At 42.3% G+C, this 90,351-nt stretch carries 85 protein-coding genes (1 of these 85 running past the window's edge); 54 read left to right on the top strand and 31 right to left on the bottom strand.

The genetic code is table 11. From position 1 onward, the window contains the following. The 3 genes from LEP1GSC192_RS19400 to LEP1GSC192_RS19780 all read left to right on the top strand — a co-directional run. Positions 1-1,420, top strand: a 1,420-nt coding sequence (locus LEP1GSC192_RS19400; RefSeq protein WP_157186893.1) for an RHS repeat domain-containing protein, incomplete at its 5' end; no start/stop codon positions are given. Further along, positions 1,395-1,883 carry a hypothetical protein gene (locus LEP1GSC192_RS05725; RefSeq protein WP_036089135.1) on the top strand — a complete coding sequence of 163 codons (489 nt, stop codon included), beginning with the start codon at positions 1,395-1,397 and terminating at the stop codon, positions 1,881-1,883. The genes LEP1GSC192_RS19400 and LEP1GSC192_RS05725, both read left to right, overlap by 26 nt. 1,692 nt (positions 1,884-3,575) lie before the next feature. Next, positions 3,576-4,334 carry a hypothetical protein gene (locus tag LEP1GSC192_RS19780; protein WP_157186892.1) on the top strand — a complete coding sequence of 253 codons (759 nt, stop codon included), beginning with the start codon at positions 3,576-3,578 and terminating at the stop codon, positions 4,332-4,334. A gap of 21 nt (positions 4,335-4,355) precedes the next feature. Here the strand turns inward: LEP1GSC192_RS19780 and leuA2 are convergent, their stop codons facing one another. After that, complete coding sequence (gene leuA2 / locus LEP1GSC192_RS05715; protein WP_232420970.1) at positions 4,356-5,579, bottom strand: 2-isopropylmalate synthase LeuA2; 1,224 nt, start codon at positions 5,577-5,579, stop codon at positions 4,356-4,358. A 566-nt stretch (positions 5,580-6,145) separates the two neighbouring features. Next, positions 6,146-6,757, bottom strand: coding sequence for a lipopolysaccharide assembly protein LapB (locus LEP1GSC192_RS05710; protein WP_020768853.1), 612 nt, complete (start codon positions 6,755-6,757; stop codon positions 6,146-6,148). Between the two features lie 106 nt (positions 6,758-6,863). On the opposite strand from LEP1GSC192_RS05710, the gene LEP1GSC192_RS05705 reads away from it, so the two are divergent. From LEP1GSC192_RS05705 to epsC, 4 genes are all read left to right on the top strand, one after another. Further along, entirely contained in the window at positions 6,864-7,466 is a 603-nt protein-coding gene (locus tag LEP1GSC192_RS05705; protein WP_020768945.1) for a hypothetical protein, read from the top strand. Between the two features lie 62 nt (positions 7,467-7,528). Next, positions 7,529-7,717, top strand: a complete 189-nt coding sequence (locus LEP1GSC192_RS05700) for a hypothetical protein (RefSeq protein WP_020768856.1) — start codon at positions 7,529-7,531, stop codon at positions 7,715-7,717. A gap of 8 nt (positions 7,718-7,725) precedes the next feature. After that, positions 7,726-8,127 carry a phage holin family protein gene (locus LEP1GSC192_RS05695; protein WP_020768939.1) on the top strand — a complete coding sequence of 134 codons (402 nt, stop codon included), beginning with the start codon at positions 7,726-7,728 and terminating at the stop codon, positions 8,125-8,127. Between the two features lie 9 nt (positions 8,128-8,136). Continuing rightward, positions 8,137-8,679, top strand: coding sequence for a serine O-acetyltransferase EpsC (gene epsC / locus LEP1GSC192_RS05690; protein WP_020768832.1), 543 nt, complete (start codon positions 8,137-8,139; stop codon positions 8,677-8,679). A gap of 176 nt (positions 8,680-8,855) precedes the next feature. Here epsC and LEP1GSC192_RS05685 read toward each other — a convergent pair whose 3' ends face one another. Continuing rightward, positions 8,856-9,461: a TetR/AcrR family transcriptional regulator gene (locus LEP1GSC192_RS05685; RefSeq protein WP_020768960.1), complete on the bottom strand. Its 606-nt coding sequence runs from the start codon at positions 9,459-9,461 to the stop codon at positions 8,856-8,858. Between the two features lie 91 nt (positions 9,462-9,552). Here LEP1GSC192_RS05685 and LEP1GSC192_RS05680 point away from each other — a divergent pair, with 91 nt between their 5' ends. After that, positions 9,553-10,575 (top strand): zinc-binding dehydrogenase, encoded by a 1,023-nt coding sequence (locus LEP1GSC192_RS05680; RefSeq protein WP_020768827.1) that lies wholly within the window; start codon positions 9,553-9,555, stop codon positions 10,573-10,575. 42 nt (positions 10,576-10,617) lie between these two features. Here the strand turns inward: LEP1GSC192_RS05680 and LEP1GSC192_RS05675 are convergent, their stop codons facing one another. Beyond that, the gene (locus LEP1GSC192_RS05675) at positions 10,618-11,319 is read right to left on the bottom strand and encodes a DsbA family protein (RefSeq protein WP_036089132.1); all 702 of its coding nucleotides are present in this window, start codon (positions 11,317-11,319) and stop codon (positions 10,618-10,620) included. A gap of 58 nt (positions 11,320-11,377) precedes the next feature. Continuing rightward, entirely contained in the window at positions 11,378-11,662 is a 285-nt protein-coding gene (locus LEP1GSC192_RS05670; protein WP_036089130.1) for a hypothetical protein, read from the bottom strand. 455 nt (positions 11,663-12,117) lie between these two features. Between LEP1GSC192_RS05670 and LEP1GSC192_RS05665 the strand changes: the two genes are divergently transcribed. Next, complete coding sequence (locus LEP1GSC192_RS05665; RefSeq protein ID WP_036089127.1) at positions 12,118-13,263, top strand: M14 family metallopeptidase; 1,146 nt, start codon at positions 12,118-12,120, stop codon at positions 13,261-13,263. Between the two features lie 80 nt (positions 13,264-13,343). Here the strand turns inward: LEP1GSC192_RS05665 and LEP1GSC192_RS05660 are convergent, their stop codons facing one another. Continuing rightward, a complete protein-coding gene (locus LEP1GSC192_RS05660; protein WP_020768790.1) occupies positions 13,344-15,107 on the bottom strand; it encodes a GAF domain-containing SpoIIE family protein phosphatase in 1,764 nt (587 codons plus the stop codon). A gap of 133 nt (positions 15,108-15,240) precedes the next feature. Here LEP1GSC192_RS05660 and LEP1GSC192_RS05655 point away from each other — a divergent pair, with 133 nt between their 5' ends. The 3 genes from LEP1GSC192_RS05655 (at position 15,241) to LEP1GSC192_RS05645 (ending at position 17,680) form a co-directional block, all read left to right on the top strand. Then, positions 15,241-16,476 carry a metallophosphoesterase gene (locus LEP1GSC192_RS05655; protein WP_020768902.1) on the top strand — a complete coding sequence of 412 codons (1,236 nt, stop codon included), beginning with the start codon at positions 15,241-15,243 and terminating at the stop codon, positions 16,474-16,476. A 56-nt stretch (positions 16,477-16,532) separates the two neighbouring features. Next, the gene (locus LEP1GSC192_RS05650) at positions 16,533-17,105 is read left to right on the top strand and encodes an MORN repeat protein (protein WP_020768794.1); all 573 of its coding nucleotides are present in this window, start codon (positions 16,533-16,535) and stop codon (positions 17,103-17,105) included. Between the two features lie 146 nt (positions 17,106-17,251). Further along, the gene (locus LEP1GSC192_RS05645; RefSeq protein WP_020768845.1) at positions 17,252-17,680 is read left to right on the top strand and encodes a DoxX family protein; all 429 of its coding nucleotides are present in this window, start codon (positions 17,252-17,254) and stop codon (positions 17,678-17,680) included. A 56-nt stretch (positions 17,681-17,736) separates the two neighbouring features. Here the strand turns inward: LEP1GSC192_RS05645 and LEP1GSC192_RS05640 are convergent, their stop codons facing one another. The 7 genes from LEP1GSC192_RS05640 to LEP1GSC192_RS05610 all read right to left on the bottom strand — a co-directional run bounded on the left by LEP1GSC192_RS05640 (position 17,737) and on the right by LEP1GSC192_RS05610 (position 25,618). After that, complete coding sequence (locus tag LEP1GSC192_RS05640) at positions 17,737-18,822, bottom strand: hemin-degrading factor (RefSeq protein WP_020768881.1); 1,086 nt, start codon at positions 18,820-18,822, stop codon at positions 17,737-17,739. Next, complete coding sequence (locus LEP1GSC192_RS05635; RefSeq protein ID WP_020768965.1) at positions 18,809-19,666, bottom strand: ATP-binding cassette domain-containing protein; 858 nt, start codon at positions 19,664-19,666, stop codon at positions 18,809-18,811. The genes LEP1GSC192_RS05640 and LEP1GSC192_RS05635 overlap by 14 nt, the downstream gene beginning before the upstream one ends. Continuing rightward, positions 19,663-20,793, bottom strand: coding sequence for an iron ABC transporter permease (locus LEP1GSC192_RS05630; RefSeq protein ID WP_020768819.1), 1,131 nt, complete (start codon positions 20,791-20,793; stop codon positions 19,663-19,665). Before LEP1GSC192_RS05630 ends, LEP1GSC192_RS05635 begins: the two co-directional genes overlap by 4 nt. Then, entirely contained in the window at positions 20,790-21,644 is an 855-nt protein-coding gene (locus tag LEP1GSC192_RS05625; RefSeq protein WP_020768908.1) for a hemin ABC transporter substrate-binding protein, read from the bottom strand. Before LEP1GSC192_RS05625 ends, LEP1GSC192_RS05630 begins: the two co-directional genes overlap by 4 nt. Before the next feature lie 25 nt (positions 21,645-21,669). Continuing rightward, the gene (locus LEP1GSC192_RS05620) at positions 21,670-24,162 is read right to left on the bottom strand and encodes a TonB-dependent siderophore receptor (protein ID WP_020768893.1); all 2,493 of its coding nucleotides are present in this window, start codon (positions 24,160-24,162) and stop codon (positions 21,670-21,672) included. Further along, on the bottom strand, positions 24,162-24,797 hold the full coding sequence (locus LEP1GSC192_RS05615; protein WP_020768780.1) for an HmuY family protein: 636 nt from the start codon (positions 24,795-24,797) through the stop codon (positions 24,162-24,164). Before LEP1GSC192_RS05615 ends, LEP1GSC192_RS05620 begins: the two co-directional genes overlap by 1 nt. A 68-nt stretch (positions 24,798-24,865) precedes the next feature. Beyond that, positions 24,866-25,618, bottom strand: a complete 753-nt coding sequence (locus tag LEP1GSC192_RS05610; protein ID WP_232420967.1) for a hypothetical protein — start codon at positions 25,616-25,618, stop codon at positions 24,866-24,868. 491 nt (positions 25,619-26,109) lie between these two features. On the opposite strand from LEP1GSC192_RS05610, the gene LEP1GSC192_RS05605 reads away from it, so the two are divergent. Beyond that, entirely contained in the window at positions 26,110-26,538 is a 429-nt protein-coding gene (locus tag LEP1GSC192_RS05605; protein ID WP_020768770.1) for a host attachment protein, read from the top strand. Positions 26,539-26,647: 109 nt separating this feature from the next. Further along, positions 26,648-28,195: a glycerol kinase 5 gene (locus LEP1GSC192_RS05600; protein ID WP_020768886.1), complete on the top strand. Its 1,548-nt coding sequence runs from the start codon at positions 26,648-26,650 to the stop codon at positions 28,193-28,195. 1 nt (position 28,196) lies between these two features. Here LEP1GSC192_RS05600 and LEP1GSC192_RS05595 read toward each other — a convergent pair whose 3' ends face one another. Then, positions 28,197-28,631, bottom strand: coding sequence for a hypothetical protein (locus LEP1GSC192_RS05595; RefSeq protein ID WP_020768854.1), 435 nt, complete (start codon positions 28,629-28,631; stop codon positions 28,197-28,199). A 100-nt stretch (positions 28,632-28,731) separates the two neighbouring features. Here LEP1GSC192_RS05595 and LEP1GSC192_RS05590 point away from each other — a divergent pair, with 100 nt between their 5' ends. The 4 genes from LEP1GSC192_RS05590 to LEP1GSC192_RS05575 all read left to right on the top strand — a co-directional run bounded on the left by LEP1GSC192_RS05590 (position 28,732) and on the right by LEP1GSC192_RS05575 (position 34,234). Then, entirely contained in the window at positions 28,732-29,958 is a 1,227-nt protein-coding gene (locus tag LEP1GSC192_RS05590; RefSeq protein WP_020768874.1) for an alpha/beta fold hydrolase, read from the top strand. 237 nt (positions 29,959-30,195) lie between these two features. Continuing rightward, the gene (locus LEP1GSC192_RS05585) at positions 30,196-32,052 is read left to right on the top strand and encodes a SpoIIE family protein phosphatase (RefSeq protein WP_020768894.1); all 1,857 of its coding nucleotides are present in this window, start codon (positions 30,196-30,198) and stop codon (positions 32,050-32,052) included. Between the two features lie 59 nt (positions 32,053-32,111). Continuing rightward, positions 32,112-33,467 carry an ammonium transporter gene (locus LEP1GSC192_RS05580; protein WP_020768909.1) on the top strand — a complete coding sequence of 452 codons (1,356 nt, stop codon included), beginning with the start codon at positions 32,112-32,114 and terminating at the stop codon, positions 33,465-33,467. Between the two features lie 92 nt (positions 33,468-33,559). Then, positions 33,560-34,234, top strand: coding sequence for a hypothetical protein (locus LEP1GSC192_RS05575; RefSeq protein WP_020768785.1), 675 nt, complete (start codon positions 33,560-33,562; stop codon positions 34,232-34,234). A 293-nt stretch (positions 34,235-34,527) separates the two neighbouring features. Here LEP1GSC192_RS05575 and LEP1GSC192_RS05570 read toward each other — a convergent pair whose 3' ends face one another. Then, positions 34,528-35,277, bottom strand: a complete 750-nt coding sequence (locus tag LEP1GSC192_RS05570) for a menaquinone biosynthetic enzyme MqnA/MqnD family protein (RefSeq protein WP_020768899.1) — start codon at positions 35,275-35,277, stop codon at positions 34,528-34,530. A gap of 177 nt (positions 35,278-35,454) precedes the next feature. Here LEP1GSC192_RS05570 and LEP1GSC192_RS19675 point away from each other — a divergent pair, with 177 nt between their 5' ends. Genes LEP1GSC192_RS19675 through LEP1GSC192_RS05555 form a run of 3 tightly spaced genes read left to right on the top strand, consistent with a single transcriptional unit; the run spans position 35,455 to position 36,980 of the window. Continuing rightward, entirely contained in the window at positions 35,455-35,724 is a 270-nt protein-coding gene (locus LEP1GSC192_RS19675; RefSeq protein ID WP_020768761.1) for an STAS domain-containing protein, read from the top strand. 3 nt (positions 35,725-35,727) lie between these two features. Beyond that, on the top strand, positions 35,728-36,603 hold the full coding sequence (locus LEP1GSC192_RS05560; protein ID WP_020768922.1) for a protein-glutamate O-methyltransferase CheR: 876 nt from the start codon (positions 35,728-35,730) through the stop codon (positions 36,601-36,603). Between the two features lie 20 nt (positions 36,604-36,623). Continuing rightward, complete coding sequence (locus tag LEP1GSC192_RS05555) at positions 36,624-36,980, top strand: rhodanese-like domain-containing protein (protein WP_020768851.1); 357 nt, start codon at positions 36,624-36,626, stop codon at positions 36,978-36,980. Between the two features lie 23 nt (positions 36,981-37,003). Here the strand turns inward: LEP1GSC192_RS05555 and LEP1GSC192_RS05550 are convergent, their stop codons facing one another. Both LEP1GSC192_RS05550 and LEP1GSC192_RS05545 read right to left on the bottom strand, forming a co-directional pair. Further along, on the bottom strand, positions 37,004-38,995 hold the full coding sequence (locus tag LEP1GSC192_RS05550; protein WP_020768807.1) for a methyl-accepting chemotaxis protein: 1,992 nt from the start codon (positions 38,993-38,995) through the stop codon (positions 37,004-37,006). Positions 38,996-39,019: 24 nt separating this feature from the next. Then, entirely contained in the window at positions 39,020-41,014 is a 1,995-nt protein-coding gene (locus LEP1GSC192_RS05545; protein ID WP_020768934.1) for a methyl-accepting chemotaxis protein, read from the bottom strand. 339 nt (positions 41,015-41,353) lie between these two features. Here LEP1GSC192_RS05545 and rsmH point away from each other — a divergent pair, with 339 nt between their 5' ends. The 13 genes from rsmH (at position 41,354) to LEP1GSC192_RS05480 (ending at position 56,069) form a co-directional block, all read left to right on the top strand. Further along, entirely contained in the window at positions 41,354-42,313 is a 960-nt protein-coding gene (gene rsmH / locus LEP1GSC192_RS05540) for a 16S rRNA (cytosine(1402)-N(4))-methyltransferase RsmH (RefSeq protein ID WP_020768925.1), read from the top strand. Continuing rightward, the gene (locus LEP1GSC192_RS05535) at positions 42,310-42,669 is read left to right on the top strand and encodes a hypothetical protein (protein WP_020768942.1); all 360 of its coding nucleotides are present in this window, start codon (positions 42,310-42,312) and stop codon (positions 42,667-42,669) included. Before rsmH ends, LEP1GSC192_RS05535 begins: the two co-directional genes overlap by 4 nt. Continuing rightward, a complete protein-coding gene (locus tag LEP1GSC192_RS05530; RefSeq protein ID WP_020768927.1) occupies positions 42,647-44,146 on the top strand; it encodes a UDP-N-acetylmuramoyl-L-alanyl-D-glutamate--2,6-diaminopimelate ligase in 1,500 nt (499 codons plus the stop codon). Before LEP1GSC192_RS05535 ends, LEP1GSC192_RS05530 begins: the two co-directional genes overlap by 23 nt. Positions 44,147-44,314: 168 nt before the next feature. Beyond that, a complete protein-coding gene (gene mraY / locus LEP1GSC192_RS05525) occupies positions 44,315-45,427 on the top strand; it encodes a phospho-N-acetylmuramoyl-pentapeptide-transferase (protein ID WP_020768771.1) in 1,113 nt (370 codons plus the stop codon). Beyond that, positions 45,424-46,575 (top strand): FtsW/RodA/SpoVE family cell cycle protein, encoded by a 1,152-nt coding sequence (locus LEP1GSC192_RS05520; protein ID WP_020768897.1) that lies wholly within the window; start codon positions 45,424-45,426, stop codon positions 46,573-46,575. The genes mraY and LEP1GSC192_RS05520 overlap by 4 nt, the downstream gene beginning before the upstream one ends. Then, positions 46,572-47,648 carry a glycosyltransferase gene (locus LEP1GSC192_RS05515; RefSeq protein ID WP_020768962.1) on the top strand — a complete coding sequence of 359 codons (1,077 nt, stop codon included), beginning with the start codon at positions 46,572-46,574 and terminating at the stop codon, positions 47,646-47,648. The genes LEP1GSC192_RS05520 and LEP1GSC192_RS05515 overlap by 4 nt, the downstream gene beginning before the upstream one ends. Further along, complete coding sequence (murC, locus tag LEP1GSC192_RS05510; protein WP_020768906.1) at positions 47,648-49,042, top strand: UDP-N-acetylmuramate--L-alanine ligase; 1,395 nt, start codon at positions 47,648-47,650, stop codon at positions 49,040-49,042. Before LEP1GSC192_RS05515 ends, murC begins: the two co-directional genes overlap by 1 nt. A 131-nt stretch (positions 49,043-49,173) precedes the next feature. Then, positions 49,174-50,145, top strand: coding sequence for a glycosyltransferase family 2 protein (locus tag LEP1GSC192_RS05505; protein ID WP_020768977.1), 972 nt, complete (start codon positions 49,174-49,176; stop codon positions 50,143-50,145). A gap of 90 nt (positions 50,146-50,235) precedes the next feature. Next, complete coding sequence (locus LEP1GSC192_RS05500; RefSeq protein WP_020768916.1) at positions 50,236-51,474, top strand: glycosyltransferase; 1,239 nt, start codon at positions 50,236-50,238, stop codon at positions 51,472-51,474. Between the two features lie 45 nt (positions 51,475-51,519). Beyond that, a complete protein-coding gene (locus LEP1GSC192_RS05495; RefSeq protein ID WP_020768767.1) occupies positions 51,520-52,710 on the top strand; it encodes a glycosyltransferase family 4 protein in 1,191 nt (396 codons plus the stop codon). Further along, the gene (locus LEP1GSC192_RS05490; RefSeq protein ID WP_020768943.1) at positions 52,707-53,894 is read left to right on the top strand and encodes a glycosyltransferase family 4 protein; all 1,188 of its coding nucleotides are present in this window, start codon (positions 52,707-52,709) and stop codon (positions 53,892-53,894) included. The genes LEP1GSC192_RS05495 and LEP1GSC192_RS05490 overlap by 4 nt, the downstream gene beginning before the upstream one ends. Before the next feature lie 56 nt (positions 53,895-53,950). Beyond that, positions 53,951-55,138 carry a polysaccharide pyruvyl transferase family protein gene (locus LEP1GSC192_RS05485; protein WP_020768876.1) on the top strand — a complete coding sequence of 396 codons (1,188 nt, stop codon included), beginning with the start codon at positions 53,951-53,953 and terminating at the stop codon, positions 55,136-55,138. Beyond that, positions 55,131-56,069 carry a lysylphosphatidylglycerol synthase domain-containing protein gene (locus tag LEP1GSC192_RS05480; RefSeq protein WP_020768905.1) on the top strand — a complete coding sequence of 313 codons (939 nt, stop codon included), beginning with the start codon at positions 55,131-55,133 and terminating at the stop codon, positions 56,067-56,069. Before LEP1GSC192_RS05485 ends, LEP1GSC192_RS05480 begins: the two co-directional genes overlap by 8 nt. On the opposite strand, the gene LEP1GSC192_RS05475 is transcribed toward LEP1GSC192_RS05480, so the two are convergent. The 3 genes from LEP1GSC192_RS05475 to murF are packed head-to-tail and all read right to left on the bottom strand — an operon-like array spanning position 56,066 to position 59,130. Further along, complete coding sequence (locus LEP1GSC192_RS05475) at positions 56,066-57,184, bottom strand: 5-(carboxyamino)imidazole ribonucleotide synthase (protein ID WP_020768795.1); 1,119 nt, start codon at positions 57,182-57,184, stop codon at positions 56,066-56,068. The two genes, LEP1GSC192_RS05480 and LEP1GSC192_RS05475, sit on opposite strands and share 4 nt — an antisense overlap. Continuing rightward, positions 57,181-57,669, bottom strand: a complete 489-nt coding sequence (gene purE / locus LEP1GSC192_RS05470) for a 5-(carboxyamino)imidazole ribonucleotide mutase (RefSeq protein ID WP_020768763.1) — start codon at positions 57,667-57,669, stop codon at positions 57,181-57,183. The genes LEP1GSC192_RS05475 and purE overlap by 4 nt, the downstream gene beginning before the upstream one ends. Positions 57,670-57,717: 48 nt before the next feature. Next, a complete protein-coding gene (murF, locus tag LEP1GSC192_RS05465) occupies positions 57,718-59,130 on the bottom strand; it encodes a UDP-N-acetylmuramoyl-tripeptide--D-alanyl-D-alanine ligase (protein WP_020768863.1) in 1,413 nt (470 codons plus the stop codon). 89 nt (positions 59,131-59,219) lie between these two features. On the opposite strand from murF, the gene LEP1GSC192_RS05460 reads away from it, so the two are divergent. The 5 genes from LEP1GSC192_RS05460 to LEP1GSC192_RS05440 are packed head-to-tail and all read left to right on the top strand — an operon-like array spanning position 59,220 to position 64,151. Next, a complete protein-coding gene (locus LEP1GSC192_RS05460) occupies positions 59,220-60,269 on the top strand; it encodes a Gfo/Idh/MocA family protein (RefSeq protein ID WP_020768948.1) in 1,050 nt (349 codons plus the stop codon). A 4-nt stretch (positions 60,270-60,273) separates the two neighbouring features. Then, positions 60,274-61,977, top strand: a complete 1,704-nt coding sequence (locus LEP1GSC192_RS05455) for an AarF/ABC1/UbiB kinase family protein (RefSeq protein WP_020768822.1) — start codon at positions 60,274-60,276, stop codon at positions 61,975-61,977. Continuing rightward, on the top strand, positions 61,974-62,531 hold the full coding sequence (locus LEP1GSC192_RS05450; RefSeq protein ID WP_020768772.1) for a lipoprotein signal peptidase: 558 nt from the start codon (positions 61,974-61,976) through the stop codon (positions 62,529-62,531). Before LEP1GSC192_RS05455 ends, LEP1GSC192_RS05450 begins: the two co-directional genes overlap by 4 nt. 2 nt (positions 62,532-62,533) lie before the next feature. Further along, on the top strand, positions 62,534-63,061 hold the full coding sequence (locus tag LEP1GSC192_RS05445; protein WP_020768888.1) for a cyclic nucleotide-binding domain-containing protein: 528 nt from the start codon (positions 62,534-62,536) through the stop codon (positions 63,059-63,061). Further along, positions 63,054-64,151, top strand: coding sequence for an AI-2E family transporter (locus LEP1GSC192_RS05440; protein ID WP_020768882.1), 1,098 nt, complete (start codon positions 63,054-63,056; stop codon positions 64,149-64,151). The genes LEP1GSC192_RS05445 and LEP1GSC192_RS05440 overlap by 8 nt, the downstream gene beginning before the upstream one ends. Positions 64,152-64,175: 24 nt before the next feature. On the opposite strand, the gene LEP1GSC192_RS05435 is transcribed toward LEP1GSC192_RS05440, so the two are convergent. The 4 genes from LEP1GSC192_RS05435 to LEP1GSC192_RS05420 form a co-directional block, all read right to left on the bottom strand. Further along, positions 64,176-65,714, bottom strand: coding sequence for a sodium/solute symporter (locus tag LEP1GSC192_RS05435; RefSeq protein ID WP_020768762.1), 1,539 nt, complete (start codon positions 65,712-65,714; stop codon positions 64,176-64,178). After that, positions 65,714-66,022 (bottom strand): DUF485 domain-containing protein, encoded by a 309-nt coding sequence (locus LEP1GSC192_RS05430; protein ID WP_020768833.1) that lies wholly within the window; start codon positions 66,020-66,022, stop codon positions 65,714-65,716. The genes LEP1GSC192_RS05435 and LEP1GSC192_RS05430 overlap by 1 nt, the downstream gene beginning before the upstream one ends. A 122-nt stretch (positions 66,023-66,144) precedes the next feature. Next, the gene (locus LEP1GSC192_RS05425; protein ID WP_020768935.1) at positions 66,145-66,861 is read right to left on the bottom strand and encodes a hypothetical protein; all 717 of its coding nucleotides are present in this window, start codon (positions 66,859-66,861) and stop codon (positions 66,145-66,147) included. A gap of 20 nt (positions 66,862-66,881) precedes the next feature. Further along, on the bottom strand, positions 66,882-68,705 hold the full coding sequence (locus tag LEP1GSC192_RS05420) for a hypothetical protein (RefSeq protein WP_020768964.1): 1,824 nt from the start codon (positions 68,703-68,705) through the stop codon (positions 66,882-66,884). A 113-nt stretch (positions 68,706-68,818) separates the two neighbouring features. Here LEP1GSC192_RS05420 and LEP1GSC192_RS05415 point away from each other — a divergent pair, with 113 nt between their 5' ends. Together LEP1GSC192_RS05415 and LEP1GSC192_RS05410 are read left to right on the top strand one after the other, a co-directional pair. Next, the gene (locus tag LEP1GSC192_RS05415) at positions 68,819-69,181 is read left to right on the top strand and encodes an STAS domain-containing protein (protein ID WP_036089120.1); all 363 of its coding nucleotides are present in this window, start codon (positions 68,819-68,821) and stop codon (positions 69,179-69,181) included. A 61-nt stretch (positions 69,182-69,242) separates the two neighbouring features. Further along, the gene (locus tag LEP1GSC192_RS05410) at positions 69,243-69,986 is read left to right on the top strand and encodes a hypothetical protein (protein ID WP_020768972.1); all 744 of its coding nucleotides are present in this window, start codon (positions 69,243-69,245) and stop codon (positions 69,984-69,986) included. 9 nt (positions 69,987-69,995) lie between these two features. On the opposite strand, the gene ileS is transcribed toward LEP1GSC192_RS05410, so the two are convergent. The 4 genes from ileS to LEP1GSC192_RS05390 all read right to left on the bottom strand — a co-directional run bounded on the left by ileS (position 69,996) and on the right by LEP1GSC192_RS05390 (position 76,161). Next, positions 69,996-72,734: an isoleucine--tRNA ligase gene (ileS, locus tag LEP1GSC192_RS05405; protein WP_020768967.1), complete on the bottom strand. Its 2,739-nt coding sequence runs from the start codon at positions 72,732-72,734 to the stop codon at positions 69,996-69,998. 4 nt (positions 72,735-72,738) lie between these two features. Further along, a complete protein-coding gene (locus LEP1GSC192_RS05400; RefSeq protein ID WP_020768928.1) occupies positions 72,739-73,383 on the bottom strand; it encodes a leucine-rich repeat domain-containing protein in 645 nt (214 codons plus the stop codon). Then, positions 73,380-75,611: a phosphoribosylformylglycinamidine synthase subunit PurL gene (gene purL, locus LEP1GSC192_RS05395; RefSeq protein WP_020768750.1), complete on the bottom strand. Its 2,232-nt coding sequence runs from the start codon at positions 75,609-75,611 to the stop codon at positions 73,380-73,382. The genes LEP1GSC192_RS05400 and purL overlap by 4 nt, the downstream gene beginning before the upstream one ends. A 70-nt stretch (positions 75,612-75,681) precedes the next feature. Further along, positions 75,682-76,161: a flavin reductase family protein gene (locus LEP1GSC192_RS05390; RefSeq protein WP_020768910.1), complete on the bottom strand. Its 480-nt coding sequence runs from the start codon at positions 76,159-76,161 to the stop codon at positions 75,682-75,684. A 112-nt stretch (positions 76,162-76,273) separates the two neighbouring features. Between LEP1GSC192_RS05390 and LEP1GSC192_RS05385 the strand changes: the two genes are divergently transcribed. Beyond that, positions 76,274-76,612 (top strand): hypothetical protein, encoded by a 339-nt coding sequence (locus LEP1GSC192_RS05385; protein WP_036089118.1) that lies wholly within the window; start codon positions 76,274-76,276, stop codon positions 76,610-76,612. A 5-nt stretch (positions 76,613-76,617) separates the two neighbouring features. Here the strand turns inward: LEP1GSC192_RS05385 and LEP1GSC192_RS05380 are convergent, their stop codons facing one another. Then, positions 76,618-78,108, bottom strand: a complete 1,491-nt coding sequence (locus LEP1GSC192_RS05380) for an amidase (protein ID WP_020768883.1) — start codon at positions 78,106-78,108, stop codon at positions 76,618-76,620. Between the two features lie 207 nt (positions 78,109-78,315). Between LEP1GSC192_RS05380 and LEP1GSC192_RS05375 the strand changes: the two genes are divergently transcribed. Continuing rightward, positions 78,316-79,284: an ankyrin repeat domain-containing protein gene (locus LEP1GSC192_RS05375; protein WP_081603573.1), complete on the top strand. Its 969-nt coding sequence runs from the start codon at positions 78,316-78,318 to the stop codon at positions 79,282-79,284. 147 nt (positions 79,285-79,431) lie between these two features. Further along, positions 79,432-81,144: a class I SAM-dependent DNA methyltransferase gene (locus LEP1GSC192_RS05370; RefSeq protein ID WP_020768933.1), complete on the top strand. Its 1,713-nt coding sequence runs from the start codon at positions 79,432-79,434 to the stop codon at positions 81,142-81,144. Positions 81,145-81,149: 5 nt separating this feature from the next. Here LEP1GSC192_RS05370 and LEP1GSC192_RS05365 read toward each other — a convergent pair whose 3' ends face one another. Both LEP1GSC192_RS05365 and LEP1GSC192_RS05360 read right to left on the bottom strand, forming a co-directional pair. Continuing rightward, the gene (locus LEP1GSC192_RS05365; protein ID WP_008594860.1) at positions 81,150-81,575 is read right to left on the bottom strand and encodes a MarR family winged helix-turn-helix transcriptional regulator; all 426 of its coding nucleotides are present in this window, start codon (positions 81,573-81,575) and stop codon (positions 81,150-81,152) included. An 18-nt stretch (positions 81,576-81,593) separates the two neighbouring features. Continuing rightward, complete coding sequence (locus tag LEP1GSC192_RS05360) at positions 81,594-82,058, bottom strand: MaoC family dehydratase (RefSeq protein WP_020768808.1); 465 nt, start codon at positions 82,056-82,058, stop codon at positions 81,594-81,596. A 452-nt stretch (positions 82,059-82,510) separates the two neighbouring features. Between LEP1GSC192_RS05360 and LEP1GSC192_RS05355 the strand changes: the two genes are divergently transcribed. The 10 genes in view from LEP1GSC192_RS05355 to nuoL are tightly spaced (at most 12 nt apart) and all read left to right on the top strand, a layout consistent with a single transcriptional unit that may run on beyond the window. Further along, entirely contained in the window at positions 82,511-82,888 is a 378-nt protein-coding gene (locus LEP1GSC192_RS05355) for an NADH-quinone oxidoreductase subunit A (RefSeq protein ID WP_036089115.1), read from the top strand. Further along, complete coding sequence (locus LEP1GSC192_RS05350) at positions 82,879-83,439, top strand: NADH-quinone oxidoreductase subunit B (protein ID WP_020768877.1); 561 nt, start codon at positions 82,879-82,881, stop codon at positions 83,437-83,439. Before LEP1GSC192_RS05355 ends, LEP1GSC192_RS05350 begins: the two co-directional genes overlap by 10 nt. Beyond that, the gene (locus LEP1GSC192_RS05345) at positions 83,436-83,957 is read left to right on the top strand and encodes an NADH-quinone oxidoreductase subunit C (protein WP_020768976.1); all 522 of its coding nucleotides are present in this window, start codon (positions 83,436-83,438) and stop codon (positions 83,955-83,957) included. The genes LEP1GSC192_RS05350 and LEP1GSC192_RS05345 overlap by 4 nt, the downstream gene beginning before the upstream one ends. 12 nt (positions 83,958-83,969) lie before the next feature. Continuing rightward, positions 83,970-85,184, top strand: coding sequence for an NADH-quinone oxidoreductase subunit D (locus tag LEP1GSC192_RS05340; RefSeq protein WP_036089163.1), 1,215 nt, complete (start codon positions 83,970-83,972; stop codon positions 85,182-85,184). After that, on the top strand, positions 85,184-85,663 hold the full coding sequence (gene nuoE, locus LEP1GSC192_RS05335; protein ID WP_020768953.1) for an NADH-quinone oxidoreductase subunit NuoE: 480 nt from the start codon (positions 85,184-85,186) through the stop codon (positions 85,661-85,663). The genes LEP1GSC192_RS05340 and nuoE overlap by 1 nt, the downstream gene beginning before the upstream one ends. Before the next feature lie 11 nt (positions 85,664-85,674). Continuing rightward, positions 85,675-86,970, top strand: a complete 1,296-nt coding sequence (nuoF, locus tag LEP1GSC192_RS05330) for an NADH-quinone oxidoreductase subunit NuoF (protein WP_020768857.1) — start codon at positions 85,675-85,677, stop codon at positions 86,968-86,970. A gap of 3 nt (positions 86,971-86,973) precedes the next feature. Further along, a complete protein-coding gene (gene nuoH / locus LEP1GSC192_RS05325) occupies positions 86,974-88,032 on the top strand; it encodes an NADH-quinone oxidoreductase subunit NuoH (protein ID WP_020768791.1) in 1,059 nt (352 codons plus the stop codon). Next, positions 88,026-88,637, top strand: coding sequence for an NADH-quinone oxidoreductase subunit J (locus LEP1GSC192_RS05320; protein WP_020768871.1), 612 nt, complete (start codon positions 88,026-88,028; stop codon positions 88,635-88,637). The genes nuoH and LEP1GSC192_RS05320 overlap by 7 nt, the downstream gene beginning before the upstream one ends. Further along, positions 88,634-88,969 carry an NADH-quinone oxidoreductase subunit NuoK gene (gene nuoK / locus LEP1GSC192_RS05315; RefSeq protein WP_020768973.1) on the top strand — a complete coding sequence of 112 codons (336 nt, stop codon included), beginning with the start codon at positions 88,634-88,636 and terminating at the stop codon, positions 88,967-88,969. The genes LEP1GSC192_RS05320 and nuoK overlap by 4 nt, the downstream gene beginning before the upstream one ends. Positions 88,970-88,973: 4 nt before the next feature. Further along, on the top strand, positions 88,974-90,351 hold the 5' portion of the coding sequence (gene nuoL / locus LEP1GSC192_RS05310; RefSeq protein ID WP_020768829.1) for an NADH-quinone oxidoreductase subunit L. The gene runs 554 nt beyond the window's last position; only the first 1,378 of its 1,932 coding nucleotides appear in the window; it begins with the start codon at positions 88,974-88,976; the stop codon falls past the right edge of the window.

Genomic DNA, 90,351 nt, shown 5'->3' with positions numbered 1-90,351 from the left:
GAAGCGTAATCATAACTTTAACGATAATACCCTTATAGACGAGTGGAATTACCAATATTCCAACCACCAAGTCACCCATATAGATTCCACACAAAGTGGAAACGATCGTTTAGTAATGAACTATGACGCTTCTGGAAATATGATCCACCAGAGAGATAACTTTAAAGATCTTACTAAGACCATCACAATCGATTCTCAAAATAGAATTACTCAGGTCCAGGATGCTCTTAGCGCAACGATCGGAAATTATTGGTATGATGAAGGTGGATTCAGGGTCCGCAAGAAAGCTTTAGTTCCAAGCGGAGCTTCTTTCAAAACCCAAGAGATCTTATATCCAAGTAAATTCTACGGATTGGAATATTCCGAAGACACAAATATTTTAAGTTCTATCAATAACGTTTACCTGAACGGAGTCCGTATCGCAGCGCTGAATGAAGAAGGGACTACTGCATATTTCCTAACGGATCAAGTAGACTCTGTTGCTCATGTCTTAGATGAAGGCGCTCATACTCTTAGCCGTATGCAATACGAGCCGTATGGAGAAACTCTTGTTCAAAGAGGAAATCAGGATTTGACTCCTAAGTATAATTCACAGGAGTTGGATAGAGAGACAAATTTCTATTTTTATAATGCAAGGTATTATGATCCGCAGATCGCGAGGTTTACAAGTGCGGATAGTGTGATCGATGGAGCGCGTAGTACGCAAGGGTGGAATAGATTCTCTTATGTAGCGGGGAATCCGATTAAGTATAAGGATCCTACAGGGCATATCCTACAAATTGCAAATAAGGAAAAAGAGGAAGTAGATACTGCGCTTAAACATATAAGCTCCTTGGCAGGAGCGAAAGTATGGATTGATTCGAAGGGTAATTTGCAACTTGGGAAAAGAATAGCGGAAAATACAAAGAATGGATATGAACTAGTCAGACGGCTGATTGCAGATACTAAGCATACAGCTAAATTAATTATAAATCATGAAGGATTGAATGAAGTTCGTCTCGATGAAATAGATTATACTAAGTATAATCCAAATTTGTATAATGGAAAAGGAGTAAATACTCTCATTTATATCGATCCAGACAACGACATCCCAATAGCAGAGAAAGATGACGATGGTCTGTTAAGAAAGCGAAGCCCAACTGCAGAAATAAAAATTGCCCATGAGTTTATTCATTCTGGCCATTTTTTTGGTGGAAAGGCCAACGCTTTCAACTTCAGTCTTGAAGAACAAGTGTATGAATATCAAGAAGAGACATGGTTCTTAAAACTTTTCGGCATAGACGAAATTACTAGACGAGTTAAAGATGAGGTGAAGAGAGAAGAATTGCGAACTGTGGGGCTAAAATATGTTGAGGGGACTGAGATTACTGAGAACATGGTTCGTAAGGAAAGAAATGAAAAGCCGCGAATGGCATATTAAGATTGAAGTGAAATTGCTCAGTCTCATATTACTATTTTCTTTTTGGGCGTGTTATGCAAAGTGTCAATCTTTTCAAGATATCACATTAGGCCCCAATGATTACATATTACCAATTACTGATTTGAAAATCGAAGAGTTCATTGGAAATAAGAAATTTACTCAAACAGTTGTGACTCGCATGGAAGCCCAAAAAGCAAAATTTTTAGCAAAAGAATGCGTAAAAAAACGTAATACATTAATATACAGAAAACTAAATAACTACATATTACAATATGCTGGATTGGAAGCTCAAGAAACAAAGATCGTTTATATTAATTTTTTTATACCAACAAAATATGACGATCCGATTCGATTTAATAAGGGTATTCCTTTGGTTTTCGGCGGGGGTGATAGGTATTTTTCTTTAATGATAAATCTCAAGGATGAAACTTGTTTCAACTTTTCTGTAAATTCGGGATACTGATATTATCGAATGTAATCCATTACTTTGAGATTTTCTCTTCTATATTTTTTTGGTAAGCGCCTAACGAACTGAACCTTTTTCGAAACCGTGGAATCTGCTAAACTATCCCCAATGAAAAGATCGATAATAGATTGGGAGAAAGAGTTTTCTGCTTTTTCAAAAAACGGCCTTTATCAACCTTAATATTGCAGAAAAAAAAGGACGGAAATATACAACGTTCTGCTACCATTGGGAGAGGCGATCTAAGACGGAAGAAAGCTTTATAGGAATTCCTCTCACTTCTATAAAGCCGATCGAGCATCGGAATCAGAATTTTTATCTTTAGAAGTAGATGCCTCTGTCAAAGCCCATCGTCAAGTGAATCTTAAGTTTAGTCTTGGCATATGGAGCTAAATCCAAGTAACAGGAAGGTGTATTTAAAGGTAAATGCCTAATCATGAACATGTCACCGCGAATTGCGGTAGATCCCGAGGACCTTTCTTCAAATTTAAATTGTACGAAACTTTTGCGACACTATCGATTTTTGCTTTTAACTTGTTCCCTGCTGGAAATGAATAGGATAATCTGATGAAATTTAAATCTTATTTTCCTTTTTGTACAGGATTGATCTGGATTTCATTCTCTGTATTCCTATTTTCAATTTGTATACCTGCTGTATTTTTAAGTAAGGGAAATTCTACTTGTGATTTGCCTCCTTTTAACCTTCATCAATATGGGGATACGTATACTATAAAGGATCGTAATTCCTCCGGATGTTTTATAAAAGGAATCGATAAAAATTTCGAATTTTCGATAGGGAATCCTTCAAAGTCTGAAAATACTTTATATATATATGATAATGCCTCAAAGCTTGGCGAATGGAAAACGAAGGGAGGGTATACTGAGATACGTTTTCTTTCGGAAAAGAGTGTTGCAAACTTAAGTTTCCAATTTAAAAATCCTTTAGAGAAAGGACAAGAGCCCTATCTTTTTCAGAAGAAAACTACAGAATTTAAACTTTACTATAAGGTAATGGTCTTCTTACTCATAATTTCCTTAATCGCATTGGCTTTAAATTATGAGATGGTCTCTAAAGGATATGGTTTGTCTTACGTTCTGCTTTTCTTAATTTCCTATTCTTTTAATTTCCTCATACAATTTAATTCTTCGATACCCTATGTTGGCGATGAGCCTCATTACATGGTAATAGGGGAATCTTTGATCGAAGATTTCGATATCCGATTAGATAATCAATATCAAGAAAATAAACTATCCTTATTTTTCAGGAATTTTGGACAACATACAGTAACTCAGAATGGAATAAAATATCCTCTTCATTATCCATTTTTAAGCGCTTACATTTCTGTAGCCTTCCTAAATCAAAGCGGAGAGATTAAGCCGGTTCCTATTTTGGTTGGGAAAGTCATGATTCTTTTATGTTCTTCTTTTCTTTCAGGCTTCCTAATTTATATCGTTCTCCCTAAGATAAAGTCAAAAATCGAACTAATCGCAATACCGTTTATCGTTTTTGGGATGCCGTTTATCGCATATACTGGTCAGATTTTTCCTGAGGTTTTGGCATCTGCCCTCCTTTTTGTTTCCTATTATTTTCTTTGTGAAAAAAGAATCTCTAAACTTGATCTTATTTTACCTTTTATCTTTATCCTTTTCCCATTTCTACATATAAAATTCTTAACGTTATCGGCCCTCTTGATGGCATACTGGTTATATTCAGTTATTCACCAGAGAAATCGCCTTATCGCAGGAGCACTAGTATATTGCTCCGGGATTTCGTTATTTTTTCTATACAATCTTTATATTTTCGGATCTATTTCTCCCTATGGACCCAAAGACCTGCTAACGAATGATTTATTTTGGAGATATTCAGCATATTTATTCGATGCAGATCGCGGACTATTCGGCTTAAATCCTCTTTTATTTTTAGCCTTTATTGGGATCAGCCAGTTGTTCAAGGAGAGCATTCCTAAATTTTTACTAACTACGTTGCTAATAATCTTTGGTCATCTTCCGAATTTATTTCATACGTATTTTTGGCTCGGATCTTGTCCGGTGGGAAGATATTGGATCGTGGTATATCCGCTAATGGCTTACTTAGCGGCGATGGGTTTGAATAGAATATTCATATACCTTACTGATGATACTGGAAAAAGATATCAATGGGCTATATTAGCGGTATTCTTAGTAATTTCTTCTTTGTTTATTTTATCTTTTCTGCAAGTTTATACATTCTTAAGAATCCCGGAAAATTTTTATACCCATTTTAAGAAAGTCTACATTATGTGCGGATTTGTAATTGATCAGTTTCATCTAAACCTAAAACCAATTTACTATTCCTTCTTTGTGGCAGGAACCGGTCAAAATTTAATCTATTGGTATTCCTTTCTTATATTCTTTCTTCTAATCGGATTCTTTTTAGCCAATATAAAAGAAAGAAGGCAGAAAGAATATTAGGAATATCGTAATGTTCTCTGATCAGAAACGCTCATCTGCAATACTTCTCAATTTCCCCAACTCACTCTTGATCTCCTCAATCGACAATTCTCCTCCACCATAATTTTCCGAAATTGATTTTAAGATCGGCTGCAATTTAGAAGCTTCTTCTTTAGAGACAGAGATCCCGGATTGCATTAAAATTTCATAAATTGCCGATTTTCCGGATTGACTAGTAAAAGCGATCCGGTCTCCTTCCGGTCTTCCGATCAGGTTCGCGTCGAAAGCTCGATAGGCTCCTTTTTTCATATCTTTTGTTTTGGAAACTCCGTCTTGGTGGATCCCGCTTCTATGAGCGACCACATCCTCTCCGATCAAAGGCGCTTTTTCCGGAATAGGAACACCTGACATCCTGGAAACAATCCTGGAAGTCTCATAAATAGTCTGAAGATCCAAGTCTACTTTGACTCCACAATTATGAAGGGCGATCGCTACTTCATACGTATTCGTATTCCCGGCTCTTTCTCCCAAACCGTTTAACGCTGTTTCCAATTGTACGGCGCCTGCAAAAAAACTTTCCACTGTGGTGGCTGTTGCCATTCCTAGATCGTTATGTGTGTGGACAGAAATTTTACTTCCTTGGGGCAAGGATTCGGCGACTTTACGGACCATTGCTACAAATAAATAAGGTCTATATCTTTCCACTGTATTCGGAAGATTTACAACATCTGCACCTGCATCCAAGGCGGCCTGGAACGCTTCGACTGCAAAATCCATATTTTCCAAGGAATCCCCGAAATGTTCTCCGGAGAATTGTACCTCTCCGTAATTTCCGGCCAATTTACGTGCGTAAGAAACGGATCGTATTATGTTTTCTTTAACAACCTTTTCTGAAATTCCCAATACGTTGCGGATCGTAAAATCGCTGATCGGATACACGATATGAATTCTGGGACGAGGGGCCTTTCGGATCGCCTCCCAAGAAAGATCTATTTCCTTCTCCACAGCTCTGGAAAGACTGGAGATTGCAACATTCTCCGGGGCCAAAGAAGAAAGATAAGAGCATGCTTCGAAGTCTTGTTTACTTGCGGAAGCGAAGCCGACCTCTATTCCTTGTACACCTAACTTTAGAAGTCTCTTAAATATGATCTCTTTTTCTTCCAGATTCCAAGGTTTTCGTAACGCTTGGTTCCCGTCTCTTAGCGTAACATCCATAAAGAATGGAGAGACGGGAGGAGTTTTCAATCCTTGTCCGGGGTTGATCATCTCTTGGATGGAAGGATACTGGGTCGCTATATCGGTATTCGATTTTTGTTCCATGGGCATTCTCTTTTTTCCGGTCTCAAAGGCGGGGATTTTGCCGGGAGAAAGGCCCTGATACAAAAAAACCCGCTCAGAGGAGCGGGTTTTTGCACGCGCAAGATTTCCGTCCTCTCAACTCGAAAGAAGGAGTAAGAGGAGACCGAGCAAATTAGCTTGGAAGAAATTCTGCGCCATACTTACCTTTAGACTCGTTAAATCGGAAAAAGAAGTCAAGTAAAAAAGAATTTAGAACCTATCTTAAGAATACTTTAAAATATCCTTGAGAGAGTTTTTTACCTTCCCCTCCGCCTGCACATCCTGTGCAGAGCTCCGGGTCGCTCTGCCGTCCTGGCTCGCTCTCAGGTAAAAAACTCTCTCAAGGAGACTGTTTTGTAAAAGTTTTTGCGATAGGTTCTAAATTCTTTTTTTAAAAGTTTTGGGCGACTCTTCGCTTTGCTCAGAACGCGCTGCTTCGGGCTACGCTAGCGCTTCGGTCTCTTCGAGACTTCTCCTGCGCATCGCTGTCGCGGTCAGAGATCTTCCTCTCTTTGGAGAAAACTCCAGATGCCGCCTTGCTCGAATTGTTTCTCTTCCAATAATTGTTTGAGTTGGAGATATTCTTTTTTGACTTGGTCTGGGATGCCTACGATCTCTAATTTGCGGAAAGTTTCCCTAGCCTCTTCGAATCGATTGGTCCTTACATAACAAATCGCTAATGCATATAGAGTGGGGGAATCGGATAACTCAGACTCAGGTAACCCTTTTAGTAGATCTAAGGCACGATCAAACTTGGAAGCACCGGTATAAACAGCGGCTAAATTTTTTCTAGCGAAAATATCCGTATCGTCCAATTCCAATGCCTTTGAAAGATGGAACTCCGCTTTCGGTTTATCCTTTTTTCGAGCAAATAAAACTCCAAGTCCTACCCAGGCTTGGACATGCGCAGGTTCCAGACGGATACATTCCTGCAATGCGGATTCTGCCGGAACCATCTCTCCCAATTGAGAAAGGCACATTCCTAAATGAAAAAATGCGTTAGGGTTATTGGGCTCCGAGTCCGTCCATGCGATCAGTACGGATTTGGCGGAATTCGAGTCTCCTTTTTTCAGATAATCCAATGCGGTTTTCAGTCTTGGATCCATTCTTTTTCCATTTCTTTTCTTCCTTTCGGATACGACTATCTTTTTACCCGGCTTTTTCGCTGGACAGAAATTCTTTACGGGGTTTCATAGAGGTGCAGGGCTTTCTATGAATTCATTCGATAAATATTCTTTAATACTTTTCGTTTCCGTTCTTTTTTTCCTCGTATCCTGTTCCGGAGCCGAAAAGAAAAATCCCGAAGTACAATTGCCGGCTTCCGGAGAACAAAGAGCCGAAATGCCGGTCTTAGTCCAATTCGAAGATGATTTGGAATACGACGTAAAAACGTTAATGGCAACCTTTGCTACTGGTACCGAAGGTAAGGATAGAAAGTTAGACAGAGAATACGCTCAATTTCCTATCTTAGTCGGGACAGGCGCTAGGTCCAAAGAATTGGAATTAGAAGGTACTGTCACGAGAAGAGTTTCATGGAGCAAATCCGAAAGAAAGGAAGTGTTTATCACTATCGAAGGAAATAAACTTACTCATAATTGCGGTTTGGGTATTACGGATCGATCTGTAGGACTCTCCGATCCCGCTAAAAAACCGTTTAGATCCGTTCGGTTGTTCTTTCAAAGTACGGGAGTGAGAGATACTCCTCGTACGGGATTTGCCTGGGTTCTAGGGCTCGGAACTTATTTACTGTATCCATTGATCTTTACCGGCTTCGTGGTCGAAGAAATGGACTGTGGCTTGGTCGTCGAAGGTTAGAATCGTATTTTTGCTTTCCGGATCCGTCTAATAGGAAGAATATAACAGAAAGGAAGAAGAATATGCCTTATATGGCTGTCGGATCTCGACAAATATTATATTCCGATTCTTCGGCTCCTGCATTGGTAGGCGACCAACCCAGAGAAGTAGCTTCCGTTTCGGACAACGCGATCGTGCAACCGCAAACGGTAGTCGTGCCTCCGGGGGGATTACCTCCTCATTTAGGACAGTTCCTCGATTCAACAGTTTAAGGACATAGATGTATAGACTTCTTTTTTCCGTTTTACTCCAATCCTTGGTAGTAGTTTTCGTCTTCCCCCTGATCGATTCCAGCTTTCGTGTCAGCAATAACGTTTGGGACGTAATAGTAATCGTTCTATTCTTCGGATTTTTAAATTTTGTTTTAAGATGGTTCCTGGTATTGGTCACTTTTGGTGTAGGATATCTGGTCTATCTTTTTACCTTGGGACTTGCCGGTCTTGTGGTCAATGCCATCGTTCTATTCTGGGTCGCAAATATCTTTCCCGATAAAATATTCGTACCTGGTTTTTGGGCCGCCTTCTGGGGAGGAGCAATTCTTACCTTGGCAAACTACGTAGCCAAAAGGGAAAGCAGGGAAGAATATTCCGGACACGAACGTAGAAACAAAAAATCCCATTAGATTTTCCGAATGATTCGAGAGATCCAAGCAATTTTTAAGAACGACCCGGCCGCTAGAGGATTGGAATTCATACTCTATCCGGGATTACATTCCATACTTATGCATAAGTATATTGCATATCCTTTATATAAAATAAAATTAAAGTTTTTTGCCAGATTTATCTCTCAGCTCAATCGTTTTCTGACAGGTATCGAGATACATCCAGGTGCAAAGATCGGAAAAGGATTATTTATAGATCACGGGATGGGGATCGTTATAGGCGGGACTGCGGAAATAGGGGACGATTGTATCTTATTTCACGGGGTCACCTTGGGTGGAACAGGGAATTACCAAGGTAAACGTCATCCTACCGTAGGAAACAATGTACTCATCGGCGCTAGAGCAACAATTTTAGGTCCAGTGCATGTAGGTAATAATGTGAAGATAGGTGCGGAAGCAGTGGTCATCGATCATGATATTCCGGACGATTGTACTGTAGTTGGAGCTCCCGGAAAGATCGTCCGCTTGAAAGGGAAGAAGGTAAGGATCTCACTTAAAAAGACAAAACTATAAACTATCTCAAAAACTCCTGTAAAATAGTCTCCTGGGGTGGACTCTCTGCCCGAGAGCGAAGCCAGGATGGTGAAGCGACCCGGAGGTTTGCACAGGAGGTGCAAGCGAAGGGGAGGGCAGAGAGTCCACCCCAGGCTACGCTAAGGCATTTCAGAGATAGTTTATAGTTTAGATTTCTATAATACTTTCTTTAATGCGGAAAGCATTTCCTCTTCCAATTCGTTAAAATATTTTGGATCATGGGTCATCACATAAAACTGCGAATTTCCCTGAAATAGTTTTAAAAAAAGTTCCGCCTTCTTTCTGGAATCGAAGTTTGGAGGAAGGAAAGAAGCCCTCTTATTTTTTTCAAAATAGTTTTCTAAACAGGAGATCCAAGACCCTAATACGGAAGAACTTCTTTCCGCCAGGTCCCGTTCGGGTTTATCTAAACTTCCCATAAATCGAGCGAGAGGACATCCGAAATACTTTCCGGACTTGACTTGTTTTTTTAAAAGAGCCATCCATCTGCGCACAAACTCTTCCGGAGTTGCGGATCTCTCCATCAGACGTTCCCAGCCTTCTCGAAAATCCTTGCCTTGTCGCTCTAGGTATTCTTTTCCCAGGTCTTCTTTAGTTTGGAAATATCTATAAAAACTTGCCTTATGCGACTCCGACTCGTCGATTACCTGATTGATGGAAGTTCCCGCATAACCTTGAGAATACATCAAACGGACGGCGGTGGATGCTATCCTTTCGAAAGGACCTTCTCCAGAGACCGGTTCCGGTTTTCGTTTGCTCATCGGACTAAAATAAAATGATAGACTAACTGGTCTATCCTATTTTTATGAGGACGATTCGTAGATAGACTGATTGGTCTATTGGAGGACAGCCATGCAACAATTGTTATTTTCTAAAAGAAATCGGGTAGAATGGGAAGAAGTCCCGGATCCTAAACTTTCCGGGCCGAACCAGGCCTTGGTCCGTCCCTTGGCGGTCGCCAGATGCGATTTGGATCTTCCTATTTTAAGAGGGCAGACATTATTTCGTCCTCCCTTTCCTTTGGGCCATGAGTTTGTGGGGGAAATTCTAGAAACAAGCGACGAATTGGGTTCTCTTTTTCCAAAAGGGACTCGGGTTGCGATTCCATTCCAGATTTCCTGCGGTCATTGTCCGAATTGTGAAACTGGTCTGACTAAAAGTTGCAGTACTGTTCCTCATACAAGCGCTTATGGAATGGGGAAAGGTGCGAAAGAATTCGGAGGTGCGATCTCCGATTCCGTTTTAGTTCCTTATGCAAGAGAGATGTTGATCCCTTTTTCGAATCAGACCGATCCGGCGGCGATCGCAAGCATAAGCGATAATATCGTCGAGGCATGGAAGTTAGTCGGCATTCATCTCACACAAAACAAAAATAGATCCGTGTTAGTGCTGGGAGGTTTTGCTTCTAGTATAGGCTTATATACTGCGGCTCTTGCAAAACATATGGGTGCCGAGGACCTTGTATATGTGGACATGGATAAAAAACGTTTAGAGATCGCCGAATCTTACGGAGTGAAAGTGGAACAGGTGACTTCCTTTCCGAAAAGTTTCGGTAAATTCGATATCGTTGCGGATGCAAACGGAACGGCGGAAGGTTGGGATTGTGGTCTTAGATCTCTCGGAATAGAAGGGGAATTCGGATCCGCTTCCATTTTCTGGACCAATAGTATCCCCATCCCTTATTTAGAATTATATAATAATGGTGCCACTATTCGGTTGGGCAGAGTTAGATCCAGAGAATGGATCCCGGAAATTTTGAGATTGGTAGAGGAAGAAGGTTTCGATCCTTCAAAGGTCACTACACGTAAAGCGTCCTGGTCGGAAGCTGCGGATGCTTTCCTCGAAGAGGAGACTAAATTGATCGTTGTCAGATAACGTACATTGGCACTCAAGGACGAGGAAACTCGTCCTTATTTTTTAATATTGTCCTATCGATCTGAAATAATCCCCCAATAATCCGTCCACTTCTTGAAAGGAAGAATACCCTTTTACCAAGATCCCCCTATCCAAACCGTCCGAAAATACCAAACAAGGAAATCCGGTTACACCTAAAATGTATCCGTAATTAAAATCGTTTCTGGTTTCCATAAGTGTTTCTTCTCTATCATACAATTCCTTGAATTCATCTAAAGGCAAAGAAAGTTCGGACACGATCTCCGAATATGTTTCGAAATCGCCAGGATCCTTTCCTTTGGAATGAAAATTTTCTAGAAGTTTATCTAAAAAAGCAAATGATATACTAGGATTGATCCTTTGGGCTGTGATGACTGCTCTGGAGCCCGGCTCGGAATCGTATTTTATACTTCGATTTTGGAGTATATCGTAGTGGAAACTTCTTTTAGAGATTCGTTCCACCTCTTTCCAGAGGTATTTTAGTTTTTCAGTAACCTCTGCATCCGAAAAATTTTCCACCTCCGGTCCGTATTTTAATCCGCCAAGTACTAATGTGAATTCTATCTTGTCGGAGTATTTTTCCCTGATCTTTTCAAAAACGGGGGAAAAACCGTAACACCAGGCGCAAATCGGATCGGCAACGTATAGGATGGAATGTTTGGTATCCGGGCGTTTGAATTCTAGGCTCACAGATAACAGAGATAATTCTTCTTTTATCTTTTCCAACTAAAAAAGGCGGGAACATGTCCCGCCTTCCATTCCTTTTCAAATAGGAGGATTCTTTTTAGATTTCGTTCGGGTGTTTGACGTAGTAGAGCGATAGCCATACTACCCCGAAAAGTACCCCCGCGTAAGCTAGGATCGCAGTTGCGATGTCAATCATAGGAAGAACTGCTGCTATAGGCGTTACTTTAGCCGCAGTAATCTTCGTAGCCTCACCAAGAATTAGGAAAAGACCTCCCAATCCGATTAGGTGATAGCGATTCATCGCATCCTTGGATACTCGGGCAAACCGGGCAAACACAGGAACAGCCAAAAGCGCTAATGCGAAGATGGTCACTGTATCCATGTTCATACCTCCTTAAGGTACTAGGTTAGACACCCCGAGGTGATCTCACATTTCATCACAGTTGAAAATTTATTTTAAAAAAACATCATGTAATATAACGATCGATTAATAATAAATTTAGGTTCGTAGTTCTTAAGGGTTAAATCCTATTTTTATTTTATGTATTTCGGTAGTAATGGATCCGTAGAGTTTTTCCTATGAATAATTAGTATATTATAATACTATAATGAAATATCAATCTTGTTTGAATGTGGGGTGTTCGCTGGTGGAACTTGCTCCTTTGTGGCGATCATACGGTGTTTCGGTCTATCTTTCTGATTATAATTATGGGTTCGGGAGTGTAGGGTTAGATCCGATCAAACTTAATAATAGAGGTTTAAGATTCATCGAATCGTAATCTAAAAGAAAGATTTTTTTTTCGACCTGAAACTGCCGTTAAGTATGTTCGTGATTCAGTGGACGTATTATCGTACTATTTGGAAACCTATGAAGCCTGTAGAAAGGCCTTCTTATCCTACAGAAAGCAGTTAAGATCCAAGTTTGCCCGTTTCAACTATGAATGTCTGGAGATCCCGAAGGACGGGGGAGAATTGGATGTGTATTATTTAGGAGAAAAGAAAAAACCCGCAAAACGTCTGGTCATCATGAGTTCCGGCATTCACGGCATAGAAGGATTTGCGGGATCCGCATTCCAACGCCGATGGATAGAGGAGTTCCTACTAGATGAAAAAAGTTCTTATAAACTTCCTAAAAATTCCGACTTTTTGATCTTACATGGTATCAATGCACACGGTTTCAAGAACTTTATGCGAGTGAACGAAAGGAATGTGGATCTAAACCGAAACTTTGCTTTAAAAAGAGAGAAACTACACAAGAAGTTCAAAAACAAAAAGTATAGAAAGATCCGGAGTTTTTTAAATCCTTCTTCCGAGTTCGGATCTTTTTTATTTGAGTATATGTTTTTCATTATTCGATTTTTAGGTGTTGTTATTCGCTTTGGCGCTAAATATGTTTTGGATGCGGCAGTAAACGGGCAATATGAATTTCCAAAGGGGATCTATTACGGAGGCAGAAAACCCGAACCTGTGGTTCGAGTTTTAAGAAAATATTTTAAAAAAATATTAAAACCTTACGATCGTATTTTGATCTTGGACTTCCATACGGGTTATGGGGCTAAAAATGGTCTTAGTCTAATGCATAATGCCGAAAGCGGTTCGAAAACGGACAAAAATCTCAAAAAAGTTTTCGGTGATTTCGGTCTTCTTTTAAACGAAGGAGAGGAGGATTTTTATCGGACCTCCGGGGATTTTACGGACTTCTTCGGTAAAATTTTTGCGAAAGAAAAGGATCTTTTCCCGATCACAGTGGAACTGGGAACATTCGGAAATTTGAATGTGATGGGAGCTATCCGCGGGAGTTTTTTGATGATCAGCGAGAATCGTATCCGATTTCACGGTTCCAGGTCGGAATTAGAAGCGGATAAGGTGAGGGAAGAATTTAAACAAATGTTCTATCCGAGCCGGGAGGACTGGAGACTTGCCGCCATGGATCATGTTTTCGGAATTGTTCCGGAAGCGATTACCAGGTTTTCTAAATTATAAATCTGCAGTGAGTTCCGAGTTTTAAAAACTGATAGGCTGTATCATTCGCACTGATCGAATACGGAAGTAAAGATATGATCTCAAACTCTATCCACGATCAAAAGAGTAACATCGTCTTCGAAATCGGATCTATGACAATAGGTCCTGCACTCTTTAATCAAACTTTCCGCAGCTTCCGCAGAATGGGCCTGAGAATGGTTTCGGACCGCCAAGGTTAGCAAATCTTCGCTATATCTTCTTGTTCTCTCCGAGTTGGAATGTTCAGTAAGTCCATCCGTATATAATACCAATCTGTCTTGTGGCTGGAAAGAAGTTACATATTCTTCAAAGAATAGGTCCGGGATCACTCCTACTAACTTTCCTTTGGTTTCCAGATGTAAGGAATTTCCTTCCGATTTTCTGTACAAGATAGGAGGATTATGGCCTGCATTAGTATAGGATAAAGTATTTGTACCTGTATGGATGATTCCATAAAATGCGGTGAGAAAATTCCCCGCTAATTTATTATACAATGCATAGTTAAGCGCCGTGAAAAATTTGGAAGGGCTTCCTAATGTCTCCGAGTCGAAGGTGCTTACGATCGTATGAATGACTGTGGCAACGACGGAAGCGGAAAGGCCGTGACCGGAAACGTCCGCGATCAGAACCGCACTACGATTCTCGTCTAATTTTAGAATATTATAAAAATCTCCGCCGACATTATCGTACGGAATATGTTGCACTCCGAATTCCAGGCCTCCAATATAAGGAAGGCTGGAAGGAAGTATCTTGTGCATCACTTCTCTGGCCCGTTTTAATTCTCTGTCGGTATCCAGAACTTTATGGAATAGGTTTGCATTTTTAATGGTGACACTTAGCCTATTTGCGATCGCACCCAGCATTTCTAGATCCGCATGCGTGAATGCAAATCCTGAATATTTATTGTTTACGCTAATGACTCCTAGTAGTTCCCCTCTGAATAATAGCGGGGCGGAGATAAGTGAATTCGCTTCGAATTTGTATTTAGCACTTTTATCGTATCTTGGATCTTCATCCAGATTTTGGATCAGCAAACTTTGTTTTTCATTCGCAACCCACCCTGAAATCCCTTCTCCGTATGGAACCTGTATATTGTGGATCGCTTCTTCCGGGATTCCTCTGGCAGCCAGCACACGAAGTACTTCTAACGTTGGATCCGCTATGTAAATGGTACCTGCTTTTGCTTCTAAAAATTCCAGCACCTTGTCTAAGAGCCAATTTCCTAATTCATTGATACTCTTTTCCGCGACGGTTAACTTTTCAAATTCGTAAAGTAATCGCAGTTCCAATACTCTCTTTTTCAGAGTTTCATGAGCCTGTGCATTTTTGATTGCGATTGCAGCCATCTCGGAAAGGGAATTGAGCACCTCTATATCCGAAGTTTCGAAACTTCTGTTGTCGGATTTGTTCAGTATTTCCAGAGTTCCGATCACCTTATCCTGGACGAATAGAGGGACGCATGCAAGTGATCTGGTCCTAAATCCTGTTTTTTGGTCCAAGGCGGGATTGAATCTGGGGTCCGTATATGCATCTTCCAGGACGATTGCCTTTTTTTCTTTGGCTACCCAGCCTGCGATTCCCTGTCCGGGTTCCAGTCTTGCATATTTTTGGATAATTTCACCTTTTTCACCCAAGGCAACTTCACAGTATAAAAATCCGTCTTTCTCCTCCAAAAGAAAAAGGGAGCTTGCTTCCGCTTCCAGCAGATCTTTGGAATACAACATGATCAATGGTAGAAGTTGGTATAGGTCTAAATTTGCGTTTAGGATCGTACTCGTGTTCAGTAGACTTTTGTATTTTCTGGCTTCCGAGTCAATGGTGGACATAGATGGGGCAAGACTCTCACGTATCGGCGAGTAAGTCAACGGATTGTCGTTTTCTGTAGGAACAAAATGTGAGAAAGGCGGTTTTTAGAGGAACTCTTACTCCTTTTTTCGGTCGGATATATTAGTCCGATGGATGGAGTTCGATTTGCAAAGGTTATTGATTTTTCTCAGCGTTTTTACCGTAATTCTTTTAATAGGTTATTCTTATGCGACCAGTCGTTTAATCGAACCTTTCGAACTCGAAAGTTTTGAAACGGTTTTGCTCTGGATCGGAGTGGTTTTTCTGGTCCTTCTCACCCCTAGCGCTTATCTTTTAAGTATCTTTTATAAGGAAACCCGATTACAGAAGTTCTGGGCGTATTCCGCTTTCACTACTTTGGGGTTTGCGACCATCCTTGTATCTTTTGTGGTTTTTAGGGACCTGGGAAACTTGGTTTGGAAAGGTGTTATTTATCTTTCGGATCTTCTGCAATCGGGTAGTATTTCCGTCGCATCTACTCGGACCGAGGTATTGTTCGCGGGAGAAAAATTCGGAAGAGGGGAATTTTTAGCCAGAATCTCTTCGTTTACCCTTTTGGGGATCGCGGGCGGTTTAACCGTTTTCGGATTTTACCAGGCGAAAAAAACACCTAGGGTTAAACATGTGAAGATCAAGGTAAAGGATCTCCCTGACGGTTTGCATGGATTTAAGATCGCACAACTCTCGGATATCCATATCGGACCTACGATCAAAGGGAATTTTTTAGAAGGCGTTGTCTCTAGGACAAATTCGTTAGAACCTGATCTGGTTGCTATCACCGGGGATCTGGTGGATGGAACGGTAAATATGCTGAAACATCATGTTTCTCCGTTGAAAGACCTGGAATCCAAATATGGCACATTCTTTGTGACAGGGAACCATGAATATTATTCCGGAGTGATCGCATGGATCCGGGAACTGGAAGATCTTGGAATACACGTATTATTAAATCAGAATAAACTAATTGATCATAACGGTGCTAAGATAGCTGTTGCAGGTGTGACCGACTATAAGGCTCACACGATCATCCCCGGTCATAAGACTGATCCTATGCAGGCTTCTCTCGGAACGGAAGAGGCTCATTATAAGGTGCTCCTTGCACACCAACCGAATTCTATTTTTGAGGCGGCAAGGGTGGGTTACGATCTACAACTTTCCGGTCATACTCATGGAGGCCAATACTTTCCCGGAAATGTGTTTATTCATCTGTTCCAAAAGTTCGTGGCGGGTTTGAGCAAATGGGAAGATACCCAACTTTACGTGAGCAGGGGAACTGGATATTGGGGACCTCCGTTGCGAATAGGAGCTCCTTCCGAGATCACTCTGCTTGTTTTGGAAAAACAGTCTTAGAACTTTATTGACATTCTGAACTTCCCGGGCTCTCTGTAGGGAATCCGGGATCCAGAATGATCAAAAAGATTTTCAGTTCGACCGTCTTATCCGTATTCCTATTTTCCAGTTCCTTCTTCTTTTCCGATTGTTCCAAACCGAAACCGAAATCCAACCCGGAGATCGAAAGATTAAAACCAAAAAAGAAAGCGGATGATAGGGATCAGGAATCTGATCTTTCTTCCAGAGAATATTTTGATGAAGATGCGGATGGCAAACCGATCGAAAGGAAACCGGAACCGAGTCCGGGAGTCAGCCTTAGATCTTTTGCAAGCGGCTCTCCGGGATGTAAAAAAGGAAATTGTAGGAACGGGGAAGGTATCTATGTTTACGATACCAAAGACGTTTACTCGGGTAGATTTGTGGGGGAGATGCGAGAAGGTTGGGGAACCTTAGCGTATTCTGACGGAGATAGATACGAAGGTAATTGGTCCGAAGATAAAAAATCAGGCTCAGGACGTTATGTGTTTCGGGACGGTTCCGTTTTTACCGGATCGTTTACGCAAGAAGGTAATGGGAACGGTAAGTATACGAAAGCGGGCAAAACGAAAAAATGCAGATTGGAAAATAGAAAGTTATTCTGCAAATAGGCTTTTTTTAAACGATAATCCTTTCGGATGAGTTTACACATATATTAATAAACGATTGTTCGATTATATAGGATCTCTTTTTTACAAGAGGTCTTGATTTTCAAAAAAAGAAAGATAGAATGTTCCATCGCAGGACGGAGGTCCGTATGGAAAAATGGCATGATTGGTTAGAGACTCATCGGGATTGGTGGATCGATATGGTCCGCGTGTATTTAGGCGGGGTTCTTGTGTATAAGGGGTTGGCGTTCCTTGCGGATACGGATGCACTTATCCGACTCATGGAACTGAATAACGCTCCTTATGCTTCCACATTGCTCGCTCATTATATTGTGATTGCTCACATTTGCGGTGGTGTGCTGTTGATGGTCGGACTTCTGACTAGATTTTCTGCGATTTTACAATTGCCTGTTCTAGTCGGGGCAGTTTTGTTCATTCATGCAAGAGAAGGTTTTGTATCCCCTGGATCAAATCTACCTTATGCATCCATGATTCTACTTTTACTTTTACACTTTTCTTTGTATGGTTCCGGACGTATCTCGGCCGATTTCTATATAGAAACGCATAAGAGTGTTTAAGGGAGAATTTCGTTAGCTCTTTGGACGTATTCCAAAAGAGCTAACGGTCCTGCTTTTTAAGCGGGTACAGACACCTTGTCTAATAGGCCGACCCAGTCCGTTCTTTCCGGTTGTCCCGGTTTCCTTTTCCCGAAAAACTGAACGATTAGTTCACCGTTTGCGTCGTATACTTCCATGGAATGGATTACGCCGTCTTTGGAAGGTTTATCCACTATATACACTTTAGAGATCAGATCGGATCTTAAATGTAAGTTGAATTCAGGATCCAGAACATTCCACCAAGATTCTAAAACCTTAATATTTGTGACTTCTCCCGTATGGATCTGGATGGAACCGGGGTTTCCTACAAAAACCATGATCGGTGTCCTGTCCAAGGATGCCATTTCCAACATTCGTAACACGGCCTTTGTCTCTACGGGTTTAGTGAATTTACCATTCGCAATTTCCATAGATTGGATCCTGGAAATACCATGTTTTTTTAATAGAGAGAAAAATTCATGGGTATCTTCTAATTTTCCCCAATCGTTCAGGAATTCGGTTTTGGTTTCTTCCTTAAGTTCTTTGTTCTCTAGAATGGAAGTTTCAATTTTAGTTTCTGAGGAGAATAAAGAGGAGAAGTCGGGAGATCCGTTTTGGAATTCCGATCTTAGTTTTTCCCAAGCGGATACGTTCGATTTGTCCGTAAGGAAAAGTTTGAACATCGCTTCTCCCTTCTCGTTGAAGAACTGAAAGGATCTTTGAACCGAATCTTGTTTAGGTTCTTCCACGGAAAATCCGAATTTCCAAATCCCGGGAAAAAGCCTGAGGTCGATATCCGGACCAACGACTAAGATATGTCCCGGACCGGAACTCACTTTTTCGAATATTCCTTTTCTTTCATGTACACAAGCCTCATTACGAGTCAGGACCATTACGTGCCCCAATTCTCCGAATCTGGCGAATAATTCTCCCCAATTGGTTTGTAGGGAAGTAACTTGAGGAAATCCTTCCGCTTTGGAGATCTCGGAGGCGGCCAATAATCCGCCTTCCGAAGTTTTGAGTTGGGAAGCGATCTCTCTCATTCTAAGACGAGGTTGTGTTTCTTTGATCTGTTTCCAATCTTTGATGATATTCTCGATTTCTAACGATTCAGCGATGGACATTTTCTTTTACTCCTTTAGCATCTATTGAATAGGGCAGGTTGTTTGTAGCGTGTGTTTCTGCGGGACCGAGGGGTATGAGATAATGCCCTCCTTCCGGGAAAGGTATCTTTTTAGTTCGCAAGCGGAAATGTTCTAAGACAAATTTTTCGTCCAGTATATTCTCCGGAACTCCGTCCTCCAGTATTTTACCTTCTTTTAATACTGCGATCCGATCCGCATATCTCAAAGCTAGGTTCAGGTCATGAAGTATGCAGAGTACTCCTCTTCCTTCTTTACTGAGTTGTTTCGCTTTTTCTAATAAAGAATGGATTCTGTTCGGATCTAAAGATGCCCCCGGCTCGTCCAAAAGAACATAACTTTCTCTTTGGGTAGGTTCCTTGTCTTGGACTAGGACCCTGGCCATCTGGGTCCTTTGTTTTTCGCCGCCCGAAAGTTTATTATAGGTTTGGAATCTTTCTCTATCTCCAAGGTGAACCGCATGAAAAGCATCTTCAGTGATCCGATCTTCTAACGGTTTAGGAACTCTTAATTTGGAGCAGGACCTTCCCATACGAACGATCTCATCCGCGATAAACGGAAATTGGATCTCGGATTCTTGGGAAAGAACACTTCTGCGGAGCGCTAGGTCTTCGGAATCGTACTCGGACAAAGGGATCCCATCCAATAGCACCAATCCTTTGTCCGGCGATATTTCTCCGGAAAATAATTTTAATAAGGTGGATTTTCCGGCCCCGTTCGGACCGAGCACGATTAAAAGTTCACCCGGATACAAACTTAAGTTAATCCCCGATAATAGGAACCTTCCGCCTCTGGATAAGGAAACGTCCGACAATACGAGACTCATCTGAATTCTCCTTCTCTACGTTTTGCTTGCAGGATTAAGAATAGGAAGAATGGACCACCTATACCGGCTGCGATGATTCCGATCGGAAGTTCGGAAGGAAAGGCAACAGTTCGTGCCGCTAGGTCCGCTATCGCCATCAGCAATGCTCCTCCGAATAATGAAGCAGGGAGTAACGTTTTATGGCCCGGTCCTAAAACCGTTCTTAAAATATGCGGAACAATCAAACCTACGAACGCGATATTTCCACAGATCGAAATACTTACGCCGACTAATAGACTTGCGAGAACGATGGTAAGATTTCGGATCCTTCTTACCTTAAAACCCGTGTGAAAAGCTTCCGCTTCTCCTAAGGCCAAAGCGTCCAAACCTCTGGCGAGTACCGGAAAGAAAAACGTTACGATGAGAAGTACAAAACCTAACAGATAAATTTTATGCCAACTTGCGACTGCCATACTTCCCAAACTCCAGAAAGTAAGGTTCCTAAGTTGTGTGTCGTCTGCGAGATAGGATAAAAATCCTAAAAGGGAAACAACCGTCGCATTCACCGCGATCCCTGCCAAAACTAAAACTAAGGAGAACCCGCCTCCTTCTCTTTTGGAGACCAAATGTAAGAAGAAAGAAACGGCAAGCGCTCCGCAAAAGGCGAACAACTGTAAAAGGTAACTTTCTTTTCCTTTTAATTCAGGGGGGAAAAAAGTGAGTATCTTTTCGGAAAAAACGATCCAAGTGGAAGCCGCTAATGCCGCTCCGGGGCTCACTCCAATAAATCCCGGTTCGACTAACGGATTTCGAAATAGTCCTTGAATACAAACTCCAGCGGAAGCAAGGCAGGCTCCGACTATCATAGATAATAAGAGCCTAGGCATTCTCAAATTCCAAACGAGAACGGAATGCGGGACCTCCAATTCGGATAAGGAGTCTTGTCCTAGAAGCAATACTTTCAGGATCTCTCCCATAGAAAGTTGTATCGATCCGAATTTAAGGGAAAGTATTCCTATCCCGAAAAGTCCGACAGCTAACGTTATAAATACGAGGATCGGCGGGACCTTACGTCCTTTTTTTTTCTTCTTTTCTTCCCCTGAATTTTTTATTATAGGAGAGGATGTTTCCGGAGAGGGTACGATCATTTTTTCTCAGAAGTTTTAGAATGGAATGATTCGAATAATTCCTCGATACCCTGACCAAGTCTAGGTCCGAAACCTAAAAGAACTAGATCGTCTATCGAAACCACTCTCGCTTTTTTTCCGGCAGGGGTATCTTTCACACCGGGAAGGGAGAATACTCCGTCTTTCCCGCCAAGACTTTCTAAACCTCTGCTTGGAATTAGGATGATATCAGGTTGTGCCGCGATTACGGCTTCCGGCGTGATCGGTTTAAAACCTTTGAACCCGTTCACCGCATTGATCCCTCCTCCGAGCCGGATCATTTCATCCGCGGGTGTTTCCGTACCGGACACTTGCGCGAGGCTAGTTCCTCTATGATATACGAATAGTACTTTCGGTTTGGATTTTAATTTGGAAACCTTCTCCGCAATTTTGGAATGTTTTTTGCGGATATCTTGCACGATCTTTTGAGCTTCTTTTTCCGCTCCGATGTCTTTTCCGATCGCAAGAATATTATTCAATGCAGGTTCCACTCCGGGTGATCCGGGATAAATGATCACTTTTATGCCGGCTGATTTGAGTTGTTCGATCACTTCAGGGGGACCTGCGTATTCTAGTCCAAGGATCAGATTCGGTTTTAAGGAAAGAATACCTTCCGCTGAAAGAGCTCTTTGATAACCTACTTTAGGAAGCGCTAAAGCTTCCGGAGGATAAAGGGAAGAAGTGTCATTACCCACTACTAATTTACCTTTTCCTAATGCAAAAACGATTTCGGAAACTGTTCCGTTTAATGTTACGATCCTAAGATCCTTTGCCTCTGCGAAAATAGATGCAGGTAAACAGAGGAACAAAGCCAAGGTTATGAGTTTTTTCATATCGGTTCTCTCACTTAAAATGTTTTTACCGGACCCCCGGTATAGGCGAAGAAGAAGGGATCGGCGCCGCAGAATAATCCGCAGGAGCCGCACCCGCACTGAACCGTCCATCTATCCCCACATAATAGAATCTAGGTCTTTGCGGATTATAAGTAAGGTCGAATGTGTCTAGAAGGTTGTCCACACCTGCGAATAATTCAAAAGTCCCTAATATTTTTTGGGAAACTCTGATATTCAAATTCGTATGAGGGTTTACCATTCTCACTCCGTAAGTAGGTCCAGTTGTACAATAGGATATGTTTCTTTCCGTACAATATTCTTGGACCCCGCCCGGAATACTTCCGAATAACGCGTTGATCGTATTCGTTGCTTGTGTAGTAAGCTGAGCGCTAAGAGCGGAAAACTCCGTAGGCAATTGAGGATCACACCAAAGAGGATTTTTTTGACAGTAATAAGGTTGTTTTCCGAATATCACCGCGAATAAGGAAAAGCTGAATCCGCTAGGTTGGTGATCTATACGTATATTCGCATTCCATCTATGATAACCTCTTCCTTCAAGGGGGAGATTGGTCAATTCGTCCCTAGTATCGGTATATGTATAACCGCCGCCCAGTGAAACATTCTGATGGACTCTAAGAGTGACGGAAGATTCGAATCCTTTTGTAAGCGCCTTTTGGTAATTGGATGTATTAAAGATCTGTAATCCGGACGCATCCCTGGTCGGGTTTGTCCTAAATCCGATCAAATTATCGATATTATTATAGAAGAAGTTAAAGCTGAACCAGAATAACTTATTCGGTTCCCATTCTCCCCCTAAGTTATAACTGCGAGAAAGTTCGGGTTTAAGGTCCGGATTTCCCGCGACTCTATAACCCACGCCTGGGTTTATGAAATTATAATATAGATCCTGGAAGCTGGGAGCCCTATACCCTAAACCGTTGGCTGCCCTAATACGGAATTTATCGGTCACATCATAACGAACCGCTAATTTAGGGAGGATCTGTCCACCGTAAATGGAGTCGTGGTCGGAACGGATCCCTGGTACAATTTGGATCCTAGGTGCGCTGGATACTCTCCATTCGTCTTGCACATAAAATGCATTTCTTTGTCTTTGGGCGTATCCGTTTTGGGTTTGGTATGGATCCGTTCCCCCGAGAAGATCACTCGCGCAGATATACGGAAAATTTCTCTTACAATCCGGGGCGATCCTGGCGGAAGAGAATTGGTCTATCAAAGTTTCCGCTCCGTAAGAGATCACATGTCCGTCGGAGATTTTATGATCTAAACGGGTTCTGACTTCCGTGACCGCGTTGTCTAACTTCTCTCTTCTATCTTGGGCGTCCGACTTTCTTTGGTCGTATGTGTAGGTATCGAAAAATCTGGCGTAGTTTGTGTTTACGTTTAAGTTTAAAGTTTTTGTTATTTCCCAATCCGCGTTAACGGCACCCATGAAGTCGTGAGTTTTATTGCTTCTATCGTATACTCCTCTTGGAGGAACAGCATCTACCGCATTTTGGTTCAGATATCTATAATAGAATTGGAAACCTATCTTAAATGTTTCGGAGACCTCGAAAGTTGTCTTATTGGAAACGTTTATATCTTCGAATGCACTCCCTGAAGTGGATTCTAGAGGGCCTTCATAAGGTAGTCTTCTGCGAAAAATATAAAGTTTGGTCCAAAGAGGGGTGTCGGTGGGGAAGGGGGAATAACTAGGCGAAAGGCTTTCTATCCTTCCGTTTTTAGGACCTAAGGTGGCATCCGGAGTTAGATCGTAACCGTCTCCTCTATGCCAACCTGCGGTAAAATTAGTGGAAACGATTCCTTTACGGACTCCCACAGATGCATAGTTACGGAATTCCGTTCCGGTACCGTAATAAAGAGGATTTCCTCCTCCCATAAATGTCCTAAAATTCGCAGAGTACGGATCTTTTTGCTCCTTAGTGATGATATTGATCACACCCGCGATCGCATCCGAACCGTAAAGTGCGGATGACGCACCTTTTACGATCTCTATCCTTTCTATATCTTCCGCTTTAAATCTGGTTAAGTCTATGGAGCCGCTGAACCGTCCAGTGGTCCTCTGTCCGTCTACTAGGATCAGAACGTTTTGGCCTGCAAGACCTTGCAAACGAACTGTGGACCCTCTTTCTCCTGCTTGAGCGGGACGAACTTCTATCCCGGGAACGTTACCCAGAGTTTGGGAGATGTCTCTCGCACCCATGGCATCTATATCTTTTCTGGTGATCACTTCCGTAGTGATGGTGGAATCTTTTAAAAAACCCTTTCTACGAGTACCGGTAACGGTGATGATAGACCCTCTATCGTTATTCCCATTACTAATTTCCTTTCCGGCTTCCTGATTTACTTTGGATTTATTAGGATCTTCTTTTTTCTCCTCCGTCTTTTTTTCGGGAAGAACTTCTCCTTGGGAGAAGATAGGAACTCCTAAAAAACATAAACCTGAAAATAAGATCAGGCAAAGAATTTTAGGAAAGGAAGAAGGTTTGCTCTTCCCCATCAAAGTTCCTTCCAGATAAATGTGGGAAATCCGCTTGTGCCTGCATTGTCGTAATAGTCGGTGATCTCTACGGCAAAGTTGCTAGTTCCATCCGAGCCTTGGATCAGATATCCGATTGGATGGGGGGTAAGAACATGAGTGGTGCCGTTATAATTGTACCAGGTCCATAAAGAAGGACTAGCGCTTTCGGTTGCCGTTCCGAATCCGCCTCCACCGGTTTGAGATTGGATCGAATCGAGTTCGATCGTACATCCGCCTATCGTCACGTCATTGATGTCGGTTGCAGGATCACCGTCTCCGACCCTACAAGAGCCTCCGTTTCCAGTTCCACTGGTCCCGCTATTCGTTCCCATTACGAACCTTTTGAATCTCATATCCCAGCTACCGGACTTGGTAGTCTCTACTCCGCCTGCCTTTAGGTTTATATATACCCAACAGCCGCTTGCAGTTGCGTTAACTACGGTGGTAAAAGTCCCGGAACCTGTTGTAGTCGTTTCGCCGGGAGCCTTGATACATCCTCCGCCTTCTTCCAATGCGGCTAAAATCGCAAGACCGTCGTCACCTCCGGTGCTAGGCCCGCAGAAAACAGTTAAAGTCGCCATGAGAATAATGAAAATTGAATATAAAGTTTTCATTATAGAATACCCCCGTTACTCAAAAAATATAATGACAATAGGCGGCCGAAACCGGCCGCCTAAAATTCTTAAAGCGCAGTAGTGCTGTATGTCACAACCTTAGTCGCAGTTACCCCGGAAGCAGAGCTACCGGTTTTGTAATATGTGCTCGTGCTGCCTGTGGAGCCGATCCCGGCGCCGCTTGGCCAATCCGCTTTATTGATGATCGCATTGGACTCTGTAAGAGTACATCTTTTCTTACAGTTCGCACCTTTGTATCCACTTCCCCAAACGGTAACCTTTGGAGTAGTGTCCGCGCTGATATCGAAACAAACATCGCTTGCAGTGGACGTGAAGGAGGAAAACAGGCTAGTTCCAGTTCCACCGAGTGCCGCAGTCGCAGTTCCATCATCCGTTCCGTAGGCTGTGGTTGCAGAATAACCTGCGTAAACCATAGGTCCACCTTGGTAAATGTTCACTACGAGTCTTCCGTCGCCTGCTGTTGTAGTAGGCGTGCTAGAAGTACCTGCCAAACCATCCGTATATCCTGTGGCAAGGTAGATGGTTCCATGTCCACTAAGGGCTTGGATCAATGCTCCTTCTAATCTGATATGTCTTGCTGCACCTGCCGTTGGAATGGAAATCAATTGGAAAGTGTTGATTCCTGCAGTGATTGCGGTTTCCGCGATCTCATCATCTGCAACTGCTGCGTCTACGCAGGTACTGTTTATGGCCCCGAGCACTAGAGCGGCATTCGACTCTTTCGAACCTTGGTCGCAATTCATTAAGAAGGATATTCCTAGAATCATCGTCAATAGCGTCTTGGTTGTGTTCCGTTTCATGGTTTCTCCTGTTGAGACTCAATTCTCATTAGTAGGAGTCATGTTTTCTGTATTTAGGTTTCGAAATGAGTCTAAAACTCAAAATCAAAACCTATCGGGATCTGTCAACCAAGAATGAGAACAATTCTCAGAAGCGATGCTGAAAAGTCCACCAAAGAATTCCCGCGAAACAATAGATTCTGGGTGTGTTTTCGATTGATATTTGTCTGCGGACCGGGCTATGTTCCGCGGTTTTTTTGGGTTTAGAGAGATTCCACTTTATCACAGGAAGTATATTTCATTTTTCTAATCTTTTTATTTCCGAAAGTATCCGTATTTTATCAAAACGATCGTTATGGATTTATTAAACAAAATTTGTTTCTGATCTTTTTCATGAAAGTAGAAGGTTTTGGGAAAAGTAATTGATAGCTCTCTCTCTTTGGGTTAAAACTACCTTCGCCGAATTCCGAACCTTTCGGTGGCGGAAAGTTTCATAAATAGGAGGGTACAGTATGAAGAAAAAATGGGTGGTGGTTGCAAACCGAAGTGAGGCAAAAATTTTCGAATACCAAGGACCGACTAACGGTTTGAAGCTGGTGCAAATGATGGAAAATCCCGAAGGAAGACTGAGAAATTCGGATCTAGTTACGGACGCGGGTCAGGCTTCCAGGTCGGATTTTGGTTTTTTTCGCGAACCGAAAAAGAGAGTGGCTGCGGCTTTTGCCGGTAAACTTTGCGATTTTATGAACTTGGAAAGAAAGAAGGACTCTTTCTCTAATTTTATTTTGGTTTCCGAACCGGGCTTTATGGGAATGATCCTAGGTAAATTGGACGAGAAGTCCAGGGAAAGGATCTATCATAAGATGCCTAAAGATATCGTGCATGAAAAAGAATCAAATTTGATGAATCATCTTAAGAGTGTGCTTGTAAGCCAAGCGTAAGTAAGATCCATTCGAGTCGATATTATTAAGGCCGCCTTCATGGCGGCTTTTTTATTGACGCAGCCGAATCCTAATGGATTCTACCTCAGTAAAAAAATTGGAGAGAGTCATGGCCGCCTTAAAAGAAAAATATATTCTTTCTATCGATAGTGGTGGAAGCGGGATCCGAGCTATCGTATTCGACAAGAAGGGCAGAATTGTTTCTCGCCAATATGAAAAAACTCCTCCGATCATAAGTGAACCTGGCGCATTGGAACATGACCCCGAAAAACTTTGGCAGGCACTTGTTTCCATTCTTAAAAAAACTTTTAAGAATAAAAAGTTCCAAGCTGCAAATATGGATTCACTCGGGATCTGCAACCAAAGAGGTTCTTTTCTCCTTTGGGATAAAGAAAGCGGAAAACCTTTAACAAAACTAATCAGTTGGGCGGACGTACGAGCGGGTAAAACTTCAGAGGAGATGAACTCCAATAAAATTTGGAAAGTGATCCAATTCGTTTCAAGGATCTTGGGGGCGATCACAGGCAATCCAATGATGATCGCAACTTATATGCTCAAGTTTACTACCGATCATGCCTCGGTCCGTTTAAAATGGGTACTTGATAAAAATCCTGAACTAAGAAAAAGAGCCAAGAAGGGAGAGATACTTTTCGGTACATTAGATACTTGGTTCGTATACAAACTTACAAAGGGAAAAGAACATGTGAGTGATCCTTCCAATGCTACGGTGACCGGTATGTTCAATCCTTTCCAATTACAGTGGAATGCTCCACTTTGCGGGATCTTCAATATCCCTACGAAAATTTTTCCGAATGTGAAAGATACGTCTGCTGATTTCGGAGTTACGGATCCTTCTCTATTCGGTATAGGGATCCCGATCAGGGCAGTGGTAGGAGATCAGATGGCGGCTCTATTCGGACACGCATGTTTTGAAAAGGGAGGAGTAAAAATTTCCCAAGGTTCGGGTGCGTTTGTGGACATGAATATGGGAGATAAACCTAAAATTTCCAAAAGAGGTTTATTTCCGTTGGTTGCATGGAGACTGGGCGGAAAACCTACGTATATGTTAGAGGGTTATACCGGAACTGTGGGGACTCTGATCGACTGGCTTGGGAAAGGGATCGGTCTTTCCGATACTCCGAAAGTGTTGAACGAACTCGCTTCTCAAACAAACGACACGGAAGGAGTGATCTTCGTTCCGACTGCCTCCGGGATGAGATTTCCTCATTTTAATCCGAATGCAAAGGCTTCCGTATTCGGGCTTTCTTTAGCAACTCACAGAAGACATGTGGCAAGAGCGGTACTCGAAGGAATCGCATTATCTTTATTTGATATATTAGAAGGGATCAAAAAGGACACGAATGTCCACGTAAGCTCCATCATGGTGGATGGAGGAGTCTCCCAGTCGGATATTCTTCTACAATGTCTTGCTGATTTCTGTAATGTGGAAGTAAAACGTGCACCGGAGCCGGATATGACCGCAACGGGTGCCGCTTATCTTGCCGGACTTGGTTCCGGTTATTGGAAAAATTTAGAGGAATTAAGTAAACTCGAAAGAGGTTATAAAATTTTCAAACCTAAGATGGATCCAAAATTCAGAGAATCGAAGTTGGAACGTTGGCATAGAGCGGTACAATCCACTCTGAAGATAGATTAGATCATTCCTGGATACGAATGGAGCTGACCACGGTGGTCAATTGTTCCGCTAATTCTTCGGTAGGCTCCTCGTCCCCATTATAAGTGACTAGGATCATTCTTTTTTTAGTGGAAACTAGATAGACCATCCAATGTCTTCCGTCTTCTTTTAAAAATTCACAGGCAATGATCTTAGCGCCTTCATTGTTTTCGAAGAAGGCAGCCATTTCTCTCACGTATTCTATTTTATGGGTCGCAAGATATCTTTCTAGTTCCTGTTCCGGATCGAATCCACCTTCTTTATTTTCGAAAGCGTAAACTTGCATGGCACCTGCACCATTTTCCTCGAAAAAAGCGGGAATACCTTCGATCACAATATTCTGCCAATGGCCTGGAATTACCATGCTGTACCAGCCGGCGGGGGAACGATAAAGTCTGTAATCTAACTTTTTATCCATTGTTAGAAACTATTTCGTCATCTTAATTCGATTAAAAATCCAGGCAAGCATGTTTGGGAATACTTGACATTCGTGTTGTCTCGGTGAACCTTTCTCTGTTGTGATCGCAATCCTAAAAAACAGAAGAGGCCCGTTTTATCTGATCACTACGTTTTTCGCGATCATATTTTTTGCGGTCTTCGCTTCTTCGCTTGCGATCCTATTTTCCTTATTTCTGATCGCCGTCCTGGTTTTATATCCTATTTTATTGGACTGGTTCTCTCGTCTATACGGTCAGGAAGATATTGCAGACGAACTTCATTTTGCAAAAACCAAAGATGGATGGAATATTGCATTACACAGACATATTCCTCCCATCCCGAATTCCGAACTTGCTCCGGTGATCGTTGTACATGGGATCGCTACGAACAAGTATGTGATCGATTTGGACAAAAGACATTCTCTTCCTTATTATCTAAAATTGAGAGGTTACGAGGTATTCGCCGTTTCTTTGAGAGGCGCGGGGAGTTCCTTCCATGAGAGTAGGGGAGGATACGAGGACTTCACGTTTGATGATTTAGTAAAATACGATGTTCCCGCGATCATCTCCAAGGTTCTTTCTTTGACGGAAAATAAACGTGTGAATTGGGTAGGCCATTCTATGGGTGCTATGATCTTCTATTCATACCTCGGGATCGCATCCAAATCCGAAAAAGAAAGGATCGCAAGTTTTGTTTCTCTGGGTGGTCCGGGGAATTTAAACCATTTAGGATTGAGTTTGATCGGTCTACTTTCTAGATTTCCTCGAGCTAGAAAAGTTTTGGATCTAAAGTTCGGGGCTTCTATGCTCGCTCCGCTTGCCGGGGAAATTTACACACCTATTGATCAGATACTGTATAATCCGAAAGCGACCCGTCCTAGGACCGTTAAAAAGGTAATGAAAAACGCGGTCGAAAATATCAGCGAAGGATTGATAGAACAATTCATGTCTTGGATAGAGACAAAGAAGATGAGTTCTCTAAACGGATTTTACGATTATATAGATCTTCAGAAAGAGATCACCGTTCCGAGTCTTTTTATTGCGGGTGCAAATGATGCAATCGCAACGCCTGACACTGTACGATCCGTATACGAAAGAGCAGGAACAAAGATAAAAAAATTTCACGTAATCTCTAAGGAAGAAGGAGCCAGCGACGATTATGGTCACGGCTGTTTGATCCTTGCGGAGAAGGCGGAAGACGATGTTTTCCCTAAGGTAGAAACTTTCCTAAGAGAATACGGGACCTCTAAAAAGCAGAGCTGGTTTTTGAAATTAAAAAGAAAATTCCGGCAAAAAGTGAGAGCCTAACAAGACATAAACCCTGATTTACTACCTTAAAAGAGTGGCATTCTTCCTTTTATCTCACCAGCTCTAAAGTATGTCTCAATGTAAATATGCCTAGATAATATACACACTATCTCGTTAGTCCTATAAAATAGGCAGAATATGTGAATTTGGAGAATTGGTACGCTAATTGCATAAGAACTCGGTAGAGCGAAACGAATCCAGAGAGAAACAGAATCGGATACGTAGAGGTGCTTGACCATGATAGAACTCAAATTTGGGCAAAGAAAAGTCGTTAATTTTCGCGGAGCAAGGAAGGTCGTCGGTGGTTTAACCGAGAAGAATAAGATCGATATCCTTCTCTACATCAGTAAGGAATTCGCAAACGCAGATAAGGAAGAGGAACTTTACGATATCGTAATCAGCCTCTGTAAGGACATTTTCGAGTGCGATAATACCACTCTCAGGATGTGGAAGGGAAATCTTCTGGTCCCTTCTCGCTTCTTAAAAGAGACAATCCCGCCTCGCAGAGATCTGAGCCAGGATGAAGGTTATTCTGGGTTCACTTTTAAGACCCGCATGCCCTTGCTCATTCAGGACTTAACACATCATGCGGAATACATAGACGAGGGAGAAACTACCCGAGCCGTAATGTGTGTTCCAATCATGTACAAAGAAGATTGTCTCGGGACGATTGCCGTGGAATCCGACACGGAATTTTTCTATAGAGAAGACGATTTGGAGATCTTAGAAGCTCTAGGTTCTCAGCTCGCTCTTGCGATCACAAGCGTTCGTCTGATCCAAGGTTTGGTCCAGGCGAATGAAAGAGAGGCTCAGATCCTGAAACAATTGGAATGGGATATGAGAATGGGGCGTAACGTCCAGAGCCAAATCGTAGAGACTACGATCTCTCCTTGGAACGGTCTACATTTCGGGACTTATTACGAGCCTATGACGGAAGTTTCCGGAGACTACTTTAATGTGGTTCGACAAGGGAATTCCATCACTGCGATCATAGTGGATGTTTCCGGCCATGGTATTCCTGCCGCGTTAGTCACCATGTCCATCCACTACCAATTTCAACGTTGTACTTCCCTTGGTATGGGACTGTCCGAAACTTTGGCCGAGTTGGGTGAATCCATTCGGCCACAGCTTCCGGATGGAACTTATTTCACCGCTTTCATTTTGAAGGTTTACAGCGACTATACTTATTCTTACGTGAATGCCGCTCACCAAAAAATGTTACATTACCATAACGGTCATGGAAGAATTGAGGAGCTGGATACCCAAGGAGTTCCTCTCGGTATTTTCGAAGTAGAAAGAAGTAATTTTGAAGAAAAACACGGAAGGATCCTTCCTGGAGATATTCTCTTCTTACCTACGGACGGTATTACGGAACAGAAGAATGAACAACGCCAGGAGTTAGGAAACCAACGTTTTATAGAATGGATCCGTCAGGAAAAATCCACTATAGAAGAACAAAGAGATAAGATCTATGTTTCCGATCTAGTCGGTTCCTTGATCGGAAGATTCAAAAGATATAAGGGAGATGTGAGAAACGGGGACGACGTTTCCTTGCTCGCACTTCAATGTAATCCCGAGCTTGGAAAAGCGAAGACCCTGCTTTCTCTCGCAAAGTCAGCCGCGAAAGCGAAAAAGGATCAGGTCGCTTACGACAAAGCTTTGGAAGTATTCTCCATGGACGAATCTCTCAAAGATAGTTTAGTCCTTCTCGGAAAAATGTATTACAGAGATCGAAATTTCGAAAAGAGCGTACAGTTCTTGGAGAAATATATCAAAACGAGCGGAGAAGAATCCGAGCACATTCATTATCTTTTAGGCAGAGCGTATTATGAATTGGAGAATATCCCGGAAGCGAAGAGAGCGTTAAAACGTTCTCTTGCTATCGACCATACGTACGCTAAATCCAGCTTAAGGCTGGCGAGATGTTATTTGAAAGATAATGAAACTCCTAAGGCGATCAAGGTCCTGCAACAAGGGATCAAGAGTGCGCCTACGAATGAGTATCTAAAAATTTCCCTTAAAAAACTGGAGGAATTAGTAAAAAGAAAATCAGGAGATCTAGTCGTTTCGGAACAAAGAAAAGAAGCGGTTTAATTTATAAAGCGAAGTTCAAGGGATCGTGTTGAAAAATATATAGGAGATTTAGGAAAAATATGCGCATATTAGTATTACTTACGCTCGCCGTTGCCTCGAGCGGAATTTGGGCCGACGATACAGCCCCGGTGACCGCCGAATCTGCGTTGAGCGCAGTCGCAACTTTAAGAGATGAAACGAACTGGTTATGGACCTGTATAGCAGGCTTTCTGGTATTTTTTATGCAGGCCGGTTTCGCTTTGGTGGAAGCTGGATTTACAAGGGCCAAAAATACGGTGAATATTCTCATGAAGAACTTCATGGACTTCTCTTTGGGCTCTTTGGCGTTTTGGTTGATCGGATTTGCGATGATGTTCGGACCTCAGGTGGTTAGCGGTTTCGGATTCGGTTCCATTTCTTTGGCCGACAGTCTTTTGGTCGTAGACGGGAAACCTGATCCGGGCAAGTTCACATTCTTCATATTCCAATTGGTGTTTGCAGGAACTGCTGCGACCATCGTTTCGGGAGCTATGGCGGAACGGACCAAGTTCGTGGATTACGTGATCTTCTCCGTATTGATCACAGCCTTTGTGTATCCGGTCTTCGGTTCATTAGCATGGTCCAACCTATTCGATCCGGATAATAAAGGTTATTTGGTAGAAGCAGGATTTATAGACTTTGCAGGTTCCACCGTGGTGCACTCCGTAGGCGGCTGGGCAGGACTTGCAGGAACCATAGTGCTTGGACCTCGTCTGGGAAAATACCAAGACGGAAAAGTCCTTCCTATCTTAGGTCATAATATGACGATCGCGGCTCTCGGGGTTTTTATTCTTTGGTTAGGCTGGTTCGGTTTTAACCCGGGATCCACTACTTCCGTTGGTGGAGGAACCTTTGCTATCATAGCTGTTACGACTAACTTTGCGGCGGCCGCAGGTGCGGTTTCTTCCATGTTGGTTACCTGGATCCTTTTCAAAAAGCCGGACATAGGTCTAACCTTAAACGGCGCTTTGGCGGGACTTGTGGCGATCACTGCACCTTGTGCGAACGTCAGTATTAGTTCAGCGATCATCATCGGACTGGTTGCCGGGGTGCTTGTAGTATTCAGCGTGTTATTCTTTGATAAGATCAAAGTGGACGATCCTGTAGGAGCGGTATCCGTTCATGGCGTCTGTGGAGCATGGGGAACCATCGCTGCCGGCCTATTCGCTGAGGAAGCTTTCGGCGGAGTGAACGGTCTATTCTTCGGCGGTGGAATTGACCAATTATTAGTTCAGCTCCAAGGAGTAGGGATCGGATTTATTTGGGCATTCGGAGCGAGTTTAGTGATCTTCTTGGCGCTCAGATTCACTATCGGTTTAAGAGTTTCCGAAGACGAAGAGATCCAAGGTCTGGATATTCTGGAACACGGGAACGAAGCATACCCGATTTCTAAATAAGACTTTCGAATATGTGAAAACCTCCGCGGTCGACTGCGGGGGTTTTTTCTTTTACCGTTGACGAAAAAGAAAGGTTCCGTGCGAATTGAGGTATGCGTTCGGGCTTTTCCATCCGCTTCTTCCAGAAATCACTTTTTTTACTCTGTTTTCTTTTATTCGGATGTTTCGAATACGAAGAGACTCTCACTATCAATTCCAACTTAAGCGGCACTTTGGAAATCTCTTATATGGTTCCGACCAAACGTAAGTCGGAAGAATCATTGATCAAATTCCTTCCCACCAGAAAAGAAGAGATCCAAAACCGATTGAATAAAGGATTTTTTTCCAAAAGCCTCATATTAAAAGATTATACCTTTCAAAAATTAGAAAGTTCCGAAGCCGAGCCTGGCGCATTCCGAGAAAAAGCAAAAGTCACTTACAAGGTTGATTTTACGGACATTTCTCAATTGGAAAATGTACTTCTCGGAAACGTTCAGATCAAAAAAGAAAAGGCCAATACGATCTATATCAAAAGAGAATTTCCTTCTATCAGCAAATCCTTGGAATCCATGCAGATGGACGGAGAGAAAAAGATCCTGAGTGAAACTTTAAGACTCATCCGAGGAAATGCACTCAATTTTAAAGTGAATTTCCCGATCACTTCCGTTTGTTATACGAACCGAGGAGAACAAGGTTTAGGGAGGCTGGTTTATAGATTACCTCTCGCGGATACTGTGGAGAAGTTCGGAAATAAATCCTGGGATTACAGGATCACCTTCGTCTATTAAATTTCTAGGTGAAGATTGGGTGCTTGCCGCAAGGCCTTCGGCACATTGCCCTTTGGGCAACGTCGGCAAGCTTGTGCTTAGGGTGATTTTGTTTAGATGTGAATTGTGAATTGCTGCCACGTTGTTGGGCCGGGCAGCTTGATGTGTGGATTTGTATGTGATGCTGCCACGTTGTTGGGTAGGGCAGCTTGATGTGTGGATTTGTATGCGATGCTGCCACGTTGTTGGGTCGGGCGGCTTGATGTGTGGATTTGTATATGAAGCTGCCACGTTGTTGGGTAGGGCGGCTATTACTATAAGATCCCCAAGTCGTTACAATACTTTCCGAATAGTTCGAAACCCTTGCGGTCGCTTTCCGTTATTTCATAATGTAGTTCTTGGGTGAGATAAGTTCGGACCAGGTCGGCAGGGAGTCTAGATTCTTTTTCGATGATTTCTTCGATATGAGCAAGGCCGTATTTTAAGGAATCCTCATAGAAACTGTCAGGTAATTCTAACGGTTTTTTAGAGGCCCAAAGTGCGAAGATGAACGAAGTCCCTGTGGTTTCATACCACCATTCCGCTAGGTCTTTTACATCGTACACTTCCGGATCCCATTCTGCGAATAACGCGTTGTCCCCGAATAGCATATGGGACCCTCTTCCGATGGAAATCTCCTGTTTGATGATCTTTGGATCCGTAGGGGCAACTTCCGGCAATTGTCCGGAATCGTTATGTACTAACACCCTAACCAAGGCCATACTTGTCCTGGAACCGTTATCTGTGAGTATTCGGTAAGGAGGGTAGGCTTCCTTTTTATTTTTGAAAAACTTTATGGAGCGTACCTGATCGGAGGCGCAGACCCCAACTTTCATAGAAACGGAAAGTACGTCGGAGTTTCTAAGACATTCGATCGAGGAGATCAACCCTACGTCCACCAGGCCCCGTAATAGATAATCCTTTAATAGGGAGGGATTTTCCGGTACGACTATATGTTCTGAATTTTGCTCGAATCCCCAGGTTAAGGGACGGGCATTCAGATGTTTGACGATTCCAATTCTCACTTAACGTATTTTTCCAGAAAAAAGATCCGTATTTTCCGCCTATTTACCAAAAAAACGACACTTCACTTCTAAGCCAGAAAAATTAGTTTTTCCTTTTCTTTTCCAGGCAGTTTCCCGACTGTATTCCGAGGTAGGGACCAATTCGTCCAATCTTATGGAATGAGTCCTTCGGAACCGATGCTGATCAAAGTAGATTATGAGATCCTAAACGGTGATCATGAGGCTTTGCGTGCCTACTTGAATTCACATGTAGAAGGGAATCCTGCATCCGTAATTTTAGATCTGGATGAAGTGCAGGTGATTACTTCGGTCGCTTTAGGGACTTTGGTAGCGTTTGCAAATCGTCTCCGGGGCCAGGGTATTCTTTTGGAAACGATCAATGTCAGTCCTAAATTACTGGAAATTATTAAGTTAGTCTCTTTGGACCAGGCATTGGGTATTCGCTGATTTATGGATGAAAGTTTTTCCAGTTTTTCTCAGATAACGGACGAAGAATTCAAATTCATTAAGGATTTGATGTATAAGGAAACCGGAATATTTCTGGCGGATCATAAAAAGATAATGGTCCAATCCAGGTTGAATTCCAGGGCCAGAATGTATAAGATGCAGAATGTTTCGGAATATATCCGAGGTCTGCAGGCCGATCGTAAGTTTTTCCAAAGCGAACTTACGGAACTTATTAATCGTATCACCACCAATAAAACCGATTTTTTCCGCGAAAACCATCATTTCGAATTTTTAAAGGAAACCTTCTTTCCTTCCGTTGAGGAGAAGGCTTTGAAGTCCGGAAAAAAGCAGCTACGCATCTGGTCCAGCGCTTGTTCCACCGGGGAAGAGCCTTACTCGATCGCAATCACTTGTGCGGAATATTTTATGCACAAGCCGGGTTGGGATATTAAAATTTATGCATCCGATATCGATACGAACGTGGTACAAACCGCTCAAGAAGGTATTTATAAAGCGGATCGTTTGGATCCGGTCAGTGAGACTCTCAAAAAAAGATATTTTCTAAAAGTGAAGGATCTGACCGGCAAAAATCAGGACACCTATCAAGCAAAACCTGAGATCAAGTCCATGATCGAATTTCATAAGGCAAATCTTTTAGAAACTCCTTATCCGATACGGGAGAAAATGGATTGTATCTTTTGCAGAAACGTGATTATCTATTTCGATAAGCCTACCCAAAAGAAAATTTTCGAAAATTTCGAACATGTGCTGAAGGATAGAGGGCTTTTGGTGATAGGCCATTCCGAAACTCTATTCGGTATCTCGGAAGCGTACAAGTTCTTAGGTCATACTGTATATCAGAAAAAGCCTATAATTTAATCTTGATCGGGGAGTGTTTTATGTTTCGGACATTTTATATTCTTCTAATAATAACTCTTTTTTCTTTCTCTTCCTGCAAGAATAAGGAAGACAGGGAACTTGTAGAATGGGTGGAGAAGGGCGCCCTAGTCCTGGATGTTAGAACTCCGGATGAATATGAAAAACGTCATTTTCCCGGAGCTGTCAATATTCCGATCGATAGTTTACCGTTGAGATCAGATGAACTAGGCCCGAAGGACAGGCAAATCATTTTATATTGTCAATCCGGCGGCGGACGTAGTCAAAGAGCCAAATCCCTCTTAGAGGAAAAAGGTTTTTCTCATATACGGAACGCCGGGGGAATCGACCATCTATTTTCGGTAATATCAAGTGAGTAACGGAAAGGTTCTCTTTCGGGCGATTATAATTTGAATTTTTCGGAGATATTTTTGAGTATCTCCGCCGTATTAGACAAATTCCTGGAGGAAGAAGACATCTGTTCCGCTCCGGATGCAGTGTTGATCGTATGTTCGTTGATCTGCATGATCACCTGAGAAATTTCCGAGACAGCTTTTTTCTGCTCATCCGCGGCTAATTTTACCGCTTCCGATTCGGTCTTTACTTTACCTGCGTTATCCGTCACTGCTCGATTTATATTTGTTTGGGAGCCGGTGATGGAATACAATCTGTCCATTGCATCCGACACTTGATCCACATTCCGGATGATCGCGTGGATGATCTCAGTAGATGCCTGGATCCCTTTGGCTCCGCTGTCCAGTTCTCCCGTGTTTTTAGAGATCATTGCGGAGATAGATTTGATAGAAGAAGCTGTCTTTTCTGAAAGTTTGGAGATCTCTTCTGCAACAACTGCGAACCCTTTTCCTGCTTCCCCTGCTCTCGCCGCTTCTATCGCTGCATTCAATGCGAGCAGTTGGGTTTGGTCGGAAATATCGTTGATGATTCCGATGATAGCAGTCATTTCTCCGGAGGATTTGAGAATATTCGAGATCATCGCATTCATTCCGGACAGGGATTCTTCTCCCTTTTTTGCCTGAAGGGAAATAGACTTGGCCATGTTTAGGGTATTCTGAATCTCTTCTCCGATTTGATTCACACTTTGGGAAAGTTCTGTGATCTTTATCTGGAATTCCGAAATATTCCGGTACTGATTGTAGATGGAGCCGGAGATATTGTCCATCCCCGCGGACATCTCTTCCACAGTTGCTGACATTTCCTCGGTAGAAGCCGCCGTGGATTGGGCTCCATTGGAGAAATTTTCCGAACTCGCGGATAATTCTTCCGCGGAAGATGCAAGTTCTTGGGAGATCTTTTGGATCTCTCTTACCGACGTTCTTAGACTTTCTAAAAACGAATTGGTATCCTTACTTAGGTCTCCTATCTCGTCTTCATGGTAGATCTTTAGGCTCGCAGTCAGATCGCCTGTGGACATGGAGCGGAATAGTTCTCTCGCTTCCTGTAAAGGATGAAGACGAATATTTACTATTTTATAAATAATGAATATGGAGGCTACCAGGAAGACGAACGCAAATGCTATGATCCTAAATAACATTTGATGGACTACTTCTGCAAGTTCGTCCTTGGACACCACTGCAGAAACTCTTAGGCCGTACTCCGGAACATCGTAAACCGTGGCAATTTTTTCCTTTTTGAAAAAATACTCCATATGTTGTTCGGAAGGGAGGGTTAGTAGTTTTTTACCCCAATCCGTTTTGCTCAGATCTAATTTTAGTATCAGCGACTTATCGGGATGTCCCACTACAACTCCGTTCATGTCCGTGATCGCTATGTATCCGTCCGATCCGATCGTAATTCCGTTCACTATAGTCTCTGTCATTTTGTTAAGAGAGATCGCAAAACCCAGGATACCTACTATTTGATTTCCTTCCTTAGTCGGAACCGTAAGAACAGCAACCGCTTCCCCAGTCACTGGAGAAGGGTTTACCTTACTTAAAAGATTTTTTCCCTCTAATGCAGCCTTTATATTTGCGTCAAAGCCGGTCCCTCCCCAGCGAAAATTGTTCGCTTTGCCTGTGGCATCTGCGAAAACCAAGGGATTTTCCTCCGGGGTGGATAGGAACACATTCTCGTAAGTATCATATTTTTTGAATATATTTGCGAGTATGGGATTCAGACTTCCCTTATCCCTTGCTATCGTAGCTTTGATGAACGGAGTATTGGAATTTACGAACTCGGCCAAAGTGGTTTGCTGATCGAAGAAGAACTTGATATGTTTTCCGGCTAATTTCGAGACCTTTTTCATCTCGTCTATGTAAGCTTCTTCCACGTATTTTTTGGCGGTAAAGTATGCGAAGGAGGAAATCCCCACCGTAAGTAGAACGATAGTGACCGTACTTACTGCTAGGATGATGATCTTTAAACTGTTTCTTTGCATCGTAGGGGTTAAACCGGGATCGAATTAGATTTTAAATTTTTCGGTTATGTTTTTTAATATTTCCGCTGTGGTGGCAAGGTTCTGCGCAGAGGAAGACATCTGTTCCGATCCCGAGGCAGTATTTAAAGTATGCTCGTTGATCTGAGTGATCACCTGGGAGATCTCTCTTACGGCTCTTTTTTGTTCATCTGTTGCGAGTTTTACACCTTCTGCCTCCGTTCCTACACGATCCGATTGTTCGTCCACGGACTTGTTTACGGATTCTTGCGCGGAAGTGATCTCGAATAGGTGACTCATTGCTTCCCCTACGGAGTCTACGTTTTTGATGATGCTATGTAAGATCTCCACAGAGGAACGGATCCCTTTGGCGCCTTCGTCCAATTCGGAGTTGTTCTTATTGATCATCTCTCCGATGGATTTAATGGAGGAAGCCGTTTTAACTGAAAGTTTGGAGATTTCTTCCGCAACAACTGCGAATCCTTTTCCAGCTTCTCCTGCTCTTGCCGCCTCGATGGCTGCATTCAATGCGAGCAACTGTGTTTGGTCGGAAATATCGTTGATAATTCCTATAATGGATTTCATTTCTCCGGAGGACTTCAGGATATTTTCTATCATATTGCTCATTCCTGTTAGTGAACTTTCGCCTCTTTTCGCTTCTCGGGAAATGGATTCTGCGATCTGCAGGGTATTTTTGATCTCCGAGCCTATCTTTCTGACTCCGGAAGACAGTTCTTTTATTTTAGTATGAAATTCTAATATATTCGAGTATTGCCTATCGGTGACCGAGGAGATATTTTCCATTCCTGCGGACATCTCTTCCACGGTTGCCGACATCTGCTCGGATGAAGCAGCGGTGGATTGAGCGCCGGTCGCAAAACTTTGGGAAGAAACCGTCAATTCCTCCGCAGAAGAAGCAAGTTCCATCGCGATACGTTGGATATCTTTCAAAGAAGATCTTAGGCTGGCAATAAAAGAATTCAGATCCGCACTCATTACGCCAATCTCATCGTTGTATACGACTTGGATGTCCGAGGTTAGATCTCCTTGCGACATGGTTTGGAAAAGCCTGCTCGCATTTTCCAATGGATCCAGTCTCTTCTTTAGAAGAATATAAAATAGAAAAACGGAAATTCCTACTGTGATTAAACTTGTAAGCCCTATAGAAAGCAGAAGTTCTACTAATGCTTCCCTAACTTCCGCTTTGGGTTGGATGGCAATTACGGTCATTCTCCATTGGTCCAATCTGGAAACGGTGGAGTAACGATCCGCTCCTTTGAAACTGAATTCGAAAATTTCTCCTGATTTCAATTCCAACATTTTTTGGCCGTAGGGTTCTTTAGCTACATCCAAATTCATGATCATTTCCTTCTTAGGATGAGCGATCACCAAACCGGTTTGACTCATTACGGAAACATAACCTTGCTCCCCAATTCGGATCTTATTGATCACTTTTTCCGAGATATCCTCGAAGGAGAGGGCTATGTTCAAAACTCCAATGATATTCGCTCCGTCACGTATCGGAACGGAGATCACAGCAACCGGAAGTCCTGTGATGGGAGATTTTTGAGGAGGACCTAAGTAATGTTTTCCTTCTTTTACTGCGGCGACATTGTCCTTTAGCTCGTCACCTTTCGCTTTATAACCTAGAGATCTTCCATCCAAACTATCCGCTAGGATCCTTTTTTCTCCATCCAAGCTCATAACGAAAATGTTCTCGTAAACCCCGTATCTTTGGTGGACTTCTTTAAAGAAGTCGCCCGCAATCGGTTTGCCTGTGATAGCAGTTTGTATGGCTCTTGGATCTGCGGCTAACGTTTTTGCTACGTTGGTATGGGTTAATAAGAATGCGTCGAACTCTTGAGCGACCACTGCTACGACATTCTGCATTTGATTCAGATGGTTTTCAGTGATTTTTTTCTGACCGAAGTAGTAGGCATTCCCCGAGATCAATAACGTTAATACTGTGAGAATGACGATGCCTGCGCCTAGAAGGATGAACTTTAAACTGCTTTTCTGCATACCAATAATAAAGCCTTCCCGAAGAGGCTAAGAAGTAATAAAAATTTGTCGGCCTAATCGGACAATTCCTTTCAGGCAGTTTAGCACCAGAGCGGATTTTTATTTATGGAGAGACGCATTGTATCTAGTAAAGTGTAGTAGTCAAGAATTTAGTGCTTTCGTGTTAGTTTCTATCTCAAAAGTACTTTAAAATAGTCTGGAATGAATTCTTTGCCAAAGTGCGAAGTCAAAAGGGCGTCATGTGCTCAGGGATTTGTACAGGATGTGCAAGTGAAGGAGAAGCTAAAGTATAGAAAACTGGTACGGTTCTTAGTTGCGTTTTGGATGAGCGGGTAGAACTTGGAAAACGAATTGGAACCTGTCCATTATTCGGTGCTCTATCGGGAGATACTTACCTTTTTCCTTTCCGTATTCGATAAGGACCGAGAACTCCTTTTTTTAGACGGAACAGCGGGAGAAGGAGGACATAGTCTTCTACTATTAGAACAATTCCCAAATTCTAAACTGGTTTTAGTGGATCGGGACTCTGTCATGTTGTCCAGGGCTAAAACAAGACTTTCCGCTCATTCTTCCAGAGTGATTCCTATCGAAGCCAATTTTTCGGATCTCGATTCCGAGTTCTTGAACAGCTTCGGGATTTCCAATCCGCCGGACGGCATTCTTTTGGATTTGGGGATTTCTACCTTTCACCTTTTACACGCAGGAAGAGGTTTCAGTTTTCGAGAGAATGAACCTTTGGATATGAGACTTTCTTCTTCCGGTGGGATCTCGGCAGAAGACGTGATCAATACGTATCCGGAAAAAGTTTTAAGTAAAATTTTTTACGAGTATGGGGAAGAGCGTTGGACCAAGAAGATCGTAGAAGCGATCTTAGAAAGAAGAAGACATTCTCGGATCGGTTACTCGGGAGATCTTGCACAATTGGTTTCCAGAGTGATTCCCAGAAAGTTTTGGCCTCCGGGTAGACACCCGGCGACTCGGGTCTTCCAAGCTCTGAGGATCGAAGTGAACCAGGAACTTCTTCATATAGAGATCGGGGTAAAAAAACTTTTGGATCTGGTCGCAAGGGGCGGGCTCTTACAAGTGATCTCTTTTCATTCACTGGAAGATAGGATCGTTAAAAACTTGTTCAGGGACTATGCAAGAACTGGAGAAGCGAAACTTCTTACCAAAAAGCCCGTGCTTCCGACGGATGCCGAGATGAAAGAAAATCCTGCTTCTCGTTCCGCAAAATTACGTGTCATCCATAAATCCCTTCCGACCGATATTGAAGAGGAAGAGGAGGATGAAGAAGAATGAGTAAGGTTTCCGAATTTTTATCCATCCGTCTTTGGCCTGATCTAGGTTTTTTGTTTCGAATATTCGGTTGGATAGTACTCCCTTTTAGTATCGTACTTTTATTCGTTTGGCAGAATGTACAGGTTTCTAGACTAAACAGAGAACTATCAATCGCCTCCCAAGAAAAAGAAAAACTTTTAAAGAAAAATGACGATTTAAAGATCGGAATGGCGACTTATACTTCTGCACGTAGGATAGAAGCTTTATATCGTAAAACTTATCATTATTTGCCGATCACTGTAGGTGATCGTATTATTACCGTGACTCTTCCTCCGGAAAGAAACGAGGCGGAACTTGAAACTTTCAGAGCTCCTTGATCTTTTTCCGAATATTAAATTAATTTCAGGTTCTTATACTTCCGACGATAAGATTGAATTTGTCCGCACTGATTCCAGAAAGTTAGGACCGAATGACCTATTTTGTCTCCCCGATTCTTCGGGAGATAAGGGAGCAGAATACGCCAAGGCCGCTTCCTCTAAATATATATTAATAGGATCTAAATTACAAATTCCGAAATTAGAAAACAAGATCGTTCTTAGAACTGATCTGGACCCGGAAAGTTTAGCCGGTCCGATCGCTTCTATTATTTTAGATAATCCCTCTTCCAAACTAAAAGTGATAGGAGTAACAGGGACTAACGGTAAAACTTCCTTAACTCATATCTTAGCTTACTTGGGAGAATCTCAGGGAAAATCCTGCGGGATCATAGGAACCACAGGCGTAAAATTTAAGGGTATATTATCCGACACAGGATACACCACTCCGGATCCAAGTAGCCTTCAAGCCATTCTGAAAGAAATGTACGATTCGGGAGTGGAATATGTTTTTATGGAGGCGAGTTCTCACGGTTTAAAACTCGGAAGAACCAACGGGGTCCAATTTAAGGCAGGAGTATTTTCTAATCTCACTCAAGATCATTTGGATTTTCATCCGGATATGGAAGATTATCTAAAAAGTAAGGCGCTTCTGTTTTCTTCCGTAGCTTCCTATCCGGAAACTTTCGGTGTTATAGATTCGGATGCTCCCGGTGGAAAAGATTTTAAATCCACAGTAGAGGTTTCTTCTCCGGCCCTAAAACTTTTCTCCCTCGGTAGAAATTCAGGAGAATTCGAGATCCATTCCGAATCATTCTCCTTGGAAAAAACTTCTTACCTGATCCGTCTTTCCGAGGTTTGGGGCGGAGATACGAAGATTACCACAAATCTTCTTGGCGGTTTTAATGTAAGGAACACCGCGCTTGCATTTGTGACCGCACTGGGATTGGGTTGGGATAAAAGATCCCTTCTATCCGCTTTGGAAAGTATTCCTCAGATTCCGGGAAGATTTCAGATCTACTATAGTAAGGATAGGTCCAAAATGGCGGTCGTGGATTATGCTCATACTCCGGATGCCCTGGAAAATATTTTGAAAAGTATCCGAGAATCGAAACCGAAAGAACTGATCGCACTTTTCGGATGTGGTGGGGATAGGGACAAGAGCAAACGTCCTAAAATGGCGAAGATCGCTCAAGAACTTGCAGACAAGGTGATTCTCACTTCCGATAACCCAAGAACGGAAGATCCGGAAAGTATCTTGGATGATATACAAGCAGGTTTTTCCTCCGGATACTCCCCAATGCTCAGAGAAGTGGATCGAGCAAAAGCCATTCTATACGGGATCTCCCACTTGAAAGAAGGCGGCTGTCTTCTTGTAGCCGGAAAAGGACATGAAGACTACCAGATCATAGGTAGGGATAAAAGGTATTTTGACGACGGGCAAGAGATCCAAAAGGCATTCGGTTCCTTCCATCAATAATCACAATCCTCCTGAAGTCTCGGGCGCGGTATGCTAGATATAAATTTCCAGATCCAAAAAAAATGGCCCAGATCCGGACTTACGTCGATAATTAAGTCGGAGAAGAAGATTTCCTTTTTTACGTTTACTCGTATTCTGCACGGATGAATCTGTCTTCCTAGAAACGATATGTTTTATTTTTTATACGAAAGATTTTTCCAAGATCTAGATTCCTTAAGGCTTTTCAGCTATGTAACCGTTCGGGCCTTGATGGCCGGATTAACTTCCATGTTCCTGACTTTTTGGTTCGGGGGAAGGGTGATCGATTTTTTACACGGATTAAAATTCAGGGAAAGTGTACGGGACGACGGACCGAAATCTCATAGCTCCAAGTCGGGGACTCCTACAATGGGCGGTCTTATGATCGTATCCGCTTTGGTTGTATCCGTTTTACTTTGGGGAAATTTAAGAAATTCGAATGTTCTTCTCTTACTAATTTGTTCTATTTCATTCGCTACCTTAGGATTTATCGACGATTATATGAAGTCGGTAAAAAAGATCAAGGGTGGAATGAGAGCCCGCACTAAGTTTGCCGCTTCGGTGGTTTTAGCCGCGATCTTTTGCGGAGTTTTTTTGTATTCTACGGGAGAGGCTCCGAAAGGTACTACAGGTAAGATCCTATTCCATTTGACGGATCTATTCTTACCTTTCGTGAAAGGGCCGATCCTGTCTTGGGGATATTTCGCGATCCCGTTTTCGATTTTAGTAATATTAGGATCTTCTCATGGAGTCAATCTGACCGACGGTTTGGACGGTCTTGCCGGCGGGACCGCAGGGATTGTTGTCGGAACTCTCGGGTTGATAGCTTACGTTTCCGGAACACCTGTCGCTGCAAATTATTTAAATATTCCTTATCTTCCTCATGCGCATGAATACAGTGTTTTCCTTGCAGCATTGACGGGAGCATTGATCGGGTTTCTTTGGTTCAATAGTCATCCTGCCCAGGTTTTTATGGGAGATACCGGGTCCTTATTTTTAGGAGCCACCATCGGGCTCACCTGCGTAATGTTAAAAAAGGAGATCCTACTTATTATTTTAGGCGGGATTTTTGTCGCAGAATCCTTGTCTGTGATCCTACAAGTCGGTTCTTTTAAGCTGACTCAAAAAAGGATTTTTAGAATGGCTCCATTACATCACCATTTTGAATTGGGAGGGGTGCCTGAAACAAAAGTGGTCATCCGCTTCTGGATAGCAGCCATTATTTTAGCGATCATCTCCTTATCTAGTTTGAAAATACAATGAAGGCGCTCGGGAGAAAGTTCAAAGATTTTTGGGAATCTCCCGATTCCCCTTTCGATCTGGTCCTAGTAGGATCCGTGTTCTTTCTTTTACTCTTCGGAATATGTGTGATGTATTCCAGTTCCTCAGTCACAGCATGGAGAGAATTCCAAGACTCGGAGTATTTTTTAAAAAAACAATTGGTCTGGGCCGTTATCGGTCTTGTGGTTTTTTTCTTCTTTGCGAATTTTCCTTACAAACGTTTGGAAAAATTCGCGTTAGGCGGAATTATAATCAGCATTCTTCTTTTGGTCTTAGTTTTTATTCCGGGCATTGGAAAGTCGGTCGGGACTTATTATGGAAGGAACTTCCATAGATGGATCGGGATCGGACCTTACCAATTACAACCTTCCGAGATCGCTAAATTGGCGGTGGTAGTTTATTTATCTTCTCTCATGGTAAAACTAAAATTAAAAGAGAATCGAGATCCTAAAAGATTTATTATTCCTGCGTTACTATTACTCTCTGTCCTGATTTTGATCTTAGCGGAGCCCGCATTCGGGACCACGATGGAAATTCTATTCGTTGTGATTGCTTTCGTATTTTTATTCGGATTTCCCGTCCGTAACCTTCTTCTTGTAGGTTTGGTATCTCTTCCTTTAGCGTATCTTCTTATCAGCCAAGTAGGTTATAGAAGGAAAAGAATGGAAGTTTGGTTGGATCCATACCGCTTTCGTTACGATGAGGGTCACCAATTAGTGACTTCTTTTAGGGCCTTTTTGGACGGAGGCTGGTTTGGAAATAAGTTGGCCAGCGGATATGCCCATAGATATCTAACCTATAGTCATACTGACTTCGTTCTTGCCACCTATGTGGAAGACTTCGGATTTATAGGATTTTTATTCTTCTTTACTTTGGTTATGGTTCTTCTTTCCAGAGTGTATGTTCTTCTCAAAAGAGTAGATGATCCGTTCGGTTTTTATTTGGGAGCGGGCCTATTGTTTATTTTAGGGACCCAGTTCGTTATTAATAGTTATGTGGTCACCGGTCTTTTCCCGATCACAGGGATCAGCTTGCCGTTTATGAGCTATGGAGGATCTTCCCTTCTCGTGGTTTTGGCGGCCTTCGGAATTCTTGTCAATATAACTAGAAAAGAAAACATAGGCGTATGAGATCGGTTTTAATCGCAGCCGGAGGGACCGGAGGCCATATTTCCCCAGGGGTTGCGCTTGCGGAAAGTCTTGTGGACCGAAAAGATTCCTTAGGGATCTCTAACGTTTTTCTACATTCTTTGATCCGAAACAAGGATAATCCGGATTTAAAACAAGCTCCTTGCGAAGTAGTCTGGCATAATACTCCTTCTCTTTCCGGAAATTTTCTTTTATTACCTTTTCGATATATATTCCAACTTGTCCGATCCTGGATCAAGTTCAGGCAGCTACGAGTGGACGCTGTGATCGGGATGGGCGGATATTCCAGCGTTCCGGCACTCTTATACGCGGTGATCTTCGGCAAAAAATTGTATTTATGCGAACAGAATTGTATCCCTGGAAAAGTGAACCGGATATTTTTCAGATTTGCGGATAAGGTGTCCTTTAGTTTTCCTCCAAAGGACACAAAGATTTCCTGTAGTTGGGAAATATTAGGAAATCCTTTAAGATCCAAAACGGTCCCTAAACTTGCTTTAAAGTTTAGCGAAAAATGGGATCCTAAAAAGAAAAAACAATTTAACGTTTTAGTAATGGGTGGTTCTCAGGGAGCAAGACAGATCAATAATATGGTAGTCAACCTGATGAAACACGAAATGATCCAGGAAAGGTTCCGTTTTAGGATGTTGACGGGGACCGCGTTATACGACGAGGTTTCCAAAAAGACAAAGGATGCAGACCTGATCTCTTATTCGGATAATATGGCGGAACATTACGACTGGGCTAACCTGGTCATCGCTCGGTCCGGTTCCGGGGTTCTTTCCGAATGTGCCGCTTACGCTCTCCCTATGATCTTGATCCCATATCCTTTCGCAAAAGACGATCATCAAACAGCGAATGCGAAATACATGGAAGCGAACGGTGCAGCAGCCTTGCTCGAGCAACGGGATGAGGACGAAAGCAAACTTTTCCGCATCTTGGACGGATTTGCTCAGAAGCCGGAACTATTAAATGAAATGTCTATTAGATCATTAGAATGTTCTCATGTAGAAGCCTCTACTGAAACGGTAGGTTTCTTTTTCGAAAATACGAAATAATGGAAAGCGGGTCCATCCAAAAAAGACTGGGATTTTCCAAACCTTTTTTCCTCGGCATCGGCGGCTCCGGCATGTCTAGTCTCGCCCATATATTGGCGGATGCAGGTTTCGAAGTTTCCGGTTATGACGGAAAAAAAAGTCAGGTCACCGAAAACTTAGAGAAGAAGGGTGTAAAAATTTTCTCCAAACTTTCCGATCTTGGAGAAAATATTGAATACGACTCCGTAATTTATTCTTCCGCTATCCGATTGGATTCCCATCCTATTGCTTCCTTCTTTAGGCAAAAAGGGGTCCGATTCTTTCATAGATCCGAAGTTTTGCATCTCTGTTTTGAAGATTTGACTTGTATAGCGGTCGGCGGTTCTCATGGAAAGACTACAACGACTGCGATGACCGCCCATATACTCGATGATCTGGGATATTCCCCTTCCGTAATGGTAGGTGGGGATGTTTCCTTTTTGAATGGAGTAGGTGGAAGATTTTCCGCCGGTAAGTTTGGGGTCTTTGAGTCGGACGAATCCGACGGAACATTCTTAAATCATAAGGCCCAAGTGCGTATCCTTACGAATATAGACGAGGATCATCTGGACTTTTATCATACCCGTGAGAAATTATTGGAAGCATTCTCCCGATTTATTTCTTCCGGAACACAAACGGTCGTTTTAGATCTGGATGATCCGGGTATAACGGATTGTTTGGAACTGGTGCAAGATAAATCCAAAATATTCGGCTTTTCTTCCTATAATACCAATGTTAAAGCGGCCGACTTTCGAAATTTAGTACATTATAAAATAGAAAATAAGAAACTGACCTTCTTCCTGAATGGAAGGGAATTCGAGATCAGTTCCCGATTTCCCGGAAAACATTATCTTACGAATTCATTGGCTGGAGTACTTGCGGCTTATTCTATAGGAGCGGATCCTGAAAAAGCAGCCAAGTCGGTTTCCGGATATGCCGGAGTGAAACGCAGGCTGGAATATATCGGAAATAAAAATGGTGTGGATATTTACGATGATTATGGGCATCATCCCACCGAGGTCCAAGCAGTGCTTTCTTCTGTCCGAGAGTTATCCGGAGGAAGGGGAAAGCCTGTGATCCTATTTCAGCCTCATAGATATACTCGGACTAAAAACTTATACGAGGACTTCGCCAAAAGTTTGGACCGAGTGGAAACAGTTCTACTTCTTCCCATTTATTCCGCTGGAGAAGATCCTATCCCGGGAGTCTCTTCCGAACTTATCGCGGACAAAATGAAGATACGGCCTAAAATCCTTTCGGGTAATCTTGGAGCGGATCTATCCGTCCTGAAGGAAATACTTAGCCCCGGAGACGTATTCGTAAGTTTAGGAGCGGGGAATGTTCGGGATTGGGGACTTGGACTTTTGAAGTCTTGAATTCGATTTTCGAATTTCTAATGTGTTTATTCATAAATACAAATAACAGTGATATGTTCTTTTTCTAAATCGGATCATTTCAAAAAGTATTGGACGAATCTTGAAAATCCACCATTTTGACGAGTAGTAGAATGAAGTTAGTAATCAATATACCTTGCTATAATGAGGAAAAAACTCTTTCTGCAGTACTTGCCGAGATCCCTAAAAAGATCCCAGGAATCAAAACGATAGAAGTCCAGATCGTGGATGACGGTTCTACGGATCGCACTTCGGAGATTGCAGCTTCTTACGGGTGTAAAATAATTTCCCACAAAAAAAACTTAGGACTGGGAAGAGCATTCAAATCCGGAGTGGAGGCTGCTCTGGAAAGTGGTGCGGATATTTTCGTAAACACGGATGCGGATAATCAGTATCCTTCTTCTTATATTCCTGATCTGATTGCTCCGGTCATGACAAGTTCCGTGGACATAGTGATCGGGAACAGAGTGCCTTGGAAGGTGGAACATTTTTCTCCATTAAAGAAAACTCTACAATGGTTCGGGAATCTAATCGTTCGAAATCTGATCGGGACCGATATTCCGGATACTGTCTCCGGCTTCCGGGCTTATTCTAGAGAAAGTCTATTAAGACTAAATGTAACCACTAAGTTTTCTTATGTTTTGGATACAATTGTGCAAGCAGTCAAAATGGATCTGACTGTTTCTTCCGTTCCGATCCGTACGAATCCTCCTACCAGAAAGTCTAGGTTATTTAAAAATATATTCCAGCATATGTGGAAGTCCGGTACTTCTTTGGTAAGATTATTGATCATATACAGACCATTTCAATTTTTTGGGGTCTTGGCTGTTACTTCGTTTGTTCCTGCATTAGCGATTGCGATCCGATTCTTGATCTTTTTCTTTTTAGGAATAGGTAAAGGACATGTGCAGTCTTTATTGTTTGCAGTTGTGTTAGTGATTATTTCCGGTCTGTTTTTGGTTTCCGCGATACTGGCGTTTTTGGTCGGGAATAATAGAAAACTCCTAGAAGAAAATCTTTATCATATTAAATTGATGTCTTGGAATCATAGATTGAAGAAAGAAAAATCTCTTCATAAAAAATGAAGACTTGGTCTCGCTCGGATTTGCAGGTTTAGTTATATATTTTTCAAATCCTTTAAATTCTAAATTCACTTAAGATAGTTTAAAATTTCCATGCTGAAAATTGAAAAAATCCTATTCGTATCTTCCACATTTCCTGCTTCCGAGAAAGACGATGTTCCTGGATTTGTGAAGGATCAAGTATTAGCTCTAAAAAAACTACATCCGGAGACCGAGTTTGTAGTTTTAGCTCCTCATGATGCTCGTTCCTATACAAAAAAGGAAACCAAATACGAAGAGTATACGGAGCGTAGATTTCATTATTTCTGGCCTTTTTCCATGGAGAAATTGGCAGGCCACGGGATAATGCCTACATTAAAAAAGAATAAAGTATATTTTTTAATGATCCCCTTATTATTTTTATTCGAGGCTTTATCTTTATTCGTTCTGGTCAGAAAATTTAAACCAGATTATATTTATGCTCATTGGTTTACACCACAAGGCATTTCTGCAGGTATTGTCGGTTTGCTTTCCGGGACCAAGTTTGTTTTTACGAGCCATTCTTCCGATGTGATCATTTTGAAAAAGTTACCTATATTAGGAAGAGCAACAGTCCGTTTTTTTTCCAGGCGTGCTAAAGCAATTACCGTAGTTAGCAAAAGGTCTTTTGAAAAATTGAGATCTTTTTTTCCCGAGAAGGATTGGAACACAATTTCTAGAAAGGTCAAAATTATTCCTATGGGGGTTTATTTGGCTCCAGAGCTTTCGACAAATACTTTGTCTGAAGATAAAAAATGTACCGTCGCTTTTATTGGAAGGTTTGTGGAAAAGAAAGGGATCCACTTTTTGATCCCTGCTTTTGAAAAATATTTCTCCTTCGATCCGGATTCCGAATTAAGAATAGCGGGCGACGGTCCTTGGAGAGACAAACTATTGACTTTGGCAAATTCTGCAAACTTGCCTAAAGATAAGATCCAGTTTGTAGGTTATCTGCAAGGTGAAAAGAAGCGAAACTTTTTACAAGAATCGAACATTATAGTTATTCCATCTATCATTTCCAAAGACGGAGATTCGGAAGGTTTGCCGGTTGTTCTATTAGAAGGAATGGCTTCCGGAAAAATATGTATCGCTACTTTTGAAAGCGGTGCGGACGACATTATAGACGATGGAATAAATGGCTTTTTAATTCCCGAAAAAGATCCTGACGCGATCTCAAATTCTCTTTTAAAAATAAAATCACTCAGTCTTGAACAAAAAGTCAATATCCAGAAAAAGGCGATTGAGACCGCAGCTAAGTTTGAATGGTCTGCGGTTGCAGAACAACATTGGGATTTTTTATTTCGTAATGGATAATAGGATGATGATTAAAAGGCAACGTTTGCTTAAGGGATCTGATCCATGAATATTCTTATCATTACGGATTATTTTCCTCCGGATAAGATCGGAGGAGTAGGCGAAATTGCCAGAAACCTACAGAATTATTACCAGAAAAAAGGAAATGATACTTATGTATTGACCACTGGTAAAAAAAATCCCTCCGACGAATCTTCTAAAGTTTTTAGGACTTCGACCGGATTGATCAAAGGAATATTTTTAGGAAATTTCCGCGTTTTAGGTCTAATCAAAAAATATAATATAGATGTGATCAACCTGCATCAGGCGAGCACTACTCTTTTTTTATTCGCCAAACCTTTTTATCGTCTTCTTGGAAGAAAATTCCCCAAAGTAGTGAACTCATTCCAAGTGAATTATTTTTCCGAATTGAAAGAAGTAAGAAGTGTAAGCATCCAGGGCTACACTTTTCGTCCTCTTTTTAAAGAATATCTGGAAAAATTCGTTTTAGATCCGATGCATATCGTTTTGGATTTTATAGGTTATGTTTTTTCGGATATAATTACCGTGGTCAGCAGCGAAAATAGAAAAGAGTTTTATAATACTTTTTGCAAGGTATGGAAGAAGGAAATTCAGATCATTCCGAACGGAGTAAATCCGAACTTTGGCATTTTACCATTGGATTTTAAAGATGACGATCTGGAAAAACAGTTAAAGAGTAAATTAGTATTAACATATATCGGAGTATTTCGGGTTCGGAAGAGAGTATTCAATCTTCTATTCGCACTCAAAGAAGTAGTAAAAGAAAATAAAAATATAATACTCCTATTAATAGGCGGGGGAAGGAAATACGAAGATAAGGTCATAAATTTAATTAAAGAATTAGATCTTCAAAATAATGTAAAGTTTATCGGTCCTATTCCTAACCAACGAGTTCCTTATTACTTAAAACTTACGGATATTTTTTGCCTTCCGACTTCCTACGAAGGTATGCCAATTGCGATTTTAGAAGCAATGTCTTTGGGTAAGACGGTAGTGACTTCCAAAGTGTCCGGAATGGTGGACTTGATCGAGAACGGAAAAGACGGATTTTTGATCAAGGTAGACGATATAGAAGAAATAAAACGGATCATCTTAGAATTATCAGCTGATCCAATTAAAGTCGTGAATGCTGGCAAAGCCGCTCGCAAAAAAATAGAAAATCGTTATGATTGGGACATTGTCTCTTCCGAGTATCTGGAGGTATTTCGAGGATGAATATATTATATTTACCCGGGTACAGATATCCTGATTCCTTAAAAGAACCTCTTACTTGTGGGGACTTAAGATACAGTTTTAATTTATCCAGAGCCTTAGTCCGACTGGGTCATTCGGTAACAGTGATCAGCAGAAAAGAATCCGAAGATGGGGAATCTTCCGAGTTGGATGGCGTTCATATTTTCAGGTACAAGAGCGAATTACGCAAAATATTTTCTACAAGCTTCGATATTTCCATCAATCGATTTAAGCTTTTCAGGAAATTATACAAAGAAGCAGATCTTATTATATGTAATTCTCCGTTATCCCTAGAACTTTCCTTAAATATCAAGAAACCGATCGTATATATATGCAGCGGACTAGAAGATGTTAAAAATTATAGTTTTAGTTTAGGAGAGATCTTAGGCTATTTAGGCATTAAACTCCTAAGAGATCCCTGCAAAAAAAAGACTTGGAAAATTGCAAAGTATGTAGATACAACCGCAGAAAAAGAAGATAGTACATTATTAAAATGGGGAATTCCGGCGGCTAAGATCAAAACGATCGGTCCCTCTGTGGAATTAAGCAGGTATTTTCCCCAATCCGAAAATCTGAAAGATACATTCAGAAAGAAACTAGGGCTGTCTGATAAGCAAAAAGTGATCCTTTCCGTTTCCAGATTCACTCCAGCAAAAGGATTATTGGAAACTATCTCCGCATTCAAGATACTAAGTGATAAATTCTCAGATCTGGTCCTTGTGTTGATCGGAGTCAGGCATTCCCATAATTCCAGTTATTATGATAAAGTAATCAGTTTGATCCAAGATTCTGGTTTAAAGGATAAGGTAAAAATATTGGAGAATGTTCCGGAAGCAGAGTTACCTTCTTATTACTCCGTTGCGGACTTTGTAAGCGTTTTCTCTAAGGATTACGATCCATTGCCAACTACGATTATAGAAAGTATGGCATGTGGAGCAGTGGTTATTTCCACATATTATGAAACGAGAGAGCAAATGATCCGAGATAAATTTAACGGCATATATGTGCAGGAAAGAGACACAAAAGATTGGGCAGATAAGATTGAATGGCTGCTTCAAAATCCAAGTTTGCCCAAAGAAATAAGATCTCATGGAATCCAAGTGATCCAGGATCGGTTTGACAGCTTGAAGGTAGCTAAACAATATATGGATTTGATGAAATCTTGAAGAAGATTCTCTGATCTAAAAAAGTCATTTTTTATAATAAATATAATCGGAAAAATATGAGCGATTTACATAGACCTAAGAAAATTTTTACCTTTTTAATTTGGGGGGGTTGGTATGGTAGCCGTAATATTGGTGATTCAGCCATCCTCTTAGGGGTTAAAGAATTAATTAAAAAAGCAAATCCCCGGAAAGAATATTATATCCGAGCCTTAACTACGGATCCGGATTACACCGCCACTAAAGGTGTCACTCCGATGAAGGCTTTATTAAAAAAAGATATTATCAATCCGATCCGTTGGTTCCAGATCTTAAAAACTTTTTGGGATGTCGACTTCGTGATCATAAGTGGTGGGACTCCTATTTTCGACCATTCTCACTTAGTGAGGACCTTATATTTCTTTTTACCTGTGATCTTTAGAAAACCTTTCATCCTTTTCGGAGCAGGAGTAAAAAAGATCTATAATAAATACGGAAAATTCTACATACCTTTTGTACTGAATAAGGCAAAGTATAAGAGTGTAAGAGATAGCGGCTCCTTAGAGGAACTGAAAAAATTAGACGTTCAATCCGTGGAGTTTACCGCGGACTCCGCTTTCTTTGCACCTCCTGCAAATGAGAGTGAGTTGGAAGAAGTCTTAAACAGGAACGGTTTAAAACTAAAAGAGAAAAAGTTAATCGTTTCTCCAAGATTCTTATCTCAAGAACAAAAACGACTCTATCTAGAAGAAAAAATGAGCGACGATGTCATCGAAAGCACTCCTGTAAAATTGGCCAAAGCGATCGATTCAATTTCTTCAAAAGTGGATAAAGTTGTGTTTATGGCGATGCACTTTTACGGACCGGATAGCGATCTTCCTTTGATCAAAGAAGTTTTAGGAAAATGTAAATCTAAAAATATAGTATTTATCGACGAAGAGCTAAGGCCGGATGTAGCGATAGCGCTCTTTAAGAACTCATATCTATTATTAGGAATGAGACTACACGCAGTTTTACTTTCTTCTTCTATGGAAACTCCAGTGGTATCTATCGCTTACGAAAAGAAAGTAGTCGATCTTATGGAAAGATTGGAATTGAGCGAATACAATTTGGATCTTTTCAATTTTACCGAAAAAGAACTGATTGCCGTTCTGCAGAAAGCATTTACGAATAGGGCTAAAACCGCAAAACATTTACATGTTAGGATCAATCAGCTGAGGAGCTTGGTTTTGAAAAATTCAAAAACAGTTCTGAGTATAAATGGATAAAAAGAAAAGAAGTACGTATGTTTCGATCGTATTGTACTTACTCATATTATCCTTTTTAGCATTCTATTTTAGAAAAATAGAATGGTCCAAATTTTACGATATAGAATTTAATTGGTTTTATATTCTATTATCCGTTCCGATTAGTTTGTTCATCCGATTTATAAGCCCGCTTGCCTGGGTCTTTTTGATCAAATCCTTCGGACAAAAGATCAATTCGTATCTGCAATTGAATTATGTATACGCCAAGTCTTGGTTAGGCAGATACATTCCAGGTTCCGTGTTATGGATAGCGGGGAAGGTATACTTTGCTACAGAGCAAGGAATTAGCAAAAAAGTATTATTGTTAACTTCTTTTCTGGAGGCTGCGGTTCAGATTTTTACCGGAGCGGTCGTAGCAATTCTATTCATAGTTGCTTCTGATAGGCTTCCTTTTTTACAATCTCAGGTTCGTTATATCTTACTATTAATACTGATCGGATTTGCATTTTTTTTGTATCCGAGCGTTTTTAATTTTATATTTCGCAAAGCATATAAAATCGTAAAAAAGGAAGAGTTAGACGAAGGTATTCGTTTCCGATGGTCTACTCTTTTGCAAGTTGGTATTATATTTTCTCTTATACATGCGGTCAGTGGTATTCCGTTTTTCTTTATTCTAAAAACTGTATATCCCGCATTGGAATATGCAGAATTAGTCTATGTTTCTGGAGTTACGACCTTAGCAGGTGTAATAGGGATCGTAGTGATTTTTGTTCCGAGCGGGTTGGGAGTTAGAGACGGGATCCAGTTGGTATTATTATCTAAAATACTACCTGATGAGATTGTGATCGTTTCTGTAATACTTTTAAGATTGTGGTCTATCGTTCTGGATTTTGCCTTCTGGTCAATCAGTTACGTATTAAAAACTTATTTTGACAGCCCAAAAGTTAACTAAAACGCCTTTTCCGGTCTTTCTCCCACATAATTCCAATGTCCCATTTTCCGATCTTGTCTCGGCTCGGACTTGCCGTAAAGATGTAACGTGTATCTTTCGTCCGCAAGATATTTCGCCCAAAGAGTCGAATCGGGAAGATAGTCCTGGCCTAATATATTTTTCATGGAAGATGGATGAGAAGAAAGTTCTGAAGGAAGCGGAAGTCCCGTGAGACATCTGAGTTGGAGTTGGAACTGGGAGATATTCGCTCCGTTTTGCGAGAAATGACCTGAGTTATGCGGTCTTGGAGCAAATTCATTTAGGACGATCTTATCACCTTTGATAAAGAATTCCAGACCGAATACGCCTACATATCCGATTCCTTTTGCAAGGATTTTGGCGGATTCGACCATTTGTCTTTTGATCGAGTCCGTAAAATTTCCCGGATGGATAGTGGTGTCCAAGATATGATTTTTATGAATATTTTCGGAAGGTGAATAACATAGTGTATTTCCTTCTTGGTCCCTTGCTAAAATGACAGAACCTTCTTTGTCGAACTCGTACCATTCTTCTAAGATCAGATCGAGCGGTTCTTGTCCCAATGAACCGACCCATGCCCTGAATTCTTCTTTGGTTCTGAATTTTGTCTGTCCTTTTCCGTCGTATCCGAAAGAAGAAGTTTTTAGGACAGCGGGGAACTTGGATGTCTCTGCCGCTTTTTCAGCTTCCGCTTTATTTGTGATCGGATAAAAAGGTACAGTAGGAAGTCCTAATTTAGAAAATAATGTTTTTTCCCTGATCCTATGTTGTGCGATCCGGATACACTCCGGACTTGGAAAGACCGGGAGAGAGGATTTTCTGGAATATTCGGAGATGAAGTTCAATTCTCCTCCGGGTATATTCTCGAATTCGAATGTAAGTGCGTCGATGGACCTTAGAAATATTTGAAGTGATTCTTCGTCTTCGTATGGTGCAACAGTCTCATTAGCTCCCACTAAGGAGGCGGGACTATTTCGCTCCGGAGAATAAACGGATACCTGATAACCCATTCGGATCGCTTCTTGGGCGAACATTCTTCCAAGCTGCCCCGATCCCATCACTCCAAGCCTTGCGGGAGGAAGTAGATTTTTTTTCATATTAGGTCTTTGTTCTTGGACAATGCTTCTTCTTTGATATCGTTTCTGTATTGTTCCAATTTTTCGGATAAGTTTTCGTCTTGCAGGGATAGTATTCTTGCAGCTAGTAATCCTGCATTTTTCGCACCCGCAGTACCGATCGCAAGCGTTCCGACCGGAACTCCTCCCGGCATCTGCACTATGGATAATAAACTGTCTAATCCCGATAGTGCCTTACTTTGAACAGGCACTCCTAATACAGGCAGAGTTGTAAGAGACGCCACCATTCCTGGAAGATGGGCCGCACCACCGGCTCCCGCGATAATAATCTCGAATCCTTTGGATCTCGCGGTTTTGGAAAATTCGAATAATAGTTCTGGAGAACGATGTGCGGATACGATCTCGGTATGACTATCTATCCCGAATTGTTTCAGGATGGAGACCGCTTCTTTCATGGTTTCCCAATCGGAACTGCTTCCCATTATAACGGCAACTTTCGTTTTCACACTAGCAAATTCCTTTATGGTCGACTCCGAGGCAAGTCCGAAAACGTTTTAGAAACCGTTGATTCCTGAATTTAATTCTTCTACGGCTCTTTCTAATTTCATTCCTCGCGAGGCCTTCGCTAATAAATAAGAACCCTTGGGTACTTCTCTACGGATCGTATCCACTAAGTTTTTGAGTCCTTCTTCGTTTCCCGGAAAAGAAAAGGATAGAAGGCCGGACTTTGCTTTTTTCCGGAAACTCTTTAGCGCATGAGAAGATTCCGATCCGAATAAAAAGATTCCTTTGCAGTTTTTTAAACTTGCGGCAAAATTTCCGATCTCGGTATGGAACTTACGGGAATAATTTCCCACTTCTTTCATGTCTCCGAGTACTGCATAAAATCCTTCTTCTCCGGAAATTTGGGAGCAAGCCTCCAGAGAAGACAACATGGATTCTCTATTTGCATTATACGTATCGTTTAGAATTTTATAATTTCCTTCTTGGAAATCCAATCGTTTGTCGCCGGATCTGAAGTTTTGAATGCCGTTCTGGATCCAATCCGTAGGAGTTCCTAATTCCTCCAAAACCGAAACACATAATGCCAAGTTTTCCAGGAGTTTGATCCCTGGAAGGCTCCAATCCAAAGAATAATTTAGGAATGAGATCTTAAATCCTTCCCTAGTGGTTTCGACGATCTCTAACCTTCTTTTTAGAGGGATCGATTTGAATTTGATCCCGTAACGTAGGCATCTTCGCTTTAGAAAATTCTTATATTCTCCGGATTCAGGATAGAATAATACTCCATCTTTGTTCATCCCTTCCAGAATTTCCGATTTTGCTTTTGCGATCCCTTTTTTAGAACCTAATAATTCTATATGTGCGGTTCCGATCGTTGTGATAACTGAATAATCCGGCCTTGCCATTTTGGTTAACCTGGAAATTTCCCCGGCATGGTTCATTCCCATCTCGCAGACAACGTATCTGGTTTTAGGATTGATCCTAAATAATGTGAAAGGCACTCCGATCTCGTTATTATAGTTTTTTTCAGTGACTACCAAACCTTCTTCCAAAGGGGAAAGGCAAGAGGACAGGATCTCTTTCGTGGTTGTCTTTCCGCTGGAACCTGTGACTGCGATCAAGACGGGGTTGAATCTGGATCGATGAAATGAAGCCAGTTTTCCTAGAGCGAGTAATGTGTCCTTGACTTGGATCGCTTTCGATCTTTGTTCCTGGGTGAGAGTTTCTAAAATTGGATGGCCTTTCTCGCATAAAAAATAAGAGGTTCCTTTTTCCAAGGCATCTAAAATAAATACATGTCCGTCCCGATTTCCCCTCAAGGGTACGAATAAACTTCCCGGTTCCACCATTCCGGATACCGTGCTTATGCTTGTGATCTCCGATTCTTTTTGAAAGGAGAAGTCCGACGGGCATTGTAATATCCTTCTTACTGTTTCCGGATCGTATTGGAATGGGGCTTTCATGCGCCCAATATCTTCCCTCCTAAAATACTCGCAGTCTATTTTTAAAAATTCCTCTTGCAGAGTTCCGGTCCGGGTTATCAAGTATGCGGATGCGAAAAACCAAGGTTGTTTTAATCGGTTTGGGACGGATCGCTTCTTCCTTGGAAAAAGATCCATATCGGTCCAAACCTTGCACTCACTCCGGGGTCCTATTTTCTTCTTGGGGGAAAAAGAATTTTGAACTTGTGGGGGGAGTGGATCCGAATCCGGATAAAAGGGAGACGTTTCGCAAACAGTGGAAATTCCCCCGAGATCTGACCTTCTCCGATCCAGATCATTTTCCTTCTAATATAAAACCGGACCTTGCGATCATTTCAAGTCCTTCCGAATCTCATTATCGTAATGCGTTGGAATGGATCGAAAAAGGTATTAAAAATTTTCTGATCGAAAAACCGGTTTGTGAGACTTTCCTTCAGGCTAAGGATTTGGAGAAAATTTCGCGTAAAAAAGGGATCCGTATTTGGATCAATCATGAGAGAAGATACCATCCCAAATATCTATGGGCTAAGGAGGTTCTGGATTCCCGCAAGTACGGACCTATACGAACGATCCGCGCCTCGGTTTTGACTTCCGCCTTGTCTCCGGGTAGAGCCTTCCAAGGAAGGACAGGACCCTTATTCCATGACGGAACTCATGCAGTGGATTTGGTGTATTGGTTTTTGGGTAAACCGGATCGGATCCGATCTTCTTTAACTAGAAGAAAGGGAATTCCGATAGAAGATCGAGCGCTCGCGTTCTTGGAATATAAATCCGGCCCTGCCGTGTTTTTGGAGGCGGGGGGAATGAGAAAATATTTCCAATTCGAAATGGATATTATGACCGAGGAGGCCCGTATCCTTCTTTCCAATGACGGTATGAGACTTTTTGTTTCCAAACCTTCTAAGAAATACAAGGGATTTAATAGTTTGACGGAAGTCTCATTTCCCGAAAAATCATTCCTCGGATCGAACCCCTTTATGAACCTTTATGCGGAGATACACAAAGTTCTTACGGGAAAATCGAAAGGAATGACCGGGGACATCGGAGAAAATCTAGGCATCATGGAACTTTTACATAAGATCAAGACCGGCGCCGAGATCAGAACGGTTTCGGAAATCTAATCGTATGCAGGTAAGCCCCCAGTCCACAAATTCCAATCAATTACCTTCTTATTCCGCAAGAGGAAGATACTACAGAGGGAGTTTCTTTCTTTGGAAAAAAATATTCAGTCTATTCTGGTATTATAAATTCGTAAGATTATTTCTTTCATCCAAATCTAGAGAAGAAAGAGAATTAGAATTTTATAAATCATTGGGCTTAGAATGTAGGGACTTCTTCCTGAAGATGGGAGGAGTATACATAAAACTCGGTCAATATTTCGCGTCACTATCTCATTTATTCCCTGAAAGTTTTACCGATCCTTTGCAAGATTTGCAGGATCGTGTTCCCCCTCATCCTTTTGCGGAAATTAAGGAAAGATTCAAAAAAGAATTCGGAAAAGAGATTGCGGAAGTTTTTCCGGATATTTCGGAAGCACCTCTCGCTTCGGCATCCATTGCTCAGGTGCATTCCGCCACTTTTAAGGGAGAAAAAGTAGCGGTTAAAATTTTATATCCCGGCATCGAAGATATAATCGAAAAAGATCTAAAGGCCGTTCGTAAATTCCTAAAAAGGATCAACCGATTCCTGGTCCGATTCGATTTTAAGATCGTACATAAGGAAATTGCAAAGTTAGTCGGTAGAGAAACGGATCTTCGATTAGAAGCGGAGTCCATGGATCGTATGGCAAGATATTTTGCGGAAGAGCCGGATTACGTTTTTCCGAAACTCATCCCAGAATGGAGCGGTAAGAGTGTTTTGACCGCTCAATTTATTGAAGGGATCCGTATTACTCAGGCAGGCACTTTAAAAAAAGGACAAGCTAAGTCCAGACCGGTGGACCTATTGATCAGAGCTTATATTCTTATGATATTCGAATATAGGTTTTATCATGCGGATCCTCATCCGGGAAATATGATCTATACTCCGGATGAAAAACTTTGTTTTATAGATTTCGGAGCAGTGGGAGAAATTCCTCCCAGCCAGGCAATTGCACTTAGAAAGATTATACTATGCGCAATGACAAAGGACTATCCGGCACTCGTAGAGGCATTGGATGAGTTGGGACTCGTTTCCAAAAAAGCGGATAGGGATAAGGTAGAGGAAGTAGTCCGCTATTCCATGGAAAAACTGTCCAAGTTCCTATCTGATACGGACTCTTTTCAAAATATCAAGTTTGAGCAGATCCATACTCCTGAAGATCTGAAATTTCTAAAAGAGATCAATTCCAGTCTTCGCGGGCTTCTCCGAATGATCCAATTGCCGACCGCACTTGTTCCTTTGGAAAGAGTGCTCGGCCTTCTAGTCGGGATTACTGCAAGCCTGGATCCGTATCGTACTGTCTTGGATTATGGGGAAAAACCGTTTAAGGGCCTGGTCTTCCAAGGAGAGAACCAATGGCAGAAGGTATTGGTCCAGGAAGGCGGTATTTGGGGTCAGGCCGTTTCTCTGCCTGGGGAATTATTACAGGCGGTTAAAAATTTAAACCGAGGCAAGCAGGCCTATAAACTTCCGGATCTGGAACAACATACCAAGAAAATATACTCTTTAGGTCATCAGATCATCAGCACCGCATTTATACTTTTCGGTATCCATTATGGAACCGATCGATTGGATAAAGGGATCGAAACTCAAGCAATGGTGGCTTATGGAGTATCCGTTTTCTTCGGAATCCTCCTTGCTCTATCAGTTATCAAAAATAAATTCAGCACTAAAAGGAATCGTCAGTGAAATATTTCGAAAAGAAATTCTTAGAGGTATACCCGCCTATCTTCATCATCAGTGTGATTATTGGAACAGTTATAGATCTGGTTACCAAGTATATCGCGATCTTATACCTAAGACCTCATAACCCGATCGAATTGTTAGGGGATTTTTTCCGTTTAACCCTGACCTTCAATACGGGTTTTGTGATGGGTCTTTTCCAAGGATTTCCAAGGACTTCTCTGGCTTTGACTGCAGTCGCGATCTTAGTGCTGATCGCATATCGTTGGAAAAATTCGGACCTAGGCCATCCTGCCGGTTGGGCATTGGTAATGTCAGGAGCCTTCGGGAATTTTATCGATAAGTTTTTCGTAAAAATTATCGGGATCGGAGCCGAGTTCGGATTTGTAGAAAATCGTTATGAAGGAAGATTTATCGGAGTAGTGGACTTTTTAGACTTCGATTGGCCGAACTGGCTTTTGATCGATAGATGGCCCGCATTTAATTTTGCGGATTCCTGCGTGAGCGTGGGACTGGTGATCCTGATCCTTACCATGAAAATCGAAGAGGATAAGAAGTAGTTTTGAATTTTCTGCAACTCCCCATTTGGAAGAAAATAATAAAGAAGAAGGGAACCTCCAATCCGGAGATCATACGTTTCCTTCGAGAAACATCCGTATTCGGAAAATTGAAAAGAAGGACCTTGCACGAGATCGCAAGACTTGTCCACGTTAGGCAATATTCCGAAGGAGAGGAAATTTTCAGACAAGGGGAAGCCGGAGCAGGATTTTATATGATCTTTGACGGAAAAGTTGCCATTCGTTCCGTTAGGGACGGAGTGGAATTGGATTTGGCCCATTTGGATCAACATTCATTTTTTGGAGAACTTTCCTTATTTTCCGAAGAGAGAAGGACGGCAACCGCGATTGCCCAAGAGCCTTCCACTTTACTCGGGTTTTTCCAACCTGACTTGAAGGAAATTATAGAAACCAAACCTAAGATAGGTATAGAGATCTTATTGAGTCTAACCGGAGTTGTAGTAGAAAGGCTTCAAAAGACCAATCAGTTATTGGAAAAAGCATATTACAAGGGCAGACAAAAAAATGCCTGATCCTACGAAACCGCTCTCCACACATGTAATCCGATTTATATTTTTCTTTTTGGTCGGAGCGGCCATCGTATTTTTCGCTATAGGCCTTCAACTTCTGATTGTTCCTATCGCTCTTTCTTTAATTCTATTCTATATATTTAACGGCTCCATAAACTATTTCGAATCATTGGGAGTGCCAAGGATCTTCTCGGTAGCGATCCTGATCTTTTTAATCTGTCTTCCTATCTATTTAGTCGCTACCGAAGTAGCTCCACCCATTGTTTCCACTTTGCAGCCTATCATCAAGAATTGGAAACAAGACATGGACGAAGCCAAGTTCAAATATTTGGTAGTGGGTTTCCAGCTTAGGTTCAACGATTATCCGGCAAGCTGGGAAGATACGATCCGTCCCGACGAACTCGTAAAACAAGCTGCCGAGTTGATCCATGCTCAGGTTAGCGGGCTCGTTTCGGTGATCCCTACGTTGATCGGATACTTGGTTGTCACACCGTTGTTTGCATTTTTGTTTTTATTAAACGGGAACGGAGTTTACAAAAATATTGTAAGCTTGGTCCCGAATCGGTATTTCGAAATGACGTTGATGGTGACCGCAAAAATTAACGAACAGATCACCAATTATTTGAGGAGTTTGGTAATCCAAAGCGCGATCATCACTGCCGTGTCAATGATCGGATTTTATGCGATCGGTTTAAAATTCTTTTATATATTTGCTTTATTCGTAGGGATCGCAAACTCCATTCCGTATTTAGGGCCTATTATCGGTATGGTTCCTCCATTGTTCATGACCCTCACGCAAGGTGCAGGGATTTTTAATCCGAATTCGATCAACGACGGAATGGGAATGTACGAACTCATGTTTGCGATCTTTGTGGTCATCTTGATCGCGCAAGCAGTGGATAATTTTTTCGTTCAACCTGTTATCATTTCGGATGCAGTTTCCCTCCATCCTGTAATCGTAGTGGGAGCTGTCACAGTAGGAGGCAGTCTACTCGGAATCGCCGGAATGCTTGTAGCAGTTCCCCTGGCGGCAATCCTAAAAGTGACTATCGCTTCTCTTTACAGATCCATGAAAGATCATAAGCTGCTTTAGATAAGCGGCTTTCTTTCCCTTTTGTTATTCCGCACCGATTCCAAGATACACTCTGACTTTTTCGGATTCGTATTTTGCAATGGCATTATCATCCGGAAATAATTTAGAAAAAATGAATGCGGAGAGAAACGCCAAAGACATGGAAACGATCGCTGGATTTTTCAGCGGGAAGATCGCCTGGTCAAATTTAAAAACATCCACCCAGACCGTAGGACTGAATATTATAAACAAGGTCGCTGAAATAGAACCGATCAGAATGGAGAACACTCCTCCCAACGTGCTGAAATTTTTCCAAAGAATGGATAAGATTAGTGCAGGAAAATTTCCGCTGGCTGCGATCGCAAATGCCAGTCCGACCATAAATGCCACATTCTGATCCTTAAATAAGATCCCGATAAGAATGCTGGCAATACTGAATATTACCGTTGCCTTCTTAGCGACGGAAACCTGTTCTTTTTCGGTCGCTTTGCCTTCCGTGAATACATTGAAGTAAAGATCATGAGAAATGGTAGAAGCCGCAGCTAATGTCAGACCTGCTACCACTGCGAGAATTGTTGCGAATGCAACGGCGGCGATAAATCCTAAAAAAGGTGTGCCGCCTAATAATTCCGCTAAAAGTGCTGCCGCCATATTGCCGCCTTTATCTATTCCTGCGATCTGTTCCCTTCCTATGAGAACTGCAGCCGCAAAACCTACGATCGGAATGATGATGTAAAAGTATCCAATGAATGTGGTTGCATAAGCCACCGATTTTCTGGCTTCTTTTGCGTCCGGCACGGTATAAAACCTCATTAGAATATGAGGTAAACCTAATAGACCGAACATTAAAGCGAGTCCTAACGAAATAGAATCGATCGGACTGGCCGCAAATCCCCCCGGCTCTAAAGCGGATCTTCCGAATTTGCTCTCCACTGCAGAAAATAAATTCTCTAAGCTGAAACCGAATTGTGCCAAAGATAAGATCACGAGTAGAGTGACACCGAAAAGTAGAAGACAGGCTTTTATGATCTGCACCCAAGTAGTCGCGATCATTCCTCCGAAAAGAACGTAAAGAAGCATTACCCCGCCTACGATCAAAACCGCAAACTCGTAAGGAAGGCCGAACATTAGATTGATCAGTTTTCCGGAACCGACGATCTGAGCGATAGAGTAGGTGATCGTTACTAAGATCCCGCCGATGGAAGCGACGATCCGGATCGGTTTTTGTTTTAAACGGACGGCTAAAACATCGGCAAACGTATATTTTCCTAAATTACGTAAAGGTTCCGCTAAAAGGAACATGAGAGCCGGCCAACCGACCAGCCAACCAACCGCATAAATGAGCCCGTCATAACCTTTCAGGGCTACCATACCGGAAATTCCCAGAAAGGAAGCCGCAGACATAAAATCTCCGGAAAGGGCTAAACCGTTTTGAAGACCCGTAATGGATCTTCCTGCGGCATAAAACTCGCTGGAAGTTTTGGTTTTTTTTGCAGCCCAATAAGTAATTCCTAATGTAAGAATTACGAATAGTACGAAAAAAAGAACGGAGATGACATTCGGTTGTCCTAAGGAGGAACCCATTATTTATTCTCCGATTCTAATTTGGATTTTAATACTTCGACTTCTTGGTCGTAATATCGATTGGCCCAGAATACGTATAAGAATGTGAGGAGCCAAGAAAACAGGATTACTGAGGCTCCGGCATACAATCCATAGTTGCCGGTTCCTAGTTTGTTAGTGACCCATTCCTTTTTTAAGGAGATGATCAGTATAAATCCGTAATAATTCAGGAATAGGAAAAACAATAAAACGAAACTAACTGTCCATCTATCTCGAACTAATTTTTTGAACTCGATGGATTCGATCAATTGATGAGCTTTTATCTTCATAGTGAAGTCCTTGGAACGGCGGAGAGAATAGGATTTTGCCTCTCGTTGGCAAGGAGAAAAAGCCTTTTAGAAATAAATCTGATCCGACTCTTTGTTAAAAAGTCGGCTATCGATAGATCGGGTTAAAATAGACCGTTAATTCCGTTTATGTTAACGGTTTTGATGATCTCTTTTTCCTGTTCCGTCTCTGCTACTTTCCAAGTGACACCTGTTGGCGTGGCAAGAAGACTTCTTCCTATCCTCTTTTTGCCGAATGGAATGCCATAACCGGAACTGCGGACCAAGAATATTCCGTATTGTGAGGAAAGATCCGCATAATTTTTCAGATCCTGAGAATAATTTGTACCGTTATCCGAAACAGAGTCCAAATGGAATGCCAAATTGATCCTATCCGACTTTAATTTTTCCAGTTTGGACTTATCTTGGATCTCTTTGCCTGCGAAGATCCCGAAACGAAATCCGCCCAAGATCAAAGAGTCCTCTCCGGAGCCTGGGATCGCAGGAGAATCTTCGGAGGATAAACCTTTTACGTCGTACCAATCCACTAATACTATGTTCTGTACGATCGGAATGGAGAATCTTAACTGCCCTTCGTCGTCTCTTCGGAACATTCCTCCGCCGAAGATGGCGCCTTTATAAACTTCCGAGACCGCATAGATCTCATCTAGGAAAGTTTTTGCACGAGAAGCCAATGATTCCGGAGAACCGTTTCCTCCCCCCGGAAAATATAACGGTAGAATGAGGAAATCCGATTTCTCCTTAGAAAGTTTGGATCTTTGCTCTGGAGAGATCGGTTGGGATAGATCCTTTTGGAAAAGGGTTATTTTTACTGAGGTCACTCTTTACCTGCGATTTACATTTAATCGGAAAGTATGGATGGGTCCACACCGAAACTATCGTCTTCTCCGCCGGACTCGGCCCCAGGGCTTAAAATTTCAGCTTCCGGAGCAGCGTTTGTGGTCTTGATGCCGAATTCTTTTTCCATCTCTTCCGCGGAAAGTTCAGGAACTCCACCGAAAAGATCTCCGTTTTCTAAACGTTCGGCAAACGCCAGAGCATAACAATAAGATTCCATAATACATTGTTTTATGGGTTTCTTATTCAATCTCTTTTTGGATTCCATGAGATCGAAAGTCATTAAACTTTCCATATTGGTTACGATCTCTTTTTTGCCTTTCATATCCGCTATCAATTTGGATAGAAGTTCCGCACCCTTCTGAAAAAAGTCCTTTGCGGTGACTCTTACGTTACGCGACTGTTGGCTTCTTTTAGTCTCCAAGGCGGAAGTTTTTTTGGAAGCTTCGATATAATTTGCACCCGGATTTTTGAGATGGTTTTCCAGTTCCTTATAATATTGATCGTAGATCCTGAATTGTTCGTGGATCCCTCTTGTGGTTTCGTAAAGATCGATCAATTTTTCACGGTAATCCATTTTGGATCCGCCCACAATCGTGGGTTTTAGATCTATCTTTTTGGTCGTCATTACGAAGGAATATTCATCGTCGAACTCCTTGAAAAATAACCAGGTCAAGAAGGCTTTGTCTCCGGCGGGAATTACATCGTGTTCTCCTCTGGAATCATGACGTTTTCTTAATTGATCCAAGGACAAGGATCTCATGAGTTTTAGACCATATTTTAGCTCTTTACTTAAGCCTTCTTCCGGATCTATCGGCTTTTCTTCCGGAGTTTCTTCGGTATCTTCTTCTTCCGGTTGGGCTCCGCCGGAAATTTCGTCTAACTCTTCTCCTTGTTTTCTTTGGCCGAGTTTTTCTTCCGGAAGGATTCCCAGGACATTCTCCATGTATGTGCTCAATAGCGGGATGTTTTTGTTCTCACTTCTTAGGATTGCAAGATAGAGTTTATCAAAAATAGTCCCGTACAGAACGTCGAATTCCTGAAGGGCCCTTTTTCGTTTCGTATTGTAAACCGTAGCGGGTTTACCTTCCAGTTTTTCAAGAGCTTGGTAGCCCAAGGTCACGGCTTTTACGTAAGAACCTTGGAAAGGATACATATAATACAGTTTTTTGAATATAGAATATAGAGGTTGTCTCACTCTAGTGATCGATAATGGAAGATCGGGAGCTGCGTTATGCCCTTCTAAAAGTTGGTTCAACTCGTTGCTATCATAAACTTTGTGCATTCTACCCAAAAGTTCTATGTATAGGGGATTTTGCCCGTCCAGTTCCTTTGCGATCTTGGAAGCGTAAGCCGGGTTTCCTAAAAGATCGTTACCGACAAAGTTCATTTCCAGAAGAGCTTTTTTTCCCGCGATATTTAGCTCGGACATAAAAGCGGGGAGCAGGTCGCTGGAAGAAAATGACGTAACGCGAGAGATCCAGCATTTGAATCGGACCGCCATACGATTGAAAAAATTTCCCATCTCATCTTCTAACGCCTTACGATCCATGATCGGGTTCGGCTTAGAAGGTGCAGGTTTTGCAGGCGGTTTTCCTGATTTAGAAGATTGGTTCTGTTTCGGGTCTCTTCCCCCGGCTTGGCTTCTTGCACCTTGGCGGATTTGGGGTTGCTCTTTCTGTTTGCGAAGAGCTTCTTCCCGTTTTTTATCCTTATCAGAGACAACTTTTCCCCCGGCGGACTGAAACTTGTCGAACATTTCCCGCCTGGCTTTATCATCTAGGTTATTGGCACCGATAGTTTTTCTGGTTTTATCGAATTCGGACATGGACTGGATTCCTTGGAAACCGCTCTGATTGTATCTTGGCTTTCAGGCGAAATAAATCAACAAAGATACTTATTTCTTGACATACTCCGAATTCCTGGGCCTGTTATTTTCCCATGATTCTTAAAAGTCTCGCCCGAGAAAATCACCTGGTACTTTCGGTCCAGGAGGATATCTTGATGGATAATTCCCGGGACTTTTACCTCGAGTTTGAGGAGAGCGTTCGGGAGGGATATCCCCCTGTGGTTAGTTTCCATTTAGGTCTCGTAAAGTTTATCGACTCTTCCGGAATAGGCATTATAATCAAAGTCCGAAATCAGATCCGGGACCATAGGGGAACAGTGAATATATTCGGACTAAATAAGTCCCTACATTCCGTTTTTAGGCTTTCCGGTCTAGACAGAATTGTAAATCTGTACACCATCGAAGAATTTCTGGAGAAATACCCCGACTTTCGGGAATTTCTGACGATAGAATGAACCGGAAAGTCTTCTAAAAAGTTCCAACAAATAGATGAATCAATTCGGCAAGAGTCCTGTAATGAATTTTTCACTTTTAGATCCTATAAAGGGAAAAGCTCTCCGTTCTTCCCTGATCCTTTTTTTAGCCTTCAGTTTTTCCGGATGTTATCCTTATTTTTTCAAGGACCGAATGTTCCGCTCTGAGGGGATGGGATTTTTTACCATAAGTATTTCCGATCTACCCGATTTTGATAAAACTTCCAAGAATGAAGATATTAAATTGGAACATCCTATCCAATTGGATCAGGCCAAAATTAAGGACTACTTTGGAAATTTACGATATTCTAAACGATCATCCGTAGGTTATTTTTCGGATTTCGTTTTTTCAGATCATGAGCTTGATCTGTTGGCAAGAGACCTTCCTTATACCCTAAAAAATCTTCCGGAAGACAAACTTCTTCTGATCATCTCCAAATATGATGACACACAATCCGTTATCTCTTTCGACGAGGTTACCAGTTGTGTTCTTTGGGCGAGAGAAGGTAAGATCAATCTTCTATTCGGTCGAATCAAGCGAGAGCTTGTGGATCGGGACGCTGCCTTGGATTTTAGCCGTTGGACCCGGATCGAGAAGATTAGGCTGGCTCATGGCTTTGATGGGACTGAGATTGCAGAAGGCGAGAATGTGGACTTCGGTCAAATAGACGGACTTCCATTGCGCAAATGGGTGGTTTTCGATCTAAAAAATCCGAGCAAATACAAATTTACTCCCAGAAAACAATATCAGCCGGTCAAACTTACCGACGAAAACGATAGGCCTTAAATTAAGGCCTTAGACGGCTGCCGCACAACGTTTACAAAGTCCGTTCTGTCTTTCTTCCGCAGGATGTCTCCAACAACGAGGGCATTCTTCTTCCTTCGGTTTTAGTACTCTAACCGAGAAATGTTCGTCCGAGTATTCCGACAATAGTTCTCTGTCCGATTTTTCAAAACCTACTTGAGAAACGGTGAAGATCAGCTCCAAAGTTTCTAAAGAGAAATCTTTTTGGAGTTTATTCTCCGCTTTAGGAGAAATTTCGACTGCGGCTTCCAGGGATTTTCCTAATTTTCCTGCCTGTCTTGCTAACTCCAAGGACTTATGCACCGTTTCTCTTGCTGCCAATACTTCTTCGAATTTGGTCTCAAGTTCCTTGTTTCTTAAAGAAGAAAGATCCGGGAATTCTTCCGTAAAGATGGATTCTTTTTTGCCGTTCTCTTTCCAAACTTCTTCCGTGGTAAAACTTAAGATAGGAGCGGAGAATATACAAAGAGTTTCTAATACGATTTGAAGTGCCGTACAGGAAGATCTTCTGGTTTTGGAATCTCTACGATCGCAGTACATTCTATCACGGATCATTTCGAAATAATCTTGGGAAAGTGTTACCGTACAGAATAAAAGAAGTTTTTGATATACTTGGTGAAACTGGTAATTCTCGTAATGGTTTTTGAGTTCTTCCGAGAGTTGTGCCAGTTTAGAGAGATAATATTTGTCCACTTCTTCCAGATCGGAAACGCCGAGGTTTTGGTCCGAAGAATGCCCCGCCAAATTTCCTAATAGATATCTGAATGTGTTTCGGATCTTTCTGTAATTATCGGCGATGATCTTGAGTCCATCTTTTCCGACTCTTACATCGTCTCTGAAATCCTGAGAGCTGACCCAAAGTCTGAGTATATCCGCTCCGTATACGTTGATGATATCCGTAGTTGGATCTATTCCATTGCCCAAAGATTTGGACATGGCCCTTCCTTGCTCGTCCAAAACATATCCGTGAGTGAGAACGGATTTGTAAGGTGGAATTCCGCGTAATGCCATGGAAGGCCAAAGGCTGGATTGGAACCAACCTCTATGTTGGTCGGAACCTTCTAAATAAAGATCCGCCGGAGGTTCCTGGCCTCTTTCTTTTAGGACTGCAAAGTTGGAAACTCCGGAATCGAACCAAACATCTAAGATATCTTTTCCTTTTCTAAAGGAAGAAGATCCACATTTGGAACATTTTGTTCCGGGAGGAAGGAGCGAATCCGCAGGTTCGCTATACCAGATCTCGATCCCTTTGGTTCTTACAAGATCGGTGAAGAACTTTACGGATTTTGCATCTAAATGGGTTTCATTACAATTTTCGCAAGTGAATGCCGGGATTGGGACTCCCCAGTTTCTTTGTCTGGAAAGACACCAGTCAGGTCTAGTTTCTACCATGGAGCGGATCCTGGTAATTCCCCAGTTCGGGACCCAGCTTACTTTATCGATCGCCTCTAGGGATTTCTCTCTTAGCTCTTTATAATCTATTTGGAAAAACCATTGTGGAGTTGCACGGAAGATCAGGGGCTTTTTACTTCTCCAGCTATGAGGGTAACTGTGTTCGAATTCGGAATAATGAAGAAGTAGATTTTTTTCTTTCAGCAATTCCACGATCTTAGGATTTGCATCCCAGACTTTGATCCCTTTCATCATCGGGAATTCGTCAGTATATCTACCGTAATCGTCTACAGGAGAATAAGGTTCTAAACCTGCAGCCAATCCGATCTTATAGTCGTCCTGCCCATGACCAGGTGCCGTATGAACGGCTCCGGTTCCTGCATCCAGAGTCACATGTTCTCCGAAAAGAGGAATGGAATCTTGATCTAAGAAAGGATGACGGAATACCATTTTAGAAAGATCTTCCTTGGAGACCGGCTCTTTTTTGGTGAGTTGGACTTCCGCGGCTTTTTCTACCGCCTCTTTTAATCCGTCTGCGATGAGTAATTCTTCTCCGTTAGGAGTTGCGTAGAAGGAGTATGCGAACTTAGGATTAAAGCTGATCGCCAAGTTTGCAGGAAGGGTCCAAGGAGTAGTGGTCCAGATCAGACAGAATTTTCCGGATTGTCCTTTGATCGGGAATTTAACATAGATGGAAGGAGATTTATGAGGGTAGTATTCTATCTCCGCTTCCGCATGAGCGGTCGCTAGTTCGATACACCAATAAACAGGTTTTTTGCCGCGATATACATAACCTTTTTCGAATAGATCTCCGAATACTTCTACGATCTTTGCCTCGAAATCGGGGCTCATGGTTTTGTAGATCTTACCTTCTTCCCAAAAACATAAGAAACGGGAAAGGTCCTGTCCTTGTTTTTGAACGTATTGTTCCGCATATTCTCTACAAAGTTTTCTTAATTCTTCCGGGCCGATCTCTCTCGCCTTTTTGCCCAGGTTTTTGAGGACTTGCACTTCGATCGGAAGTCCATGGCAATCCCAACCCGGGATCATATCCGTTTGGTAACCTGCGAAAAATTTGGACTTAACGATCATGTCCTTTAGGATCTTGTTGAGTGCATGCCCTGTGTGAAAATTCCCGTTTGCATAAGGAGGTCCGTCATGAAGAATGAACTCCGGACGCCCCTTTCTTTTTTCCTGCATTTTGCGAAGGATTTTTTCCGACTGCCAGGTTTTGATCTGGTCAGGCTCTCTAGTGGAAAGTCCGGCCTTCATCGGAAAATCCGTTTGAGGTAGTATTACGGTATTTGAATATGGATTCTTTTTATCTTCTTCTTTCATCGGATTAAAATTCTATCTTCACTTTAGGGAGAAGTTTTCTTGCGGATTCTATTTGAGACGGTTTTAACCCTGTCTCTTTTAAGATCAGCAGTCTTAATTTAGGATGGCTAGCCAAAAATCCCAAGTTTTTAGGGAATGATCCGATTTTTCTGTTCCTTGCCAGATCCAAAACTTCTAGTTTTGGAAATCCCATTAAGATATCTATATCGGATTCCTTGAATTCGATCTTATTCGAATCTAAATAGATGGCTTCGACGGAAGTTCCGGTCAGTTCTGCTGGAATTCCCTCGAAATCGTTATTTCCCGCGAAAAAAAATCTGAGTTTGGAAAGTTTAGAAACGGACCCGGGTAGCTTTTCTATATCGTTCCCATATATATTTAAATGTTCTAAATTACTCCAGTCCCCGGCATTTTCCGGTAGAGAAGTAAGTTCGTTCATTCTCAGGTCCAACCATTTCAGGTTAGGGAAAAGGAATAGGGAAGGAGGAACCGTTCCAAGTTTGCCTAACCCCAGATCTAATTTTTCTACCGAGGTTGGGTTTTTTGCCGCTTCGTTTAAAATTTCGGAAGCGGAACGCCTGCAATCGGAAATGATGAACGCAGCGCAAAGAATTAAATAAGCGATGCCGACTTTCTGAATGGTTCTCATCTGAATATTTCCTCTAAGCCGGATTCATATACCGATTTAAGTTCGTTTGAAGTGATGGAGATCCCATATCCTTCTACCTGGAGTTTTGGGTCGGGTTCTACGGTTCCGATGGAATGGAAATCCAAACCCTTGGAGGCGACTAATGATTTGATACTTTCCTCTTTTCCTTTTTCGTAACCGATCAATACGGAACTTGCACTTTCGCCGAAGAGTGTCAGATCTTTCCTGCTTTGTTTGATTGCACTTAAGTCCGCTTTGATCCCGAGGTCGGAGAGTATTACGATTTTGGCAAGTGCGACACCGATCCCTCCTAAGGAAAGATCCTTGGCAAAGGAAAGATCTGCGTTCTTTCTCAAAGAGACTAAAACCTCTAATAAGGATTTTTCGTAGGCAAGATCGAATTTAGGGATTTGTCCTTCGACTTTGCCTAAAAAAGTTTTCTGGTATTCGCTTCCGCCCAGGCTCGGTTTAAATTTACCGATTAACGCTAAAGAGAGTCCCGCTTTTTTAGGAGCACCCCAGACCGCTTCTTTTTGTTTGTCCAGGATACCTACCATACCTATGGTCGGAGTAGGAAAAATCGGCCCTTCGGGCGATTCATTATAGAAGGAGACATTTCCTCCTGTGACGGGGAGCCCTAAAAATCTACAAGCGTCTCCCATCCCTCGGACACATTCGGAAAACATATAATAGTTTTCCGGAATATATGGATTTGCAAAATTTAGGTTATTAGTCACTCCGAGAGGTTCCGCCCCTGTGACTGCTACGTTTCTTGCGGCTTCGCAAACTGCAAGGGCCGCTCCCCAATACGGGTCCAAATAGGTAAATCTGGAATTACAATCGGTTGCGGTCGCCAACGCCATATCGGTATCAGGGATAGCGGATAATCCCCCGTCGGCTCCAGGCCCGATCAATTTTACCAGACCAACTTCCGTATCGTATTGTTCGATGATCGGTTTTCGGGAGGATATATTCCAAGAATTTAATAGTTTTAGCAGCTTTTTACCCGCTTCGTTCTCTTGCAGATCGGGAGTGGAATCCGGAGTCCATGTAGAGACTTGGTCCAAATATGTAGGACGTTTTGTCTCTCTGACGTATCTAGGTGCGCCTCCGCCTAAGACTAAAGTGTCCGCAGGGATTTTGGCTTTTAGTTTTCCGTCTTTATACACTTCTAATAGACCTGTGTCCGTGACTTCTCCGATCTGGACCGCGTTTAGATTCCATTTTTTGAATATAGCGATCAGTTCTTCTTCTTTCCCTTTTTGTGGGATTACCAACATTCTTTCTTGGCTTTCGGAAAGCATTGCCTCGTAAGCGTTCATTCCGGTTTCACGGAAAGGGACTAGGTCCAGATCGATTTTCATTCCGGATTTTCCTTTTGCGCTCATCTCGGAAGTTGCGCAAGAAATTCCGGCAGCACCCATGTCTTGGATACCGACCAAAAGTTTTTTCTGGATGGCTTCGAGAGACGCTTCCATCAGTAGTTTTTCCATGAATGGATCTCCTACTTGCACGGCGGAACGTTTCGACTCGGACTCTTTGGTTAAGTCCTTAGAAGCAAAGGATGCACCGTGGATACCGTCTCTTCCTGTGGTAGAGCCTACGATGAATACTGCGTTCCCCACCATTCCTCCGGTAGTTGCGCTTGCCATTTGGTCGTGCCTGACGATCCCAACGGTCATCGCGTTCACCAAAGGGTTCTTGGAAAAACATTCGTCTATGAATAGTTCTCCTCCTGAGACTGCGATCCCTAATGAGTTACCGTAATCTCCGATCCCTTTGACTGCTCTGGATAATAAATACTTATTTCTGGGTTCGTCCGGGTTACCGAACCTAAGAGAGTTTAAGGATACGATGGGTCTTGCTCCCATGGTGAAAATATCTCTCATGATTCCGCCCACTCCCGTGGCTGCACCTTGGTACGGTTCCACTGCGGTAGGGTGATTATGACTTTCGATTTTAAAAACGACAGCTAAACCTTGGCCGATGTCCATGGCTCCGGCATTCTCCTCTCCCGCTTGAGCCAAAAGTTTGTCTGACTTTGTAGGAAGAGTTTTTAATTGGAGGATAGAATTTTTATAAGAGCAATGCTCCGACCACATTGCGGAGAAAATTCCGAGTTCTGTGGAGTTAGGGATTCTGCCTAGGATTTCCTGGATTTTGCTAAATTCTTCTGAGGTAAGACCGTGTTCGAGAGCGTCTTGGAGGGAGACGGATTCTTTTTCCATTACGGGACCAGTTTTTCGGACTTGGCCCCCACTGAAAACTATTTTAGGGCTGAAATCACTTTCTTAGGGTTCAGATATTGTAGTAGTTCCTACGGTAATACAAAAGAGGTCTTTTGGAGTCATCGGATACGGCGAATAAGACTCTTCCGATCACTATGGTATGATCTCCTCCATCCACTTGTTTTTCCAGTTCACATTCTAACCTGGCCAAAGTTCCGTTTAGGAAAGGCGCGCCATTATGCCCTAAATCACAGGCTAATTTTTGGATCAGTTCGTGTTTGTCGATTTTTCCGGAAGCGAACTGGTTGGAATATTCCTGTTGGTCGGAAGCTAGAATGTTAACTGTGAAAAGGCCTGATGCAAGCAAAGGATCGTGACTTGTTATATTCTTTTGGAGATTGAAAAGTATTAAAGGTGGATCTAAAGAAAGTGAACTAAAACTGCTGACTGTAAGTCCTCCGGCTCTAGTCGTGTCGGAAAAAGTCACCACGGTGACGCCGGATGCAAAATGAGAGAGTGAATTTTTGAATTCGTCCGCGCTGAAAGACATAGTAAGTAAATAGTATTAGAAGCGTATTTGTAAAGTGGGAATTCTGAAAAAAAAATTAGGTTTTCCTGACCGAAACCGACCTCAAGTGTAATAGAATAATGTTGGAGGATGTATGAGCATACAAGGAATTCAAGGATTGTCGGATGCGGAGATACGTTCAGAGGTGCAAAAGGGCGGAAAGTTCGTGTATTATCTTTATACGTTTTCCATTTTGATTATGACATTTAAAAATCCTTCTAAGGTATATTTCATTCGTGCGAGGGAAAATTCCGTTTTAAAAGGATTAGGATTCACCATCGTGACTCTGTTCTTTGGCTGGTGGGGATTTCCTTGGGGACCGATCTATAGTATTCAATCCTTGTTTACGAATTTAAGCGGCGGAAAGGATATTACTCCCGAAGTTTTGAGTTCCTTCGGGCCGGAACAAAAAATAGATACGGATCGTTTTTAAATCTTTTAGGCCTTTTTAATATCGGCCCATGGTCTTTCCTTTTCTAACTGACCGGCCAATCTGAAAAGAAGATCTTCTCTTCCTCTTTTGGAAGTGAATAACATTCCGATCGGTAGACCGAGAGTCGTTTTTGAAAGTGGAACCGACATGGAAGGTTGTCCTGTTAGATTTGCCAGCTGGGTGAATGGAGTCCTAGAAAGATTTTTTTCCACTAGTTGATCCACCATGCCGCTGGCTAAAAGTAATTTACCTGTTCCTATTCTACCTATGATCTGCATCGCAATTTCTTCATATAGTTTGGGTGCAAGTTCTCCGATCTTAGCGGGAGGTTCTGCGGTGGTCGGGGTGAGATACAGATCATAATTTTCTAAGAAAGATTCCGAGATGTAAGCCGCCTCATCCCAATATCGGATTGCAGATACGAATTCTCCGGCCGAAACCGATCTTCCTAAAAGTCCTAGGATCCAAGTGGTGGATTCCACATCTCCCATTCTGGCTTTTCTTCCTAAAACCTTGTCTAAATGAGAGATCTCTGAGGCAACTTCTCCGAAATACATCGTAACATACGCTTTTGCTAAACGTTTTCCATCGATCAAAGGGGAACTTTCCTCTAATTTATGCCCCAATGATTTTAGGAGTTTCACGGTGTCGTGTAACGCGTCTATATGATCTTGATTGACCGGAGTTCCGATGGGAGAAACGAAAGAATAAGCGATTTTTAATTTACCCGGAGATTTTTTGGCTTCGGAAAGATAGGAAGTTTTGTTTTTCTCCATCGAAAAAGCTTCTTCTATCCCGACACCGGAGACTAGATCCAAAACGGCTGCGCTATCTCTGACCGATTTAGTAAGTACATGATCTTGGGAAGCTCCTTGCCAGACTCTTCCATACGGGCGGACTGGAACTCTTCCTCTTGTCGGTTTTAAGCCGAATAATCCGCAATAGGCGGCAGGGATCCGGATCGATCCTCCTCCGTCCGAACCTGTCGCGATTGTTGTCATGCCGGAAGCGACTGCTGCTCCTGCTCCCCCACTGGAACCTCCTGGAGTTCTTTCCGGATCCCATGGATTTCTGGTCGGTCCATAAAACTTAGGCTCCGTAATTCCCATTAAGGCGAACTCGGGAACATTCGTAGTACCTATAAAAAGAAATCCTGCCTTTCTAAGCCTTGAGACAAAAACGCTATCATCGGAGGCTATATAATTCTTATACGCCTTAGAGCCTGAAGTGATCTTTTGTCCCTTCACATGATGCAGTAGATCTTTGATCAGGAGTGGAATTCCGTAAAAAGGTCCTTTAGGTATTTTGCCGGACCTTAACTCTTCTCTTGCTTTGTCGATTGTGTTCAAAACAACGGCGTTCAGCTCAGGATTGAATCTTTCTATTTTTGCTTCAGAAAAATCTAATAATTCCTTGGGTTGGATCTTCTTTTTTCGGATCAGATCGGTAAGCCCGATGGTATCATAAGAATCGAATTGGAATTTTACATTGCTCATACTTTTCCGCCAAAAGGGTTTTAGGACCCGGTCGAAGTGGCAAATCCAGGGCAGAATCCCGGGAACCATTTACCGAATAAAAAGCTCTAAGGGAGAGAGGCATACTGTTTGGCCCACTTGGGTCAAGGATATTCCCCAGCTGTAAGGAATTTTCATTTATAGAATCGCAGCTAAAATCAGGATGGGTAAATATCGGTGATCGGAATAATGGATTTATTGGCAAAATACGGAATACTTAGACGCGAAACATGGGCTATGCTCGTTTTCGTCTGCAGTTTAGCGGTTCAGGCCAATACCGAGCTGGACAAACAGTTTTTATCCGCAGTAAAAGAAGGCGACCTCAAAAAGGTAGAATTACTTCTGAACCAAGGGGCCACAGTGGACGCCAAGGACGAGGAAGGCCGCACTGCGATCATGCTCGCCGAAGGTGAGGATGTAGTAGAGTTTCTTATTAAACACGGGGCGAATATAAACGCCCAGGATGCGGATGGGAATTCCGTATTATTCTATCGTTTGCTCCCTATCCTAAAAGTAAAGATCCCGGATATGGATGATCTAGCCGAGGCAAAACGCCTAATCGAGTCAGGAGCTCAGGTAGAATACACCGCTCGAAAAGGTGAGGACCAAAAACCGGTTTCTTTACTTAATATGGCGATCCGGAACCAAAGTCTTGTTTTAGTAAAATTTTTGATAGAGAACGGAGCCAATCCGAATCATGATCCGGGTGGGATCGAAGAATATCCACTCTTCTTGGCTGTTGGTGGAGCCTCTTCTCCTCCTAATTTGGCGATTGTAGAATTTTTATTAGCGAACGGATCCAAAGCAGTATTCACGAGCAGATTGAAAGATGCCAATACTCCGAATGGAACTCACCAAATCGGAGCAAGAAATGCGTTTCATTATGCTACAGAGCCTAAACAAACCGATTTGAAAATTTTGGATGTTTTAGCTAAGGCAGGAACCAATCTGAATCATAGGGATGCGGAAGGAAAAACTCCTCTGATGGAAGCAATCCAAAGAAAGAATATATCCGTAGCTCAGAAGCTGATCCAACTTGGAGCCGACCTTACACTTGCGGATAACCAAGGTAAGACGGCTCTAGATCTGGCAAAAGAATATCATCTGGATGAAATAGAACGGATTTTGACCGAAAAACTTTCTTCCAAGACACAATAATACAAAATCTTTTTAGTATACAGTTTTTAGAGTATACCGAAGCCACCATTTCGGTATACGATACTTTTTCTAAAAACCGCTAACAATTGTAAGGTTGTCATGTAGATCAGTCGTCATATCAACGTTATATAGGCGAAAATTTCTTTCATGATTGTTCCATGTGAAGACTCAGTTGATTCTGATAAAGAAGACCCGGATCCTAAGAAGAAAGAAAAAGCTTTAGGACAATTTTTCACGCCTTCCGACTTGGTCGAGCCTATGCTAGAATGGGTTTCCGAGACTAAGGCCGTTCTGGAAGGAAATAAAATCAAAGTGTTGGATCCAGGTATGGGGGAAGGAATTTTTTTCCAAGAATTCCAGAACCGTTTTACCGATGTAGACAGCGAGTTTTACGGTTGGGAGATCGATCCGATCCTATACGAGAAGTGTGTACGGAATATAGAGAGAGCCGGAATATCCAAAAATCGTTTTCATTTGATGCTCGGGGACTTTCTGCAAGATGCAAAGAAAGAATATTACGATATCATTCTCTGCAATCCTCCTTATCTCCGATTGAGCCATTCTAAACATGGAAAAAAAATGATTAGACAATTCGCGGAGGACATCAAAGAGGAAATCCCCGGTACTGCGAACTTATACGTATTCTTTTTACTTCGTATACTAAGGCTCTTGGCGCCAGGAGGAAGGGCATCCATACTTGTTCCTTATGAATTCTTGAATGCCGGGTACGGAGTTCCGATAAAAAAAGCGATTATTCAATCCGGATATCTTCGTCGTATACTAATCTTAAATTCTTCCTGGTCCTTGTTCGCAGGAGCTGTGACATCTTCCTGTATACTATTCCTGGAAAATTCAAGAACGAACGAAGAAGGTTTTCTTTGGTCTAGAACCTCATCATTCATTAAAGGAGAAAGTATAGAGCTTTCCGAGATGGTTTGGAGAAAGGTCCGTCCCGATGCAGAGGCAAAGTGGACAAGATTATTGAGCGACAACTCGGAACAGATACAAAAAATAAAAAATGATGATAAAAATTCACCTAACAATAATTATGTGACTATGTCCGAAGATATTCGTCAAGGATGGGTCCCTATTAAGGAATTTGGAAGTTTTAGGAGAGGAATCGCGACAGGGGACAACGGATATTTTCTTTTATCCGAAAAAGACGCTTCGAACTTATCCATTCCTAAAAACTATCTTAGATCTTCTATTCCGAAAGCTCAGTACGCACTTTCTCCTTTTTTTACCGGAGATGATTGGAACACTTTGAAGTCACAAGGAGCCAAGGTCTGGCTTTTGGACGCTAAAGAGGTCCCGAACAACGAGGAAGAAGAAGGTATCAACAAATATTTGGAAGAAGGGATCAAAAGAGGTGTTCCTAAACGTTTTCTTCCATCTAAAAGAAAACCATGGCATTCTCAGGAGAACAGAGGACCTTGCAGGATCTTGGCAACTTCTTTTCATAGGGAAGAAGTACGATTCGTTTTTAACCAAAGTCCCGCAGTACATCTCACTTGCTTTCACGGATTTTCCGCAAAGCCCGAGTATGCTCATTTCGAAGAATATTTATTTGCTTATTTGATCACCCCTCATGTTCGCAAAGAATTGGAATCTAGAACTAGAGAATACGCCCAAGGACTAAGAAAAGTAGAACCTGGAGATCTGAATTCTCTTCTTGTACCCGATTTCAGAAAATTAAAAGAAGCGGAGAAGGAGAAGATCGGAAAATTACTCCATAATTACAGGAATATGATCCGTCCTTGGACCCCGGGCCGTAGACAAAAAGGGGAAAAAGGGATCAGAAACCCGGAAGAAGAAGCGGTACTCAAAAGTATTGAGACCGAATTCCTTACCGGGCTATAAGGAAACTACTTTAGATTTTTGTAAAGTTTATCCAAAAGCCGGACAAGATCCTTCTTTTCCGGCTCGGTAAACCCTTTATAAAGACCTGCGAGTAATGATCTGGAGATACCAAGCATCACAGGACGAATTGAATAAGCCTTGCGAGTTAATTGCAGATTCACCACCCTCTGGTCTTGTGTGTCTCGAACTCTTTCCACGTAACCTAAATCTTGTAGTTTATCCACAAGCGCAGTCAGAGTAGACTTGTCCCTATCTATCATCCGAGCAATGTCTTGCATCGGAACTCTTTTAGACATTGCCAAAGCGAATAAAATATCCGCATGAGTAGTCGTCAATTGACCGAGGCCCTTGTCCTTCAGTTCGGAATTCAATCTCCTATGGAATTCGTCCCTGATCCTAGAAATCAGATAAATGATCGTGCGAGGATTCATCTTAGAATACCTTTCCGATCAGGCGAATTGATAGAGGTAGATCACTTCGCCGATAGCGGCAGGCTTTGCGGCGCCTTCCACTTCGAAGCTAAGTTTTAACGTCATTCTTGCAGTCCCTCTAAGATCCTTTAATTCCACCAATTCCGCTCTAAGTCGGAGCTTGGAACCCACTTTGACGGGATCTAAAAAGCGGAGTTTTTCCATTCCGTAGTTGATCCCCATCTTGATATTTCGTAATTCCAGTATCTGGCTTAAAAGATAAGGAGCCATGGAAAGAGTAAGATAACCGTGCGCGATCGTGGTCCCGAACGGAGATTCTTTTGCCGCTCTTACCGGATCCGTGTGGATCCATTGGTGGTCCAAGGTTGCGTTTGCGAATGTATCGATCTGTGCCTGTGTGATTTCGTGAGCGTCGGATACGCCTAATTCTTTTCCTTCGTAGGCTTGTAATTCTGCGAAGCTGGAGAGTACGAGTTTAGCCATTTGATTTTATTCCTGCCAATGCTGGATCTATATGTCCAATATCCTGGTTCCTTAAATAGTTTTGTCACCAACTTTTTGGGCAAAACTAGAACGACTGTTCTGTTCGTAGTCCAAAGTTTTCGGCTATCGTTGGATAAAATGTCTGAATTTTTTGGCGCACAGAGTTCACGGAGATCGCAGAGGTGGGTTTGTTAATATAAAATTATACAAAACTCCGTGTCCTCAGTGATCTCTGTGCGAAAGCATTAGTTTACAAAAACGTAAAGTTCTTGTGCGAGGATAGAACACTCGTTCTGCTTTTTGCCATGGTATTGAAAAACGTTCTCATTTCGAAAACAGGAGAATTGTAAAATTCTAAAATGATAGAATCCGGTCTTCCGACCTCTTGTAAAGGCCTCGTTCGGGATTTTAGATTGACATAGGCGAGTAATCGAGTTTGATAGAAGTTAAATATGGGAAGTTCGCCGGACCATCTAGGCCCCCTGCTGATTCAATTCCTCCTGGGAGTAGGGTTCTCTGCCCTCATACTCGGGCTCGCATTCCTCCTAAACCCCAAAAAAAAATCCAAACCTCACGACACTTTCGAGTGCGGGGTACCGTATTACGGAGATGCAAAGGGTTTGTTTAATATCAAGTTTTACCTGGTTGCAGTTCTATTTATACTTTTCGATATAGAAGCGATCTTTCTTTTTCCTTATGCCGTGAATTTAAAATCATTCAAAGAGGCAGGGTTGGGGAATTTTCTCTTAATTGAGATGTTTGTTTTTATTTTCACCCTCGTGGTTGGACTGTATTATATTCGGAAGAAGGGGGCCTTAGAATGGGATTAAACGAACAACTCGCTCAACCCGGATCGTCTTACGGAGATTCCTTCCAAATTGCGACTGTGGATTCAGTCATCAATTGGGGAAGAAGTTACTCCTTATGGCCTTATCCATTCGCGACCGCATGTTGCGGGATCGAGTACATGAGTACTTCCTGTGCGGATTATGATATCGCCAGGTTTGGAGCGGAAAGGCCTTCCTTCTCTCCTAGACAGGCAGACATGATCCTCGTCCTCGGGACCATCACTTATAAAATGGCTCCGGTGCTTCGCGAAATTTATGATCAATTGGCCGAACCAAAATTTGTGATCAGCTACGGGGCCTGTGCTTCTTCCGGAGGAATGTTCCATGCTTATTCCGTTTTGCAAGGAATAGACAGGATACTTCCTGTGGACCTTTATGTTCCGGGTTGCCCTCCTAGACCGGAAGCTCTTTTGGATGCTGTGATAAAACTCCAGGAAAAGGTAAAAACCCAAGGGCTAGAAGCCAGAAGACAGGAAGTAATGGATAAGATCCGGGAAATGAACGAAAGAAACAAACCCCTGGTCGTCCGATGAAAGAAACAATTCAGAGTTTCCTAAAAGACAAGTTTTCTCATTTTATCTCCAAGGAAGAGGAGATCATCACGAATCTTCCTACATTCTTTTTAAAGCCGGAAGGGATTGTCCCTGTTCTTTCCGCTTTAAAAACGGCGCCAGGGATCGAACTGAATTATCTGAACGATCTGACTGCGATCGATTGGCTGGGAAAAAAAACTCCAAGATTCGAAGTCTGTTACCTTCTCCGCTCCGGAAACAAATCCTCCACAAGAGTGCAGTTCCGTGTCGCATTGGAAGAAGACGAAGAAGTCCCAAGTATCATAAACATTTTCAAAGGTGCCAACTGGCCTGAGAGAGAAGTTTACGATCTATTCGGGATCCGTTTTGCCGGCCATCCCAGAATGGATCGTCTTATCATGCCTGATAATTTCCAAGGTCATCCATTAAGAAAAGATTATCCTTTGGAAGGTTTCGGTCAGGATTATCTGGTAGAGGACCTTCTCACCATCCACCTAAAAGAGGATATGGAGGCTTAAGTTATGGCAGCGATGTACGAAAAAACCGCGGAACATTTCAGCCTCAAACAGAAAAAACTCCCGGAAGGACATCTGCTCGTGAACTTGGGACCTTCTCACCCTTCTACTCACGGTATTTTGCAGAATGTGATCCAACTAGACGGGGAAAGAGTTGTGGATGCGGAATCCGTGATCGGCTATGTGCATCGCAGTTTCGAAAAATTAGGAGAACGTTATACTTATAATCAGTTCTTAGTTTGTACAGATAGGATGAACTACGTATCCACTCCTTTGAATAATATCGGATGGATCCTGACCGTCGAAAAAATGCTTCAGATAGAAGTTCCGGACAAGGTGACGTACGTTCGAATGATCGTCTCCGAACTTTCCAGAGTGATGGACCATATTATCTGTAACGGTATCTTGGGTGTGGATCTGGGTGCATTCTCCGGGATGTTGCATTTATTCCATCATAGAGAAAATATTTATCAGGTCTTGGAAAAACTAACGGGTGCCAGACTTACTACTACATTCTGTAGAGTGGGCGGACTCGAAAAAGATATTTATCCCGAGTTCGAAAAAGATGTAAAAACCATCATCAAGGGACTTCGACCTGCGATCGAAGAGTTCCAATCTTTACTCGTAAATAATCGGATTTTTATAGATAGAACGGAAGGAGTGGGAGGTATCTCGGCGGAAAATGCGATCTCTTACGGTTATTCCGGTCCAAACTTGAGAGCCGCCGGAGTTCCATGGGATATTCGTAAGGACGATCCTTATATGTTCTATGATAAGGTGGATTTCGATATTCCTGTGGGAGAGGACGGTTCCGTTCTTCATAGGACTCTTGTGCGTATGGAGGAGATGAGACAATCTCTTCGTATCGTAGAACAGCTCATCAACGGTCTTCCGACAGGCGCTCACCACGCTGACATGCCTCATATCTATCTTCCTGATAAAAGTAAGGTTTATAAGAATATGGAAGAGTTGATCTACCATTTCAAATTGATTATGCACGGGATCAAGGTCCCTAAGGGAGAATATTATATGGCGACCGAGGCCGCAAACGGCGAGCTCGGGTTTTATATCGTTTCCGAAGGGGAGAAGTCCCCTTGGAGAGTGCATGTGCGTAGACCTTGTTTCTGGTTTTATCAGTCTTTTCCCGAATTAGTAAAAGGTTCACTTCTTGCGGATACCGTCGCTACCATGAGTTCCATGAATGTGATCGCAGGGGAGCTGGACTGCTGATGAGTTATCAATTTTCTTCCGAGTCGGTTTCGAGATTGAATAAACTTCTGGAGATGTTCCCTGATAAAAGAAGTGTGATCCTTCCTGGGTTGTACCTCCTACAAAAAGAACAAGGTTATGTGGATAGAGAAGGTATGGAAGCTCTTGCGGAGAAGATCGGTGCTCCTATTTCTCTCGCTCAAGTTTACGGTGTTGCTACCTTCTATACCTTATACAATAAAAAGCCCGTTGGTAAGTATCATATCCAGATCTGCGGGACTTCTTCTTGTTATATGAGAGGGAACGATAAACTTGAAAAACATCTTTGCTCTCGTTTAGGGATTGAACTCGGAGAAACCACTCCCGATAAAAAATTCACTTTGGAAGAAGTGGAATGTCTGGGCGCCTGCGGGTATGCTCCTATGGTCCAGATTAACGATGCATATTATGAAAATCTAACGTTCGAAAAAATGGATGAGATACTAAAGGATCTAACCTAAGGGGAAACGTTATGGCAGAAATGAAGATCCTCACAAAATTTATAGACGATCCCCGTTCTAACGAATTGGAATTTTACGAATCGGTGCATGGCTATGACGGAATGAAAAAAGCCTTAAGCTTGGCGCCGGATGAAATTATAGAGATCGTTAAAAAATCGGGCTTAAGAGGAAGAGGGGGAGCGGGATTCCCTACGGGGCTCAAATGGTCCTTTATTCCTAAGGATATTCCGAAGCCCAAATATTTGATCTGTAATGCGGACGAGGGAGAGCCCGGAACATTCAAAGACCGTAAACTGATCGAAAACCTTCCTCACCAGATCATCGAGGGAATGGTGATCGGTGCGAAAGCGATCGGTGCCAACAAAGGATTTTTTTATATCCGTGGAGAGTTCAACAAAGGGATCGACTCCATGCAGAAGGCGATCGACGAAGCTTATACAAAAGGATATCTGGGAAAAAATATCCTAGGAAGCGGATTCGATTTCGATCTGGTATTGTATGCAGGAGCCGGTGCTTATATTTGCGGAGAAGAGACCGCACTCATCAATTCGTTGGAAGGTCGTAGGGGTCATCCTAGATTAAAACCTCCGTTTCCGGCGGTTTCCGGTCTATATCGCTGTCCTACTGTGGTGAATAACGTGGAAACTTTTTCCACAGTTCCTCATATTTTGGATAAGGGTGCTGATTGGTATTCTAAGATCGGGACCGAAAAGTCCCCAGGTACTCGTTTGTTCTCCGTTTCCGGTCATGTAAAAAGACCCGGAGTTTACGAGATAGAATTAGGAACTCCTTTATTAGAATTAATTAATGATCTTTGCGGCGGAATGTTGGACGATAAACCTTTAAAAGCGGTAATCCCGGGAGGTTCTTCCGTTCCGATCCTAACTGCGGAAGAATGTAAAACCGCAAACATGGATTTCGAATCTATGGCGGCTCATAAAACTATGCTCGGTTCCGGAGCGGTTATCGTGATCGGAGAAGGCACGGATCTCGTGGAGACAACGTATCGATTTGCTAGATTCTACGCCCATGAGTCCTGCGGGCAATGTACTCCTTGTCGAGAAGGTACCCACTGGGTGAGGGACCTCCTACATAAGATCAGAGAAGGAGAAGGAACAAGTGCGGACTTGGAACTGATTCTTTCTTTATCTCGAAATATGGAAGGTGGAACTACCATTTGTCCTCTATCCGATGCATGTGTGGGTGCGGTCCGACCTACAATCTTAAAGTTCAGACATGAATTCGAAGCCAGATTAAAAGACAAAGCAGGCAAAGAAGAACAAATACCTGCACAGACGGGAGTCTGAACCATGGATTGGAATGTAATTCTACTCTGGTTGTTAAAAAGTGCGCTTTTTTTCCTAGTGTTTATCACTGCTTGTGCATATTATACATTAGCAGAACGTAAAGTAGCCGGATTCATCCAAGATAGAAAAGGTCCGAACCGTGCGGGTCCTCTCGGTTTATTACAACCTTTGGCGGATGGGATCAAATTTTTAACAAAGGAAGAGATCTTTCCTAAAAATGTGAACAAAGTCATGTATTTGATCGCTCCGGCGATCTCCATGACCTGTGCGATCATGGCTTGGGCAGTGGTTCCTTTGGGGGGGACAGTTCTTTTGCCCGACTGGCTTGCAAAAGAGGTCGGTTCTCCATACTTGGATTTGCAGATCGCAAATCCGGATACCGGGATCTTGTTCTTATTCGCGATCTCTAGTCTTTCGGTTTACGGGATCATTCTTGCAGGCTGGTCCAGTAATAATAAATATTCTTTGATCGGCGGGATCCGGGCTACGGCTCAAATGATCAGTTATGAATTACCTTTAGGTCTTTCTGTGGCTTCTATCGTGATCTTGACCGGTTCTTTGCGGCTCACGGATATCAATGACGCGCAGATCGGTCTTTGGAATATTTTTAAACTTCCGGGCTTTATTGCGTTTTTCGTTTTTGTAGTGGCGATGTTTGCCGAAACGAATCGACTTCCTTTCGATTTGGCGGAAGCGGAATCCGAATTAGTGGTCGGGTTTCACACGGAATACGGTGCATTCAAATTCGCGTTATTCTTCATTGCGGAATATATGAATATGATCACTATGAGCTGCGTGGTCACCATCCTATTTTTCGGCGGATATCATCTTCCGTTCGGTTGGTTAAACGGTTCGATTTGGCAGGCTTGGGCGGGACTCGGGTTTTTTACTCTTAAGGTATTATTCTTCGCATTTTTATTCATGTGGGTGAGATGGACTCTGCCTAGATTCAGATACGATCAGTTAATGACGATCGGCTGGAAAAAAATGATCCCTTGGGCTGTGGCGAATATAATCGTCGCAAGCGTTTATGTAGGTTTGGACGGTTTCTGGAAATGGTAGGAATATTCGACAATCCGGGTCTTCTACTCTTTTTCGTTTTTAGCGGAGTATTGGTTGCAGGAGCATTAGGGGTCGTTTTTCATCCGAATCCGATCAGCTCTGCGGTTTTGCTTGTGCTTTCCTTTTTCGCGTTAGCCGGTATTTACGCGGTGATCGGTTCCGTTTTTGTGGCCACCATGCAGGTTTTGGTCTATGCAGGCGCCATCATGGTGTTGGTGGTTTTCGTTCTAATGCTTCTTTCCTTAAATGAAGAAGGGATTACAAAGCTCTGGAACAATCCTATCAAAAAAGTTTTGGTACTTTCCGTAGTCGTCTTACTCGCAATTGTGCTGATCCAATCAGTGAAAGAAGGTATTCCGAATTCGGAAGCTTCTCCAAAAGGATACTCTGAGTCAGGTACGTATCAATATACCTTGTCCAAATCTGAAGAAGGTAGGGCGGGAGTGGTCGCGGAAGGAAATACCGCTGCGGTGGGAAGTTCCATGTTCTTGGATTACCTTCTTCCTTTTGAAATAGTTTCCATTCTCCTTTTGGCTGCCGTACTCGGTGCAGTTATATTAGGAAAAAAGAATTTAGGTAAAAAATCGGAAGAAGGGGAAAAATGAATCCGGGAATTCTGAAACCAACTCTCGCGGGAATTCCCGTAGAATATCTGCTGATCCTTGCCTGTATTATTTTCTCCATCGGTGTTGCCGGGGTTTTATTCAGAAGAAGTGCGGTAGTCATTTTTATGAGTATAGAACTCATGTTGAACTCCGTAAATTTGGTATTTGTCGTTTTTTCCAAATCGCTTCATCAGGTCCAGGGCGAAGTGGTTGTGTTTTTTGTGATGGCAATCGCGGCGGTAGAAGCAGCGATCGGTTTGGCCTTAGTGGTTGCTATTCACAGGAAGAAAAAGACAAGTTTCGTAGACGAAATGAATTTAATGAAATGGTAATGCGATGAGTTGGGAAATCCTTATATCCATTCTGGCTCTTTCTCCTCTTCTTGGATCCGTATTAAACGCATTATTCGGAAGATATTGGAAGGGTTTTTCCGGTCCGATCGGGACCTTACTGTCTTTTGTATCTTTCGGAGCTAGCGTATTCGCTTATTTGCAATTTCATCCAATGGAAAGGCAAGACGCTCAAATTGTGACCTTATTCAATTGGGTGAATGTCGGGAATTTTAAAGCGGACCTTGCTTACCAAGTAGATCAACTTTCCCTTTTTATGGCGTTGATCATTACCGGGATCGGCAGTTTGATCCATCTCTATTCCATCGGATACATGAAAGGAAATCCTGGGATCGGCAGATTTTTTTCCTATCTGAACTTATTCGTATTCTTCATGCTCCATTTGGTTTTAGCGGAAAACTTAGTGGTCCTATTTTTCGGTTGGGAAGGTGTGGGACTTTGTTCTTATCTTTTGATCGGATTCGATACTCATAAGGAGAATGCGGCACAAGCTAGTATCAAGGCATTTGTCACCAATCGGATCGCCGACTTGGCAATGATCGGTGGGATCGCTCTTACGTATTGGCTTGCGGGTTCCGTTTCCTTTATTACGATTTCTGAATCCTTGCCCCAGGCAAAGTTTTTGCTGAATGCTCTTCCTTTTGTAGCGATCTGTTTTTTTATCGGCGCAATGGGTAAATCCGCTCAGTTCCCATTCCATGTTTGGTTACCGGATGCGATGGCTGGACCGACTCCTGTTTCCGCTCTGATCCATGCGGCAACAATGGTGACTGCAGGGCTCTTCTTGATCGCAAGATTGAATTTTATTTTTATCTTAGTTCCTAAAGTAGGTTTTTGGATCGTTTGTATCGGAACGTTCACCGCTTTTTTTGCGGCGACCATCGGTGTTTACCAAAACGATATCAAAAAAGTTTTAGCTTATTCTACTGTTTCTCAGTTGGGCTATATGTTTGTAGCAATGGGAACCGGAGCGTATGTGGCTGGACTTTTCCATTTACTGACCCATGCATTTTTTAAGGCTCTTCTCTTTTTGGGTTCCGGTTCCGTGATCCATGGATTGTCCGACGAACAGGATTTGAGAAGAATGGGAGGTCTCAAATCCCAGATGAAGATCACTTGGTGGACCTTCCTTTTAGGAACCTTGGCGATCGTAGGAGCCCCACCATTCAGCGGATTTTTCTCCAAAGATCTCATTTTAGAAAAAGCATTCTATTTCCATCCGGTATTTTTCGGAATGGGAATAGCGACGGCTTTTTTAACCACATTTTATATGTTCCGCCTAACGTTCTTGGCGTTTACGGGTAAATCCAGGATCTCTCATAATGTGCATCCGCACGAGTCCCCTTGGACAATGACTTTGCCAT

The sequence above is a fragment of the Leptospira sp. B5-022 genome, assembly GCF_000347035.1.
In the GTDB taxonomy this organism is placed as follows: Bacteria; Spirochaetota; Leptospiria; order Leptospirales; family Leptospiraceae; genus Leptospira_B; species Leptospira_B cinconiae.
The sequence above is the reverse complement of the archived record's forward strand: the minus strand, read 5'-3'. Positions and strand labels throughout refer to the sequence as shown.

Coding starts and splice junctions, on each gene's coding strand:
- LEP1GSC192_RS05725 (WP_036089135.1), top strand. CDS start 1,395: ATGAAAAGCCGCGAATGGCATATTAAGATTGAAGTGAAATTGCTCAGT.
- LEP1GSC192_RS19780 (WP_157186892.1), top strand. CDS start 3,576: ATGGCATACTGGTTATATTCAGTTATTCACCAGAGAAATCGCCTTATC.
- leuA2 (WP_232420970.1), bottom strand. CDS start 5,579: ATGATCAACCCCGGACAAGGATTGAAAACTCCTCCCGTCTCTCCATTC.
- LEP1GSC192_RS05710 (WP_020768853.1), bottom strand. CDS start 6,757: ATGGATCCAAGACTGAAAACCGCATTGGATTATCTGAAAAAAGGAGAC.
- LEP1GSC192_RS05705 (WP_020768945.1), top strand. CDS start 6,864: ATGAATTCATTCGATAAATATTCTTTAATACTTTTCGTTTCCGTTCTT.
- LEP1GSC192_RS05700 (WP_020768856.1), top strand. CDS start 7,529: ATGCCTTATATGGCTGTCGGATCTCGACAAATATTATATTCCGATTCT.
- LEP1GSC192_RS05695 (WP_020768939.1), top strand. CDS start 7,726: ATGTATAGACTTCTTTTTTCCGTTTTACTCCAATCCTTGGTAGTAGTT.
- epsC (WP_020768832.1), top strand. CDS start 8,137: ATGATTCGAGAGATCCAAGCAATTTTTAAGAACGACCCGGCCGCTAGA.
- LEP1GSC192_RS05685 (WP_020768960.1), bottom strand. CDS start 9,461: ATGAGCAAACGAAAACCGGAACCGGTCTCTGGAGAAGGTCCTTTCGAA.
- LEP1GSC192_RS05680 (WP_020768827.1), top strand. CDS start 9,553: ATGCAACAATTGTTATTTTCTAAAAGAAATCGGGTAGAATGGGAAGAA.
- LEP1GSC192_RS05670 (WP_036089130.1), bottom strand. CDS start 11,662: ATGGATACAGTGACCATCTTCGCATTAGCGCTTTTGGCTGTTCCTGTG.
- LEP1GSC192_RS05660 (WP_020768790.1), bottom strand. CDS start 15,107: ATGTCCACCATTGACTCGGAAGCCAGAAAATACAAAAGTCTACTGAAC.
- LEP1GSC192_RS05655 (WP_020768902.1), top strand. CDS start 15,241: ATGGAGTTCGATTTGCAAAGGTTATTGATTTTTCTCAGCGTTTTTACC.
- LEP1GSC192_RS05650 (WP_020768794.1), top strand. CDS start 16,533: ATGATCAAAAAGATTTTCAGTTCGACCGTCTTATCCGTATTCCTATTT.
- LEP1GSC192_RS05645 (WP_020768845.1), top strand. CDS start 17,252: ATGGAAAAATGGCATGATTGGTTAGAGACTCATCGGGATTGGTGGATC.
- LEP1GSC192_RS05640 (WP_020768881.1), bottom strand. CDS start 18,822: ATGTCCATCGCTGAATCGTTAGAAATCGAGAATATCATCAAAGATTGG.
- LEP1GSC192_RS05635 (WP_020768965.1), bottom strand. CDS start 19,666: ATGAGTCTCGTATTGTCGGACGTTTCCTTATCCAGAGGCGGAAGGTTC.
- LEP1GSC192_RS05630 (WP_020768819.1), bottom strand. CDS start 20,793: ATGATCGTACCCTCTCCGGAAACATCCTCTCCTATAATAAAAAATTCA.
- LEP1GSC192_RS05625 (WP_020768908.1), bottom strand. CDS start 21,644: ATGAAAAAACTCATAACCTTGGCTTTGTTCCTCTGTTTACCTGCATCT.
- LEP1GSC192_RS05620 (WP_020768893.1), bottom strand. CDS start 24,162: ATGGGGAAGAGCAAACCTTCTTCCTTTCCTAAAATTCTTTGCCTGATC.
- LEP1GSC192_RS05615 (WP_020768780.1), bottom strand. CDS start 24,797: ATGAAAACTTTATATTCAATTTTCATTATTCTCATGGCGACTTTAACT.
- LEP1GSC192_RS05610 (WP_232420967.1), bottom strand. CDS start 25,618: ATGAAACGGAACACAACCAAGACGCTATTGACGATGATTCTAGGAATA.
- LEP1GSC192_RS05605 (WP_020768770.1), top strand. CDS start 26,110: ATGAAGAAAAAATGGGTGGTGGTTGCAAACCGAAGTGAGGCAAAAATT.
- LEP1GSC192_RS05600 (WP_020768886.1), top strand. CDS start 26,648: ATGGCCGCCTTAAAAGAAAAATATATTCTTTCTATCGATAGTGGTGGA.
- LEP1GSC192_RS05595 (WP_020768854.1), bottom strand. CDS start 28,631: ATGGATAAAAAGTTAGATTACAGACTTTATCGTTCCCCCGCCGGCTGG.
- LEP1GSC192_RS05585 (WP_020768894.1), top strand. CDS start 30,196: ATGATAGAACTCAAATTTGGGCAAAGAAAAGTCGTTAATTTTCGCGGA.
- LEP1GSC192_RS05580 (WP_020768909.1), top strand. CDS start 32,112: ATGCGCATATTAGTATTACTTACGCTCGCCGTTGCCTCGAGCGGAATT.
- LEP1GSC192_RS05575 (WP_020768785.1), top strand. CDS start 33,560: ATGCGTTCGGGCTTTTCCATCCGCTTCTTCCAGAAATCACTTTTTTTA.
- LEP1GSC192_RS19675 (WP_020768761.1), top strand. CDS start 35,455: ATGCTGATCAAAGTAGATTATGAGATCCTAAACGGTGATCATGAGGCT.
- LEP1GSC192_RS05560 (WP_020768922.1), top strand. CDS start 35,728: ATGGATGAAAGTTTTTCCAGTTTTTCTCAGATAACGGACGAAGAATTC.
- LEP1GSC192_RS05555 (WP_020768851.1), top strand. CDS start 36,624: ATGTTTCGGACATTTTATATTCTTCTAATAATAACTCTTTTTTCTTTC.
- LEP1GSC192_RS05550 (WP_020768807.1), bottom strand. CDS start 38,995: ATGCAAAGAAACAGTTTAAAGATCATCATCCTAGCAGTAAGTACGGTC.
- LEP1GSC192_RS05545 (WP_020768934.1), bottom strand. CDS start 41,014: ATGCAGAAAAGCAGTTTAAAGTTCATCCTTCTAGGCGCAGGCATCGTC.
- LEP1GSC192_RS05535 (WP_020768942.1), top strand. CDS start 42,310: ATGAGTAAGGTTTCCGAATTTTTATCCATCCGTCTTTGGCCTGATCTA.
- mraY (WP_020768771.1), top strand. CDS start 44,315: ATGTTTTATTTTTTATACGAAAGATTTTTCCAAGATCTAGATTCCTTA.
- LEP1GSC192_RS05520 (WP_020768897.1), top strand. CDS start 45,424: ATGAAGGCGCTCGGGAGAAAGTTCAAAGATTTTTGGGAATCTCCCGAT.
- LEP1GSC192_RS05515 (WP_020768962.1), top strand. CDS start 46,572: ATGAGATCGGTTTTAATCGCAGCCGGAGGGACCGGAGGCCATATTTCC.
- murC (WP_020768906.1), top strand. CDS start 47,648: ATGGAAAGCGGGTCCATCCAAAAAAGACTGGGATTTTCCAAACCTTTT.
- LEP1GSC192_RS05505 (WP_020768977.1), top strand. CDS start 49,174: ATGAAGTTAGTAATCAATATACCTTGCTATAATGAGGAAAAAACTCTT.
- LEP1GSC192_RS05500 (WP_020768916.1), top strand. CDS start 50,236: ATGCTGAAAATTGAAAAAATCCTATTCGTATCTTCCACATTTCCTGCT.
- LEP1GSC192_RS05495 (WP_020768767.1), top strand. CDS start 51,520: ATGAATATTCTTATCATTACGGATTATTTTCCTCCGGATAAGATCGGA.
- LEP1GSC192_RS05490 (WP_020768943.1), top strand. CDS start 52,707: ATGAATATATTATATTTACCCGGGTACAGATATCCTGATTCCTTAAAA.
- LEP1GSC192_RS05485 (WP_020768876.1), top strand. CDS start 53,951: ATGAGCGATTTACATAGACCTAAGAAAATTTTTACCTTTTTAATTTGG.
- LEP1GSC192_RS05480 (WP_020768905.1), top strand. CDS start 55,131: ATGGATAAAAAGAAAAGAAGTACGTATGTTTCGATCGTATTGTACTTA.
- LEP1GSC192_RS05475 (WP_020768795.1), bottom strand. CDS start 57,184: ATGAAAAAAAATCTACTTCCTCCCGCAAGGCTTGGAGTGATGGGATCG.
- murF (WP_020768863.1), bottom strand. CDS start 59,130: ATGAAAGCCCCATTCCAATACGATCCGGAAACAGTAAGAAGGATATTA.
- LEP1GSC192_RS05460 (WP_020768948.1), top strand. CDS start 59,220: ATGCGAAAAACCAAGGTTGTTTTAATCGGTTTGGGACGGATCGCTTCT.
- LEP1GSC192_RS05455 (WP_020768822.1), top strand. CDS start 60,274: ATGCAGGTAAGCCCCCAGTCCACAAATTCCAATCAATTACCTTCTTAT.
- LEP1GSC192_RS05440 (WP_020768882.1), top strand. CDS start 63,054: ATGCCTGATCCTACGAAACCGCTCTCCACACATGTAATCCGATTTATA.
- LEP1GSC192_RS05435 (WP_020768762.1), bottom strand. CDS start 65,714: ATGGGTTCCTCCTTAGGACAACCGAATGTCATCTCCGTTCTTTTTTTC.
- LEP1GSC192_RS05430 (WP_020768833.1), bottom strand. CDS start 66,022: ATGAAGATAAAAGCTCATCAATTGATCGAATCCATCGAGTTCAAAAAA.
- LEP1GSC192_RS05420 (WP_020768964.1), bottom strand. CDS start 68,705: ATGTCCGAATTCGATAAAACCAGAAAAACTATCGGTGCCAATAACCTA.
- LEP1GSC192_RS05415 (WP_036089120.1), top strand. CDS start 68,819: ATGATTCTTAAAAGTCTCGCCCGAGAAAATCACCTGGTACTTTCGGTC.
- LEP1GSC192_RS05410 (WP_020768972.1), top strand. CDS start 69,243: ATGAATTTTTCACTTTTAGATCCTATAAAGGGAAAAGCTCTCCGTTCT.
- ileS (WP_020768967.1), bottom strand. CDS start 72,734: ATGAAAGAAGAAGATAAAAAGAATCCATATTCAAATACCGTAATACTA.
- LEP1GSC192_RS05400 (WP_020768928.1), bottom strand. CDS start 73,383: ATGAGAACCATTCAGAAAGTCGGCATCGCTTATTTAATTCTTTGCGCT.
- purL (WP_020768750.1), bottom strand. CDS start 75,611: ATGGAAAAAGAATCCGTCTCCCTCCAAGACGCTCTCGAACACGGTCTT.
- LEP1GSC192_RS05390 (WP_020768910.1), bottom strand. CDS start 76,161: ATGTCTTTCAGCGCGGACGAATTCAAAAATTCACTCTCTCATTTTGCA.
- LEP1GSC192_RS05385 (WP_036089118.1), top strand. CDS start 76,274: ATGAGCATACAAGGAATTCAAGGATTGTCGGATGCGGAGATACGTTCA.
- LEP1GSC192_RS05380 (WP_020768883.1), bottom strand. CDS start 78,108: ATGAGCAATGTAAAATTCCAATTCGATTCTTATGATACCATCGGGCTT.
- LEP1GSC192_RS05375 (WP_081603573.1), top strand. CDS start 78,316: ATGGATTTATTGGCAAAATACGGAATACTTAGACGCGAAACATGGGCT.
- LEP1GSC192_RS05370 (WP_020768933.1), top strand. CDS start 79,432: ATGATTGTTCCATGTGAAGACTCAGTTGATTCTGATAAAGAAGACCCG.
- LEP1GSC192_RS05365 (WP_008594860.1), bottom strand. CDS start 81,575: ATGAATCCTCGCACGATCATTTATCTGATTTCTAGGATCAGGGACGAA.
- LEP1GSC192_RS05360 (WP_020768808.1), bottom strand. CDS start 82,058: ATGGCTAAACTCGTACTCTCCAGCTTCGCAGAATTACAAGCCTACGAA.
- LEP1GSC192_RS05355 (WP_036089115.1), top strand. CDS start 82,511: ATGGGAAGTTCGCCGGACCATCTAGGCCCCCTGCTGATTCAATTCCTC.
- LEP1GSC192_RS05350 (WP_020768877.1), top strand. CDS start 82,879: ATGGGATTAAACGAACAACTCGCTCAACCCGGATCGTCTTACGGAGAT.
- LEP1GSC192_RS05345 (WP_020768976.1), top strand. CDS start 83,436: ATGAAAGAAACAATTCAGAGTTTCCTAAAAGACAAGTTTTCTCATTTT.
- LEP1GSC192_RS05340 (WP_036089163.1), top strand. CDS start 83,970: ATGTACGAAAAAACCGCGGAACATTTCAGCCTCAAACAGAAAAAACTC.
- nuoE (WP_020768953.1), top strand. CDS start 85,184: ATGAGTTATCAATTTTCTTCCGAGTCGGTTTCGAGATTGAATAAACTT.
- nuoF (WP_020768857.1), top strand. CDS start 85,675: ATGGCAGAAATGAAGATCCTCACAAAATTTATAGACGATCCCCGTTCT.
- nuoH (WP_020768791.1), top strand. CDS start 86,974: ATGGATTGGAATGTAATTCTACTCTGGTTGTTAAAAAGTGCGCTTTTT.
- LEP1GSC192_RS05320 (WP_020768871.1), top strand. CDS start 88,026: ATGGTAGGAATATTCGACAATCCGGGTCTTCTACTCTTTTTCGTTTTT.
- nuoK (WP_020768973.1), top strand. CDS start 88,634: ATGAATCCGGGAATTCTGAAACCAACTCTCGCGGGAATTCCCGTAGAA.